The organism is Oryzisolibacter propanilivorax, assembly GCF_900103645.1.
GTDB classification, from domain to species: domain Bacteria; phylum Pseudomonadota; class Gammaproteobacteria; order Burkholderiales; family Burkholderiaceae_C; genus Melaminivora; species Melaminivora propanilivorax.
On sequence record NZ_FNHP01000005.1, the window covers coordinates 111,877 to 223,892 of the forward strand.

Consider the following 112,016-nt stretch of genomic DNA (forward strand, 5'->3'; position numbering starts at 1 on the left):
TGGCCGAGGAACAGGCAGCGCGCCAGGCCGAGCGCGCGCAGTCGGTGAGCCGGCTGATCACCATGGGCGAGATGGCCTCCAGCGTGGCGCACGAGCTGAACCAGCCGCTCACCGCCATCAGCAACTACTGCAGCGGCATGATCTCGCGCATCGAGCGCGGCCAGATCGCCGAGGAGGCGCTGCTGACCGCGTTGCAAAAGACCGCGCACCAGGCGCAGCGCGCTGGCCAGATCATCCAGCGCATCCGCGCTTTCGTGAAGAAAAGCGAGCCCAACCGCCAGCTGGCCGATGTCGAGCACATGGTGGCCGAGGCCGTCGAGTTGGCGGGCATCGAGCTGCGCCGGCACAACGTGCGGCTGAGCCACTACGTCGCCGCGCGGCTGCCGCAGGTCATGGCCGACACCATCCTGATCGAGCAGGTGCTGATCAACCTGATGAAGAATGGCGCCGAGTCCATCGCCAACGCCCAGCGCCCGCCAGCGCAGCGCAGTGTCGAGCTGCGCGTGGTGCCGCGCCAGGAGGAAGGCCAGGACGGCATCGGCTTCAGCGTGCAGGACACCGGCCGCGGACTCGCGCCCGAGGTGCTGGCGCACCTGTTCGAGGCGTTCTACTCGACCAAGAGCGAGGGCATGGGCATCGGCCTGAACCTGTGCCGCAGCATCGTCGAGTCGCATCAGGGCCGGATGCACGCCGAGAACCTCTACAATGGTTCGGAGGTCACGGGTTGCCGGTTCTCCTTCTGGCTGCCTTTGGCCTAGCGCTTCTGTCACTATCGTTTGTGTAGCAACTGCACAAGCGCCGAAGGATTTTTCCGCATGAGCTTGACCCCCAAGAAGGGCACCGTCTACGTCGTCGACGACGACGAGGCCGTTCGCGATTCGCTGCAGTGGCTGCTGGAAGGCAAGGACTACCGGGTGCGCTGCTTCGATTCGGCCGAATCGTTCCTGTCGCGCTACGACCCGCGCGAGATCGCTTGCCTGATCGTCGACATCCGCATGGGCGGCATGACCGGACTGGAGCTGCAGGACCGCCTGGTCGAGCGCAAGTCGCCGCTGCCCATTGTCTTCATCACCGGCCACGGCGACGTGCCCATGGCCGTGAACACCATGAAGAAGGGCGCGCTGGACTTCATTCAGAAGCCCTTCAACGAGGACGAGCTGCTGGAGCTGGTCGAGCGCATGCTGGACCATGCGCGCGAAGCCTTCGCCGACCACCAGCAGGCCGCCAGCCGCGACGCGCTGCTGTCCAAACTGACCAGTCGCGAGGCGCAGGTGCTCGAGCGCATCGTCGCCGGCCGGCTGAACAAGCAGATCGCCGACGACCTGGGCATCAGCATCAAGACCGTCGAGGCGCACCGCGCCAACATCATGGAAAAACTGGGGGCCAATACCGTGGCCGACCTGCTGAAGATCGCCCTGGCACCCAGCCCGTCCAAGCTCTGAGCCTCGAATAGCTCCTTTTTTGATAGCTGCCTGCCCATACAAGATAAGGGCGAGGCAGCTTTTTCATTTGCAATCCTCCTTTTGCGCGAGTTTTTTCCATGACAGCCCAACTCATCGATGGCAACGCTCTGTCGCGCCAACTGCGCGGCGAAGTGCGCGAACGCACCACGGCCCTGAAGGCGCGCGGCATCACCCCTGGACTGGCGGTGGTGCTGGTCGGCGACAACCCCGCCAGCCAGGTCTATGTGCGCAATAAGGTGCTGGCCTGCGAGGACGTGGGCTTCCACTCGGTGCTGGAAAAATACGACGCCACGCTGACCGAGGCCGAGCTGCTGGCGCGCATCGAGGCGCTGAATGCCGACCCGGCCATCCATGGCATCCTGGTGCAGCTGCCGCTGCCCGCGCACATCGACGACCACAAGGTGATCGAGGCCATCTCGCCGGCCAAGGACGTCGACGGCTTCCACGTCGCCAGCGCCGGCGCGCTGCTGGTGGGCGAGACCGGCTTCAAGGCCTGCACGCCCTACGGCTGCATGAAGATGCTTGAATCCATCGGCCTGCAGGACCTGCGCGGCAAGCACGCCGTGGTGATCGGCCGCTCCAACATCGTCGGCAAACCGATGGCGCTGATGCTGCTGGCCGCCAACGCCACGGTCACCGTCTGCCACAGCGCCACGGCGGACCTGGGCGCCATGACGCGCCAGGCCGACATCGTCGTCGCCGCCGTGGGCAAGCGCGACGTGCTGACCGCCGACATGGTCAAGCCCGGCGCCGTGGTCATCGATGTGGGCATGAACCGCAACGACGAGGGCAAGCTGTGCGGCGACGTGGACTTCGCCGGCGTGCGCGAGGTCGCCGGCTGGATCACCCCGGTGCCGGGCGGCGTTGGCCCCATGACCATCACCATGCTGCTGGTCAACACGCTGGAGGCCGCCGAAAAATAGGAAGCATCCCTTGAGCCGCTGGCGCGGCTTCCCCCTTCTCTGGCGCGCTGCGCGCTGGGAAGGAGGACGGCGCCCGTGGCCTGGCGAAGCCAGCTCCACGGCGCCTGCTGGCACGCACGCCGTGCGCCGCTTGAACCCCCCTGCCTTGACGCTATCTATCACCGCATGAGCAATCCCCTCCTCGACTTCTCCGGCCACATTCCGTTCGACCGCATCACTCCCGCCGACGTGGCGCCGGCCGTCGATGAACTGCTGCGCCGGGCCGAGGGCGCGCTGGCCACCGTCACCGCGCCCGACTTCCCCGCTGACTGGAACGCCATCGCTCGCGTGCTGGACGTGGCCACTGAGGAGCTGGGACGCTCCTGGGGCGCCGTCAGCCACCTGTCCAGCGTGGCCGACACGCCCGAGCTACGCGCCGCCTACAACGAGGCGCTGCCGCGCGTGACCGAGTTCTGGACGCGCCTGGGCGCCAGCGAGCAGCTGTACGCCAAGTACAAGGCCATCGACCCGGCCACGTTGAACGCCGAGCAGCAGCGCGCCCACGCCAACGCCATGCGCAACTTCGTGCTCTCGGGCGCCGAGCTGCAGGGGGCCGACAAGGAGCGCTTCGCCGCCATCCAGGAGCGCATGGCCGAGCTGGCGCAGAAATTCAGCGAGAACGCGCTGGATGCGACCGATGCCTTCGCCTACTACGCCCGCGAGGACGAGCTGGAAGGCCTTCCGGCGGACGTGGTGCAGGCCGCGCGCGCTGCTGCGCAGGCCGAGGGCCAGAACGGCTACAAATTCACGCTGAAAATGCCGTGCTACCTGCCGGTGATGCAGTTCGCTGTCAACCGCGCGCTGCGCGAGCGGCTGTACCGTGCCTACGTCACCCGCGCCTCGGACCAGGCCGATGGCGACGCCACGCGCTTCGACAACAGCGCGGTGATGGCCGAGATCCTGCAGCTGCGCCAGGAGGAAGCGCGCCTGCTGGGCTATGCCAGCTTCGGCGAGGTCTCGCTGGTGCCGAAGATGGCCGACTCGCCGCAGCAGGTCATCGACTTCCTGCGCGACCTGGCGCGGCGCGCCCGCCCCTACGCCGAGCAGGACGTCGCCGACCTGCGCGCCTTTGCCGCGGAACACCTGCAGCTGGCCGACCCGCAGCCGTGGGATTGGCCGTTCATCTCCGAGCGTCTGAAGGAGGCGCGTTACGCCTTCAGTGAGCAGGAGGTGAAGGAATACTTCACCGCCCCGAAGGTGCTGGCCGGCCTGTTCAAGATCGTCGAAACGCTGTTCGAGGTGGAGATCCGCCGCGACCAGGCGCCGGTGTGGAACCCGGCAGTCGAGTTCTACCGGCTGGAGCGTGGCGGCCAACTGATCGGCCAGTTCTACCTGGACATGCCGGCACGTGCCGGCAAGCGCGGCGGTGCCTGGATGGACGACGCGCTCACGCGCTGGCTGCGCCCGGACACCGGGCAGCTGCAGACACCCATCGCTTACCTGGTATGCAACTTCGCCAGCGGCGTCAAGGGCAAGCCGCCGCTGCTGACGCACGATGACGTGATCACCCTGTTCCACGAGTTCGGCCACGGCCTGCACCACCTGCTGACGCAGGTGTCCGAGCGCGACGTGTCGGGCATCGGCGGCGTTGAGTGGGACGCGGTCGAGCTGCCGAGCCAGTTCATGGAGAACTTCTGCTGGGAATGGGGCGTGCTGCGCCACATGACGGCGCACGTGGACAGCGGCGAGCCGTTGCCACGCGCGCTGTACGACAAGATGCTGGAGGCACGCAACTTCCAGGCTGGCATGCAAACGCTGCGCCAAGTCGAGTTCGCGCTGTTCGACATGCTGCTGCACACTGACGCACAGCCGGCCGAGCAGCTGCCGATGCTGCTGCAGGCGGTGCGCGAGGAAATCGCCGTGCTGCAGCCGCCCGCCTTCAGCCGCAGCGCGCATACCTTCAGCCACATCTTCGCTGGCGGCTACGCAGCGGGCTACTACAGCTACAAGTGGGCCGAGGTGCTGTCCGCCGACGCCTACGCGGCGTTCGAGGAAACTGCAGGCGACGACGGCCAGCCCAGTGTGGAGACCGGCCGGCGCTACCGCCAGGCGATCCTGGAGGCCGGCGGCAGCCGACCGGCGATGGAATCGTTCAAGGCCTTCCGCGGCCGCGAGCCCAGCATCGACGCGCTGCTGCGCCACCAAGGCATGGCCTGAGGACGGCAGCGTGGTGCAGTCATCAGGGATTTGGGGCCATTTCGGCCTCCAGCCCTGATAGATTGAAGGCCTTGCGCTATTATTTTTGACAGGAAATCGCAGCGCCGCAGGAGGATCCGCATGCACATCGTGCCCCGAACCATCGCCGCCAGCGCCGCCCTGATCGGCTGCCTGGCCGCGTCGCTGGCGCCGGCAGCGGCCCAGGCGCAGCAGGTCTATCGCATCGTCGGCCCGGATGGCAAGGTGACCTTTTCCGATCGCGCACCTGACCCCGGCAGTGCCGAGCAGCAGGCCAGCCCATCCCTGCGCGCTGGCGCCGGCGTCGCCACGCAGGAGCTGCCCTACGTGCTGCGCCAGGTGGTCGCGCGCTATCCGGTCACGCTGTATACCGGCAACGACTGCACCCCCTGCGCCAGCGCGCGGGCGCTGCTGATGCAGCGCGGCGTGCCGTTCGCCGAGCGCACGGTGAACACCGCCGAGGACATCGACGCCCTGAAGCGTCTGGCGGGCGAGGCCAGCCTGCCGTTCGCGACCATCGGCACGCAGCAGCTCAAGGGCTTTTCCGACGTGGAATGGACGCAGTACCTGGACGCGGCCGGCTATCCGAAGCAGTCGCAGCTGCCGGCCAACTACCGCCGCGCGCCGGCCACACCGCTGGTCGCCAGTGTCGCCCGGCCGGTGCCCCCCGCCACGGCGCCAGCGGCGGTGCAGCCGGCACCGGCCGACAGCCGCCCGGCCACCCCGCGCACGCCGGCCAACCCGGCAGGCATTATTTTTTAAGGCCGCGCGGCGCTGCCGGCACGCGCCAGCGCCAGCGCGCGCGGGTCAGTACGCAATCGTCTGCACGCCTTGCGCCGTGCCCAGCAGGCACACGCTGGCCTTCTGGTGCGCGAACACGCCGACGGTGACCACGCCCGGCCACTGGTTCACCTGGCTCTCGAATGCCAGCGGCTCGGAGATGGCCAGGCCGGTCACATCCAGGATGCGCTGGCCGTTGTCGGTGACCAGCGGCTGGTCGCCCGCCAGGCGCAGGCGCGCCGTGCCCCCCAGTTGCGCGAAGCGGCGGCTGATCTGCGCGGCGGCCATGGGAATGACTTCCACCGGCAGCGGAAAGCGACCCAGCGTCGCCACCTGCTTGGACTCGTCCACGATGCACACGAAGCGCTCGGCCAGCGCGGCGACGATCTTCTCGCGCGTCAGCGCCGCACCGCCGCCCTTGACCATGTAGCCATGCGCGTCGATCTCGTCGGCGCCATCGATGTACACCGGCAGCGACGGCACCTCGGCCGCGTCCAGCACCTCGATGCCCAGCGCGCGCAGGCGCTGCGTGCTGGCCTCGGAGCTGGAGACGGCGCCGCGGATGCGGTCCTTGATGCCGGCGAGCGCATCGATGAACTTGTTGACCGTCGAGCCGGTGCCGACGCCGACGATGGAGCCGGGCTCCACGTAATGCAGCGCGGCTTGGCCGACGAGGGTTTTCAAGGCGTCCTGGGTGAGGGGTGAGTCAGAGGTGGTCATGGGGGACAATCGTCAGTGATCCACCGAATTATCCCCATGTCCCTCCTGCCCTACGCGCTGGCGCGCCCCCTGCTGTTCCAACTCGACCCCGAAATCGCCCACGAGCTGACCCTGGGGGCGCTGGCGCGCGCCCAGGGTTCACCGCTGCAGCACGCCTGGCGCCAGGAGACGGTGCACGATCCAGTGCAGCTGGCCGGGCTCACCTTCCCGAACCGCGTGGGGTTGGCGGCAGGCCTGGACAAGAACGCACGCTGCATCGACGCGCTGGCAGCCATGGGCTTCGGTTTCGTCGAGGTCGGCACCGTCACGCCAAAGGGGCAGCCGGGCAACCCGAAGCCGCGCATGTTCCGGCTGCCCGAGGCGCAGGCGCTGATCAACCGCCTGGGCTTCAACAACGAGGGGCTGGAGGCTTTCGTCGCCAACGTGCAGCGCTCGCACGTGCGCACGCAAGGCCGCGCCTCGCTGCTGCTGGGCCTGAACATCGGCAAGAACGCTACCACGCCGATCGAGGAGGCCACGCGCGACTACCTGATCTGCCTGGCCGGCGTCTATCCGCACGCGGACTACGTCACGGTGAACATCAGCTCGCCCAACACGCAGAACCTGCGCGCGCTGCAAAGCGACACGGCGCTGGACGGCCTGCTGGGCGCCATCGCCAGCGAGCGCGAGCGTCTGGCGACGGCGCAAGGCCGGCGCGTGCCGGTGTTCGTGAAGATCGCCCCGGACCTGGACGAAGCGCAGGTGGCGGTGATCGCCACGACGCTGCTGCGCCACGGCATGGACGGTGTCATCGCCACCAACACCACCATCGCGCGCGACGCCGTGCAGGGCCTGAAGCATGCCGGCGAGACCGGCGGCCTGAGCGGTGCCCCGGTGCGCGAGCGCAGCAACGCCGTCATCCGCCAGCTGCGCGCCGCTCTGGGGCCGCAGTTTCCGATCATCGGCGTGGGCGGCATCCTGAGCGCCCAGGACGCTGTGGACAAGGTGCGTGCCGGCGCCGACGTGGTGCAGATCTATACTGGCCTGATCTACCAGGGCCCGGCACTGGTGGCACAGGCGGCGCGCACGCTCAAGGCATTGCGCTGACGCTACACGGCCTACAACTAAGCAGGGCCGCATACGCGGCCCTGGAGTGCAAAGAAAGCGGCCCAGGTCAGCGGCGCAGGCGCGCCGCCAAAGGCAGCAGCACGCGCGCCAAGCGGAACAGCCGGCCCGGTCCGGCCATCATGGCCACGCCGGCAACGGCCGCCACGGCCACTGGATGCAGCCGGGCAAATGCCAGCAGCTTTGCGGGCAACGCTGCATCGGGATCGATGCCGGCACGGGCCTGCACAATGGCCCGGGTCTGGCGATAGGCCTCGCGGCGCGCCCGCAGGCGCTCGCGCTGCACCAGAATGCGGTCCAGCACCTGCTGCTGCTCGGGACTGGGGGTGGGCAGGGGTTTGGTGCTCATGGCTACAGCTTTTCCTTGATGAGTTTCCAGTCGTTGCCCAGCTCACGGCGTGTGAAGGCGAAAGCATTGCCCAGCCGGTGCGCCAGCGAGACGATGGCAAATAGCACCGCCCCGCACGCCACCAGCCAGCCGCCGGCCAGCAGCCATGCCACCAGCGCACGCTGCGGCGAGTCCCAGAACTGCACCAGCACTGCCAGCGACAGCAGCATCAGGGCCAGCACCGCCAGCGCACCGAACAGGATGACCATGACCACCATCTGCACCGCGCGGCGCTTCAGGTCGTCCAGCTCCATGCGGGCCAGGGTGATGCGGTCCTCCGCGGCAATCGCGCCTTCGATGGCGGCGGCGCGCCAGCGCGCCACCCAGCCCTCCAGGCCCAGCAGTGATAACCAATTCATGCGCTCGTTCTTTCAGCGTGGATGCAGGCCAGCTGCGCTAACAGGAAAAACCGTCGGCCCGCGCTCAGCGGCGGGCCAGTAGGAAGCCGACCAGCGCACCTACCGCCACCGCGGCAGTGGCAACGCGCCAGGGTTCGTCATGGGCATAGCGGTCTGCCGCGCGGGCCGCTTCACGGGCCTGGTTTGCGGCCTCCTGCGCCGCGCGCACGGTAGTGTCGCGCACGCTCTCGATGCCATCGTCCAGGCGTTGGCGCAGCTGCTTGATCTGCGGGATGCTGTCCAGGTCCTTGCTGGACAGCAGACTGCGCAGGTCGCCCACCAGGCGCTCGAGTTCGTTCTGGGTGGAGGACACGGTATCGGAGATGGAGGTCATGACAGGCCTTTCTTTGTTTGACTCAACAGTAAAACCCGCTCCAGGCAACCGCTGTAGGCGGGTGCCCCATCTTAGAGCGTGTCAAAGCCTGGTCGTTACACGGCCGCCAGCGCGGCCACGTATTCCCCTATCGCCAGGGCGCTGGTCAGTCCGGGGGATTCGATACCCCACAGCTGCACCAGTCCGCGCACGCCGTGCTCGCCAGGGCCCTGGATGACGAAGTCGGCCGCGGGTGCGCCCGCGCCACCCAGCTTGGGGCGGATGCCGGCGTAGTCGGGCTGCAGCGCCCCATCGGGCAGGCCGGGCCAGTAGCGGCGCACCTGCGCATAGAAGGCATCACCGCGCCGCGGGTCGACCGTCAGGTCTTCGGACGAGTGCACCCACTGCACATCCGGCCCGAAGCGCGCCTGGCCTGCCAGGTCCAGCGTCAGGTGCACGCCCAGCCCGGCGGCCTCGGGAACGGGATAGATCAGGTGCTGGAACGGCGCGCGCCCGCTGAGCGTGAAGTAGTTGCCCTTGGCATAGCCGGGCCGCGGAACGCGCGCCGCATCGAAGCCACGAAAGCGCAGCGCCAGCGGCAGGGCCTGCAGCCCGGCGGCGTTCACCACGCTGCGCGCCGCCAGCATGGTTCCGTCCTCAACTTCCAAAACAATAGCATCAGGCCCACATTCCGCCCGGGCTACAGCCGTGTTCAGCACCACGATGCCGCCAGCGCGCTCCAGATCGCCTTGCAGCGACAGCATGAAGGCGTGGCTGTCCAGGATGCCGGTGGATGGTGACAGCAGCGCCGCTTCGCAACGCAGTTGCGGCTCCAGCCGGCGGGCCTGTGTGCCGGTGAGTGCCTGCAGGTCGTGCACGCCGTTCGCCTGCGCCTGGGACTGGATGTGCTGCAGCGCCTGCGCCTGGTCGGAATGGGTGGCGACGATCAACTTGCCGCAGCGGCGATGTGGCAGCTCCCGCTCTGCCAAATACGCATACAGCAGCTGCCGCCCGCACACGCACAGCCGCGCCTTGAGCGAACCCGGCGCGTAGTACAGCCCGGCATGGATGACCTCGCTGTTGCGAGCACTGGTCTGCGTGCCGATGGCCGCTTCGGCCTCGAGCACCAGCACCTCCCGCCCGGCCTCGGCCAGTGCACGTGCTACCGCCAGCCCCACCACGCCCGCGCCGATGACGACGCAATCGACCTGTTCCATCACGCCCCGTCCTTTCCTCGATGACCTGCCCATTCATCCTTGTTCGAGACCCTCGAGCACGTTGACCACATGGATTCCGTTTGTGCCGCACGCACACTTCTTCCTGAGCACGAACGCCGAGGCGGACGAGAAGCGCCAAGCGCGCGCCGAGGCGAAGGCCTGCGCGAGGGCCGCCAGCATGTGGTCAAACTGTCCACCAGCGCCTGCCGGGCCGCAGCCAAAGAAAAACCCCTTGCCGGCGCCAGGCCTGCAAGGGGTTGGGATTGGTGGGTGATACATGGATCGAACATGTGACCCCTGCCGTGTGAAGGCAGTGCTCTACCGCTGAGCTAATCACCCAAGGACCGGACAAGCGCCGGACCTGGAAAACTGGTGGGTGATACATGGATCGAACATGTGACCCCTGCCGTGTGAAGGCAGTGCTCTACCGCTGAGCTAATCACCCTTATCGCTGTGTGCGACAAGCCTCCGATTATGGCACAGCTTCAAGCGGCTTCGGAGAAGTTTCGCCAAACGGTCTTGCCGCCGCTGGCCTTGTCGATCTGCACCAGCACGTCCTCGTGGGCCGCCCGCTCCTCTGGCGTGGCGGCCAGCACCGGCAGCGAGAACAGGCGCAGGTCCACCGCCGCCACCGCCAGGCCGTCGCTGCCCGAGCCCGCCTCGTCCATGACCAGCAGCGCGTCCTGGCCGCGCGTCAGGTTGATGTAGACGTCGGCCAGCAGCTCGGCGTCCAATAGCGCGCCGTGCAGCGTGCGGCCGGAGTTGTCCACGCCCAGGCGATCGCACAGCGCGTCCAGCGAGTTGCGCTTGCCCGGGAACATCTCCTTGGCCATGGCCAGGGTGTCGATGATGCCGGCCACATGCTCGGCCAGCGGCGGCAAGCCGGCCAACTGCAGCTCCCTGTCGAGGAAGCCGACGTCGAAGCTGGCGTTGTGGATGATCAGCTCGGCGCCGCGCAGGTACTCCAGGATGTCCTGCGCGCACTGGTGGAAGCGCGGCTTGTCGCGCAGGAACTCGCTGGTGATGCCGTGCACCTTCAACGCTTCCTCGTGGCTTTCACGGTCCGGGTTGAAGTACAGGTGCAGGTTGTTGCGGGTCAGCTTGCGGTGTACCAGCTCGACGCAGCCCAGCTCGATGATGCGGTCGCCATCAGCCGCCGACAGGCCGGTGGTTTCCGTGTCCAGGACGATCTGGCGCGTCATGCTCAGTGGTTCTCGCGGGCGTGGTTGATGGTGTACTTGGGGATTTCCACCGTCACGTCTTCCTGCGCCAGGATGGCCTGGCACGACAGGCGCGACTGCGGCTCCAGGCCCCAGGCGCGGTCCAGCAGATCCTCCTCTTCCTCTTCCGCCTCGTTGAGCGAGCCGTAGCCGCTGCGCACGATGACGTGGCAGGTGGTGCAGGCGCAGCTCATGTCGCAGGCGTGCTCGATGTTCACACCGTTTTCCAGCAGGGCCTCGCAGATGGACGTACCGGCAGGGGCCTCGATTTCCTTGCCCTGCGGGGCGTACTCGGGATGGGGAAGGATCTTGATGACGGGCATGGAAGGGGGAAAGAAGAGCAAACGATCGGTCAAAGGGCATCGACGCTGCGCCCGGCCAGCGCCTGGCGGATGCCACGGTTCATGCGCTGGGCGGCGAAGGCCTCGGTGCCGTGCGCCAGGGCCTTGGTAGCGGCCTCGACCTCGGCGGCAACGGCGCCGGGGCGCGCCAGCGTGTCCTGCAGCCCCTGCATCAGCGCGTCGATGGCCGTGCGCTCGTCGGCGGACAGCACATCGCCGTCGGCCCGCAGCGCGCTGTGCGTGCCGACCAGCAGGCGATCGGCGTCCACGCGCGCCTCGGCCAACGCGCGCGCCTGCATGTCCTGCTGCGCGGTGGCGAAGCCCTCCTGCAGCATGCGCGCGATCTGCTCGTCGGACAGACCATAGGACGGCTTGACGTCGATGCTGGCCTCCACGCCGCTGGTCTGCTCGCGCGCGGACACGCTCAGCAGACCATCGGCGTCCACGGTGAAAGTCACGCGGATGCGCGCCGCGCCCGCCGCCATGGGCGGGATGCCGCGCAGCTCGAAGCGCGCCAGGCTGCGGCAGTCCTGCACCAGGTCGCGCTCGCCCTGCACCACGTGCAGCGCCAGCGCCGTCTGGCCGTCCTTGTAGGTAGTGAAGTCCTGGGCCTTGGCCGTAGGGATGGTCTCGTTGCGCTGCACGATGCGCTCGACCAGGCCGCCCATGGTCTCCAGCCCCAGCGACAGCGGAATCACGTCCAGCAGCAGCAGGTCGCCCGCCGCGTCGTTGCCGGCCAGCTGATTGGCCTGGATGGCCGCGCCCAGCGCCACCACCTCGTCCGGGTTCAGGTTGACCAGCGGCTCCTGGCCGAAAAAATCGGCCACCGCGCGGCGCACCTGCGGCATGCGCGTGGAGCCGCCGACCAGCACCACGCCCTGCACCTCGTCCTTGACGATCTGCGCGTCACGCAGCGCGCGGCGCACCGCCGCCAGCGAGCGCTGGGTGAGCGCATCGGTTGCCGCGGCAAAGTCGGCGCGGGTGACCGGCAGCTGCAGCGCCTCGCCGCCCAGCTCGGCGCTGAACACAGCGCTGCTCTGCTCCGTCAGCGCTTCCTTGCAGGCGCGCGCCGCCAAGCGCACGGCGGCCTTGTCCTGCGCGCTGATAGCCTCGCGGCCCAGGCGCTGCAGTGACCAGGCGGCCAGCAGCGCGTCGTAGTCGTCGCCGCCCAGCGCCGAATCACCGCCGGTGGAGATGACCTCGAACACGCCGCGCGCCAGGCGCAGGATGGAAATGTCGAAGGTGCCGCCGCCCAGGTCGTACACCGCGTAGACCCCCTCCGAGGCGTTGTCCAGGCCATAGGCGATGGCGGCGGCGGTGGGCTCGTTGATCAGGCGCAGCAGGTGCAGGCCGGCCAGCTGCGCGGCGTCCTTCGTAGCCTGGCGCTGGGCATCGTCGAAGTAGGCGGGCACGGTGATCACGGCGCCGTGGATGTCGCTGTCCATGCTGTCTTCGGCACGCTGGCGCAAGGTGGCCAGGATCTCGGCGCTGATCTCCACCGGCGACTTGTCGCCGGCGGCGGTGTGCAGCGCCAGCATGCCGGCGCTCTCGGGCTGCTCGGCAAAGGTGTACGGCAGCTGCGCGCGGTCGGTGATGTCGGTCAGCGAACGGCCCATGAAACGCTTGGCGGAGGCGATGGTATTGGCCGCATCGGCGCGCTGCGCCGCCAGCGCCTCGTAGCCGATCTGGCGCCCGCCGCCAGCCAGGTAGCGCACCACCGACGGCAGCAGCACCCGGCCCTGGGCATCGGGCAGGCACTCGGCGACGCCGCTGCGCACGGCGGCGACCAGCGAGTGCGTGGTGCCCAGGTCGATGCCGATGGCGACGCGGCGCTGGTGCGGGTCGGGAGACTGGCCGGGTTCGGAAATCTGCAGAAGCGCCATGGATCTTTCTTGGTATGGGTGAACGGGGCAGCCGGCTATTGTCCCAGTTGCTCCTGGCGCAGCGCGATGTCGCGCCCGAATCGCGCAATGAACATGAGGGCTCTGACCTCGCGCGCAGCACCCGCCCAGTCCTGCTGCGTGTCGATGAGCTGCTCCAGCCGCCCCACCGCCGCGCGGCGCGCGGCGTCCATCTCGTCCTGCAGCGCATCCAGCGCCGCGCTGTCGTCCGCCTCGTCCAGCGCCTCGCGCCAGTGCATCTGCTGCACCAGGAAGTCGGCCGGCATGGCGGTGTTGTCCTCGGCGCGGATCAGCGCACCGTGCAGTTCGCACAGGTAGGCGGCGCGCTTGAGCGGGTCCTTCAGGCGCTGGTAGGCCTCGTTGATGCGCACCGACCACTGCAGCGCTACGCGCTGCGCCGCCGCGCCCTGGGACGCGAAACGGTCCGGGTGCGCCTCGCGCTGCAACTCCTTCCAGCGTGCGTCCAGTTGCGCGCGGTCCTGCGCGAAGCGGCGCGGCACGGCGAAGAGTTCGAAGTCGTCGGATTGCAGGTTCATCTCAAAAACAAGAGCACGCTGCCCTGGTTTCTTATGGGTTTCGCAGGGTTTTGCACCTCAAACGCATAAAACACGAGGGCAGGCAACTATCAAAACAGGAGCGTTGACGGAAGAAAAAACCGCCAGCGCGGTGCGCGGTGGCGGTTCTTGCGGCCGAGGTGAAAGGCCGGGTCAGACGCGAAAGCTCTCGCCGCAGCCGCAGCGGTCGCGCTCGTTCGGGTTGCTGAAGCGGAAACCCTCGTTCAGCCCTTCGCGCACGAAGTCCAGCTCGGTGCCATCGATGTAGGCCAAGCTCTTCGGGTCGATCATCAGCTTGACGCCGTGCTCTTCGAACACGACGTCGGCCGGGTCCTGCTCGTCCACGTATTCCAGTTGGTAGGCCAGGCCCGAGCAGCCGGTGGTCTTGACTCCCAGGCGCACGCCCACGCCCTTGCCGCGCCGCGCCAGATAGCGCGTCACGTGCCGGGCGGCAGCTTCGGTCAGCGTGATGGCCATGGCGCCCTCCCTCTCAGGCGGTCGCCTCGGCGGCGGCGCCCTGTCGGGCCTTGTAGTCGTTCACGGCCGCCTTGATGGCGTCCTCGGCCAGGATGGAGCAGTGGATCTTCACCGGCGGCAGCGCCAGCTCCTCGGCGATCTGGCTGTTCTTCAGCTTGGCCGCTTCGTCCAGCGTCTTGCCCTTGACCCATTCGGTCACCAGCGACGACGAGGCGATGGCCGAGCCGCAGCCGTAGGTCTTGAAGCGCGCGTCCTCGATCACGCCGGTGTCAGGGTTGACCTTGATCTGCAGCTTCATCACGTCGCCGCAGGCCGGCGCGCCCACCATGCCGGTGCCCACCGTCTCGTCGCCCTTGTCGAAGGAGCCGACGTTGCGCGGGTTCTCGTAGTGGTCGATCACTTTGTCAGAGTAAGCCATGGGGTAGTTCTCCTTGTGGTGGTGCGGGCCGTCAGTGCGCGGCCCACTGGATGGTGCTCAGGTCAACACCGTCCTGGTACATCTCCCACAGCGGGGAGAGCTCGCGCAGCTTGGCGACGTTGTCGCGGATGGTCTGCACGGCGTAGTCGATCTCTTCCTCGGTCGTGAAGCGGCCGATGGTCATTCGCAGGCTGCTGTGCGCCAGCTCGTCGCTGCGGCCCAGGGCGCGCAGCACGTAGCTGGGTTCCAGGCTGGCCGAGGTGCAGGCCGAGCCGCTAGACACTGCCAGGCCCTTGATGCCCATGATCAGCGACTCGCCCTCGACGTAGTTGAAGCTCATGTTCAGGTTGTGCGGCACGCGGCGTTCCAGGTCGCCGTTGATGAACACCTGCTCGATGTCCTTCAGCCCGTTCAGCAGGCGTTGCTGCAGGGAGCGCACGCGCTCGCCGTCCTTGGCCATGTCTTCGCGGGCGATGCGGAAGGCCTCGCCCATGCCGACGATCTGGTGCGTGGGCAGCGTGCCCGAGCGCATGCCGCGCTCGTGGCCGCCGCCGTGCATCTGCGCCTCCAGGCGCACGCGCGGCTTGCGGCGCACGTACAGCGCACCGATACCCTTGGGGCCGTAGGTCTTGTGCGAGGCCAGGCTCATCAGGTCCACCGGCAGCGCCTTGACGTCGATCTCGATCTTACCGGTGGCCTGCGCGGCATCGACGTGCAGCAGCACGCCCTTTTCGCGGCAGAGGGAGCCGATGGCCGGGATGTCCTGGATCACGCCGATCTCGTTGTTCACGAACATGACGCTGGCCAGGATGGTGTCCGGGCGGATCGCAGCCTTGAAGGCTTCCAGGTCGAGCAGGCCGTTCTCCTGCACGTCCAGGTAGGTCACCTCGAAGCCCTGGCGCTCCAACTCGCGCATCACGTCCAGCACCGCCTTGTGCTCCGTCTTAACGGTGATCAGGTGCTTGCCCTTGCCTTGGTAGAAATGAGCAGCGCCCTTGATCGCCAGGTTGTTGGACTCGGTCGCGCCGCTGGTCCAGACGATCTCGCGCGGGTCGGCGCCGATCAGTTCGGCCACCTGCGTGCGGGCTTTCTCTACCGCTTCCTCGGCTTCCCAGCCCCAGGCGTGGCTGCGCGACGCTGGATTGCCGAAGTGCTCGCGCAACCAGGGAATCATCGCGTCCACGACACGCGGGTCCACCGGGGTCGTCGCCCCGTAGTCGAGGTAAATCGGAAAATGCGGGGTCATGTCCATGGCTGGCTGAAGAAACTGCTGCTCTGGCTAGCGTTGATGATGAAGGGCGAGGCAACACACGCGGCAGATCGGCAGGGCAATGCCCCGCCGGCCGCCGGGTCGCAAATCAGGATTTGGCGAATGCGTTGCCCAGCGCGAACACCGAATTGGGCGCATTCACGCGGATCGGCTTGACCACCGGAGTGGTCGAGATGGCGCGGCGCGTGGCCGGCTTGTCCTCGATCTGGATGCCCTTGGCGAGCTGTTCGTCCACCAGCTTTTGCAGCGTGACGGAGTCGAGGAACTCGACCATGCGTTGGTTCAGCGCCGCCCACAGCTCATGCGTCATGCAACGGCCGGCCTCCCCCAGGCAGTTTTCCTTGCCGCCGCACTGAGTGGCGTCGATAGGCTCGTCCACCGACACGATGATGTCGGCCACGGTGATATCGGCCGCCTTGCGCGCCAGCGTGTAGCCGCCGCCAGGGCCGCGGGTGGACTCGACCAGTTCGTGGCGACGCAGTTTGCCGAACAGCTGCTCCAGGTAAGATAGCGAGATCTGCTGGCGCTGGCTGATGGCAGCCAGCGTAACGGGACCGTTGTTCTGGCGCAAGGCCAGGTCGATCATGGCGGTGACCGCAAAACGGCCTTTGGTGGTGAGACGCATCGCAAGCTCCTTCCAAAGCAGGCTGGATCGTTGATGGATTGCCGCCAGGCCCTGTTGCCTGCCTGTTGGCACTGTCCCCGCCCGGTGCCCGTCCTGTGCAGGACGGGCATTTCATTCGTGTGTGGGGTTTTCTTCTTGGGTAAGTGACGCAATTATAGCACAAAGTCCGACTATTTTGGTCGGACACTCAGGGCATTTTCAAGCACTTCCCGTGCCCGGCCGTCATGCGATGGCCTGGTCCGGCCCGTGGGCGCCGAACACCCGGTCCTTGAGCCGCGTGAGCTGGTCGCGCACCCGCGCCGCCTGCTCGAATTCCAGGTTGCGCGCGTGCTCCAGCATGAGTTTCTCCAGGCGCTTGATCTCGCGCGCGGCGTCCTTTTCCGACAGTTCGTCCAGCTCGGCGCGGCGTGCCGTGGCCTGCTCCAGCCGCTGCGCATCCTGCCCTGCCTTCTCGCTGTACACGCCGTCAATCAGGTCACGTACCTGCTTGACAATACTGCGCGGCGTGATTCCTCTTTCCAGGTTGTGCGCGATCTGCTTGGCGCGCCGGCGTTCGGTCTCGTCGATGGCCTTGCGCATCGATTCCGTCATGTGGTCGCCGTACAGAATGGCCTTGCCGTTCAGGTTGCGCGCCGCGCGACCGATGGTCTGGATCAGGCTGCGTTCGGCGCGCAGGAAGCCTTCCTTGTCGGCGTCCAGGATGGCCACCAACGACACCTCGGGAATGTCCAGCCCCTCACGCAGCAGGTTGATCCCCACCAACACGTCGAACGCACCCAGGCGCAGGTCACGGATGATCTCCACCCGCTCCACGGTATCGATGTCCGAGTGCAAGTAGCGCACGCGCACGCCGTTGTCGCTCAGATAGTCGGTCAGCTGCTCGGCCATGCGCTTGGTCAGGGTGGTGATGAGCACCCGCTCGTTCTGTTCCACGCGCAGGCGGATTTCCTGCAGCACGTCGTCCACCTGGTGGGTGGCCGGGCGCACCTCGACCACTGGATCGACCAGACCCGTCGGGCGCACCACTTGGTCCACCACCTGGCCGGCGTGTTCCTGCTCGTACTGCGCCGGCGTGGCCGAGACGAAGATCACCTGGCGCATGCGCCGCTCGAACTCCTCGAACTTCAAAGGCCGGTTGTCCAGCGCCGACGGCAGGCGAAAGCCGAACTCCACCAGCGTCGTCTTGCGCGAGCGGTCGCCGTTGTACATGGCCGAAAGCTGGCCGATCATCTGGTGGCTCTCGTCCAGGAACATGAGCGCGTCCTTGGGCAGGTAGTCGGTCAGCGTGCTGGGCGGCGCGCCCACCGGCGCGCCCGACAGGTGACGCGTGTAGTTCTCGATGCCCTTGCAGTGCCCGACCTCGGCCAGCATCTCCAGGTCGAAGCGCGTGCGCTGCTCAAGCCGCTGGGCTTCCACCAGCTTGCCCTCGCGCTCGAAGAACGCCAGGCGTTCGGCCAGCTCGGCCTTGATGGTGTCCACCGCCGACAGCACCTTGTCGCGCGGGGTAACGTAGTGGCTGCTGGGATACACGGTGAAGCGCGGGATCTTCTGCTGCACCCGGCCGGTGAGCGGGTCGAACAGCTGCAGGCTCTCGATCTCGTCGTCGAACAGCTCGATGCGGATGGCCAGCTCCGAGTGCTCGGCCGGGAAAACGTCGATGGTGTCGCCGCGTACGCGAAACTTGCCCCGGGAAAAATCCTGGTCGTTGCGCTGGTACTGCATGCGGATCAGCTGGCCGATCACGTCGCGCTGGCCCAGTTTGTCGCCGGTGCGCAGCGTCATGATCATGCGGTGGTAGCTCTCGGGCTCGCCGATGCCGTAGATGGCCGACACCGTGGCCACGATGACCACGTCGCGCCGCTCCAGGATGCTCTTGGTGCACGACAGGCGCATCTGCTCGATGTGCTCGTTGATGGCGCTGTCCTTCTCGATGAACAGGTCGCGCTGCGGCACGTAGGCCTCGGGCTGGTAGTAGTCGTAGTAGCTGACGAAGTACTCCACCGCGTTCTTCGGGAAGAACTCGCGGAACTCCGAGTACAGCTGCGCCGCCAACGTCTTGTTCGGCGCGAAGACGATCGCCGGCCGTCCCAGCCGGGCGATCACATTGGCCATGGTGAAGGTCTTGCCAGAGCCGGTCACGCCCAGCAGCGTCTGGAACGCCTCGCCGTCGCGCACCCCCTCCACCAGCTTCTCGATCGCCTGCGGCTGGTCGCCCGCCGGCGGGTACGGCTGGTACAGCTGGAAAGGCGAGCCGGGGTACTGGACGAACTGCCCGCCTTCGGCGACCGGCTCGGTGGTGACTTCATGCATGGGAGTATCGAAAATATGCAGGCGCTGTACGTACATGGCAGCGCCCATAAAATTGCGGGTTGGCGACAGGCAGACTATCTGGGGCCGGGTCGCCGCAATTCCACCCCTCAAGGACCTTTCATGTCTCTGTTTTCCGCCGTCGAGATGGCGCCCCGCGATCCGATCCTGGGCCTGAACGAACAATTCAACGCCGACCCCAATCCGAAGAAAGTCAACCTGGGCGTGGGCGTGTACTTCGACGACAACGGCAAGCTGCCGCTGCTGCAGTGCGTGCAGGCGGCCGAGAAGGCGCTGATGGACAAGCCCAGCGCGCGTGGCTATCTGCCCATCGACGGCATCGCCGCCTATGACAGCGCTGTGAAGGCTCTGGTGTTCGGCGCCGACTCGGCCGTGGTGCAGGAAGGCCGCGTGGCCACGGTGCAGGCCATCGGCGGCACCGGCGGGCTGAAGATCGGCGCCGACTTCCTGAAAAAGCTCAACCCCCAGGCGCGCGTGCTGATCTCCGACCCGAGCTGGGAAAACCACCGCGCGCTTTTCACCAACGCCGGCTTCGAGGTGGGCAGCTACCGCTACTACGACGCGGCCACGCGCTCGGTCAACTTCGACGGCATGCTGGCCGACCTGCGCGCCGCCGCGCCCGGCACCATCGTGGTGCTGCACGCCTGCTGCCACAACCCGACCGGCTACGACCTGACGCCCGCGCAGTGGGACCAGGTCATCGCCGCGGTGCAGGAGCGCCAGCTGGTCCCCTTCCTGGACATGGCCTACCAGGGCTTCGGCAACGGCATCCAGGAAGACGGCGCGGTGATCGGCAAGTTCGTCGCCACCGGCATGAACCTCTTCGTGTCCACGTCGTTCTCCAAGAGCTTCTCGCTGTACGGCGAGCGCGTGGGTGCGCTGTCGGTGGTGGCGCGCGACAAGGAGGAAGCCGCGCGCGTGCTGTCGCAACTGAAGATCGTCGTGCGCACCAACTATTCCAACCCACCCACGCACGGCGGCGCGGTGGTTGCCAAGGTGCTGAACGACCCCGAGTTGCGCGCGCAGTGGGAGCAGGAACTGGGCGAGATGCGCGTGCGCATCAAGGCCATGCGCAGCAAGCTGGTCGACGGCCTGAAGGCCGCCGGCGTGCAGCAGGACATGTCCTTCATCACCGACCAGATCGGCATGTTCAGCTACTCGGGTCTGAGCAAGGCGCAAATGGACCGCCTGAAAAGCGAGTTCGGCGTGTACGGCACTGACACGGGCCGTCTGTGCGTGGCCGCGCTGAACAGCAAGAACATCGACTACGTCTGTGCGTCGATCGCGCAGGTGATGTAAGCCGGCGGGCTTTTCAAGGCCTGCATTCCAGAACCGCCTACGGGCGGTTTTGTCATTTCTGGCTGGCTAACGTGGCGCCCGGCGCACTTCGGAATTCATAGCTGAAGGCCCTTGCAAACAAAGGGCTGCAAGCAGGTTTGTCGCAAAACAGGTCGCTGGCGGCAGCGTCCGACAGCCAGCCCGCCAGCGTCCTGACACAGCGCGACGCAGCGCGCGGCTCCAATCGGGCCAGACACCATCCACCGGAGACCTGCGCCATGAAACCCTTTGCCCTCACCCCCGAGATGACCTCGGCGTCCGGCACCTTCTACCCCACAGGCTACGTCTTTGCCCTGTTCCCCAGCGAGGGCGCTGTGCACAACGCGGCACAGCAACTGGAGCAGCAGGGGCATGACGACGTGTCGCTCGCCGCGCCAGACGCCGTCATGCAGCACGTGGTGCGCACGCTGGGAAATGCCGACGACCCGTTGCCGTCGGTAGGGGCGGAAGGCGTCATCGTGCGCAGGATCGCGGAGCTGGCGAGCGGCGGCGCGCATGCGCTGATGTTCGAGGCGCGCGATGACGATACGCCGGAAGATCTGCGCGCCGCGCTGCAGCAGGCAGGCGCCACGGCCGCCTTTTACTACCGCCGGCTGATCATCGAGGATTTGATCTCGACCCAGTGAATGGCCGAGCCTTGGCTGGCCGGCCCGGACAACGCCCCTCGTGCAGCGCAGCGCTTAGCGCCCGCGCTGTGGCTTGGTACCGCGCGCGCCCTTTGGGCCGATACCGGTGGAGCGTGGCGGAAGCCCGGTGTGCTGCGTCAGCAGCTGGCCGCGCTGCAGTGGCTGCGCTGCCGCTGGCTTGGCACGCGAGGCCACGCCGGGGGCTTGGCGCGGCGCCGACCCATCTCGTTTCGCCGCGTCGCCCGTCCCGCCTGCCGCGGTGCTGTTCTTGCGCCGCGCCGACTGGTAGCAGCCATCGGTGATGGGCTGGAAGGTCGGGATCAGGTGGTGCTTGCCATTGCCAATCAGGTCGGCACGCCCCATGGCCTTGAGCGCTTCGCGCAGCAGGGGCCAGTTGTTGGGATCGTGGTAGCGCAGGAACGCCTTGTGCAGGCGCCGGCGGCGCTCGCCGCGCACGATGTCCACCCGCTCCTCGCCCTCGTCGCGCATCTGCCGGCGCACGCGCGTGAGCGGGTTGCGGCCCGAGTGGTACATAGCTGTCGCCGTGGCCATGGGGCTGGGGTAGAAAGCCTGCACCTGGTCGGCGCGAAAGCCATTCTTCTTTAGCCAGATGGCCAACTGCAGCATGTCCTCGTCGGTCGTGCCCGGGTGGGCGGCGATGAAGTACGGGATCAGAAACTGCTTCTTGCCTGCCTCTTCCGTGTACTTCTCGAACATCTGCTTGAAGCGGTCGTAGTTGCCGATGCCCGGCTTCATCATCTTCGACAGCGGCCCGGCCTCGGTGTGCTCAGGCGCGATCTTCAGGTAGCCGCCCACGTGGTGCTGCACCAGCTCGCGCACGTACTCGGGCGACTGCACCGCCAGGTCGTAGCGCAGGCCGGAGCCGATCAGGATCTTCTTGATGCCCCGCAATTGGCGCGCACGGCGGTAGATCCTGATCAGCGGATCGTGGTCGGTATGCAGGTTCTGGCAGATGCCGGGGAAGACGCAGCTGGGCTTGCGACACGCGGCCTCGATCTCCGGGCTCTTGCATCCCAGGCGGTACATGTTGGCCGTGGGCCCGCCCAGGTCCGAGATGGTTCCGGTGAAGCCCTTGACCTTGTCGCGGATGTCCTCGACCTCCTGGATGATGGATTCTTCCGAGCGGCTCTGGATGATGCGGCCCTCGTGCTCGGTGATCGAGCAGAAGGTGCAGCCGCCAAAGCACCCGCGCATGATGTTGATGGACGCGCGGATCATCTCCCACGCCGGGATCTTGGTCGGGCCCTCGTAGCTGCCCTTGTCGTCCAGATACGCCGGGTGCGGGTTGCGCGCGTACGGCAGGCCGAAGACCCAGTCCATTTCGGCGGTGGAGAGCGGAATCGGCGGCGGGTTCAGCCAGACGTCGCGCGCCGTGGTGCCCTCGCCGTGTGCCTGCACCAGCGCGCGGGCGTTGCCGGGGTTGGTCTCCAGGTGCAGCACGCGGTTGGCGTGGGCATACAGCACCGGGTCGCTTTTCACCTGCTCGAAGCTGGGCAGGCGGATCACCGTGCGGTCGCGCGGCGGCTGGCCGTCCTTGCGGCGCAGCGCCGGGTTGGGCATGAACTGCACCACGGATTCCGAGCCTTTTTGGCCTTCAGCCGTTATTCCACGCCGGCCTGCAGCTACAGAATCAGGAGCATCCTCGCGCGAGCAACTCTGGCCCTGCGCGGCGGCCTGCTCGGCCGTGGTGGCATAGGGGTTGGTGCGCGCCTCGACCGGGCCGGGCTCGTCCACGTTGGTGGAGTCGATCTCGAACCAGCCCTCCGGGCTGCTGCGGCGCACGAACGCCGTGCCGCGCACGTCGGTAATGTTCTCGACCGGCTCGCGCCGCGCCAGGCGGTGTGCCACCTCGACCAGCGCGCGCTCGGCGTTGCCGTACAGCAGCAGGTCGCATTTGGCGTCCACCACCATCGAGCGGCGCACCTTGTCGCTCCAGTAGTCGTAGTGCGCGATGCGGCGCAGGCTCCCCTCAATGCCGCCCAGCACGATCGGCACGTCCTTGAACGCCTCGCGGCAGCGCTGGCTGTAGACGATGGCCGCGCGGTCGGGCCGCTTTCCGCCCACGTCGCCAGGGGTGTAGGCGTCGTCGCTGCGGATTTTCCGATCCGCCGTGTAGCGGTTGATCATGGAATCCATGTTCCCCGCCGTCACGCCCCAGAACAGGTTGGGCTTGCCCAACGCCTTGAACGGCTCGGCGCTGGTCCAGTCCGGCTGGGCGATGATGCCCACGCGGAAGCCCTGTGCCTCCAGTACCCGCCCGATCACCGCCATGCCGAAGCTGGGATGGTCGACATAGGCGTCGCCCGTCACCAGCACCACGTCGCAGCTGTCCCAGCCCAGGCGTTCCATCTCGGCGCGGCTCATCGGCAAATAGGGCGCAGAGCCGAAGCGCTTGGCCCAGTACGGGCGCCAGCTGGTCAGTGGCTTGGCGTCGCGCGGGAAGAAGGAAACGTCGGCGTAGGCGGTCATGGCAGGCGGCTCAGGGGGGGCCGGGCATTGTAGGAACCCGCGCGCCCCCGCGCTGGGCGCCGCCCGCAAGACCCGCCGTGTCGACGGACCGAACAGGTGCTTACTTGGCCAGCGTCAGCGTGCCCTTCATGACGCCCGAATGCCCCGGGAACGAGCAGAAGTAGCTGTAGGCCTCACCCGCCTTGAGCTTGGAGGTGTCGAAGGTGACGGAATCGCTCTCGCCGCCGCCGATCAGCTTGGTGTGCGCCAGCACGCGCGCATCCGAAGGCTTGAGGTAGTCCTTGCCCGCGCCAGCGGCCGCGGCATCGGTCACCACGCCCTGCATGTCGGCGGTCTTGGTCAGCACCCAGTTGTGGCCCATGGACGTCTTGGGTAGCTTGCCCACGTGCTTGAGCTTGACGGTGAACTGCTTGCAGCTGGCCGGCACGGCGATGCTCTGCTTGCTGTACTGCAGGGCGTCGTTGGCGTCGATCTCGGTGGCGCAGTCGGCAGCCTGTGCCGGTACGGCCGCGAACAATGCCAGGGCCAGCGCAGCGGGTTGCCAATACAAAGTCTTCATGGTTTCCTCCGTTGAACAAGAAACATTCCGGCCCGCGAGGGAATGCCTTCACACGAGCAGGACAACGAAAACCATAGTCCTTCTGGATTACCCTGATGCACGCATGGGAGCGCGCTCCCGCGCCGTCCGTGATGCAGCCTCGCCCGGGCCCGAGGCGGTGGCTTACAGTGCCGCCCTCATGTCACAGACCCTGCTAGGCCCTGCACACGCCGAACTCATCATCAAGAAAAGCCGCTTCATCGCCTGCGTGCAGCCGGTCGAGGGGCGGCCCCAGGCGCAGGCCGTGGTGGATGCGCTGTGGCGCGCGCATCCGGGCGCGGCGCACGTGTGCTGGGCGCTGATGGCCGGCGGGCAGTCGGCGGCGGTGGACGACGGCGAGCCCAGCGGCACCGCCGGCCGGCCCATGCTGGACGTGCTGCGCCACCAGCAGCTCGAAGGCGTGCTGGCGACCGTGGTGCGCTACTTCGGCGGAGTGAAACTGGGTGCGGGCGGTCTGGTGCGCGCCTACACGGACAGCGTGGCCCAGGCGCTGTTGGGCGTCGAGAAGGTCGCGCTGCAGCGCATGGCGCAGCTGCGCGCCTGCGTGCCCTACCCGCTGGAGGGCCTGGCGCGCCGCGAGATCGCGGCGGCACAGGCGCAACTGCTGGAGGTGGCGCACGCCGCCCAGGTCACCCTGACGCTGGCGCTGCCCGAGGACGATGCGGCCGCCTTCCAGGCGCGTCTGGAGGAGCTGTGCGCCGGCCGCGTGGCCTGGCTGGCGGCGGACTGACCTGCGCCGGGCGGGCAGCCGGCCCCGGCGTTCGCTGTGGGCACCATGCGATTTGTTGCGCCGCTGCAGCGCTTTGGCACCCGAGCTCCCGGCGTTGGCGTGCGGGCCTACACCCCGGCTGCTTGGTCGCGCCGACACTGGCCGCATCGCCTTGTAGCCACTCCATGACCTCTCCTCTCGACACCCTCATCATCGGCGCCGGCACCGCCGGACTGGCGGCGCTGCGCGAAGTGCGCAAGCGCACCGACCGTTTCCTGATCGTCAACGATGGCCCCTGGGGCACGACCTGTGCGCGCGTCGGCTGCATGCCCTCCAAGATGCTGATCGAGGCCGCCAACGCCCTGCACGCACGCCGGCGCTGGGAAAACTTCGGCCTGTGCGGCGGCCAGGACGCGCGCGCCGACCTGCCGGCGGTGCTCGAGCGCGTGCGTGCGCTGCGCGACGAGTTCGTCGCCGGCACGCTGCGCGCCAGCGACGCCGGCGACCGGGCTGTCTCCGGCCGCGCGCGGTTGCTGGACGCCCGACATGTTGAGGTGGGCGGGCGCACCTGGGAAGCGCGCAGCATCATCGTCGCCAGCGGCTCACGGCCCGTCGTGCCGGATGAGTGGCTGGCCTTCGGCGACCGCGTGCTGACCACCGACACGCTGTTCGAGCAGCCCACCCTGGGGCCGCGCATGGCGGTGATCGGCCTGGGGCCGCTGGGCGCGGAGCTGGCGCAGGCCCTGGCGCGGCTGGGCGTGGAGGTGGTCGCGTTCGTCACCAGCGACCAGGTGGCCGGTTTGCAGGACGCGCAGGTGAACGCCGCCCTGCTCGAGCAGCTCAAGCGCGAATTCGCCATCAGCGTCGGCCAGCATGCCCAGCTGCGCGAGCTGGCCGGCGGCATCGAGGTCAGCAACGGCCAGACCACGGTGGTGGTGGACCAGGTGCTGGCGGCCATGGGGCGCACGCCCAACATTGAGTTCCTGGGCGTGGACACGCTGGGCCCGGTGCTGGACGCGCGCGGCCTGCCGCCCATCGAGCCGTGCACGCTGCAGGTGGGCGACACCTCCGTGTTCATGGCCGGCGACGTGGACCGCGACCGGCCGCTGCTGCACGAGGGCGCCGACGAGGGCCACATCGCGGGCATCAACGCCGTGCTGGCGGCGCAGGGCCAGCCGCTGCGGCGCTTTCGCCGCCGGGTGCCACTGGCCATCACGTTCTGCGAACCGAACGCTGCCAGTGTCGGACTGCCCTGGAAGGAGATCGAGAGCCGGCCGCACCTGGTGGGCGAGGTGAACTATGCCCGCCAGGGACGCGCGCGCGTGGCGCAGCGCAACGCAGGCCTGCTGCGCGTGTATGCATCGCCCGACGACGGGCGGCTGCTGGGCGCGCAGCTGTGCGCCCCGGCCGGCGAGCACCTGGCACAGTTGCTGGCGCTGGCCATCGACCGGGAGCTGACGGTGCAGCAGCTGCTGCGCATGCCGATCTACCACCCGACGTTGGAGGAGGGCCTGCGCAGCGCGCTGCGCCAGGTCGCGCGGCAGCTGGAGCCGGCGAGCGACTCGGACCTGTCGGACTGCGAGAACCTGGGCGCGGCGGCGCTGGACTGACAGCGCGGCGCGGCCGTCTTGGTACAGGCCGCAAACGCAGCGCCGCAGGCCTGGTTCTGTCGCGCAGTTCAGGTGCCAATGCCCAGGCGGGTGCGGCTTAACGCAGGCGCTCAGGTCCCAGGATTTGACGCTCCAACCCCTCCTGCGCCAGACGCGCATCCAGCGGCTCGTCCAGCAGCAGGTTGCGCGCCAGCCGCGCGGCGCCGGCGGCGCTCTGGATGCCGTAGCCGCCCTGCCCCGCCAGCCAGAAGAATCCTGGCACCGCGTCGTCCCAACCGATGACCGGGTCGCCGTCCGGCACGAACGAGCGCAGGCCCGCCCAGGTGCGCGTCGGGCGGCGGATCTCAAAGCAGGTCATCTCCTCGATGCGGTGGATGCCCAACGCCACGTCCAGCTCCTCGGGCACCACGTCGTGCGGCGGCACCGGGTCGGCATTGGCCGGCGAGCCCAGCAGCTGGCCGGCGTCGGGCTTGAAGTACCAGTCCTCGGCGATGCCGATCGCGGCCGGCCAATGGGTCGCGTCCATCCCGTGCGGGACGGAGAAGGTGAAGGCGGTGCGCCGGCGCGGCTCCAGCCCCACCGGCGTCACGCCGGCCAGCCGCGCAACCTCGTCGGCCCAGGCGCCGGCGGCGTTCACCACGGCGCGCGCGTGCATCACCTCGCCGCTGGCGAGCGTGACCTGCCAGGCGGCACCGTCGCCCGGGCGCGCCAGTCCCACCACCTCGACATCGGTGCGCAGCAGCGCGCCCGCGCGCCGCGCACCGCGCAGGTAGCCCTGGTGCAGCGCGTGCACGTCGATGTCGGCGGCGTCCGGCTCGGCCACGCCGCCGGCCACGGCGTCGGGCTTCAGGCAGGGCAGCAGCGCCAGCAGGGCTGCGCAGTCCAGCCGATGCACGGCCGGGTTGCGCGCCTGGGCGTGCTTGAAGGCGGGCTGGATCAGGTCTTGCTGGTGCCGCGCCGCCACATAGGCCACGCCGCGCGGCGCCAGGATCGGTGTGTCCGCGAAGCCTGCCGGCGGCGCGTCGTAGAACGCACGGCTGGCGCGCGTCAGCGCCTGGATCGCGGGCGTGCCGTAGGTGGCGCTGTAGAGCGCCGCCGAGCGCCCGGTGGTGTGGTAGCCGGGCTGCGCTTCCCGCTCCAGCAACAGCACCTGCTGGCCGGCACAGGCCAGTTCCCAGGCCACCGACGCGCCGGCAATGCCCGCGCCGATGACCAGCACATCACAACGGGACTGCATCGCCTCCATGGGTTCCTCCTGGTATCGCCTGTCGGTGCGCTTGCATGGTAGGCCGGCCGCCGCCGCAATCTCCCTGAAACAGGTGCGGGCTCCAGCCATTCCTGGGCACGACGGCAAAAGATGCATACGATATGCACATTAAAACCACCTTCCACCCCGACATGAACGCCGTGCCCCAGCCCGCCACCCTCGCCCCGCCCGACCCGCTGTCGCAGGCGCTGCAGCAGCCCTACCAGCACGGCTTCGTGACGGAGATCGAGTCCGACGCGCTGCCGCCGGGGCTGGACGAGGACACCATCCGCGCCATCTCGCGCAAGAAGCGCGAGCCGCAGTTCCTGCTGGACTGGCGCCTGGCGGCGTTCGCGCGTTGGAAGCAGATGCCGCTGCCCGACTGGGCGCGGCTGCAGATCGAGCCCATCGACTTCCAGGCGCTGTGCTACTACTCGGCGCCGAAGTCGCTGAAGGACGCACCGAAGAGCCTGGACGAGGTGGATCCGAAGCTGCTGGAGACCTACGAAAAGCTCGGCGTGCCGCTGCACGAGCGCGCGCGGCTGGCCGGCGTGGCGGTGGACGCGGTGTTCGACTCGGTCTCGGTCGGCACCACCTTCCGCGAGCAGCTGGCCAAGGTCGGCGTGATCTTTTGCTCGTTCTCGCACGCCGTGCAGCACCACCCGGCCCTGATCGAGCAGTACCTGGGCAGCGTGGTGCCGCAGGGCGACAACTTCTACGCCGCGCTGAACTCCGCCGTGTTCTCGGACGGCTCGTTCGTCTACATCCCCAAAGGCGTGAAATGCCCGATGGAGCTGTCGTCGTACTTTCGCATCAACGCGCAGAACACCGGGCAGTTCGAGCGCACGCTGATCATTGCCGAGGAAGGCGCCTCGGTCAGCTACCTGGAAGGCTGCACCGCCCCGCAGCGCGACGAGAACCAGCTGCACGCGGCGGTGGTCGAGCTCATCGCGCACGACGACGCCTTCATCAAATACTCCACGGTGCAGAACTGGTACCCCGGCGACGAGCAGGGCCGCGGCGGCATCTACAACTTCGTGACCAAGCGCGGCTTGGCCGCCGGCAAGCGCTCGCGCATCGCCTGGACGCAGATCGAGACCGGTTCGGCCATCACCTGGAAATACCCCAGCGTGGTGCTGCGCGGCGACGAATCGAACGGCGAGTTCCATTCGATCGCCGTGTCCAACCACCGCCAGCAGGCCGACACCGGCACCAAGATGATCCACCTGGGCAAGAACACCACCAGTCGCATCGTCAGCAAGGGCATCAGCGCCGGCCGCGCGCAGAACAGCTACCGCGGCCTGGTGCGCGTGAACCCCGGCGCGGCCGGCGCGCGCAACCACACGCAGTGCGACTCGCTGCTGATCGGCCCGCACTGCGGCGCGCACACCTTTCCGTACGTGGACGTGGCGCGCGCCGACGCGGTGGTCGAGCACGAGGCCACGACCACGCGCATTTCGGAGGAACGATTGTTCTATTGCCAGCAGCGCGGCATCGACCCCGAGGAGGCGACGGCGCTGATCGTCGGCGGCTTCTGCCAGGCGGTGCTGGAGGAGTTGCCCATGGAGTTCGCCCTGGAGGCCAAGGCGCTGCTGGCCGTGTCGCTCGAAGGCGCGGTGGGCTGATGCACAGCCGAATCGGCCTCAAGCCCATATGGATGAACGGCTACCAGCTATCAAATTTAAAGGAAACACGATGACCAAACCCTCTTCCGCCCTGCTGGATGTGCGCGACCTGCGCGTGCAGGTGGGCGAGCGCACCATCCTGCACTCGGTCAGCCTGCAGGCGGAGCCGGGCTCGCTGTCGGTGCTGATGGGCGCCAACGGCAGCGGCAAGAGCACGCTGGGCATGGCGCTGGCCGGGCACCCGCACTACCGCGTGCTGGGCGGCCAGGCGCTGCTGGAGGGCCAGGACCTGCTGGCGCTGCCAGCGCACGAGCGCGCGCGCGCCGGGCTGTTCGTGTCGCTGCAGGCGCCGCCGGACATCCCGGGCGTGAAAAACAACCTGTTCCTGCGCACCGCGCTGAACGCCGTGCGCGCGGCGCGCGGCGAGGAGCCTCTGGACGCCTTCGATTTCATCGCCAGCGCCAAGGCCGCCGCGCGCGACCTGAGCCTGCCCGAGGCACTGCTCGGCCGGCCGGTGAACGAGGGCTTCTCCGGCGGCGAGAGAAAGCGCAACGAACTGCTGCAGCTGGCCCTGCTGCGCCCGCGCGTGGCGCTGCTCGACGAGATCGATTCCGGCCTGGACGTGGACGGCGTGCGCGCCGTGGTGGCGCTGATCGGACGCCTGCGCGCGCAGGGCACGGCCATCCTGGTCGTGTCGCACTACCTGCACATGATCGAGCAGCTCGCGCCCGACGCCGTGCTACGCCTGGACCAGGGCTGCATCGCCGAGACGGGCGGCCTCGAGCTGGCGCGCGGCATCGCCCGCACCGGCTTTGCCCGCGCCGCCGAGCCGGCGCTGGAGGCTTGAAATGAAACACCCCCTGAGCCGCTTCGCGCCTTCCCCCTCTCTCACGCTGCGCGCGGGAGGGGGACGCAGCCAGCGCGGCGGGGCGGCCCTTGCGCGGTTGCCCGCGCATGGGCCGCGCCCGTTTCATGCGATGCGGGTGGCGCGCAGCGCTATGGAAAACTGAGATGGACACAGTACATGCCGACATCCTGGCCGCGCGCGACTGGCTGCAGCGCGGCGGCTGGTTCGCGCCGCACGCCGGCGAGGCCTTCCGCCACCTGCCGCCGCCCGCGCTGGCCCACTGGCTCCATGAAGACCCGGCCGCGGCCTGCAACGCGGCGCCACTGGCCGGCGCCGGTTGGACGCTGCACCCGCTGCGCGATGGCAGCGCCGGCGGCGTGCAGGCGCAGTGGCTGGACGCGCGCGACGCCGCGCAGCGCGCGCAGCTGCTGGACGGCCTGCCCGGCCCGGCCCAGCCGGGCGACGACGAGGCCGCGCCTTTCGCCTGGGCGCATCGCGCCCTGTGCCGCCAGGGCCTGCGCCTGCGCATCGACGCGGCGCCCGGACGGGCGGCAGATGACGGCAGCGTCTGGCTGCAGCTGCGCCACCAGCCGCGCGCGCGCATCGAGGCGCCGCTGCTGGTGCTGGATGTGCGGCCCGGCGTGCATTGCCGGCTGCTGGAAACCCACGACTGGAGTGCCGCCAGCGGCTGCGGCCAGGCGCTGACGCAGAACCTGCAGGTGCACATCCGCCTGGCGCCCGGCGCCCGGCTGGAGCACCTGCGCATCTCCCAGCCCGGCGCGCACGACCAGGTGGCGCACCACCTGCACGTCCGCCTGGCGCGCGATGCGCACTACGCCCAGGCGCTGGTCGCCGGCAGCAGCGCCTACCACCTGCAGCGCAGCCGCATCGAGCTGGAAGCTGGTGCGCAGGCGCACAGCGCCGCGCTGCTGCTGGCCGGCGCCGCGCAGATCGACCACCAGGTCTACAGCCGCGTGCAGGCGCCGCAGGCGCACAGCACGGTGGAGACGCTGGCGCTGGCCCAGGGCCGCGCGCGCGTGGTGGCCAACGCGCACACCCACATTGCCCCGGGCGCCGCCCAGGCCAATGTGCGCCAGCGGCTGACCGGCATCCCGCTGTCGGGCCAGCCGCGCCTGACGCTGCGCCCGCACCTGGAAATCCTGCACGACGACGTGCAGGCCGCCCACGGCGCCACCTGGGGCGCGCTGCCCGAGGACGCGCTGTTCTACGCCGCCCAGCGCGGCTTGGACGACGACACGGCGCACACCCTCGTCACCGAGGGCATGGCGCGTGCGCTGCTGGAGGGCGCGCTGCCCCACTCGCCCTTGCTGCAGGACTGGCTGGAGGGCGGCGGGCTGGCCAACAGCCTGCGCTGGGCGCTGCGGCAGTCGCCGGAGGATGCAGGATGAACAATACAAAATTGATAGCTGAAGGCCCTTTGTTTACAGGGACCACAGGCAGATTTCATGCCGAAACGCTCTGTCTTCTCTCCCTCTCCCGCGCGCGGGAGAGAGCCGGGGTGAGGGTGGCTTCATCCCGTCCTCGCGCCTGTACTACCCCCTCATCCCAACGCTCTCCCACAAGTGGGAGAGCAAGTGGGTCGCTCCAAGCACAAAGGCCCCGCCATGGGTAAACCACACCCCCTGCTGCACACCCCGCTGCCGGTGGCCGAGCTGCGCGTGCAGTTCCCGATCCTGGCGCAGGCCATCCACGGCCATCCCCTGGCCTACCTGGACAACGCCGCCAGCACGCCGATGCCACTGCCGGTGCTGCAGGCGCTGGAAACGTTCGAGACACAGCAGCGCGCCAACATCCACCGCGGCGTACACACGCTCAGCCAGCGCGCCACCGACGCTTTCGACGCCGCGCGCGCCACGCTCAAGGACTATCTCGGCGCCACGGCCGAGCACGAGCTGGTCTTCACCAGCGGCACGACCGAGGCGCTGAACCTCGTCGCCCAAGGCCTGTGGGCCGGCGGGCCGGGCCACGCCTGGCTGCGCCCGAGCGACCGCATCATCGTCAGCGGGCTGGAGCACCACGCCAACCTGCTGCCCTGGCAGCACGCCGCGCGCATGAGCGGCGCGCAGCTCGACATCCTGCTGCCCGACGCCGAAGGCCGCCTGCACGAGGCCGACCTGGCCGCGCTGCTGGATGTGGGCGGCGCGCGCGTCTTCGCCGTCACCGCCTGCGCCAACGCCACCGGCGAGCGCCCGCCCTACGAGGCCCTGCTGCGCCTGGCGCGCCAGGCCGGCGCGCTCACCGTGCTGGACGCCGCGCAGGTCGCGGCGCACGGCACGCCGGTGCTGGCGCAACTGCCGGATTGCGACTTCCTGGCGCTGTCGGGCCACAAGATGCACGGCCCGCTTGGCATCGGCGTGCTGGCCGGCCGACGCGAGGCGCTGGAGCGCCTGCACCCGCTGCGCCTGGGCGGCGACATGGTCGAGCAGGCCAGCTACCACGGCGCGCGCTACGCCGCCCTGCCCGCGCGGCTGGAGGGCGGCACGCCGAACATCGCCGGCGCCGTGGGCCTGGCGGCGGCAGCGCGCTTCATCGACCAGGCTGGCCGCGCCGCCATCGGCGCGCACCTGCAGGCGCTGCGCGCGCAAGCCGTCGCCGGCCTGCAGGCAATCCCCGACGTGCGCGTGCTCAGCCCGCACGCCACCGACGCCGCGCTGATCGCCTTCACCGTGCCCGGCGTGCACCCGCACGATGTGGGCCAGCTGCTGGACGAGGCCGGCGTGGCCGTGCGCACCGGCCACCACTGCGCGCAGCCGCTGCTCGAACACCTGGGCTGCGGGCCGACCACGCGTGCGTCCTTTGCCCTGTTCAACACGGCGGACGAGGTCGAGCGGCTCATCGCCGGCGTCGCCCGCGCCCGGGAGCTGCTGCAATGAGCGATGCACTGAACGACCTGTACCAGGAGGTGGTGCTGGAGCACAAGCGCGCCCCGCGCAACTTCGGCCACCTGAGCTCGCCCACGCACCGCGCCGAGGGCACGAATCCGTCCTGCGGCGACCAGGTGGCCGTCGAACTGGAGCTGGACGGCACGCAGCTGCGCGACATCCGCTTTTCTGGCCAGGGCTGCGCCATCTGCATGGCCTCGACCTCGATGATGACCGAGGCCGTCAAGGGCCGCGACGTGGCGCATGCCAACGCGCTGCAGCAGCACTTCCGCGCCGTGCTGACGGGCGAGCAGCAGCCCGAGGAGGCGCCGCTGGGCAAGCTGGTCAGCCTGGCCGGCGTGCGCCAGTACCCCAGCCGCATCAAGTGCGCGCTGCTCGGTTGGCACGCGCTGATGCATGCCATCGCCGAACACAACACCCAGGAGTCCCAGGCATGACCCACCGCCGCCACCGCGAGGACGTGCTGGTGCGTCGCACCGTAACCGTCGAGACCATCCCCAGCGGCATGCCGGTCGAGCTGGAGGCCGGGCAACTCGCGCAGATCACCCAGGCGCTGGGCGGCTCATTCACGCTGCTGGTCGAGGGCCAGCTGATGCGCCTGAAGGGCCAGGACGCCGACGCCATCGGCAAGACCCCGCCCGAAACGATCGCCGTGCCGGCCGACCTGCACGTGGACGACCTGGAGCCGCTGGTCTGGAAGACCCTGGCCACCTGCTACGACCCAGAAATCCCGGTGAACATCGTCGACCTGGGGCTGGTGTACCGCGTGGCGTTCGAGCCGCTGGAGGACGCCGACAAGGTGCGCGCCGTGGTGGACATGACGCTCACCGCGCCCGGCTGCGGCATGGGCGAGGCCATCGCTGACGAGGTCTGCGACAAGATCCTGGCGCTGCCCGGCGTGGGCGAGATCACCGTGAACCTGGTGTTCGATCCGCCCTGGGACCGCTCGCGAATGTCCGAGGCGGCGCAGCTGGCGCTGGGGCTGTAGGGGCCGCTTGGCGCGGTGGAGAGGCAGGCATTTGCGGCGCTGCTTGTGGCTTGTGCGTTTGGCGTTGAGCGTGAACCGCCGGGACACGCCCCTCGCCAAACGCCAAACGCCAAACGCTCAACTCTCAACGCAAAACGGCAGGCCAAGGGCCTGCCGTTTTTTCGCCTCAGACGAACGAGATCAGCCGCATGCGCCGCCCGAGCAGCAGCCGCCGCCGGACTCGGCCGCGGCGCCGGCCACCTTGTCGATCTGCACGCGCCACAGCGCCGGGCCGGCCTGCAGGTAGCTCCAGTTGAACTGGCCGGGCGTGCGGCCCTCGAACTGGCGGCGCAGCGGCACCGGGTCGTGGTCGTTGACGATGACCAGCGCCTGGCCCACGGCCAGGTCGTCGAACTGGCCGAAGATCTTCGCGTGGCGCTCGTAGGGCGGAATGGTGCGGACGTCGATTTCGGTGACGGTGGGGGTGCTCATGGTTCAACCTTTCTGGTGAATGACGACTGCGGGAGCGTCGGGGAAACGGGAGAAAAAACAGGGGTGGAAAGACCGGCGGCGCGTTCAGCCGTCCTTGCCGTCCAGCCGGCTGCGCATCAGCCAAGGCGTGTACTGCACGAAATAGATCGCGAACGCCACCGCCCACAGGCAGGCCGCGCCGTGGAGCGCGTAGGCGTACCACTGCGGGTGCACGGCGGGCACCAGCACGCGCAGCACGGCCGCGGCCATGACGCAGGCGTAGGCAATCACCTCCCCGCGCCCGGCCTGCAGCGGCCGGCCGGTGTGGCCGCGCGCGGTGCGCGTCAGCATGCCGATGATCAGCCCGCCGACCACGCCCACGGCCAGGGCATGCACCGCCAGCGTCACAGGCAGCCAGCCCAGCTGCGCGGCGGCCAGCAGGGCAAAGCCCAGCGGCATCCAGGCATAGGAGGCATGCAGGATCCACAAGATGGGCCGGCGCAGCGTGGTCCAGGGCTTCCACTTCGCCAGGCGCACGGCGTGCAGCACGGCGGCGGCGGCGCTCAGCACGGCGGCCAACGGCGCCGGCGCGTTGCATACCCAGGCCAGCAGCGCTACGGCGGTCACGGCCAGCACGCTCATCTCGAACGCGCGCGGGATGTTCATCGTCAAGCCCGGCGTGACGTTGCGCGTGAACATCGGCACCACCCGGCCGGTGATGACGGCGACCACCATCAGCACCATGCCCAGCTCGGCATACAGCGCGGTGAGCGGCTGCAGCGCGATGACGCCGGTGGCCGACAGGTGGAACGCCAGGTTGGCCGCGGCCATCAGCAGCAACAGGCCGATCAGCGGGATGTTGCGCTTGTTCTTCGCTTGGATCAGCACGCGCAGCAGCGCGATGGCGACCAGCGGCAGCAGCAGCATGTCCAGCGCGGCATACACCGCATACGGCGCGGTGAAGGCGGCGATACGCGCCGCCAGCCACAGCAGCGCCAGCGCGCCCAGCAGCGGGCCGCGCGGCGTGGGCAGGCCGGTCCAGGCCTTCACGGCGGTCAGCAGGAAGCCGGCGATGACCCCGGCGGCGAAGCCGAACAGCATCTCGTGCGCGTGCCACAGCAGCGGCGGGATCTGCAACTGCAGCGGCAGGTGGCCCAGGAAGGCCAGCACCCAGACCGGTACCGAGACGCAGGCCAGCAGCGCCGTCAGCAGGTAGAACGGCCGAAAGCCCAGGCGCAGCAGTGGCAGGCCATGCAGCGCCGGCGCAGGCTGCGCGGCGGCCGGGGGGCGTTGGGGGAAAGGCAGGGGCTGGTTCACGGCGGACAGGGCTGCCTCGTGGGCGAAGCCGGAAGAGCGAACAATAAGTTCATTCTAAATGAATCTTTTGTTCCATGCGCGTCCGCGTGGCATGCGCCGCGGCGTTCAGTGCCAGGTGCTGCGCGAGAACAACTGCATGACCGCCACGCCGGCGACGATCAGCGCCATGCCGGCGATGGCCGCCAGGTCCAGCTTCTGGCCGTGCAGCAGCCAGCCGGCCAGCGAGATCAGCACGATGCCCAGCCCTGACCACACGGCATACACCACGCCGGTCGGCAGGTGGTTCATGACCCGCGCCAGGCAGAAGAACGCCAGCGCGTAGCCCAGCACCGCCAGCAGCGCAGGCGCCAGGCGGGTGAAGCCGGCCGAGGACTTCAGCGCCGTGGTGGCGACGACTTCGGAGGCGATGGCGATGCCCAGGAGCAGGTAGGGATGCATGGCGAAAGGCGCCGGCACGACGCGGGCACAGGTCTGTTGCTATTCAAGATATAGCTGCAAGCGCTTGATTCATCAGGGCTAGAGGCATTTTTTGCTTCAGATAACGGCACGTCAACCCGCCACGCAGACCAGCCGCTGCTCGCCCAGGCCGGTGGCGCCCAAGCGCATCTCGTCGCCCACGCGCAGAAAGCGCGGCGGCTTCTGGCCCAGGCCGACGCCTGCGGGCGTGCCAGTCAGCACCAGGTCACCCGGCTCCAGCGTCATGAAGCGGCTGATGTAGGCCAGCACGGTGGGAACGCCGAACAGGAAGTCGCGCGTGTGGCCGTCCTGCAGGCGTTCGCCGTTCACCTCCAGCCACAGCCGCAGCGCATGCGGGTCGCCCAGTTCGTCCGGCGTCACCAGCCAGGGACCGACGGGCGCGAAGGTGTCGCCGCCCTTGCCCTTGTCCCACTGGCCGCCGCGCTCCATCTGCCAGGCGCGCTCGGAGATGTCGTTGGCCAGCACGTAGCCGGCCACATGCGCTAGCGCCTCGCCTTCGGGCACGGCGCGCATGCGCTGGCCGACGACCACGCCCAACTCGACCTCCCAGTCGAGCTTTTCGGCGCCGGGCGGCACGCGCACGGCGTCGTGCGGGCCGCACAGGCTGCTGGTGGCCTTCATGAACAGCACCGGCTCGGCCGGCGGCGCCAGGCCGGACTCGCGCGCATGGTCGGCGTAGTTCAGCCCCACGCAGACGATCTTGCCGATGCCGCCCACCGGGCAACCCAGGCGCGTGCCGGCAGGCAACTCCGGCAGGCGCGTGGCGTCGATGGCGGCCAGAGCCGCCAGGGTGCGCAGATCGAGCTGCGCCGGGCCGATGTCGGGCAGCAGCATGGACACGTCGCGCGGCGTGCCCTGAGCATCGACGATGCCGGCGCGTTCGGCGCCGGGCGCTCCGTGGCGGATCAGTTTCATAGGGGTCTTTCGCGAGGAAGGCAAGGCACGCATCTTAGGCACGCGCGGGTCGCGCCGCCGTGGCGCAGCGCACGCCGCAGCCCTACCATGGCATTGCCGCGTGGGCCGATGCGCTGGCCGTATCACTCCCGAAATCATAGCTGCCGGCCCTTGTTCCTCAATGGTCATCACCATTTTTTTATCCAAAATGCCCAATAGTCCCGTGCCCCCGGATGCCGCTGCGCAAGCGCCCGGCCCGCGCGACCCCGCCGACCTGTTCTGGTCCTTCACCTGGCTGGCGCTGCAGGGTTTCGGCGGCGTAGTGGCGGTGGTGCAGCGCGAGCTGGTGGAGCGCAAGGGCTGGCTGACCAACGAGCAGTTCGTCGAGGACTGGGCGGTGGCGCAGATCCTGCCCGGGCCGAACGTGGTCAACCTGTCGGTGATGATCGGCGACCGGCATTTCGGCCTGCGCGGCGCGCTGGCGGCGCTCGCCGGCATGCTGACCCTGCCGCTGCTGGTGGTGCTGGCGCTGGCCATGGGCTACGCGCAGTTCGCCGACCATCCGGCCGTGGCCGGGGCGCTGCGCGGCATGGGCGCGGTGGCGGCGGGCCTGGTCGCCGGCACGGGGCTGAAGCTGGCGGCGGCGCTGCGCCGCCATCCACTGGGCCTGGCGCCGTGCGCGCTACTGGCGGCGCTCACCTTCATCGCCATGGGCCTGCTGCGCCTGCCGCTGTTCTGGGTGCTGCCGGTGCTGGGCGGCGCCGCCTACGCCCTGACCTGGCGCAGGACCGCGCCATGAACGCCCTCGCGCTGCAGTCACTCGACTGGCTGAACCTGTTCCTGTACTACCTGTCGCTGTCACTGCTGGCCGTGGGCGGGGCCATGGCCACGGCGCCGGACATGCACCGCTTCCTGGTCGAGCGCCAGGGCTGGCTGACGGACCTGCAGTTCAACGCCTCCATTGCCATTGCCCAGGTCGCGCCCGGGCCCAACGTGCTGTTCATCGCCCTGCTGGGCTGGAACGTCGGGTTGAACGCCAGCGGCGCCGGCGCGGGAGGCTGGGCCAGCGGCGTGCTGGGGCTGGCGCTGTGCATGGTGGGCGTGCTGCTGCCCAGCACCACGCTGACATGGCTGGCCACGCGCTGGGGCCACCGCAACCGCGACCGGCGCGGCGTGCGCGCCTTCAGGCAGGGCATGGCGCCACTGGTCGTCGGGCTGCTGCTGGCCACCGCCTGGATCCTGGCCAGCGCGCACGACCAGGCTGCCCGCGACTGGCCGCTGTGGCTGCTGAGCGCCGCCAGCGCGCTGATGGTGTGGCGCACGCGGCTGCACCTGCTGTGGCTGCTGGGCGCCGGCGCGCTCCTGGGGGCGCTGGGCTGGGTGTGAATGCGGTGCACAGGCCGATGCAGGCCGGGTCGTGCATGGGGTGACGGTCAGCGCAGCGCAAACGACTCGCGGTGCATGCGCCAGACACGCGGTCCGCGGGAGTGCGCCGCGAGCGCGTCGCCCAACCCCTGCGGCCCACAGAACCACAGGTCCAGCGGCCCGCCCAAGTCCTCCAGCGCCTGGGGCGTCAGGCGCTGGCCGAGCGCGGCGTCGTGCACGCTCAGCCGCACCGGCGGCTGCGCCTGCGCGCACAGCGGGCGCAGTCGCGCCAGCAGCGGGTCGCGCGTCGCGTCGCGGGTGCAGTAGTGCAGGTGCGCGGGTTGTGCGCAGGCCTGCGCGGGGGCGGCGCCTGGCTGGCGCGCTTCCAGCAACGCCAGAAACGGCGTCACGCCCACGCCGCCCGCCACCCACACCTGCAGGCGATCCGGGCGGCCGCGGCCGTCGAAGCGTCCATAGGGTCCTTCGATGTCCACGCGCTGGCCCACACGCAGGCGCTGCCCCAGGGTGCGGGTGTAGTCCCCCAGCGGCTTGATGACCAGGCGCAGTAGCGGCTCGCCGGCCTCGCTGGTGCCCAGGCTGCCGGGGGCGCTGGCGATGGTGAAGGGGTGCTGCCCCTCGGCGCGGTCGAAGCGCACGAAGGCGAACTGCCCCGCGCAGTGCCCCGGCCAGTGCGCGGGCAGCGCGCAGACCACCTCGATCGGCGCCTGCGGGCCGCCGTCGCCGAGCGCACGCACGGCATGGATGCGCCCCGCGTGGCTGCGCGCGCGGCCAACCCGCCCCGCCAACGACCACAGGGCCGCCAGGCTGCCCGTTGCCAGCAGCGTGCCCATGAGCAAGCCCAGCGGCGCTGCCCAGAAGGCCAGCGGCATCAGGGCCAGCGTGTGCAGCGCCAGCGCCAGGAACAGCAGCGGCATGGCACGGTGCAGCAGGCGCCAGGGGCGGTAGGCAAGCAGCCGGGTCAGCAGCGTCACGGCGACTAGGGCCAGCAGCAGGTAGAAGGCCCACTCGCCCAGGTCCTTGGCGAAACCGCGCGCGTCGGTGAACCAGGGCAGCACGGCCTCGTGCACGGGCTTGCCGGCGCGGCCCCACAGCGCCTTGATCCAGCCACTGGACTCCTTGGCTCCCCAGTGCGCGATGGCGGCCAGGGCCGCGCCGATGCCGGCCCACTTGTGCAGCCGATAGACCTGGTCCAGGCCGCCCAGCGGGCGCTCCAGCCAGGGCAGGCGCAGCGCCAGCACCAGGGCCAGCGCCATCAGGCCGATGCTCCACAGCCCCGTGAGGTACAGGGCCTGCTGGCGCAGCTGCCAACAGCCGGTGGCCGCGCCCTGGGCATCGACCAGTGGCTGCATGCCCGTTCCGGCCGGCATGACCGCCAGCCAGGCCAGGGTGATGACCCCCAGCACGGTCCCCAGGGCGACCTTGATGCGCATGGCGTTCTCCTTGTGGGCGGATGGACCGGGCCGTTTAGCGGCGCACGCGGGTCTTTTCCACCGCGCCGGTGGTGGCGTTCACATACAGCTTCAGGCGCTCGCCTCGGGCGTTGTCGGCTTTGACCTCGTAGCGGCCGTGGTCCCATTCGATCTCGCGGATGTCGCGGTAGCCGGCGGCCTCCATGCGGTCGTAGATGTCGCGCAGGGTCAGCCGCGCCTGCGGGGACACAGCGGCGGCCGACGCGGCCGGGGCCACCGAGGGCGCGGGGGCCTGTGCCTGGGCGATGCCGGCGGTCATGGCGGCGCTGGCGGCGATAGCGGCGAGGAAATGGCGGATGTTCGGTTGCATGGCGGTGACTCCTGGGACGATGGCCCGGCGGGTGCCTGGCCTGGTGCGAATTCTGGAAAATCCCTGGTGAACCGGCGCTGAAGGCGGTGTTCATCCACGGTTCATCGCGCGATACGTATAAAGGGCGGACCATGTCTCTGTTCGTTCACCCTCTCGCCCCGCTGGCACTTGCCCTGGTCCTCCTGGGTTCAGGCGCCGCAGTGCGTGCGGGCGAGCGCGACCACGAACTGGCCCGCGCAGCGCTGCAGCACGGCCAGGTGCTGCCGCTGCGCCAAGTGCTGGACAAGGTCGAGCGCGAATACCAGGGCCAGGTGCTCAAGATCGAGTTCGAGCGCGACGACGGGCGCTACATCTATGAGATCCGCCTGCTGCAACCGGACGGACGCATGGCCAAGCTCAAGGTGGACGCGGTCGATGGCCGCGTCCTGAAAATCAAGCGCAAGGGAGACCACTGATGCGCATCCTGGTGGTGGAGGACGAACCCACGCTGTGCGGCCAGCTCGCGCAGGCCATCGCCAGCGCCGGGCACACGGTGGAGTGCGCGGGCGACGGCGTGCAGGCCCACTACCTGGGCGACGTGGAGCGCTACGACGCGGTGGTGCTCGACCTGGGCCTGCCCCGCATGGATGGCCTGTCGGTGCTGCGCCACTGGCGCGCCGCCGGGCGCAACATGCCGGTGCTCATCCTCACGGCGCGCGGCGGCTGGCAGGACAAGGTGGCCGGCATCGATGCCGGCGCCGACGACTATCTGGCCAAGCCCTTTCACATGGAGGAGCTGTTGGCGCGCCTGCGCGCCCTGCTGCGCCGCGCCAGCGAGCACGCCAGCGCGCAGTGGCAGTGCGGCGCCATTTGGCTGGACACGCGCCAGGCGCGCGTGCTGGTCGACGGCCAGCCGCTGACCCTGACCAGCCACGAGTTCAAGCTGCTGTCGCTGCTGATGCAGCGCAAGGGCGAGGTGCTGTCGCGCACCGAGCTGGCCGAGCACCTCTACCCGCACGACAGCGAGCGCGACTCCAACACCATCGAGGTCTTTGTCGGCCGCCTGCGCAAGAAGCTGCCCGAAGGCTGCATCGAGACCGTGCGCGGCCTGGGCTATCGGCTGGTGGATATGGGCAGCGGCGCATGAAAGGCGGGGGAATACATTCCCTGCGCCTGCGCCTGCTGGCTGGCACGCTGGCCTGGATGCTGCTCAGCCTTGGCGCTGCCGGCTGGGGGCTGCGCGCGCTGTTCCTGAACCACATCACCCAGCAGCTGCAGGCGCAGCTGGTGCTGCAACTCGACCAGCTCAGCGCCGCGGTGGACTGGAGCGCGGACGGGCAACTGGTCGTGCCCCGCGTGGTGGCCGACCCGCGCCTGGAGCAGCCGCTGTCGGGCCTGTATTGGCAGATCGACCGCCTGGGCAACGCGCCACGCACGGCCATGGCGCGCTCGCGCTCGCTGTGGGACCAGACGCTGGCCCTGCCGCCCGCGCCCGGGGACTACCCTGCCCAGGGATATCGCGTGCTTGCATTGCGTGACGCGCAGGACCACCTGCTGCTGGCCGTGGCGCGCACGCTGCAGCTGCCCGACGATGCCGCACCGCCCCTGCGCCTAGTGGTGGCCGGCGATCAGGCCCTGCTGGCCGAGCCACTACAGCGTTTCAGCCGCATGCTGCTCGTTGCCCTGGCGGTGCTGGCCGCCGGCCTGGCACTGGCCGTGGTGCTGCAGCTGCAGCTGGCGCTGCGCCCGCTGCAGTTGCTGCGCCAGCGGCTGTCCGACGTGCGCGCCGGCAGCGCCGCGCAGCTGCAGGGGCCGTTCCCGCAGGAGCTGCAGCCACTGGTGACCGAGTTCAACCATGTGCTGGCCGAGAACGCCGAGATGGTGCAGCGCGCCCGCACCCAGGCCGGCAACCTGGCGCATGCCGTGCACACGCCACTGTCCGTGCTGGCCAATGCCGCTGCCCGGGAGTCAGGCCCGCTGGGCGCGCTGGTGCGCGAGCAGGTGGACACGGCGCGCCGCCAGGTCGACTACCACCTGGCGCGCGCCCGCGCCGCCGCCGCCGTGCGCGCTACCGGCCTGGCCACGCCCGTGCTGGAGCCGGTGCAGGCGCTGCTGCGCACCATGCAGCGCCTGCATGCAGCGCGCGGCCTGTCGTTCGAGCTCGCTCAGGGCGCGCAGGACGCCCCATTCCGCGGCGAGCCGCAGGACCTGTACGAACTGCTGGGCAACCTGATCGACAACGCCGGCAAATGGGCGCGCTCGCGCGTTGTGGTGGATGTGCGGCGTGAAGGGGGCCAGCTGTGCTTCACCGTGGACGACGACGGGCCCGGCATCCCGGATGCCGAGCGCGAGCGCATGTTCGAGCGCGGTGTGCAGCTGGACGAACGCCGCCCGGGCTCCGGCCTGGGCCTGGACATCGTGCGCGCCCTGGCCGACACCTATGGCGGCAGCGTGCAGGCCGGACCGTCCTCCCTGGGCGGTGCCCGCCTGCGGCTGAGTCTGCCGGCGGCGACCTGAGAGCCTGTTGCCGACCTTTTCCCCGTGCCCGCTACACGCCCTGCAGCAGCTCGGGCAGCAGCCGTGCCGCCGTGCCGCGCAGCACCGTGTGCGCGGCGCTGTCGAGCTCGCTCTCCGCCGGGTTCAGCACTACCACGCGCGCACCGGCCTGGCGCGCCAGATGCGCCAGGCCGGCCGCCGGATAGACCGCGCCGGCGGTGCCGACCACCAGCATCAGCTCGGCCGCCTGCGCGGCCTGCTGGGCGGCGTCCAGCACGTCGGCAGGCAGGTTCTCGCCGAACCAGACCACGCCCGGGCGCACCAGGTTGCCGCAACGGGCGCAGCGCGGCGGACTGCCGGGCTCAGGCTGGTTTAGCCGGCAGCAGGCGCGCGGCGCATCCAGCCAGCGGTCGGCCAGCAGGTCGCCGTGCAGGCACAGCACGTCGGGGCTGCCGGCGCGCTGGTGCAGGCCATCGACGTTCTGCGTGATCAGCGTGAGCCGCCCGGGATGGCGGCGCGCGAAGTCCGCCAGGGCCTTGTGCCCGGCGTTGGGCTGCACGGCGGCGACGCCGGCGCGGCGGTGCGCATACCAGTCCCACACGCGCTGCGGCGCGGCGCGAAAGCCGCGCTCGCTGGCCATGTCCTGCGGGTTGAACTGCGCCCAGTAGCCGGTTTGGGCATCGCGGAAGGTGGGCACGCCGGACTCGGCGCTCATGCCGGCGCCGGTCAGCACGGCGACGCGGCCGGCCTGCGCGATCCAGTCGCGCACGGCGTGGCGCTCGGCCGCCGCGCTCATGCGGCGCCGCGCTGGCGCAGGGCCTCGTACAGGCACACGGCGCTGGCCACCGAAACGTTCAGGCTCTCCACTGCCCCCTGCATCGGGATGCGCACCAGCGCGTCGCAGGTTTTCTTCGTCAGCTGGCGCATGCCCGGGCCTTCGGCGCCCAGCACCAGCGCCACCGGGCCCTTCAGGTCGCTTTGGTACAAGGTGGCATCGGCTTCGTCGCTGGTGCCGATGACCCAGATGCCGCGCTCCTTGAGCTCGCCCAGGGTGCGCGCCAGGTTGGTGACCATGAAGTACGGCACCGTCTCGGCCGCGCCGCTGGCCACCTTGGCCACGGTGGCGTTGATGCCTACCGCGTGGTCCTTCGGGGCGATGACGGCATGCGCGCCGGCGCCGTCGGCCACGCGCAGGCAGGCGCCCAGGTTGTGCGGGTCGGTCACGCCGTCCAGCACCAACAGCAACGGCGCGGTGACGCCGCGCTCTTCCAGCCCGTCCAGCAGGTCGTCCAGCGACTGTGCCTGCTCGATGGCCTGCACGCGCGCGGCCACGCCCTGGTGGCCATGGCTGCCCGAAAGCTTGGCCAGGCGCAGCCCGTCGGCCTCGATCAGGCGCGCGCCGGCCTCGCGCGCGCGCTGCAGGAACTGGCGCATGCGCGCGTCGCGCCGCGTCGGCTCGTAGTAGATCTCGATGATGGACTGCGGCGCGGTCTTCAGGCGCACGCCGACGGCGTGGAAGCCGAACAGGACTTTGGGACTGGACATGCCCGGATTATCGGCGCCGCGCGCGTGGCGCCGGAGGGCGGTTTCCGGCCGCCTCCTAGAATCCGCCGCTTGTCACCCGGGTTTTCCCGGCGCTGCCCCTGTTCCCTTCCCTGTCGTTTCCATGCTGATCTCTCCCCTGCTGCGCTGGCTGCGGCGCACCAGCCTCGTCGCGCAGATCGCCATCGCCCTGGTGGCGGGCGTCGCGCTGGCGCTGCTGGCGCCCGGCGCCACGCCCTACGTCGCCTTCCTGGGCACGCTGTTCATCTCGGCGCTCAAGGCCGTGGCGCCGGTGCTGGTGCTGGTGCTGGTCATGTCGGCCATCAGCCACCACGTGCCGGGCGAGGCCACGGGCATCCGCCCGGTGCTGCTGCTGTATGCCGTCGGCACCCTGTCGGCGGCGCTGGTGGCCGTGGCGGCCAGCCTGTGGTGGCCCAGCACGCTGACCCTGCGCAGCCCGCCCAGCGCCGAGCTGGCGCCGCCCGGCGCCGTGAGCGAGGTGCTGCTGAACGTGGCCACCAGCATCGTCGACAACCCGGTGCACGCGCTGCTGCAGGCCAACTACATCGGCATCCTGGCCTGGGCGGTGGGCCTGGGGCTGGCGCTGCGGCATGCCTCGCCCGGCACGCGCGCGGTGCTGCACGACGGCGCGCAGGCCGTCACCGCCATCATCCAGGGCGTCATCCGCTGCGCGCCGCTGGGCATCCTGGGACTGGTGGCCAGCACGTTCGCCGAGGCCGGCACGCAGGCGCTGCAGGGCTACGCGCACCTGCTGGCGGTGCTGGTGGGCTGCATGCTGTTCGTGGCGCTGGTGGTGAACCCGCTGATCGTCTGGGCCTGCATCCGGCGCAACCCCTACCCGCTGGTCTTCACCTGCCTGCGCGAGAGCGGCGTGACGGCGTTCTTCACGCGCAGCTCGGCGGCCAACATCCCGATCAACCTGGCGCTGGCGCAGCGCCTAGGCCTCAAGGAGGAGACCTACAGCATCGCCATTCCGCTGGGCGCGACCATCAACATGGCCGGCGCCGCGGTGACCATCAGCGTGCTCACCCTGGCCGCCGCGCACACGCTGGGCATCCGCGTGGAGCTGCCCACCGCGCTGCTGCTGTGCGTGGTCTCTGCCGTCTGCGCCTGCGGCGCCTCGGGCGTGGCGGGCGGCTCGCTGCTGTTGATCCCGCTGGCGTGCAGCCTGTTCGGCATCGGCAACGACGTGGCCATGCAGGTGGTCGCGGTGGGCTTCATCATCGGCATCGTGCAGGACTCGGCCGAGACGGCACTGAACTCTTCCACCGACGTGCTGTTCACCGCCGCCGCCGGCATGGCGCAGCAGCGGCGCGCCGGCACCCCCACGCCACTTTGAGGGTCAAAAACGGCTTCAGCCCATATGGAACAATGACCTGCAGCTATGCTTTTTGCAGTTCCTCGGCCGCCACGCGGCCGGCCTCGATGGTGATGCGCCGGTCGCAGCGCGCGGCGATCTGCCGGTCGTGCGTGACCAGCACCAGCGTCGTGCCCTGCTGGCGGTTCAGCTCGAACATCAGCTCCATCACCGCCGCGCCAGTGGCGAAGTCCAGGCTGCCGGTGGGCTCGTCGGCCAGCAGCAGCGCCGGCTGCACCACGAAGGCGCGCGCCAGCGCCACGCGCTGCTGCTCGCCGCCGGACAGTACGCGCGGTAAGTGCGCCAGGCGCTGACCCAGGCCCACGCGCTCCAGCATGCCGGCGGCCTGGCGGCGCGCGTCGCGGCGGCCGGCCAGCTCCAGCGGCAGCATCACGTTCTCCAGCGCCGTCAGGTGCGCCAGCAGCTGAAAGCTCTGGAATACGAAGCCCATGCTGCGCGCGCGCAGCGCGGCACGCGCGTCTTCGTCCAGCGCGAACAGGTCCTGCCCCTGCACGCGCACCGTGCCGCGCGTGGGCACGTCCAGCCCGGCGATCAGCGACAGCAGCGTGCTCTTGCCCGAGCCGGAGGCGCCGACGATGGCCAGGCTTTGCCGCGCCGGGACGGAAAAATCGATGTCCCGCAGAATGTCGAGCGTGCCGGTGGAGTCGGTCACCGACTTGTGCAGGTGCTCCACGGCGATGAGCGGCTCGGATGGCGCGGTGCGGGGTTCGGGCATGGATCAGGCAGACAGGGAGTGGGTGTGAACGAAAGCAACGAGGCGAAGCGGCTGGGCCGGCGTGACTTTAGCGCGGCGCTGCTGGCGCTGGCGGCAGCGGGCCTGCCGGCGGCCGGGCATGCCGCCGATGCGCGCCAGCCGGTGATCCTGGTGCTGGGCGATTCGCTCAGCGCCGAATACGGACTGGCGCGCGGCAGCGGCTGGGTGGCACTGCTGGAGCAGCGCCTGGCGCGCGAGTCCATAGCCGCGCGGGTGGTGAACGCCAGCGTCAGCGGCGAGACCACCTCGGGCGGGCGCGCGCGCCTGCCAGCGCTGCTCAAGGCCCACCGCCCGACGCACGTCATCCTGGAGCTGGGCGCCAACGATGCGCTGCGCGGCCTGCCCCTGAAGAACACCGAGGACAACCTGGCCTGGATGGCGCAGCAGGCGCAGGCCGCCGGCGCCCGCGTGCTGCTGCTGGGCATGCAGGTGCCGCCCAACTACGGCGGCGACTATGGGCGGCGCTTCGCCGGGCTGTTCGAGAGCGTGGCAAAACGGCAGAAGGCGGCGCTGGTGCCGTTCTTCCTGAAGGGCGTGGCCGACGTGCCGGATGCCGCGCGGCTGTTCCAGGCCGACCGCATCCACCCCAACGCGCAGGCACACCCGACCATGCTGGACAACGTCTGGCCGCAGCTGCGCCGGCTGCTGCGCTAGCGGCGCAGCCCGGTCAGGCGGCCGGCGGGGGCGGCGCGGGCGGCTCCAGCGCGCTGCGGTAGGCGTGCCAGGTGGCGTGGCCCAGCAGCGGCCCGACGATCAGCAGCCCCGCGCCCCAGGCCAGCAGCGACAAACCCACCAGCGCGGTGATCAGCGCGCCCCACAGCAGCATGGTGCCCATGTTGTCCAGCACCACGCGCATGCTGGTCAGCGCGGCGGTGAAGGCGTCGGTGTCGCGGTCCAGGATCAGTGGAATCGACACCACGGTGAAGCAGAACACCAGCGCCGCGAAGATGCCGCCCACGGCCAGGTAGGCGGCGACGAACTGCCAGTTCTGCAGGTTGAACACCGCCTGCACCACGCCGGTGGTGGAGGGCATGCCGGTGTTGAAGAACACCGCGAAGACCACCAGCGAGGCGCGGCCCCACAGCAGCTCCAGCACGATCAGCGCCAGCACCAGCATGGCCATGCTGGAGACGTGCCGGTCCCAGCAGGTCAGCGATTCGCCCAGGCTGGGCGCCAGACCGGCTTCGCGCCGGCGGCTGGTCTCGTACAGGCCCATGGCCAGGAACGGCCCGACCAGCAGGCAGCCGCTGGCCAGCGACATGGTGTATTCGGGCCGGGCGCGGAACACCCAGGCCAGCAGCAGCGCCATGCCCCAGAAGCACAGGCCGTAGAACAGCCCCACGCCGGGCGCAGCCAGCAGGTCGCGCGCGCCCAGCGCCAGCCAGTGGAACGGCTGCGCGACCGTGACGGGGCGCAGGACGAGGGGCGCGGGCGGCGCCGCGGGCGAGGCGGTGGCGGTCGTTTCCAGCATGTCGGCAGCGGCGGTGAAAGTGGAAGACCGCGCCACCTTAAGGGCAGCCCTGCCCCGCACGCATCAAGGAAAGCCCGAACCCACACCTACCCGCGCCGGGCTACCCCGTCAGCCGAACGCCTGGCGCAGCGCCTGCGCCAGGTCGGCGCGCAGATCCTGCACGTCTTCCAACCCCACGCAAAAGCGCACCACCGTCCCGGGCGCCAGCTGCGGCGTCGCGCGCTCGCGCATCTCGCCCAGGTCGTAGGGCACGACCAGGCTCATCGGCCCGCCCCAGCTGTAGCCCAGGCGGAACAGCCGCAGCGCGTCGCAGAAGGCATCGACCTGCTCCTGGCTGCGGCTGGCGTCGAAAACCACGCTGAACAGCCCGGCCGCCGCGCCGTCGCCGCCATGCGCCGCGCCGCACAGCTGCTGCCAGTGCGCATGGCCAGGCGAGCCGGGCAGCGCCGGGTGCAGCACCTGCGCCACGGCGGGTTGGTCGGCCATCCAGCGCGCCAGCTCGCGCGTGGCCACATCGTGTGCGCGGTAGCGCAGGGCGATGCTGGGCAGCGCGCGCAGCACGGCCTCGGCGTCGTTGGCGCCCACGCCCAGGCCCAGGCGCATGTGCGCCAGCTTCAGCTTCAGGTGCAGGCGCTGGTCGCGCGTGGTCATGCTGCCCATCAGCACGTCGCCGCCGCCGCTGGGGTACTTGGTCAGTGCGTGCACGGAGATGTCCACGCCCAGGCTGCCGTCGCCCGTCAGGTCGAAGGGCGCGAAGGCCAGGCCCGCGCCCCAGGTGTTGTCCAGCGCCGAGACCACGCCGCGCTCGCGGCACAGGCGCGTCTGCGCGATCAGGTCGGGGAATTCCAGCGTGACCGAGCCGGGCGCTTCCAGCCAGACCAGACGCGTGCGCTCGTTGATGCGCGCGGCCAGGTCCTGCACGTCCAGCGGATCGAACATCTGGTGGCGGATGCCATAGTGCGCCAGCTCGGCCTCGGCCAGGGCCTTGCTGGGGCCATAAGCGTTGTCGGGCAGCAGCACTTCGTCGCCCTGGCGCAGCAGTGCCAGCGCCACCGTGGCGATCGCCGCCAGGCCGCTGGGCGCCAGCAGGCACTGGCTGCCGCCCTCCAGCGTGGCGATGCGCTCTTCCAGTTGGTAGGTGGTGGGAGTGCCGTGCAGGCCGTAGGTGTAGCTGGTCTTGTCTTTCCACTCGCGCGCGCGCATGGCGGCGACGTTGGGGAACAGCACCGTGGAGGCCTTGTGCACCGCCGGCTGCGGGGCATGGAAGCCGGCGGGCGGGACGTAGTCGTGGTGGACCAGCTGGGTCGAGATGGCGGGCAGGCGGGATTGGCTCATGCCCGGATGGTAGCCGCAGGCCCCGGCAAAGCCGGCCGCCCGCGGCCCCCGGCGTCAGGGACGGATTTCCAGCTTGTTCTCGACGCGCTTGACACCGTCGATGCCCTGGGCGAGCTGCGTGGCACGATCGCGTGCCTGCTGGCTCTTGGCGGGCCCGGTCAGTGTGACCACGCCGTCCTTGGTGTCCACGTCGATGCGAAGGGCGCTCACGTCGGAATCGGCTGCGAAGGCGGCGTTGACCTTGGCGGTGATGCCGGCGTCGGCCACGGCGGCCGAGGCATTGGCGGCAGCCTGCTTGGTGTCGGCCTTGGCCTCCGCCACGTTTTCGCGGGTGTCCTGTGCCAGTTCATGCGACTTGGCGCGCGCCTCGGCGGTGGCTTCCTCTGCGTTCACCTTCGCATCGTGCGCGGCATCCTGCGCGGCGACCTTGGTGTCATGTGCAGCGTCCTGCACGGCCACCTTGGCGTCGTGTGCGGCTGCCTGGACGTTGTCCTTGGCGTTCTCGGCGGCCTGGTCGGTCTTGGCGATGGCCGAATCGAGCTTCTGGCCCGCCGTGCGGTCGTCGTTGCGGTCGCACGCGGCCAGGCCCAGCGCCATCGAGATGGCGGCAGCCACAGTGGCGGTGCGCAGCAGGGCAGAACGGGCGGGTTGTGTCGTTGTCATGGAACTTCTCCTTCGGGTTTGGTGTGCAGCGACTGTAGAAACAGCCACGGACCGCCGTGGGTGGGAGACCGCCGAAACGCCGGTAGGACAACGGCGGCAGGAACTTGAGGGCCGGCGCAGCAGCGCCACAATCGCCTTCCATGCCTCGCATCGTTCTGTCCCGCTGGTTTCCTTTCCTGGCCTGGCCGCGGCCCAGCCCCGAGCTGCTGCGCGGCGAGTTCTGGGCCGGCATGACGGTGGGTCTGATGCTGGTGCCGCAGGGCGTCGCCTATGCCCACCTGGCTGGCATGCCGCTGGTGACGGGCATCTACGCCTCGCTGGTGCCGGCGTTGGTGGCGGTGCTGTGGGCCTCGTCCACGCGCCTGGGCGTGGGCCCGACGGCGCTGACCAGCCTGCTGATCGGCGCCTCGCTGACTGGCCTGGCCGAGCCGGGCAGCGCACAGTGGGTGCAGCTGGCGGCGTGGATGGCGCTGCTGTCCGGGCTGGTGCAGCTCACCCTCGGCGTGGTGCGCTTCGGCTGGCTGCTGAACCTGGTGACCTCGCCGGTGCTGGGCAGCTTCACGCAGGCCGCGGCGCTGCTGATCCTGGCCTCGCAGCTGCCGGCGCTGCTGGGCCTGCGCACCAGCTGGCACGCCCTGGCCAGCGACCCGTCCATCCACCACTTCGACCTGCGCGCCATGGCCTTCGGCCTGGGCAGCCTGCTGGTACTGATGCTGGCGCGGCGCTGGAAGCCGGGCTTTCCGGCGGCGATGGTGGTCATCGCCCTGGCGGCGCTGACGAGCTGGGGCACGGGCTTCGCCGATGCCGGCGGCGCGGTGGTCGGGCATGTGCCCTCCGGTCTGCCGTCGCTGTACCTGCCTGGCTGGCTGAGCTGGGACGAATTCGGCGCGCTGGCGCTACCGGTGCTGGTGGTGACGCTGGTGAGCTTCCTGGAGACCGCCTCCAGCGCCAAGGTCGAGCACTCGCGCGGCGGCACGCGCTGGAACGAAAACCAGGACCTGATCGCCCACGGCATGGCCAAGATGAGCTCGGGCCTGTGCGGGGCCTTCGCCACCAGCGCGTCGTTCTCGCGCTCGGCCATCAACCTGTACGCCGGCGCCAAGAGCGGCTGGGCCACGCTGTTCGCGCTGCTGGTGGTGCTGGCCACGCTGCTGTGGCTGACGCCCGAGCTGTACCACGTGCCGCAGGCGGTGCTGGCCGCGGTGGTGGTGACGGCGGTGACGGGGTTGATCAAGCCCCTGGGCATGCTGCGCCTGTGGCCGATCTCGCGCGTGGAGACGCTGATAGGCCTGGTGACCTTCGCGCTCACGCTGGTCAGCGCGCCGCGCCTGTATTGGGGCGTGCTGGCCGGGCTGGTGATGAACCTGTCGCACTTCCTGTACCAGCGGCTGCACCCGCGCATCATCGAGGTCGGCCTGCACCCCGACGGCAGCCTGCGCGACCGCCACCTGTGGCAGCTGCCGCCGTTGGGCCCGCACGCGTTGGCGCTGCGCATGGACGCCGAACTGGATTTCGCCTCGGCCACGGCGCTGGAGCGGCGCGTGGCCGACGAACTGGCGGCGCGGCCCGACCTGCGCCAGCTGTGCCTGTTCGCCCTGCCCGTCAACCGCATCGACGTGACCGGCGTCGAGGCCTTCGTGCGCCTGCGCGCGCTGATGCAGAGCCTGGGCGGCACGCTGCACGTGGCCGGGCTGAAGCTGCCGGTGCAGCGCATCCTGGAGCGCGCCGGCGTGCTGCACGAGGGCCCGGACCTGCGCATGTACCGCACCGACGGCGAGGCCGTGGCGGCGCTGGCCAGCCTGCCGGAGCCCGCATCCGCTCCCGCTGCGGCATGACGCCAGGCGCGGCCGCGCTGCTACACTGGCGTCCCACTTTTTGCTCCCGTTCGTGCCCACTTCCGCGCAGCCCGCCTCCGTCTTCCTGCGAGACCTCAACCTGAGCACCGCGCACACCCTGGTGACGCAGGCATCGGGCAATCCCCAGGTCCTGCAGGAACTGGCGCCGCAGCAATACCTGCAGGCGCTGATCGACGGGCTGTGCAACCTGTCGCTGCGCGACCCGCTCACCGGGCTGCCCAACCGACGCTTCTTCGCCGCGGCGATGGACAGCGAGATCGACCGCGTCGCGCGCTCGGGCGAGCCGGCGCTGCTGCTGATGCTGGACATCGACCACTTCAAGAAGGTGAACGACCGCTACGGCCATGGCGCCGGCGACGTGGTGCTGCAGGCGGTGGCGCGTATCCTGGAGCGCTGCCTGCGCCCCATGGATACGGTAGCGCGCCATGGTGGCGAGGAGTTCGCCATCATCCTGCCCGCCTGCCAGTTCGGCTTCGGCAGCATGGTGGCGGAGCGCGTGCGCTGCGCCATCGAATCCACGCCCATCGTCGTCTCCCCCAGCCTGACCCTACATGTCACGGTCAGCATCGGAGGCGCTTTCGCACTGCAGTGGATCCGCAGCACCGCCGAGCTGTGGACCGAACGCGCCGACGCTCAGCTGTATGCCGCCAAGGCGGCGGGGCGCAACTGCGTGTCCATCGAGGAGCAGCCCGACAGCACCGTCAGCGCCGAGGAAAAGAGCATGCTCTTCGGCCCCCTCTACACTCCATCGGGCTGGGGCGAGCTGCCGTCGGCCCACTGACCACCGTGTTTGCAACCCGCCCACAGCGCCCCTGAAAGAGCGAAGATGAACGACGCGCTGTCGCCCTCCAGCACCCCTGCCGCAGCGCTGGCCGCGGCCTCCGCCGCTGCGCATCCGGACGCCACGCCGCCGGCGCAGCGGCCGGGCAGCGCCGGCGGTCCCACTCCGGCATCGCGCCACACCTCGCGCATCATCGCCGTGACCAGCGGCAAGGGCGGCGTGGGCAAGACCTTCGTCTCGGCCAACCTGGCTGCCGCCCTGACGCGCCGCGGCCACCGCGTGCTGGTGCTGGATGCCGACCTGGGTCTGGCCAACCTGGACGTGGTGCTGAACCTGCACCCCAAGATCACCCTGCACGACGTGTTCACCGGCAAGGCACAGCTGGAAAGCGCGGTGATCCAGGCACCGGGCGGCTTCTCGGTGGTGCTGGCCGGTTCGGGCATGGTCGAGTACTCGCGCCTGACGCCCACCGTGCGCAGCGAGTTCCTGAACGTCATCAACACCCTGGCGCCGCGCTTCGACGTGGTGCTGCTGGACACCGGCGCCGGCATCTCCGACGTGGTGCTGTTCTCGGTCTCCCTGGCCTCCGAGGTGCTGGTGGTGGCCACGCCCGAGCCGACCTCGCTGACCGACGCCTACGCCGCCATCAAGGTGCTGGCGACGCAGCAAAAGCGCCAGCAGGTGCGCCTGGTGGTCAACCAGGCGGCGCGCCCGGGCGACGGCCGCGCCATCTGCGGCCAGCTGCAGCAGGTGCTGGACCGCTTCGTGACCACCGAGTCCGGCCGGCCGATGCGGCTGATCCACATGGGCGACATCCCCGCCGATCCGTCGGTGCGCGATGCGGTCATGCGCCGCCAGCTGCTGATGCTGACCACGCCGGGTTGCCCGGCGGCGCTGGCCGTGGCCCAGCTGGCCAGCAAGGTGGACGCGACGCTGCTGGCGCCACGCCAGGACTGACATCCTGCTCGCTATCTTTTGAATAGCTGCAGGCCCTTGAAAAACAAGGGCTAGAGGCCTTTTTTATACAAGCCGGAGACAAGCGCGGCCGGCATCAGCCGGCTTCGGCCTTGCATGCCAGTGCCCGGGCCGCGTCCTGCAGCTGCCCCGCCAGCGCCTGGCGCAGCTGCGCGCGCAGGTCCTCACGGGTCAGGGCCTCCTCGGCGCGCAGCACCGCCCAGTCGATGGCCACGCCGCCGGCCAGGCCCATCACCGCACCCACCGCCGCGCCTGCCGCCGTGCCCAGCCCCGGCAGCACCGAGCCCGCGGCAGCGCCGGCCAGCGCACCGGCACCGGCACCACCGGCCTTGGCTGCTGCCTGCTTGGCCGCCGCCTTGGCCAGTACCTTGGCGGCCGCCTTCATGCCCACCTTGCCCGTGGCCTTGGCGGCCACCAAGCCGGCCAGCGTGCCCGCCCCGGCCCCAATCAGCGCGCTGCCTGCCAGGCGCTGGCGCGCGTCGCCCAGCAGTGCCAGCGCCGGCAGACCGGGCGCCTGCGCCAGCACCCGACAGCGGCTGCCGTCCAGGTCCAGGTGGTGGCGCGCCAATGCCTCGTCGATGCGCTGGCGCGCTCCATCCAGTGCCACGCGGCTAGCCTCGGCCTGCTGCCGCGCACGGTCCCACCAGCCGTTCAGCTGCGGCGTCTCGGCCAGCGTCTGCGCCAGCTTTTCTTCCAGGAACGCCTCGGGCTGGCCGCGCAGCAGGTGAAAGATGCGGCCCCACTCGGCACCCAGGCTGAAGTACCAGTCCAGGTAGCGCTCCAGCGCCGCGTCGCCCGCGGCCTGGGCATCCGTCAGCGCGTCGCACAGTGCCGGTTGCGCGCGCGATTCGCCCAGCGCCTGCAGCGCCAGCCGCTGCAGGGCCTGCAGCGTGCCGATCTGGTAGTAACGCTGGCCGATGCGCTCGCACTCCGGCAGGCGCTGCAAGGCCAGTGGGCTGGCATGCTGGCGCGCCAGCGCATCCAGTTGCGCCGTGGCCTGCAGTGCGATCAGCACTGCCAGTGCGGCCAGCGCAGCCGCCACCGCCGCGCGCGTACCCTGCAGCGGGCCGCCGCGCAGCACGGCGTGCGTGGCGTTGGCGCCCTGCAGCGCCCAGCCCAGACACCACAGCATGCCCAGTGGCCCGACCAGGGCCAGCAGCAGCAGGCGCAGCCATGGAGCCCGCGGCAGCGCCAGCACGGCGCCGCTGCCCACCTGTAGCGCCAGCAGCGCGTCCAGTCCCCAGCGCACCAAGCCCGAGGGCGCGGCGGCAATGCCGGCCAGTGATGCGTCCAGCACCTGCGGGTCCATCGCCGGCACCAGGTCCCGCCCGTGCAAGCCGCCCTGCGCCCACCAACCCAGCCAGGCACCGCCCAGCAGCAATGCCACGATTGCACGCGCCAGCCACTGACTGGCGCGCCAGGCATAGGCGGGCGCGGCGAACTGCGGCGCCAGGCGCGGCTGTAGCCAGTGCGACAACAGGGCATGCAGTGGCGGCGCGGCCGCCAGCAGCCCCCATTCCCAGAAGGCCAGGAACCCGCCCTGCCACAGCGCCGCCGCGCTCAAGGCCAGCGCCAGCAGGCTGCAGCGCACGGCCGCCCCCAGCCCGCCGGACCACCAGCGCACCACCCAGCCCCGCGGCGCGAACTGTGCATGCGCCAGTTGCCGGCGCACGCGCCAGCCCAGCCACAGACCCCAGGCCGGCAGCGCCGCCAGCAGCGCCAGAAGCGCCAGCCATTGCCAGGGCGCCAGGCGCGGCAGCTGGCTGCTGGCGCCCCACAGCAGTGCCAGCCAGAGCCATCCGCCGAGGCAGGAGCGCAGCGCGGCGGGCATAGCGCTCAGCGACGGATCAGTGCGCGTGGCCCCAGTAGATCAGCGCGTCGCGCCCTTCCACCGACAGCGACACGCGCGCGCCCACCGGCAGCAGTACCTTGGTCGGCACATGGCCGAACGGCAGGTTGGTCAGCACCGGCACGTCGCCCAGCTGCGCGCGCAGCCAGTCGACCACGCTGGACAGCCTGAAGCCCTTGTCGTGCGGCGTGAGGGTGAACTCGGTGAACTGGCCGAGCACGATAGCCTTCTGCCGCGCCAGGACGCCGGCGTGCAGCAGCTGGGTCAGCAGGCGCTCGATGCGGTAGGGATGCTCGCCCACGTCCTCCAGGAACAGCACGCCGCCGTCGATCACCGGCAGCCAGGGCGTGCCGACCAGCGAGCACAGCACCGCCAGGTTGCCGCCCCACAGCGGCGCGTCCTGCACGTACAGCTCGGGCACCGGCGGACAGCCGTCGGCGCGCGGTTTCTCGCGCGGCATGCGCCAGCCGCTGCCCTCGCCGTGGCCGTCCAGCAGATCTTCGAAGCAGGCCTGCATGATCTCGTCGGGCGCCTCGACACCGCCGAAGTCGCCGACCAGCGCCGGGCCGGCCCAGCTGGTGGAGCCGGTGCTGGCCAGCAGGGCCAGCTGCAGCGCGGTGAAATCGCTCACGCCCACCAGACGCAGGCCACCCTCCACCGCGCGTGCCAGCGCCGCGTAGTCGATGTGCGGGAGCAGCCGTGTCAGGCCATAACCGCCGCGGCTGATCAGCGCCACGTCGGCGCCGCTGGCGGCGGCGCGGTGGATGGCGGCCAGGCGCGTGGCGTCGTCGCCGGCGAAGCGGGTGTGGCTGGCCAGGGCGTCGGGGTCCACCTCGACCTGGTGGCCCATGGCCTGCAGGCGCTTCACGCCGCGGCGGAACGCCGCCTTGTCGCGCACGGCGCCGGAGGGCGAGTAGACGTAGATGTGGCGCGGGCCGTGCGGTTGGCCGCAGGCGGCGCAGCCATCGTCATGGTGGTCGTGGCCGTCGTGGTCGTGCGTGTGGGAAGGGTCTTGGTGGTCGTGCGGCAAGGGGTGCTCAGGCGGTGGGCGCCTGCTCCGGGGGCGGCGGGAAGGAATCCGGGGAATCGGGAAAAAAGTATGGCACGGCGGCGCGCGCCAGGGCGGCAGCGGCGCGTGGGCTGCGCAGGCAGTCGGGGCCGGCACCCAGAGCGCTGGCCGAAACGGGCGGCGGGCCATGCCAGGCATCGCGCCAGAAAGCAGGCAGTGCCGCCAGGGCGGCATCGGCTGCCGGGTCATCAGGCCAATGGGCGAGTGCGCGCGGCCCGGCGCGATGGCCGGCATCCGGGTATGGCGCGTTGGCGGCGTTGGTGCAGCCCGCATCCGCCGGCGCTTCGGCAGATACCTTCGGCGCGGCGCCGGCCTGCGGGGAGACGGCGCGGCTGCCTGGGGCTGCGGCAGCGCGGCGGCCGGCGCCCTGGCCCTCTGCGGGGTCTGCACCATCGGCGGGGGCGGCGTCCAGATCGAGCACGCCCGCCAGCCGCTCGGCCAGCAGCGGCGCCAGGGTCAGCACCCAGGGCGCGCGCTGCGCCACCAGCACCACGCGGCGCAGGTCCAGGCGCTGCGCCAACTCCGCCAGCACCTGGCGGTGCCAGCCGGGTGTGTGCAGCGTAGGTTTCTTGGGCTTGTCGCTGCGGCCGAAGCCGACCAGATCGGGCACCACCACCCGCTGGCCGTGCGCCGCCAGGGCACTGGCCAGGTGGCGCAGGCCGTGGCTCCACCCGTTAGCGCCGTGCACCAGCAGCCAGGCAGGCGCGTCCGGCGCGGCGCCGGGTAGGTCCAGCCAGTGCAGGCGCAGGCCGGCCAGGGCGGGCAGGTCGCTCGCGTAGTGGCCTTCCGCCGCCGGGGGCTGTAAGGTGTCGAAACGCGCGGACGGCGTGCGCAGCGCGTCCTGGCGCAGCGGGTGCGCGGGGCGCTGCTGCAGGCGGCGCTGGCGAAAGAAGTCGCCCAGCTGCGCCGCGCACTCATCCGCCAGCACGCCGCCCTGCACCTGCGTGTGGTGGTTCAGACGCGGCTCGGCGAACAGGTCCAGCACCGAGCCGGCGGCGCCGGTCTTGGGGTCGGCCGCGCCATAGACCACCCGGTCCACGCGCGCATGCAGCATGGCGCCGGCGCACATCGCGCAGGGCTCCAGCGTGACGTAGAGCGTACAGCCGGATAGTCGGTAGTTGGCCAGCTGGCGCCCGCCAGCACGCAGTGCGGCCATCTCGGCGTGGGCGCTGGGATCGCACTCGGCCAGCGGCGCGTTGCGGCCGGTGGCGACCAGTTCATCGCCGCGCACCAGCACCGCGCCCACCGGCACCTCGCCTGCGGCGCGGGCGCGCTCGGCCTGCACCAGGGCCTGGCGCATCCAGTGGGCATCCCGCTCGGGGTTGGCCACAGGGGCGAGCCGTTTACTCACTTTTCAGTAGCTGGAAGTCTGCGCAAACAAAGGGCCAGAAGCCGATTTCACTGTGAATCCTCGGGTAGCGGCCGGGGCTGGCGCACCAGCGCCTCGACCTGCTCCTGCAGCCGCTGCGGCCGCTGCTGCAGTGGCACGGCCGGCGCCCGGGCGCTGCCGTCCTGCACCGCAGGCGGCAGCGGCGCGCGCGGCGCTTGCGCCTGGCGCCGCGCCAGCACGGCCACGATGGCCAGCGCCACCAGCAACCCGATCAAGCCCAGTCCACCGCGCATGGTGCGCTCCCTTTTCGATTCACGGCCGTTCAGCCGAAGAACTTGATGAATACCTGGATGGCCACGGCGTTCACCAGGTCGATGAAGAACGCACCTACCATAGGCACGATCAGGAACGCCTTGTGCGAGGCGCCGTACTGGTTGGTGATGGCCTGCATGTTGGCCACCGCGGTAGGCGTGGCGCCCATGCCGAAGCCGCAGTGGCCGGCGCACAGCACGGCCGCATCGTAATTGCGCCCCATGACGCGGAAGGTGACGAAGCCGGCATAGGCCGCCATGATGATCGTCTGCACGCCCAGGATGATGACCAGCGGCCCCGCCAGCCCGGCAAGCTCCCACAGCTTCAGCGACAGCAGCGCGATGGCCAGGTAGATCGACAGGCCGGCGTTGCCGAACACGTCGATGGCGCGGTCGAAGACCTCGAAGTTGAAGATGTAGTCCAGCACGTTGCGGATCAGCACGCCACCACCCAGTGCCCAGACGAAGGTCGGCAGCTGCACCGCGGTGCCGGCGGTGAGCTCGGTCATGATCTGCGCGAACGCCAGGCAGCCGGCGAACAGCGCCAGGGTCTCGATGGTCGCGTCGGCGGTGATCAGCCGCGTCTTGTGCGGGAACTCGAAGTTGGGCGTGCCGGCCTCCAGCGCGCCGGTGTCGCCGCTGCCCTGAGGGCCGTGCAGGTTGTTGCGCTGGATCAGCCACTTGGCCAGCGGCCCGCCGATCAGCCCGCCGATCACCAGGCCGAAGGTGGCGCAGGCGATACCCAGCGTGACGGCGCCGCGGATGCCGTGCTCGTTTTCCAGCACCGTGCCCCAGGCGCCGGCCGTGCCGTGCCCGCCCACCAGTGTGATGGAGCCGGCGATCAGGCCGATCAGCGGGTCCAACCCCAGTGCGCTGGCCAGCGCCACGCCGACGCTGTCCTGCACCAGGATGAACACCACCACCACCAGCAGGAAGACGATCAGCCCCATACCGCCCTCGCGCAGCTTGGCGAAGTTGGCGCTCAGGCCGATGGAGGAAAAGAACACCAGCATGAATGCCGTCTGCAGGCTGCTGTCGAACGTCGGACGGATGCCGAACGCCGCATTCAGCCCCCAGGACAGCAGCGCCGCCACCAGGCCGCCGGCGACCGGCTCGGGGATGTTGAACTCGCGCAGCCAGCGGATGCGCCGCACGAGGAATTTGCCCACCAGCAGCACGATGGCCGCGAGGATCAAGGTGTAGTAGGTGCCGAACTGGATGGCCATGGTGCTTGCGGGGACGGTGCGCGCGGGGTCGCGCCGTGCCAGGAACACCTGGCAGTGCAGGTCTGCTGGCCAACCGCGACGCGTCAGCGTCCATTCAGGGTAAACCCGCGATTGTGCACGACGCTTCCGGCGTGCCGGCCAGCCCCACGCCGGCGCGGAAAGGGGCCGGCAGGGATAATCCGCGCCCTATGTCGCTCCAGCCCCACCTGCTCGAACTGCTTTCCCCGGCGCGCGATGCCGATATCGGCATCGCCGCCATCGACCATGGCGCGGACGCCGTCTACATCGGCGGCCCGGCCTTCGGCGCGCGCGCCAGCGCCGGTAACGACATCCGCGACCTGGAGCGGCTGATTACGCATGCGCACCGCTTCCACGCGCGCATCTTCGTCACCCTCAACACCATCCTGCGCGACGACGAACTGGAGGACGCGCGCCGCATGGCCTGGCAGGTGTACGAGGCCGGGGCGGACGCCCTCATCATTCAGGACATGGGCGTGCTGGAGCTGGACTTGCCGCCCATCCAGCTGCACGCCAGCACGCAGACCGATATCCGCACGCCGGAGAAGGCGCGCTTTTTGGAGGACGCGGGGCTGTCGCAGATCGTGCTGGCGCGCGAGCTGGACCTGCAGCAGATCGCCGCCGTGCGCGCCGCCACCGACCCCGCGCGCACCACCATCGAGTTCTTCGTGCACGGCGCGCTGTGTGTGGCGTACTCCGGCCAGTGCTTCATCAGCCACGCCCACACCGGGCGCAGCGCCAACCGCGGCGACTGCAACCAGGCCTGCCGCCTGCCCTATGAGGTGCTCGATGGCCAGGGCCGCATCCTGGCGCACGAAAAGCACGTGCTGTCGATGAAGGACAACAACCAGTCGGCCAACCTGCGCGCGCTGATCGACGCTGGCGTGCGCAGCTTCAAGATCGAAGGGCGCTACAAGGACCTGGGGTACGTGAAGAACATCACCGCCCACTACCGCACGCTGCTTGACGAGATTCTGGAAGAGCGCGAGCTGTCCGGCGCCCCGCTGGCGCGCGCATCCAGCGGCCGCACCACCTTCGCCTTCACGCCCGACCCGGATCAGAACTTCAACCGCGAGTTCACCGACTATTTCGTGAACGGCCGCCAGGACGACATCGGCGCCTTCGACACGCCTAAGACGCCGGGACGCGCCATCGGCTGGGTCACGCAGGTAGGCGACACGTGGTTCGAGCTGGAGGTGAGCGACCGGGCCACGGTGCTGCACAACGGCGACGGGCTGTGCTACTGGGACCTGCACAAGGAACTGGTCGGCGTGCACATCAACCGCGCGGAAAGCGTGAACGCGAAGAAGGGCCTGTGGCGCGTGTTCCCGAAGGACCCGATCGCCGGCTTCAAGGACCTGCGCCGTGGCCTGGAGATCAACCGCAACCGCGACATGGACTGGGTGCGCACGCTGGACAAGAAATCCAGCGACCGGCGCATCGGCCTGTGGGCCGAGTTCAGCGAGACCCCGGACGGCTTCGCGCTGACGCTGACCGACGAGGACGGCTTCACCGGCCACGCGGCCATCGTGCAGCCGCACCAGGGCGCCACCGACCCGGCGCGCGCCGAGGCCAGCCTGCGCGAGCAGCTCGGCCGCTTCGGCGCCACGCTGTTTGCCGCGCACGACATCGCGCTGAAGACCACGCAGCCCTGGTTCATCCCTGCCTCGGCGTTGAACGCGCTGCGCCGTGAGGCGGTGGCCGCCCTGGAGGCGGCGCGCGCCGCGGGCTTGCAGCGCCTGCCACGCGCGCAGCCGGTGCAGCCGCCCGTGCCCTTCCCGGAAGACACGCTGACCTATCTGGCCAACGTCTTCAACCATAAGGCGCATGACTTCTACGTGCGCCACGGGGTGAAGGTGATCGACGCCGCCTACGAATCCAAGGAAGAGGAAGGCGAGGTCAGCCTGATGATCACCAAGCACTGCGTGCGCTTCTCCATGAGCCTGTGCCCCAAGCAGGCCAAGGGCGTGATCGGCGTCAAGGGCACCATCAAGGCCGAACCGCTGCAGCTCATCAACGGCCGCGAAAAGCTCACCCTCCGCTTCGATTGCAAGCCGTGCGAGATGCACGTGGTCGGGCGCATGAAGCAGTCGGTGCTGAACCAGCACCGGCGCGAGATGCAGGAGCAGCCCATGCAGTTCTACCGGGCGCGGCCGGCCGGCTGAACGGCAGAGGGCACATCCATGGCATTGGACCTCTCTTCCTTGGAGCGTGCCGTGCAGTGGCTGCACGAAGGCTGGGCGCGCTACCAGCAGGACACCCGCGACACGCAGATCCGCGACGGTCTGATCCAGCGCTTCGAGTTCACCTATGAGATCAGCCACAGAATGCTCAAGCGCCATCTGGAGGCCACCTCGGCCAACCCGGCGGAATTCGACGGCATGCACTTCGCCGATCTGATCCGCACCGCCAGTGAGCGCGGCCTGCTGCGCGGCCAGTGGCCACAGTGGCGGGTGTACCGCGACATGCGCGCCCGCACCAGCCACACCTACGACGAGGCCGTCGCGCTGCAGGTGGTGGCGGGCATCCCTGACTTTCAGGAGGAGGCGGCGTTCCTGCTGGTACGGCTGCAAGCGGCGCAGCCATGACGAACACCGTGGCGCCGGTCCCGGATATCGACATCGCGCCCGGCGACTGGCGCATCGTGCAGGACATCCTGCGCCGGCACGTGCCGAACCATGCCGTCTGGGCCTTCGGCTCGCGCGCGCGCAAGAATGGCAAGCCCTGGTCCTGGCGGTCATCGCCGACGAGCCCCTGCCCCTGGCCACCCACGCCGCGCTGGCCGATGGCTTTTCGCAGTCCGATCTGCCCTGGAAGGTCGACTTGGTAGATTGGGCCAGCACCAGCGCTGCGTTCCGCCAGGTGATCGCGCGCGACAAGGTGGTGCTGCAGGATGCTGCCGCTGCCTGATTTTTCTCTCATGCCCATGCCCCGCCGCCAGCCCCCCACCAAGGAACAATCCGCCCTGCTCCCGCCGTTCGCCATCCTGCCGCCGGAGCGCATCCACGTGCCCACGGACGACGCCGGCTTCGCCGCCGCGCACGCCGCGCTGCGGGCCGCGAGCGTGCTGGGCTTCGACACCGAGAGCCGACCGGTCTTCACCGCCGGCGCCGCCGACCCCGGCCCGGACCTGATGCAACTGGCCACGCCGCAGGGCGCCTGGCTGCTGCAGCTGCGCCATCCGCAGGCCCTCGCGCTGGCACGCGAGGTGCTGGCGGATGCGGCCATCCTGAAGGTGGGCTTCGGCCTGGACAACGACCGGCGCAGCCTGCCGCGGCGCCTGGGCGTGGAGCCGCAGGGCCTGCAGGATCTGGACCGGGTGTTCGCGCGCCACGGCTTCGGGCGCAACACCGGCGTGCGCGCGGCCGTCGCGCTGGTGCTGGGGCAATGCCTGTCCAAGAGCAAGAAGACCTCGACCACCAACTGGTCGCTGCCCACGCTGAGCCCCTCGCAGCTGCGCTACGCCGCGACCGACGCGCACGCGCCGGCCGTGCTGTGGCAGGCCCTGCCGGCCTGGGAGGCGGCGCAGCCACCGCTGCCCCCGGCCGGCCTGCGCCGCCCACGGCGCGCATAAGCACATCACAGGCCGGTCGTTCGCGCGCTGGGCGCGTTGGCCGACAATCCCGCCTTCGCCGTTTTTTCCTGTCCCTCCACCCTTCACGCAGAGAAAGAGACACCGATGCGCATCGAAACCCTGGCCGTGCATGCCGGCTACAAGCCCGACCCGACCACCAAGTCCGCCGCCGTGCCGATCTACCAGACGACGGCCTACGCCTTCGACAGCGCGCAGCACGGCGCCGACCTGTTCGACCTGAAGGTGGCGGGCAACATCTACACGCGCATCATGAACCCGACCACCGACGTGCTGGAGCAGCGCGTGGCGGCGCTGGAGGGCGGCATCGGCGCTGTCGCCGTCGCCTCGGGCATGGCGGCCATCACCTACGCCATCCAGGCGATTGCCGAGGCCGGCGACAACATCGTCTCGGCCAGCACGCTGTATGGCGGCACCTACAACCTGTTCGCCCATACCTTCCCGCAGCAGGGCATCGAGGTGCGCTTCGCCGACCCGCGCGACCCAGCCAGCTTTGCCCAACTGATCGACGCGCGCACCAAGGCGGTGTTCTGCGAGTCCATCGGCAACCCGCTGGGCAACGTGACCGACATCCGCGCGCTGGCCGATGTGGCGCACGCGCACGGCGTGCCGCTGATCGTGGACAACACCGTGGCCAGCCCCTACCTGCTGCGCCCCTTCGAGCATGGCGCCGACATCGTGGTGCACGCGCTGACCAAGTACCTGAACGGCCACGGCAACAGCATCGGCGGCGCGGTGGTGGACAGCGGCAAGTTCCCCTGGGCCGAGCACAAGGCGCGCTTCAAGCGCCTGAACGAGCCCGACGTGAGCTACCACGGCGTGGTCTACACCGAGGCGCTGGGCGCCGCCGCCTACATCGGCCGCGTGCGCGTGGTGCCGCTGCGCAACATGGGCGCCGCCCTGTCGCCGCACAACGCCTTCCTCACGCTGCAGGGCATCGAGACGCTGCCGCTGCGCATGGACCGCATCTGCGACAACACCCTGGCGATTGCCCAGGCACTGCAGCAGCACCCGAAGGTCGAGTGGGTGCGCTACGCCGGATTGAGCGACCACCCGGACCACGCGCTGGTGCAAAAGCAACTCGGCGGTCGCGCCTCGGGCATCCTGTCGTTCAGCCTGAAGACCGCGGCCGGCGAGGACGCCCGTGCCGCCGGCGCACGCTTCCTGGATGCGCTGCAGCTGTTCCTGCGCCTGGTGAACATCGGCGACGCCAAGTCGCTGGCCACGCACCCGGCCTCGACCACGCACCGCCAGCTGGACGCCGATGAACTCGCCAAGGCCGGCGTGACCGAGGGCATGGTGCGCCTGTCGGTGGGCATCGAGCACATCGACGACCTGCTGGCCGACCTGCACCAAGCGCTGGACGCGGTCTGATCGCGCTACCGCCGCGCCCCGGGCGCGGCCGGAATGCACCATGCGCCCTGCGGGGCGCTTTTTTATGCCTTTTCAGGCCTCAGCCCTTGTCCTGAAAGGGCCTTCAGCTATCTTTTCAGGATCATTTCAGTCGGGCGGCGCCGCGCTCCACGGCGCCTGCCAGCCCCCGCCCAGCGCCTGGATCAACGCTATCGCCGCCTGCTGGCGCTGCAGCTGCAGCTGCATCAGGGAGCGGCGCGCGCTCAAGGCGGTGGCCTGCGCCGTCACCACGGCGGTGAAGGCCGAGATGCCGGCGCGGTAGCTGTTCAGCGTGCGCTCCTCGGCGCCGGTGGCGGCCTCGGCGGCGGCAGCCGCGTGCGCGATCTGGTCCTGCAGCGCGGCCAGCGCCGTGAGCTGGTCCTCGACCTCGCCGATGGCGCTCAAGGCGCTCTGGCGGTAATTGGCCGTGGCGATGCGGTGCGCCGCGACGGCCTGGTCCACGGCCGCGCTGCGCGCGCCGCCGTCCAGCAGCGTCTGCGCCACGCTGGCGCCCAGCGACCAGGTCAGGTGAGGGGCAGACAACAGCTGCGCCAGCCCGGCGGCCGCGCCGCCGGCGCCCAGGCTCAGGTTCAGGCTGGGAAACCATGCCGCGCGCGCGGCGCCGATGCCCGCGTTGGCCGATGCCACGGCACGCTCGGCGGCGGCCACGTCGGGGCGGCGCAGCAGCAACTGTGCGGGCAACACGGGCGGCACCTCGGGGGCATTGCGCACCCAGCGCGCGGGTGTCAGGGCAAAGCGCGATGGCACCTCGCCCACCAGCAGCGCGATGGCGTGCTCGTAGGTGTCGCGTGCGCGTTCCAGCCCGGTGCGGGTGGACAGCGCGCTCTCCAGGGTGCTCTGCGCCTGCAGCACGTCGGTGCGGGCGACGATGCCGGCGTCATAGTTGTTCTGCGTGATGGTCAGCGCGCGGCGGTAGCCCTGGATGATCTCGTCGAGCAACGCGCCTTCGGCCTCGGCCTCGCGTAGCGAAAACCACGCCTGCGCGAGACTGGCCTGCGCCGCCAGGCGCGCGCCGGCCAGGTCGGCCTGGCTGGCCTGCACATTGGCGCGACTGCCCTCCACGTTGGATGCGATGCGGCCCCACAGGTCGGGCGCCCAGCTGGCCGACAGGCCGAGCGACGCCGAGCCGTTCGCCGGCCGCCCGCCGCGCTGCGTGGACAGTTGCGCGCCCAGCGTGGGCACCAACTGCGCCTGCGCCTGGCGCAGCAGCGCCTGGGCCTGCGCCACGCGCGCGGCGGCCGCCGCCAGGTTCTGGTTGCCCAGCGCCACGCGCGGCATCAGCGCATCCAGACCGGCGTCGCCGAACAGCGTCCACCAGCGGCCTTCTTCCCACGCGCGGTGCGCCTCGGTGCTGACCCAGCCCTCGGGCGCCGCGCCGCGCCAGCCCAGGCCGCCGTCCAGTGCCGGGGGCTTATGCGGTGGCGCCAGGCTGCAGCCGCCCAGCAGCAACGCAGTGGCCAATGCAGCGATTCCAAGCGAAAAACGACTCCAGCCCTTGTATTTCATGGGCCTGCAGCTATCAAAACAGGAATAAAAATGCTCGTGCTTCATGTTCTTTCCACTAGCCGGCCGCCAGCGCGCTGCCCTGCCCGGCCAGCGCACGCGGGCGTCGTCGCAGGCGGTCCAGCAGCACATACACCACCGGCGTGGTCAGCAGCGTCAGCAGCTGGCTGGCGACCAGGCCGCCGACGATGGTCACACCCAGCGGCTGGCGCAGCTCGGCGCCCTGGCCGAAGCCGATGGCCAGCGGCAGCGCACCCAGACCGGCGGCCAGGGTGGTCATCAGGATGGGCCGAAAGCGCAGCAGACAGGCCTCGCGCACTGCCTGCACCGCGCTCAGGCCGCGCTCGCGCTCGGCCGCCAGGGCGAAGTCGATGATCAGGATGGCGTTCTTCTTGACGATGCCGATCAACAGGAACACGCCGATCAGCGCCATGATGGAAAACTCCATCTTCAGCGCCAGCAGCGCCAGCACCGCGCCGAAGCCGGCGCTGGGCAGCGTGGTCAGCACCGTGATCGGGTGGATCAGGCTCTCGTACAGCACGCCCAGCACGATGTAGATGACGACGATGGCGGCGACGATCAGCAGAGCCTGCTGCGATTCGTTCTGCTGTGCGGCGGCCGCTGCGCTGGCGAAAGCGCCGCGCACGTTGTTCGGCATGCCGATGGCATCTACCGCGTCCAGCACCGCCTGGCGGCCCTGCTCCAGCGCCACGCCGTCGGCCAGGTTGAACGACAGCGTGCTCGACAGCTCTCCGCCGTCGTGCATCACGCCGGTGGGCACGGCGCGCTCGCTGAACGTGGCGAAGGCCGACAGCGGCACCATGGCCGCCGGCGCCACCGACAGCGGCTGGCCGGTCGAGGCGTTGCGCTGGGCCGGGTTGGCCGAAGTGCCGCCGGTGCCGGTGGCCGTGCTGGCAGCGGTGGCGGCGGCGGTGGCGGCGGCGGTGGCCGCGCCAATGGCAGCGCTGGAGGCCGCGCCCGCGCTGGCCGCGCTGCCCGCCTGCGCCGCGCTCATGCCCGTGCCCGCCGTGCTGGCAGTGCCGCCACCCGCAGCCGTGGCCGCGCCGGCGCGCGTCGTCGCCGCCACCCACACATCCTGCAGCGCCAGCGGCGACTGGGCGTAACGCGGCGCCCATTCCATGACTACGCTGTACTGGTTCAGGTCGCTGTACATGGTGGCCACCTGGCGCTGGCCGAAGGCGTTGTACAGGGCGGCGTCGATGGCCTGCGCGCTCACGCCCAGGCTGGCGGCGCGCGCGCGGTCCACCTGCACGAAGGTTTCCACGCCGTTGTCGCTCTGGTCGTCGTCCACGTCGGTCAGGCGACCATCCAGCTTCAGGCGCGCGGCCAGCTTCAAGGTCCAGCTTTTCAGGTCGGCGATGTTGTCGGCCTTGAGCACGTACTGGTAGGTGGAGTTGCTGCTGCGCCCGCCCATGCGCAGCTCCTGCGCCGGGTTCAAAAACACGCGTAGGCCGGTGATGCTTGATAGCTGCGGGCGCAGGCGGTTGATGACGGCGCGCGTGCCCTCGCCCTGCGGACGATCGCGCGCATCCTTCAGCCGTGCCGACAGAAAACCGCCGCTGCCGCCGCCGGCGAACGCCACCACCGTGCCCACCGACGGGTCGGCACGGATCATGTCCACCGCCTGCTGCAGCTTGTCGGCGAAGGCGCGCGAAGAAATGCTCTGGTCGGCGCGCAGGCCGCCGACCATCTGGCCGCTGTCCTGCTCGGGGAAAAACCCCTTGGGAATGGCGGCGAACAGGTAGCCGTTCAGCGCCACCACCACCAGCAGCACCAGTACCACCAGCCAGGGCGCGGCCAACGCACCGTCCAGCGCCCAGGCATAGCCCGCCTGCAGGCGCTGCTGCGCGCGCGCAGCGCCGCCAGCGATGGCGGCGCGCAGCCGGCCGGCGGCGCTGCGCCGGGGCGCGGGCGCCGGCCCGCGCGGCAGCAGCAGCGCGCACAGCATCGGCGTGGTGGTCAGCGAGATGACCAGCGAGATCATCACCGCCGCCGACAGCGTCACCGCGAACTCGCGGAACAGCCGCCCCGGCTGCCCGCCCATGAACAGCAGTGGGATGAACACCGCCACCAGCGACAGGCTGATGGTCAGCACCGTGAAGCCCACCTCGCGCGCGCCCTCCAAGGCGGCGCGCGTGCGCTCCATGCCCGCCTCCAGGTGCCGGGTGATGTTCTCGATGACGACGATGGCGTCGTCCACCACGAAGCCGGTGGCCACGGTGAGCGCCATCAGCGTCAGGTTGTTCAGCGAGTAGCCCAGCGCGTACATCACTCCGAAGGTGCCCAGCAGCGAGACCACCGTGGCCACCGCCGGGATCACGGCCGCGCGCAGCGTGCGCAGGAACAATCCGACCACCGCCACCACCAGCAGCACCGCCACCACCAACGTGAACTCGACCTCGCGCACCGAGGCGCGTACCGAGCCGGTGCGGTCGATGGCTACATGCAGCTGCACGTCGGCCGGCAGCTGGGCGCGCAGCTGTGGCAGCAGCGTCAGCACCGCGTCGGCGGTGGCGATCAGGTTGGCGTCGGGCTGCTGGGTGATGTTGACGACGATCGCCGGCTGGCCGTTGAACATGCCGCGCGTGCGCGTGTCCTGCACGCTGTCGGTGACGCTGGCGACCTGCGACAGCCGCACCTCCTGGCCGCCGCGCAGCGCGACGATCAGATCGCGCCAGTCGGCTGCGCGCAGCCCTGGCGCGGGCGTCAGCACCTGCAGCGCGCGGCCGTCTTCGGCGTCGCCGACCTCGATCACGCCCTTGGGCCGGTTGGCGTTGCCGGCCTGCAGCGCGGCGCGCACGTCGTCGCCGCCGATGCCCAGCTGCGCCAGCGCGAACGGGTTCAACTCGACGCGCACCGCGGGCTGCGAGCCGCCGCCCAACGTCACGTCGCCCACGCCCGGCACTTGCAGCAGGCGCTGGCTGACGATGTTGTTCACCGCGTCGTAGATTTGCCCGGGTGAGCGCGCGTTAGAGGTCAGCGCCAGCGTCAGGAACGGCTGCGCGGCGGGGTTGGCCTTGCGGTAGGTGGGGTTGCTGCGCAGGTTGGCCGGCAGGTCGATGCGCGCGGCGTTGATGGCCGCCTGCACCTCGCGCGCGGCGCTGTCGATGTTGCGATTCAGGTCGAACTGCAGCGTCACACGGGTCGAGCCGGTGCTGCTGAAGCTGGTCATCTCGTTGACCCCGGCGATCGAGCCCAGCGTGCGCTCCAGCGGCGTGGCCACCGTGCGCGCCATGTCGGCCGGGCTGGCGCCGGGCATGTTGGCCGACACCGAGATGACCGGAAAGTCCACCGCCGGCAGCCGCGCCACCGGCAGCAGGAAATACGCACCAATGCCCGCCAGCGCCAGGCCGATGGTCAGCAGCACGGTGGCGACGGGACGGCCGATGAACGGGCGCGACAGGTTCATGGCGGCGCGCCCTCGCCGGCGGCGCGCTTGAAGCGCCGCCCCAGCCGGTCGAACCACAGGTAGACCACCGGCGTGGTGAACAGCGTCAGCAGCTGCGACAGCACCAGCCCGCCGAAGATCGCCAGGCCGAGCGGCCGGCGCAGCTCGGCGCCGTCGCCCCAGCTGAGCATCAGCGGCACGGCGGCGGCCAGCGCCGCCAGCGTGGTCATCAAAATCGGCCGAAAGCGCAGCAGCGCCGCCTGGTGGATGGCGTCCTGGGGCGCCAGGCCGTGGCCGCGCTCGGCGTCGATGGCGAAGTCGATCATCATGATCGCGTTCTTCTTGACGATGCCGATCAGCAGCACCAGACCGATGATGCCGACCACGTCCAGCGCGTGGCCCGACAGCTGCAGCGCCAGCAGCGCGCCCACACCAGCGGAAGGCAGCGTGGACAGGATGGTCAGCGGGTGCACGTAGCTCTCGTACAGCACACCCAGCACGATGTACACGCACACCACCGCCGCCAGGATCAGCCACAGCTGGTTGGCCAGCGAGCTCTGGTAGGCGCCGGCCGCGCCGGTGAAGCGCAGCGTGATCGACGCGGGCAGCCCCGCCTCCTGCGCCGCGGCGCGCACCGCCTGCGCGGCGGCGCCCAGGCTGATGCCCGGCGCGGTATCGAAGCCGACGGTGGCGGCCGGGTACTGGCCGACCCGGTGCACGGTGAGCGGCGCGGCAGTCTCCACCACGTCGGCCAGCGACGACAGCGGTGTGGTCGTGCCGGCGCTGGTCTTGACGGGCAGCTCGCGCAGCGCGCGCAGGCTGGCGGCGTCGGATTGAGCCGCCTCCAGGATCACGCGGTACTGGTTGGTCTCGGTGAAGATGGTGGAGACGATGCGCTGGCCAAAGGCGCTGTAGAGCTGGCTGTCCAGGCTGCTGGCGGTGACGCCCAGGCGCGCGGCGGTGTCGCGGTCCACGCGCACCAATGCCGCGGGCCCGCTGGCGCCGGCCTCGGTGGTGGCGTGGCGCACCTCGGGCACGGACTGCAGCCGCCGCGCCAGGCGCTGCGCCCAGTCGTTCACCAGCGCCGTGTCCACGCCCTCCAGGTCGAATCGGTACTGCGTGGGTCCGCTGTCCGAGTCCACTGTCAGGTCCTGCGTCGGCTGCAGGAACAGCTCCACGCCCGGCACCTGCGCCGCGACCTGCTCGCGCAGGCGCTGCATGACGGCCGCCTCGGACTCGCCCAGCACGCCACGCGCGCGCAGGTTGATGACCAGCCGGCCGCTGGACAGCGCGCTGTTGTTGGCCGCATCCACCCCCACCACCGAGCTGACGGACTGCACCGCCGCGTCCTGCAGCACCAGCTGCGCCACGCGGCCCTGCAGCGCCGACATGCGTGCGAACGACACGTCCGGCGCCGCCTGCACCTGGCCCTGCAGCTGGCCAGTGCTCTGCGTCGGGAACAGCGATTTCGGGATCACCACGTACAGCAGCGCCGTGAGCACCAGCGTGGCCAGTGCAACGACCAGGGTCAGCGGCTGGTGCGCCAGCACCCAATGCAGGCCGCGGTCGTAGTGGTGCACCGTCCAGTCCAGCCGCGCCTGGATCCAGCGCCCGACGCGGCCCTGCGCCGCGTCCAGCGGCCCGAGCATGCGAGCCGACATCATCGGCACCAGCGTCAGCGAGACCAGCGCCGAGAACAGGATGGTGATGGCCAGCGTCACCGCGAACTCGCGGAACAGCCGGCCGATGACCTCCTGCATGAACAGCAGCGGGATCAGCACCGCGATCAGCGAGACCGTGAGCGAGATGATGGTGAAGCCGATCTCGCCCGCGCCGGCCAGGGCGGCCTGCAGCGGCGGCTTGCCCATCTCGCGGTGGGCAGGGGAGTTTTGGCTACGGTCCATGTCGGCTGCGCCGACCTGCCCCTGCGCCGAAACATCGCCCGTGTCGGCTGCTCCGCCAAGGCGGGCTGCGCCCGCCTGCATCTCGCGATGCCGGGCGATGTTTTCGATCATCACGATGGCGTCATCGACCACGAAGCCGGTGGCGATGGTCAGCGCCATCAGCGTCAGGTTGTTCAGCGAGTAGCCGAGCAGGTACATGCATGCCAGCGTGCCGATCAGCGACACCGGCACGGCGATGCTGGCGATCACCGTGGCGCGCAGGCTGTGCAGGAAGGCGAAGATCACCAGCACCACCATCACCACCGCCAGCACCAGCTCCATCTCGACATGCTCGACCGACGCGCGGATGCCCAGGGTGCGGTCGGTCAGCACGGTCAGCTGCACGCTGCCCGGCAGCGACTCGCGCAGCGCGGGCAGCTGGCGTTGGATGGCGTCCACGGTGGCGATGACGTTGGCACCGGGCTGGCGCTGCACGTTCAGGATGATGGCCGGGGCCAGTCCGGCCGGTTTTACCGATGAAATCGCCTGCTCGCCCTTGTCCTGCATGGGCGACGCGCTCTCATTCTTGATGCCGACCCAGGCGCCCAGGCGGCGGTTTTCCGAGCCGTCCACGACCTCGGCGACGTCTTTGAGCCGCACCGGCGCGCCGTTCACGTAGGCGACGATCAGCTCACGATAGTCCTGCACGCTCAGCAGCTGGTTGTTGGCGTTGATGCTGTACTGGCGCGCCGGGCCGTCGAAGCTGCCTTTGGCGCTGCTGGAATTGCCGGCACTGATGGCGCTGCTGATCGCATCCAGCGACAGGCCCATGCTGGCCAGTGCCTGCAAATTGCCCTGCACGCGCACGGCCGGGCGCTGGCCGCCGGCCAGCGTCACCAGGCCTACACCGTCGATCTGGCTGATCTTCAAGGCCAGGCGCGTGTTCACCAGGTTCTGCACCTCGGTCAGCGGCAGGCTGTCCGAGGTGATGGCCAGTTGCAGCACCGGTGCGTCGGCGGGGTTCACCTTGGCGTACACGGGCGGCGCCGGCAGGTCGGCCGGCAGCAGCGAGCCGGCCGCGTTCATCGCCGCCTGCACCTGCTGCTCGGCAGCGTCCATCTTCAGGCTCAGGGCGAACTGCAGCGTGATGACCGAAACCCCGGCACTGCTGGAGCTGCCCATGCGCGTCAGCCCTGGCATCTGGCCGAACTGGCGCTCCAGCGGCGCGGTGACGGTGCGGCTCATCACGTCCGGGCTGGCGCCGGGGTACAGCGTCTGCACCTGGATGGTCGGGTAGTCCACCTGCGGCAGCGCCGCCACCGGCAGGAAGCGCAGCCCCACCAGACCGGCCAGCACAATGGCCAGCATGACCAGCGCCGTGGCCACCGGACGCTGGATGAACAGGCGCGAGACGTTCATGGTGCGTACGAAACAGGGCGATCAGAGGGGCCGCGAGGGGGTGCGCGCATCAGTGGCCAGCAGCCGGTGCCGGCGCGGTGCCCGGCGCAGGCGCGGGCGCGGGCGCGGCAGCGGCACCCGGCGCCGCCGGGGCACTGGCCGGCTCGCCAGCCGCACCGCGGCGCTCGCGCCACTGGCCGCGCTCGCCGCCGCGGCGCTGCCCGCCGGTACGTGCGCCCGCGCCGGCCGCCACGGGCGGCGCGCCGGCCAGCTGCACCGGGCCGCCGTCCTTGACGCGGTCGCCGCCCTCGGTCACCACGCGCTCGCCGGCCTGTAGGCCCTGGGTGACCAATATCCGGTCCACGCTGGCCATGCCGCGTGTCACCGGGCGCAGGTGCGCCACCTGCTCGGCGTCCACCACGTACACATAGTCGCCCTGCGGGCCGGTGCGCACCGCTGTCACCGGCACCAGCACGCCGGCCTCGGTGCCCAGCTGCAGCCGGGCGTTGACGAACTGGTTGGGGAACAGCGCGCCGTCGGCGTTGTCGAAGCGCGCCTTGGCGCGCACCGTGCCGGTGGCGGTGTTGACCTGGTTGTCCAGCGTCAGGAAGCGCCCGGTAGCCAGCACGGCGGCGCGGCCGCGGTCCAGCGCCGTCACCGGCAGCGCGCCGCGCTGCTGCGCCGCGCGCACCGCCGGCACGCGGTCCTGCGGCACCGAGAACACCACGTCGATGGGCCGCACCTGGGTGATGGTGGCGATGCCGCCGCTGGTGCCGCTGCTGACCAGGTTGCCGGGATCGACCGCGCGCAGGCCGATGGTGCCGGCGATCGGCGCCCGCAGCTGGGTGTAGTCCACGTTCAGCTGCGCGTTGCGCTCGCTGGCGCGGTCGGACTGCACGGCGGCGTCCAGCTGCGCCACCAGCGCGCTTTGCGTGTCCAGCGTCTGGCGCGCGATAGAGTCCTGGCGCCACAGCTCCTGGTAGCGCGCCAGCGTCACGCGCGCGGCCTCCAGCTGCGCCGCATCGCGCGCGGTCTGCGCCCGCGCCTGGGCCAGCGCCTGCTCGAACGGCCGCGCATCGATGCGCGCCAGCACTTGGCCCTTCTTCACCTGCTGACCTTCGGTGAACAGCACCTCGGTCAGCACGCCCGAGACCTGCGGCACCAGCGTGGCGCTGGCCGACGGGGTGACGGTGCCCAGCGCGTCGATCAGCACCGGCAGATCGCCCTGCACCGCCTGCGCCATGCCCACGGTGACGCTGCCCATGCCGCCGAACATCGCCCCCGGCGGCGGCCCGCCCGGGCCGGCGCGGCCCATGGGCCCGGCCGGCGTGCGCGAGCGCTGCACCAGGTACCAGGCGGCGGCCACCAGCGCGGCGACCAGCAGCGCGGTGATGGCGACGGCGCGCCAGCGGCGGCGCGGCGCGGGAACGGGGGGTGTGGTGTCGGTGGGGGCGGCCATGCGGAAAACGACGGAGACGGTGCAGCGGGATCGTAGCAGCGCAGGCCCTGGCGGCACCCCCGCCGCGCGGGCCGGTGAACCAGAGCCAAAAGTGCCGCAAGCCCTTTGTATGCAACGGCCTGCAGCTATGCTTTTCAAAGCAGCAAGGCGGGGGCCTTTACCCCACCTTTACCCCTGCTTCACCGCGCGTCACGCGCCAGCCGCAGGCCGCTGAACTGCCAGCGCGCCGCGGTCGGGAAGAAGTTGCGGTAGCTGGCGCGTGCATGCCCGGCCGGTGTGGCGCACGAGCCGCCGCGCAGCACGTACTGGTTGACCATGAACTTGCCGTTGTACTCACCCACCGCGCCGGCGGCCGGGCGAAAGCCGGGGTATGGCGCGTAGCTGGAGCTGGTCCACTCCCAGACGTCGCCGAACAGCTGCTGCAGCGCGGGGCCATCGCTGCCGGCCGAAGTCTGCTGCGACGCGGCCGGCAGCGGATGCAGCACGCCGCTATCGGCGAAGTGTCCCTGGCCGGCGGCGGCGCCGCACTCCTGCGCGGCGTGCTCCCACTCGGCCTCGGTCGGCAGGCGCGCGTCGGCCCAGCGGGCGTAGGCGTCGGCCTCGAAGTACGACAGGTGCACCACCGGCCGCGCATCGGCCAGCGGCTGCGCGCCGGCCAGGGTGAACTCCTGCCAGCCGCCGGCGCCGTCGGCGCGCCAGTACAGCGGCTGCTCCAGCTGCTGTGCACGGCGCCAGTCCCAGCCCTCGGCCAGCCACCACACCGGGTCGCGGTAGCCGCCAGCGTCGATGAAGGCGCGGTATTCGGCGTTGGTGACCGGCCGCGTCGCCAGGTCGTAGGGCTGCAGCCACACCGGGTGGCGCGGCAGCTCGTTGTCGAAGCAAAAGCCTGGGCCTTCATGGCCGATGTGTGCCAAGCCGGCGTCGAAATGGCGCCAGCGCAGCGGCGCGGCCGCCGCGTCGTGAGCCGGCCCGGGGGCGTCCTGGTACGCCGGGCAGGCCGGGTGGCACGACAGCAGGTGCTTCACGTCGGTGGCGATCAGCTCCTGGTGCTGCTGCTCATGCTGCAGGCCCAGGGTCAGCAGCGTGGCCAGCTCCGGGTCGTCGCCGCGCAGCTCCAGCAGCCGGCGCATGCGCGCATCGACCTGCCCGCGCCACTGGCGCACCGTAGCCAGGCCGGGGCGTGTCAGCAGGCCGCGCTGCGGGCGCGGGTGCTGGCGGCCGACGCCCTGGTAGTAGGAGTTGAACAGCACGCGGAAATCAGCGTCAAATGGCGCGAACTGCGGCTCAAAGCGCTCCAGGATGAAGGTCTCGAAGAACCAGGTGGTGTGCGCCAGGTGCCATTTGACCGGGCTGGCATCGGGCATGGACTGGGCGCCGCAGTCCTCGGGCGACAGCGGGCGCGCCAGCCGCTCGGTGGCGGCGCGCACGGCGGCGTAGCGCTCGGTGGCTGGCACGGCGCCAGGGGCCGGCGGGGCGTTCAAGGACAGGTCGTGGGCAGGCATGCGCATGGCGATTCTCGGCAGGGATTCTCAAGCGCGGGCATGCACCAGCGCGTACCAGCCGCGCTCGTCGGTCCAGGCCTGTGGCGCGTGGAAACCGGCGCGCTGCAGCAGCGCGGTGAAGTCCGCCAGCGGGTACTTGTAGCTGTTCTCGGTGTGGATGCGCTCGCCGGCGGCGAAGTCGCGCCCGCCACCCGGCCAGCGCACGCGCTGCGGCCCGCACGCGGCCAGGTGCATCTCGATGCGCGAGGCGGTGGTGTTGAAGAACGCCTCGTGGCGCCACTGCTGCGGGTCGAAGTCGCTGCCGACCAGCCGGTTCACATGCGCCAGGATGTTGCGGTTGAACGCCGCGGTGACGCCGGAGTCGTCGTCGTAGGCGGCCTGCAGCACGGCCACGTCCTTGGGCAGGTCGATGCCGATCAGGATGCCGCCGGTGTCCTGCGCCTGCCCGCCCGCGCTGGCCAGCGTGTGCATGTGGCGCAGCAGCGCCAGCGCCATGTCGGGATCAAAGTTGCCGATGGACGAGCCGGGATAGAACACCAGCCGCTGCTGGCGCGCGATGTCGTCGGGCAGCTGCACGCCGGCGGTGATGTCGCCGCCCACGGCGCGCGCGTCCAGCCCCGGCAGCTGCGCGCGCAGGCGCGCCACGGCGGCCTGCAAATAATCGGCCGAAATATCCACGCCGACGAACTGGCGCGCGGCCAGCAGCCGGCACAGCACGCGCGCCTTCTCGCAGCTGCCGGCGCCGGGCTCGATGACCACCCCGCCCGCGCCCACCGCCGCGCGGATGGCGCGCGCGTGGCGGCGCAGCACCGCGCGCTCGGTGCGCGTGGGGTAGTACTCCGGCAGCCGGGTGATGGCCTCGAACAGCTCGGAGCCATGCTGGTCGTAGAAGTACTTGGGCGACAGCCGTGCCTGTGGCTGCAGCAGGCCATGCAGGATCTGCGCGCGTTCCTGCGCGCCCGCCTCGGGCGGCAGCGCGGCCTGGCGGTGGTGCGCGGCGCCGGGCAGCGGGTGGGAATGGCGCATGGCGCCGGCGGCGGTGTGTGGGAGGGCGACAGGCATCGGCGCAGCCTGCACGCGCGCCCCCGCGCGCGCCGCCGGCCAGGGCTGGCAGCGCCGGTAGGACAGCCGCGCGAGTTGCGCCCCGCCCCTTGCAGGGCGGCGCCAGCAGTGGCAGGCCGGCGGCTGCATTGCAAGCAAAAACTGCCTGCAGCCCTTATGAAAAAAGGATTGTCAGCTATCAAATCGATACTTCACAGGCAAAAAAAGGCCGGTACCCCGGTACCGGCCGATCCCACCATGAAGAGCCGCAGTGGCGCTGCGGCGTCTGCTCTCTCTTTTAGTTATGCGTATGGCGTGGCGTCAGAAGCGCCAGCCCAGACCGACACCGGCCAGCACCGGATCGACCTTGAAGGTGCCGACCTTGGCGCCGAACGAGTGCACGTCGGTGCTGATGTAGACCTTCTTCACGTCGAAGTTGAGGTACAGGTTCTTGGCCAGCGGGATGTCCACGCCAACCTGCAGCGCGCCGCCCCAGCTGTTCTTGTCGATGGACGGGCCCAGGGCGCCCTGCACGGCGGAGTTGAAACGCACGCCGGAGAAGCGCGTGTAGTTGATGCCGGCGCCCACGTAGGGCTTGAAGCCGCCGAAGTTGGTGAAGTGGTACTGCGCCAGCAGCGTCGGCGGCAGGTGCTTGAGGCTGCCGATGTCGGCGCCAGCGGAGCGGATGGTCTGCTTCTGCGGATAGGTCAGGATCAGCTCGGCGGCGATGTTGGGCGTGAAGAAGTAGCTCACGTCCAGCTCGGGGATGAACTTGTTGTTGATCGACAGCGCCAGCGGTGTGCTGTCCTTGTTGGCGCTGTCCAGGTGCACCGCGCGCACGCGCACCATCAGCGGGCCCTCGGCGGCGGACTGCTGCGCGAAGGCAGCGCCAGAGGTCATTGCACAGAGGGCGGCCACGGCCAGCAGGGTCTTTTTCATAACGCTCGTAGTTGTTCGTTGGACACGGGGACGGCCCCCGTGCAACGTATTAGGCCCACGAGCGAAATGGTCAAGTTTGCTCAGGATCAAGCTTTGCCGCAGTGTCAGTCCCGATGTTCAATGCGCGCCACGCAAGCGCTGCAGCGGCGTCCATACCGCCAGCACTGCGGCGCCCACCAGCGCGCCCACCAGCGCTTGCAGCAGATGCGGCACCAGGAAGGCCCACACCCCGCCCAGCGGCCAGCTGGCCACCGCCGCGCCCACGCCCTCCACCGCGTGCGCCAGCGCCGGAATGCCGTGCACGATGATGCCGCCACCGACCAGGAACATAGCCGCCGTGCCGGCAATCGCCAGGCCTTTCATCAGCTTCGGCGCGGCGGCGATCAGCCAGCGGCCGACGCGTTGCGCCAGGGCGCCAGGGCGGCGCTCCAGCCACAGGCCCAGGTCGTCCAGCTTGACGATGGCCGCCACCAGGCCGTACACGCCGACCGTCATGACCACGGCGATGGCCGCCAGCACGATGACCTGCTGCATGAAATCGGCCTGCGCCACGGTGCCCAGGGTGATGACGATGATTTCGGCCGACAGGATGAAATCGGTGCGGATGGCGCCGCCGATCTTGGATTTCTCCATGCGCACCAGCTCGTCGGCCGTGCCGGCGCCGGGTGCCAGCGCCGCCTCGCTGACAGCGGCGGCATGCGGCTCCTCGTGGTGAAAGAGCTTCTCCACGCCCTCCAGGCACAGATAGGCGCCTCCCAGCATCAGCAGCGGCGTGATCGCCCAGGGCGCGAAGGCGCTGATCAGCAGCGCCGTGGGCACCAGGATGGCCTTGTTCACCAGCGAGCCGCGCGCCACCGCCCAGACCACGGGCAGCTCGCGCTCGGCGCGCACGCCGCTGACCTGCTCGGCGTTCAGCGCCAGGTCGTCGCCCAGCACGCTGGCGGTCTTCTGCGCCGCCACCTTGGTCATCACCGACACGTCGTCGGCCATGGCGATGCTCTTGCGCGCGGCGATCTTGGACATCAGCGCCACGTCGTCGAGGATGGTGGCAATGTCGTCGAGCAAGGTCAGAAGGCTGGCGCCGGCCATGGGGAGTCGCTTTCGGGTTGGAACAGGTGCGCCATTGTCGGGACGAAACCCGGGCCGCCGCTGTCGGACGCAGGCGCCAGGCAGGTGGGAGATTGCCGGCCCCGGCCGACGCCGGCCGCGCATGCGGATGGCATCATGAACTGCGGCCACCGCGCCGCGCGACGCTCTCGCCTTCTGCCCTTGCCCGCCGCCTCATGGATTTTGTCGACCTGCTCTTCGCCTTCGCCCGCAGCCTGCTGTTCGCCATGGCCGGTGTGCTGCCCATCATCAATCCGGTGGCCTCGGCGCCGGTCTTCGTCAGCCTGACGCGCGCGCTGGACGAGCCCACGCGCGAGCAGCTGGCGCGGCGCGTGGGCAAGAACGCGGCGCTGCTGCTGGCGGCCGCCATGGTGCTGGGCTCGTTCGTGCTGGACCTGTTCGGCATCTCGCTGCCGGTGGTGCGCGTGGCCGGTGGGGTGATCGTGGCCTATAACGCCTGGCTGCTGCTGAACGCCCAGCCGCCCGGCGAGGACGACAAGGCGCAGATGGCGCAGACCTTCACCGCGGCCAACGTGGAGCGCAACTCGTTCTACCCGATGACTTTCCCGCTGACCTGCGGCCCCGGCGCGCTGGCCGCCGCCATCGCCGTGGGCGCCAGCCTGAAGACGCGCCAGGTGACGCTGGCCGTCGCCAATCTGGCCGGCGGCCTGGTGGCGATGCTGCTGATCGGCGTGCTGATCGCGCTGCTGTTCCGCTACGCCCCCCGGCTGGTGCGCCGCCTCGGCGAGGTCGGGCAAATCGTGTTCCTGCGCATCATGTCGTTCATGGTGCTGTGCGTGGGCGTGCAGATCATCTGGGAGGGCGTGCGCGCCCTGCTGCTCAGCGTGCTGCCCGCCGCCGCCGCGTGAACCGGCTCAACCCACCCAGCGGCGCGCGTTGCGCCACAGGCGCATCCACGGGCTGAAGGCGTCCAGCCCGCCTGTCGCAGCCAGGTCGGTCCAGCTCATCTGCAGGTTGCGCAGCACCCGTTCGGGGTGAGGCATCAGCGCGGTGAAACGCCCGTCGGCGGTGGTCACGCCGGTCAGGCCGCCGGCGCTGCCGTTGGGGTTCAGCGGATAGCGCTCGGTCGGCTGGCCGTGGTGGTCGACGTAGCGCAGCGCGCCCATCGCCCGCTCGGCATTGCCGCGCCACTGGAAGTTGGCATACCCCTCGCCGTGCGAGACCACGATGGGCAGGCGCGTGCCGGCCATGCCGGCGAAGAACAGGCTGGGCGAGTCCAGCACCTCGACCTGGGACAACCGCGCCTCGAAGCGGTGGCTCTGGTTGGTGGTGAAGCGCGGCCAGTCCTGCGCGCCGGGGATGATGTCGGCGAGCTCGGCGAACATCTGGCAGCCGTTGCACACGCCCAGGCCGAAGGTGTCGCCGCGCGCGAAGAACTGCTGGAACTGCTCGGACAGGCGCGGGTTGAAGGTGATCGAGCGCGCCCAGCCGATGCCGGCGCCCAGCGTGTCGCCGTAGCTGAAGCCGCCACAGGCGACGATGCCGGTGAACTGCGCCAGGTCGGCGCGGCCGGCCTGCAGGTCGCTCATGTGCACGTCGTGCGCCTCGAAGCCGGCCTCGGTGAAGGCCCAGGCCATCTCGACGTGCGAGTTCACGCCCTGCTCGCGCAGCACGGCCACGCGCGGACGCGCGAGGTTCAGATAGGGGGCCGCCACATCCTCGGCCGGGTCGAACGTCAGGTGCACGTGCAGGCCGGGGTCCTGCGGGTCGCCGGCGGCGGCATGCTCCTGGTCGGCGCAGTCGGGGTTGTCGCGCTGCTGGCAGATCTTCCAGCTCACGGCGTCCCAGACCTGGTGCAGGTCGGCCAGCGGCGCGGCAAAGATCTTTTTGGCGTCGCGCCAGACCTGCAACTGGCCCTTGCCCTCATCCATGCTGCAGCCGGCCGGGCGCGTCTTGCCGACGAAGTGGCTGCAGGCCGACAGGCCGTGCGCGCGCAGCACCTGCATGGCTTGGTTGCGCTCGGCCGTGCGCACCTGCAGCAGCACGCCGAGCTCCTCGTTGAACAGCGCGCGCAGGGTCAGCTCCTCGCGCCGTCCGCTGACCTGTTGCGCCCAGTTCTTGGCGTCGCCGGTTTCCATCCGGCTGTCGCTGATGCCGTCGCCCTCGGTGACCAGCATGTCGATGTTCAGCGCCACGCCGACATGGCCGGCAAACGCCATCTCGGCGGCCGCCGCCAGCAGGCCGCCGTCGCTGCGGTCGTGGTAGGCCAGCAGCAGGCCCTGGGCGCGCAGGTCGTTCACGGCGGCCACCAGGCGCACCAAGTCCTGCGGGTCGTCCAGGTCGGGCACGGCGCCGCCGTCCTGCGCCAAGGTCTGCGCCAGGATGGATCCGCCCATGCGCATGCGCCCGCGCGACAGGTCGATCAGCACCAGCGTGGTGTCGGCCTCCTGCGAGTCGAGCTGCGGGGTGAGCGTGCCGCGCACATCGGGCAGCGTGGCGAACGCCGTGACGATCAGGCTGACGGGCGACGTGACCTGGTGCTGCGCGCCGCTGTCGTCCGTCCACTGCGTGCGCATCGACAGGCTGTCCTTGCCCACCGGAATCGAGATGCCGAGTTGCGGGCACAGCTCCATGCCCACCGCGCGCACCGTGTCGTACAGCGCCGCGTCCTCGCCGGGCTCGCCGCAGGCAGCCATCCAGTTGGCCGAGAGCTTGACGCGCGGCAGCGCGATGGGCGCGGCCAGCAGGTTGGTAATGCTTTCCGCCACCGCCATGCGGCCGGACGCAGGGGCATCCAGCGCCGCCAGCGGCGTGCGCTCGCCCATGGCGAAGGCCTCGCCGGCGTGGCCGGCATGGTCGGCCAGCGTCACCGCCACGTCGGCCACCGGCACCTGCCAAGGGCCGACCATCTGGTCGCGGTGCGTCAGGCCGCCGACGCTGCGGTCGCCGATGGTGACCAGGAAGCGCTTGGATGCCACCGTCGGGTGCGCCAGCACGTCGATCACCGCCTGCTGCAGCGCCACGCCGTCCACATCCAGCGGCGCCGCCTGGCGCGCCACGCGCTGCACGTCGCGGTGCATGCGCGGGGGCTTGCCCAGCAGCACGTCCATGGGCATGTCCACCGGCAGGCGCTGGTCGCTTGGCGCGGCGGTGTCTTCGAGCACCAGCTGGCGCTCGTCGGTGGCGGTGCCGATGACGGCGAACGGGCAGCGCTCGCGCTCGCAGAACGCGGTGAACTGCGCCAGCGACGCGGGCGCGATGGCCAGCACGTAGCGCTCCTGGCTTTCGTTGCTCCAGATTTCCTTCGGTGCCAGGCCCGATTCCTCCAGCGGAATGGCGCGCAGGTCGAAACGCGCGCCGCGGCCGGCGTCGTTCACCAGTTCCGGGAAGGCGTTGGACAGGCCGCCCGCGCCCACGTCATGGATCGCCAGGATCGGGTTGCCTTCGCCCAGCGCCGCGCAGTGGTTGATGACCTCCTGCGCGCGCCGCTCGATCTCGGGATTGCCGCGCTGCACCGAGTCGAAGTCCAGCTCGGCAGCGTTGGTGCCGCTGGCCAGCGAGCTGGCCGCGCCGCCGCCCATGCCGATGCGCATGCCGGGCCCGCCCAGCTGGATCAGCAGCGTGCCGGTGGGAAACTGGATCTTGTGGGTGAGGCGGGCGTCGATGCTGCCCAGGCCGCCAGCGATCATGATGGGCTTGTGGTAGCCGCGCAGCACGCCGTCCACCTGCTGCTCGTACTCGCGGAAGTAACCCGTCAGATTGGGCCGGCCGAACTCGTTGTTGAACGCCGCGCCGCCCAGCGGGCCCTCGGTCATGATCTGCAGCGCGCTGGCGATGTGCGCCGGCCGGCCGACCTCGCTGCCCCACAGCTTCGACACCGTAAAGCCGGTCAGCCCGGCCTTCGGCTTCGAGCCCCGGCCGGTGGCGCCCTCGTCGCGGATCTCGCCGCCGGCACCGGTGGACGCACCCGGGAACGGCGAGATCGCCGTCGGGTGGTTGTGCGTCTCGACCTTCATCAGCACGTGCTGCAGCACACTCTCTTTTTGATAGCTGGAGGCCGTTGATCCATCAGGTCTTGCGGCACTTTTGGCTACAAACTGCTGGACCTGACTGCCTTCCATGACGGAGGCATTGTCGGCGTAGGCGACGATGGTGTGCTGGGGCGAGCTGGCCTCGGTGTGGCGGATCATGCCGAACAGGCTCTTGTCCTGCGGCGCGCCGTCGATGGTGAACTGGGCGTTGAAGATCTTGTGCCGGCAGTGCTCGCTGTTGGCCTGGGCGAACATCATCAGTTCGACGTCGGTGGGGTTGCGGCCCAGGCGGGTGAAGGCGTCCACCAGGTAGTCGATCTCGTCGTCCGCCAGCGCCAGGCCCCAGGCGGTGTTGGCCTGCTGCAGCGCCGCGCGGCCGCCGGCCAGCACGTCGACGAAAGCCATGGGCGCGGCCTGCAGCTCGGTGAACAGCTGCTCGGCCTCGTGCACGCCGGACACCACCGACTCGGTCATGCGATCGTGCAACAGCGCGGCGATCTGCTGCAGCTGCTCGCGCGCGAGCTCGGGCGCGCCGCCCAGCAGGCCGCCTTTCAGGCTGATGCGGTATTCGGTGATGCGCTCGACGCGGCGCACGGCCAGGCCACAGTTGTGCGCGATGTCGGTGGCTTTAGAGGCCCAGGGCGACACAGTGCCCAGTCGCGGCGTGACGTACAGCGCCGGGCCGTCCTGTGGACCGGCGTAGGGCTCGCCGTAGCTCAGCAGCGCCGCCAGGCGTGTGCGGCTGGCGGCGTCGGGCGCCGCGTCCTGCGCCACCAGGTGCACGAAACGTGCGGCGATGCCCGTGATCTTCGGATGGATGGCCGCCAGTGCCGGCAGCAGTTGCCGGGCGCGAAGCGGGGTCAGGGCATTGCCGCCCTCGAACGAAGTGATGTGCAAGGTCACGGTAGCGGCCTGTGTGGTGGGCGGGCGCGAAGCGCGAGAGAGGCCCGGGGGCATCCGTGGCCGCTGACTGGGGCCGCAGTGCCCGGCCGGGCGGTTGGCTGGGAACCCGGCATTTTAAGCAATCGCACCGGGAGAAACCCTGGGTGGGATAATTTGCGCCATGACTTCGACTCCGAAAGACGCGCAGGGCATCGCCGGCATGCGCGAGGCCGGGCGCCTCGCCTCCGAGGTGCTGGACGCCATCACCCCGCACATCCGGCCTGGCATGACGACCAACGACGTGGACCGCCTGGCCGCCGAATGCATGGCACGCCAGGGCACGCGCTCGGCCACTCTGGGCTACCAGCCCCCGGGCTACCCGCCCTACCCCAAGTCGCTGTGCACGTCGGTCAACAACGTGGTCTGCCACGGCATTCCGAACGACAAGCCCTTGAAGAAGGGCGACATCATGAACGTGGACGTCACCGTCATCACCCCGGAAGGCTGGTACGGCGACACCAGCCGCATGTTCCTGATCGGCGAGGTGTCGATCGCCGCGCGCCGGCTGTGCCAGCTCACCTACGAGTCGATGTGGCTGGGCATCCAGCAGGTCAAGCCGGGCGCGCGCCTGGGCGATATCGGCCATGCCATCCAGAAGTTCGCCGAAGGCCACGGCCTGTCGGTGGTGCGCGAGTTCTGCGGCCACGGCATCGGCGACAAGTTCCACGAGGAGCCGCAGATCCTGCACTACGGCCGTCCCGGCACCGGCGAGGCGCTGGAGCCGGGCATGACCTTCACCATCGAGCCGATGCTCAACATCGGCCGGCGCGAGGTCAAGGAACACGGCAACGACGGCTGGACCATCGTTACCAAGGACCACAGCCTGTCGGCGCAGTGGGAGCACACAGTGCTGGTGACCGAGACCGGCTTCGAGGTGCTGACCCTCTCGGACGGCTATCCGGCGCTGCCGCCTTTCGTCGGCGCCACCACCACCTGACGCAGCCGCCTTCCGGCGCACCGCGCATGCCATGAACGCAGCCCCCCGCACGGCGCCCCTGGACCTGGCCGCGCTGCGCGCCGAATACGACCACAGCCGCGCCGCGCTGGTGGCCACGCTGCTGCAGCCGAGCGCCTCCACGCGCGGCATCCGCTCCCTGCTGCGCCGCTTCAGTCGCCTGGCCGACGGTGTGCTGTGCCGCCTGTGGCGGCATGCCGGCCTGCCGCGCGGCGCGGCGCTGGTGGCGGTGGGCGGCTATGGGCGCCAGCAGCTGTTCCCAGCGTCCGACATCGACGTGCTGGTGTTGCTGCCGCAGGCGCTGGACGGCGGCGCGGCGCAGCAGGCGGTGGAGGCCTTCATTGGCAGCTGCTGGGACGCGGGGCTGGAGATCGGCGCCAGCGTGCGCACCGTGGACGAGTGCCTGATCGAGGCCGACGCCGACGTCACGGTGCAGACGGCATTGCTGGAGTCGCGCCGCGTGTGCGGCAGCGCAGCGCTTTTTGCCACGCTGCGCGCGCAGCATGCGGCGCGGCTGGACGTGCCGGCGTTCCTGGTCGCCAAGACGCTGGAGATGCGCCAGCGCCACGTGCGCCATGAAGACACGCCCTATGCCCTGGAGCCGAACTGCAAGGAATCCCCTGGCGGCCTGCGCGACCTGCAGCTGATCCTGTGGCTGGCGCGCGCCGCCGGCCTGGGCAGCAGCTGGCGTGAGCTGGCGGCAAACGGCCTGGCGACGCCCTTCGAGGTGCGCCAGATCGAGCGCAACGAGGCCCTGCTGTTCCTGGTGCGTGCGCGCCTGCATGCCCTGGCCGGACGGCGCGAGGACCGGCTGGTGTTCGACCTGCAGACCGCGCTGGCCGAAACCTTCGGCTTTCGCCCGGCGCCGCAGGACGGCGTGCGTGCCGCAGCACACGCCAGCGAGGCGCTGATGCGCCGCTACTACTGGGCCGCCAAGGCGGTGACGCAGCTGACGCAGATCCTGCTGCTGGACATCGAGGAGCGCCTGCGCCCGCCGCAGGAGCAGCCGGTGCCGCTGAACGCGCGTTTCCTGGATCGGGGCGGCCTGCTGGAGATCGCCCACGACCAGCTGTACCAGCAGCACCCCGGCGCGATCCTGGAAACCTTTTTGCTGTACGAGACCACGCCGGGGCTGCAGGGCCTGTCGGCGCGCACGCTGCGGGCGCTGTACGGCGCACGCCTGGTGATGGATGCGCGCTTTCGCCGCGACCCGCAGAACCACGCGATGTTCATGCGCATCCTGCGCCAGGGCAGCGGGGTGACGCATGTGCTGCGGCTGATGAACCAGACCTCGGTGCTGGGCCGCTACCTATGGGCGTTCCGGCGCATCGTCGGGCAAATGCAGCACGACCTGTTCCACGTCTATACCGTGGACCAGCACACGCTGATGGTGCTGCGCAACGTGCGCCGCTTCTTCCTGGCCGAACATGCGCACGAGTACCCGGTGTGCTCGCAGTTGGCGGGCGGCTGGGACAAGCCGTGGATCCTGTACGTGGCGGCGCTGTTCCACGACATCGGCAAGGGCCGCGGCGGCGACCATTCGCAGATCGGTGCGCTGGAGGCGCGGCGCTTTTGCCGCCTGCATGGCGTGGGGCCCGAGGACGCGCGGCTGATCGAGTTCCTGGTGGCCGAGCACCTGGCGATGAGCCAGGTGGCGCAGAAGCAGGACCTCTCCGACCCCGAGGTCATCGCCGCCTTCGCCCGCCGGGTGGGCAGCGAGCGCGCGCTCACCGGCCTGTACCTGCTGACGGTGGCCGACATCCGCGGCACCAGCCCCAAGGTCTGGACGGCATGGAAGGGCCGGCTGCTGGAAGACCTGTACCGCGCCACGCTGCGCGTGCTGGGCGGGCGCGCACCCGACCCGGCCGCCGAGGTCGAGGCGCGCAAGCGCGAGGCGCTGATCCTGCTGGCGCTGCATTCCATGCCGCACGAGGCGCACCGGCGCCTGTGGGAGACGCTGGACATCAGCTACTTCATGCGCCACCCGGCACCGGACATCGCTTGGCACGCGCGCCATCTGTCGCGCCACGTCGGCAGCGGCGCGCGCGTGGTGCGCGCACGCCGGTCGCTGGCCGGCGAGGGCCTGGAAGTGCTGGTGTACGCACCCGACCAGCCCGAGCTGTTCCTGCGCATCTGCGGCTACTTCGACCGCGTGGGCTTTTCCATCCTGGATGCGCGCCTGCACACCACCAGCGACGCGCAGGCGCTGGACACCTTCCAGGTGGTGGCGCCGCACCTGGCGGTGGCCCAGCGCGAGCTGATCCACCTGGTGGAAAGCGACCTGCCGCGCGCCCTGGCCAGCGGCACGCCGCTGCCCGCGCCGCGCCGCCAGCGCGTGTCGCGCCGGGTGCGCAGCTTCCCGATCGTGCCGCGCGTGGCGCTGCGCCCGGACGAGCGCGGCCAGCGCTGGCTGCTGTCGATCTCGGCGGCCGACCGCGCCGGCCTGCTGTACGTGGTGGCGCGGGTGCTGGCGCGCCATGGCCTGGAGATCCAGCTGGCCAAGGTCAGCACCCTGGGCGAGCGCGTCGAGGACACCTTCCTGCTGCAAGGCGCGCCGCTGCAGGACGCCGCACGCCAGATCCGCATCGAGACCGAGCTGCTGCACGCGCTGGCCGATCAGGACACCTGAAACGCAAAGGGCAGGCGCCGCGCGCCTGCCCTTTTGTGCATCGGGTTGAATTCGTCGCCGCTGCGATCAGTGCGCGTGCGACGTGCCGGCTATCGGCACCAGCTTGCCGTCCTTGTCGTAGAGCTTGCCGTCGATGACCACGTCGCCGTCGTACAGGCTGGCCAGCACCTGCTCGCTCAGGACCCGCTCGGAAGCGGCGACGAATACCGACTGCTGGTCGGAGTTGCCCTGCTTGAAGTGGTTGAACAACAGGTTCAGCACCACCGCCACCAGCGCGGCGCCGCTGATGCCCGAGTGGAAGATGGTCGCGAACCAATCCGGGAAGTGGGCATAGAACTTGGGCGCCACCACCGGCAGCAGGCCGGCGCCGATCGACGCGGCAACGATGATCAGGTTCATGTTGTTGTGGTACTCGACCTTGGACAGCGTGCGGATGCCGCTGGCCGCCACGGTGCCGAACAGCACCAGGCCGGCGCCGCCCAGCACCGACGGCGGCACGCAGGCCACCACCCGGCCCATGACGGGCAGCACCCCCAGGGTGATCAGGATCAGGCCGCTGTAGGCCACGACGAAGCGGCTCTTCACGCCGGTGACCGCCACCAGGCCGACGTTCTGCGCGAAGGCGCTCTGCGTGAAGGCGCCGAACACCGGCGCGACGATGCTCGACAGCATGTCGGCGCGCAGGCCGTTGCCCAGGCGGTGCGAATCCACCGGCGTGCCGACGATGTCGCCCACGGCCAGCACGTCGGCCGACGTTTCCACCAGGATCACCAGGATGACGATGAACATCGACAGGATGGCCGCCACGTCGAACACCGGCCAGCCGAAGTACAGCGGCTGGGGAATGGCGAACCACGGCCCCTGGCCGACCTGAGAGAAGTCGGCCTTGCCCATCAGCACCGCCGCCACCGTGCCGATGACGATGGCCAGCAGGATGGACAGGCGCGAGATGGCGGCGTTGCCGATCTTGGACAGCAGCAGGACGCTGGCCAGGGCGATGCCGGCCAGACCGATGTTGCTCATGCTGCCGTAGTCAGCCGCGCGCGCATTGCCGCCCATGGCCCAGTGCGCCGCCACCGGAATCAGCGACATGCCGATCACCGTGATCACGCAGCCGTTGACCAGCGGCGGGAAGAAGCGCGTCACCTTGGAGAAGATCGGCGCGATGATCAGGCCCAGCACCGCCGAGGCCATCACCGCGCCCAGGATGCCCTGGATGCCGCCGCCGGTCTGCAGGATGCTGACCATGGTCGCCACGCCGGCAAAAGACACACCCTGCACCAGCGGCAGGCGGCTGCCGAAGAACGGGATGCCCAGCGTCTGCAGCAGGGTGGCGACGCCGCCCATGAACAGGCAGGCGGTGATCAGGAGGCCGGTATCGCTGGGCGCCATGCCGGCGGCCTCGGCCACGATCAGCGGCACAGCGACGATGCCGCCATACATGGTCAGCACGTGCTGCAGGCCGTAGGCCAGATTGGCACCCAGTCCCAGGTTTTCGTCTTCCGGACGCTCTACGTCGGCAGTGGTGGGGGTGGCGCGATGCGTACTCACGTTGGTCTCCTTGGTGTTCGCAAAACCATGGGCTCTTGCCGGCCCGTCAGTTCACTGCGCCGCCCTGTGTCTGCCGGAATTGCGCACGCGAAAGGCGCACCCGGCCGCATTGCGGCTACAGGATTGCCAGCAATGTACGACTGTATGTATGCAAAATTGCATACAGATATGTATACAGTCTTTGTCTCGATCGATGTCAATTTTGGCAGTATGGAATTGTCCGCCACCGCATCGCGCCATCGTCCTGGGCGCCCGGTCGGCAAGGCAGGCTGCCAATAGCGCCAACTGCTGCCTACCCGATAGCTGCATCCCCGGACAGGACCTGAGGCGCCTCCCGCTTCCCCTTCTGAACCCGGCCGTCCAGCCAGCCCTGCGGTCACAATCACGCGTCATGCCCGACACCCGTGAGCAGCTGCCTGCACCGCCCCAACACCCGCCCCTGCCGGCGGCGCTGCGCTGGCTGCTGCTGGCGTTCGCGGTGCTGTGCCTGGTGCTGGGCGTCATCGGCATCGTCGTGCCGGGCCTGCCGACCACGGTCTTCGTCCTGATGGCCGGCTGGGCGGCGGCGCGCAGTTCGCCGCGCCTGCACGCCTGGCTGTGGCGCCATCCGCTGTTCGGCTCGATGCTGCGCAACTGGGCCGACGGCGGCAGGGTCAGCCGGCGCGCCAAATGGAGTGCCACGTTCGTGATGGGGCTGTGTGCCGTGATCGTCCTGTGTGCCGCGCCGCGCTGGGCTGCCTGGGTGGCCTGCACCAGCATGGCCTGCGTGCTGACCTGGCTGTGGCTGCGCCCTGAGCCTGAAGCTTGATTCGGCGGGCCGTTTTTTCTGTATATAATCGCGGTCTTGTTCCTCGATAGCTCAGTCGGTAGAGCGCCGGACTGTTAATCCGTAGGTCCCTGGTTCGAGCCCAGGTCGAGGAGCCAGCCTTTCAATGCCATCCGCCATCGCACGGGTGGCAGCACATCAAGAACCGACATTCCTCAATAGCTCAGTCGGTAGAGCGCCGGACTGTTAATCCGTAGGTCCCTGGTTCGAGCCCAGGTTGAGGAGCCACAATATTTAAAGGCCATCGTTGCACGCAGCGATGGCCTTTTTGTTTGCTGGCTGGAGCAGCAGCACTGCCCCACCAACAAAAAAGCCCGCCACCGGGGCGGGCCTGGCCGCAGGCTCGCGCGGCCTACATCTGGTCGATCATGACCTGGCCGAAGCCCGAGCAGCTGACCTGCGTCGCGCCTTCCATCAGGCGCGCGAAGTCGTACGTCACCTTCTTGCTCAGGATGGCTTTCTGCATCGCCGAAATGATCAGGTCGGCCGCCTCGTTCCAGCCCATGTGGCGCAGCATCATCTCGGCCGACAGGATTTCCGAGCCCGGGTTGACGTAGTCCTTGCCGGCGTACTTGGGTGCCGTGCCGTGCGTGGCCTCGAACATGGCGACGGTGTCGGACATGTTGGCGCCCGGCGCGATGCCGATGCCGCCGACCTGCGCGGCCAGCGCATCGGAGACGTAGTCGCCGTTCAGGTTCAGCGTGGCGATCACGCTGTACTCGGCCGGGCGCAGCAGGATCTGCTGCAGGAAGGCGTCGGCGATGCTGTCCTTGATGGTGATCTCGCGCCCGGTGCGCGGGTTCTTCAGACGCATCCAGGGTCCGCCGTCGATCAGCTCGGCGCCGAACTCGCGCGCCGCCAGGCCGTAACCCCAGTCGCGGAAGGCGCCTTCCGTGAACTTCATGATGTTGCCCTTGTGCACCAGGGTCACGCTGGGCTTGTCCTGGTCGATGGCGTACTGGATCGCTTTGCGCACCAGCCGCTCGGTGCCCTCGCGCGAAACCGGCTTGATGCCGATGCCCGAGGTCTCGGGAAAGCGGATCTTGTTGACGCCAAATTCGTCCTGCAGGAACTGGATGAGCTTTTCCGCCTTGTCCGAGCCCGCCTCGAATTCGATGCCGGCGTAGATGTCCTCGGAGTTCTCGCGGAAGATCACCATATGGGTCTTCTCGGGCTCCTTGACCGGCGAGGGCACGCCCTTGAAATACTGGATCGGCCGCAGGCACACATACAGGTCCAGTTGCTGGCGCAGCGCCACGTTCAGTGAGCGAATGCCGCCGCCCACAGGCGTGGTCAGCGGACCCTTGATCGACACCACGTAGTCGCGCACCGCCTCCAGGGTCTCGTCGGGCAGCCACACGTCGGGGCCATAGACGCGCGTCGCCTTCTCGCCGGCATACACCTCCATCCAGTGGATGCGGCGCTTCCCGCCATAGGCCTTGGCCACCGCGGCGTCCACCACCTTCAGCATAACCGGCGTGATGTCCACGCCTGTGCCGTCACCCTCGATGAACGGAATGATGGGTTGGTCGGGCACCCGCAGGGTCAGGTCCGCGTTGACGGTGATCTTCTGGCCGTCGGCGGGGATGTGGATGTGCTGAAAGCTGCTCATGCGCAAGAGTCTCCGGGTGAACGCAACAGGCGAAAAAACCGAACTGGAACCGCGCGGCGCGCCAGGACTGCCGCACGGCCCGGGAAATTCTAGCCACCTGACCCTGCGTGTCCCGCGAATGCGTCAACGTGCGTCGCAGGCCTGGCGTTATGCACGAGCGCCGCGCCGCGGCGCATCTTCCACATGCCTTCATCCAGGAATTGGCAACCATGAAAAAACTTCTTGCCGCACTCGCCGCCACTTTCATGCTGGCCGCCGGCGCCCATGCCCAGGCCCCCGCCGCAGGCGCCGCGGACACTCCCGCTGCCGCCCCCATGGCCCAGCCCGCCCCGGCGCACCGCGCCAAGATGGCCAAGGCGCACAAGGCTGGCCACAAGAAGGTCGCCAAGAAACATTCGCGCAAGGCAGCGCACCGCGCCGCCTGACAAACGGCGCGTTGCCCCCGCGGCACGTGCTCGCCACAGCCCGCACAATGGCGCCTTCCTGCTGCCACTCTGCGGGCTTTTTGCTGCCCGCTTATTTTGCGAGTCCGAACCCGATGCGCCGATCTCCCCTCTTCTTCCCGTCCCGCGCCTTGGCCATGACCGCGCTCGGCCTGGCCTGCAGCCTGGCCAGTGCGCAGGAGGCGCCGCAACTGGGCCTGCCGCGGGTGGAACTGACGGCAGGCATGCACCGCATCGAGGCGCAGGTGGCGCGCAGCCCGTCCGAACGCCAGGTTGGCCTGATGCTGCGCCGCGACATGCCGGCACACGAGGGCATGCTGTTCGTCTTCGAGCAGCCGGGCGTGCAGTGCTTCTGGATGAAGAACACCTTGCTGCCCCTCACCGCCGCCTTCGTCGCCGACGACGGCACCATCGTCAATTTGGCTGACATGCAGCCGCAGACCGAGGATTCGCACTGCTCGGCCAAGCCGGTGCGCTATGTACTGGAAATGAACCGTGGCTGGTTCCAGCAGCGCGGCCTGAAGGCCGGGGCGCGGCTGGCCGGCGTGCCGTTCAGCGGCAGCCCGCAGCGCGCTGCGCGGCCATAAAAAAACCGGCTGCCGTCACCAGCACCCGGTTCTCTATTTTCATAGCGCCTGGCCCTTGTATATCAAGGGCTCAGGCACGTTTTGACCTGTATTTTCAGCCTGCGACCCCCTGCAACGCCTGGTTCAGCGTGGCGCTGGGGCGCATCACGGCGTCCAGCTTGTCGGCCTGGGGCAGGTAGTAACCGCCGATGTCCGCCGGCTGGCCCTGTACGGCGTTCAGCTCCTCGACGATCTTCTGCTCGTTGTCGGCCAGCACCTGGGCCAGCGGCGCGAAGTGCGCGGCCAGTTCCTTGTCCTCGGTCTGCGCCGCCAGCTCCTGCGCCCAGTACAGCGCCAGATAGAAGTGGCTGCCGCGGTTGTCCAGCTGGCCGGTCTTCGGGCTCGGGCCCTTGTTGTTGTCCAGCAGCTTGCCGGTGGCGGCGTCCAGCGTGCGGGCCAGCAGCTTGGCGCGCGGGTTGTTGTTCTTGATGCCGAGATCTTCCAGTGACACCGCCAGCGCCAGGAACTCGCCCAGCGAATCCCAGCGCAGGTGGTTTTCCTCGGTCAGCTGCTGCACGTGCTTCGGCGCCGAGCCGCCCGCGCCGGTCTCGTACATGCCGCCGCCGGCCATCAGCGGCACGATGGACAGCATCTTGGCGCTGGTGCCCAGCTCCATGATCGGGAACAGGTCGGTCAGGTAGTCGCGCAGGATGTTGCCGGTGGCGCTGATGGTGTCCAGGCCGCGGATCACGCGCTCCAGGGTGTAGCGCATGGCGCGCACCTGGCTCATGATCTGGATATCCAGGCCCGTGGTGTCGTGCTCGTGCAGGTACATCTTGACCTTGGTGATCAGCTCGCGCTCATGCGGGCGGTACTGGTCGAGCCAGAATACCACCGGCATGCCCGAGTTGCGCGCGCGCGTCACGGCCAGCTTGACCCAGTCGCGGATGGCGGCGTCCTTGGTCTGGCACATGCGCCAGATGTCGCCGGCCTCGACGTTCTGGCTCATCAAGACCTCGCCGGTGGCCAGGTCGGTGATGTTGGCCACGCCGTCCTCCGGGATCTCGAAGGTCTTGTCGTGGCTGCCGTATTCCTCGGCCTGCTGGGCCATCAGGCCGACGTTGGGCACAGTGCCCATGGTCTTGGGGTCGAACGCGCCGTGCCACTTGCAGAAGTTGATCATCTCCTGGTAGATGCGGGCGAAGGTCGACTCGGGCATCACGGCCTTCACGTCCTTCAGGCGCCCGTCCGGGCCCCACATCTTGCCGCCGTTGCGGATCATCGCCGGCATCGAGGCGTCCACGATCACGTCGTTGGGCGAATGGAAGTTGGTGATGCCCTTGGCCGAGTCCACCATCGCCAGTTCGGGACGGTTCTCGTGGCAGGCGTGCAGGTCGCGCAGCACTTCCTCGCGCTGGGCGGAAGGCAGCGTCTCCAGCTTGTCGTAGAGGTTGACCATGCCGTTGTTCACGTTCACGCCCAGTTCCTCAAACAGCTTGGCGTGCTTCTCGAACGCATCCTTGTAGAAGATGCGCACGCAATGGCCGAAGACGATGGGGTGCGAGACCTTCATCATCGTCGCCTTGACGTGCAGCGAGAACATGACGCCGGTCTTGCGCGCGTCCTCGATCTGCCGTTCATAGAACTCGAGCAGGGCCTTCTTGCTCATGAACATCGAATCGATGACCTCGCGGTCCTTCAGGCTGACTTTCGGTTTCAGCACGATGGTCTTGCCGCTGTTGGTGAGCAGTTCCATCTTCACGTCGCGCGCGCGGTCCAGCGTCATCGACTTCTCGCCATGGTAGAAGTCGCCATGGTGCATGTGCGAGACGTGGCTGCGCGAGGCCGGGCTCCACTCGGCCATGTGGTGCGGGTTCTTGCGGGCGTATTCCTTCACGGCCTTGGGCGCGCGGCGGTCGGAGTTGCCCTCGCGCAGCACCGGGTTCACGGCCGAGCCGATGCACTTGTTGTAGCGCGCGCGGATGGCCTTTTCCTCGTCGGTCTTGGGGTCCTCGGGAAAGTCGGGCAGCGCATAGCCCTTGTCCTGCAGCTCCTTGATGGCGGCCATCAGCTGTGCCACCGAGGCGCTGATGTTGGGCAGCTTGATGATGTTGGCGTCCGGCTGCAGCGTCTTCTTGCCCAGCTCGGCCAGATTGTTTGGCACCCGCTGGTCCTCGCTCAGCGCTTCGGGGAACTCGCCCAGGATGCGGGCCGCGACCGAGATGTCGCTCTCGGCCACGTTGATGCCGGCCGGCGCCGTGAAGGCGCGCACGATGGGCAGCAGCGAGGCGGTCGCCAGGCGCGGCGCCTCGTCGGTCAGGGTGTAGATGATGGTGGGTTGCTGGGTGCTCATCCGAATCTCTCAGGTCAGGGAAGTCGTTTTCACAAAGCTGTCGGCCCGTCGGCGCACGCCACGGACGACGACTGGCAATTGTGCGCGAGCGCGCCGGCCGACTGTCCGGTTTTCGCAATCGAATGTTGCCATGCAAAATTCATCAGGGTTTACCCGGAGTTTTTCGCAGCATCCGCCCAGCAAAAAGCCCCGGCCTTGCGGACGGGGCTTGGCAGGGGCGGTGCGGCTGGCGCTCGAGGCGCCGGCGGCCTGCCGCCCGAAGGGCGCGATCAGGCGAAGTTGGCTTCGGCAAACTTCCAGTTGGCCAGCTTGTCCAGGAAGGTCTCGACGAAGCGCGGACGCTCGTTGCGGTAGTCGATGTAATAGGCGTGCTCCCACACATCCACCGTCAGCAGCGCCTTGTCCTCGGTCGTCAGCGGGGTGCCGGCGGCGCCCATGTTGACGATGTCCACGCTGCCATCCTGCTTCTTGACCAGCCAGGTCCAGCCCGAGCCGAAGTTGCCGGCCGCGCTCTTGACGAAGGCTTCCTTGAAGGCGCCGTAGCTGCCCCACTTGGCGCGGATGGCGTCGGCCAGGGCGCCCGAGGGCTCGCCGCCGCCGTTGGGGGCCATGCAGTTCCAGAAGAAGGTGTGGTTCCAGATCTGCGCGGAGTTGTTGTAGATGCCACCGCTGGAGGTCTTGACGATCTCCTCCAGGGGCATGTTCTCGAACTCGGTGCCCTTTTGCAGGTTGTTCAGGTTGGTGACGTAAGCCTTGTGGTGCTTGCCATGGTGGTATTCCAGGGTCTCGCGGCTGTAGTTCGGCTCCAGCGCGTCGATCGGATAGGGCAGCGGCGGCAGCGTGTGTTCCATGGTGGTTTCCTTCTTGGTTGGGATGGGGATCGTCCGCGACGCCTGGCGGGCCAGGCAAGGGTCGAACGGGCCATTGTAGGAAAGGATGGCCGGATGTGTCGCCATGGGCACAGCCGGACCGGGGGTTGGCCTACAGCAGGCGGCGCTGATCCACCGTCAGGTCCAGCCGGCCCTGCGCCAGCGTGGCCTGCAGCGCCTCGCCCGGGCGCACCTGCGCGGGGTCGGTCACGGCGCGGCCGTCCACATCGGTCAGCATGGCATAGCCGCGCTCGAGCACGCGCTGCGGACTGAGCAGCTCCAGGCGCAGCTGCAGGCGTTCCAGGTGTTGATCACGGCGCTCCAGCGCACGCTGCCATTTTTGGGGCAAATCGGCCTGTAGCCCTTGTTGCGTCTGGGCTTCGCGCTGCAGTTTCAATAGCACACCGTGGCGCATGCGCTGCGCCAGGCGCGACAGCTGCAGCTGCTGGCGCGCCGCCAAGGCGGACGGCCGGCCCAGGCGCTGCGCGGCCGTGTCCAGCCGCTGGTGGCGCTGGTCGAGCTGGCGCTGCACGCCGTCCGCCAGCCGCCCGGCCAGCAGCTGCAGCGCACCCAGCCACGCGTCCTGCGGTTGCGCCACCAGTTCGGCGGCGGCGGTCGGCGTGGGCGCGCGCAGGTCGGCGCAGAAGTCGGCGATGGTGAAGTCGGTCTCGTGCCCCACGCCGCTGATCAAGGGCACCGGGCTTTGCACCACCATGCGCGCCACCGCCTCGTCGTTGAAGGCCCACAGGTCCTTGATCGAGCCGCCGCCGCGCACCAACAGGATGGCGTCGATGGGCGGGGCGGCTGGATTCAAGACCGAAACGGGCTCCAGCCCTTGTCCTTGCTGGGCCAGCAGATACAGTTTCGATAGCGCCTGGCAGATCGACGCCGGCGCCTGCGCGCCCTGCACCAACGCCGGCACCAGCACCACCGGGATGTGCGGCACGCGCCGGCGCAGCGCCGTGACCACGTCATGCAGCGCTGCCGCGCCGGGCGAGGTGACGATGCCGATGGCGCGCGGCATGGCCACCAGCGGGCGCTTGCGCGCGGCGTCGAACAGGCCCTCCGCCTCCAGCCGGGCCTTCAGGCGCAGGAATTCCTCGAACAGCGCGCCCTGCCCTGCGCGGCGCATGTCCTCGACCACCAGCTGCAGGTCGCCACGCGCCTCATACACACCCAGCTTGCCGGACACCTCGACCAGCTCGCCGTCGCGCGGCGAGAACGCCAGCGCCGACGCCGAGCGGCGGAACATGGCGCAGCGGATCTGCCCGTCGCGGTCTTTCAGCGTGAAGTAGCAATGCCCGCTGGCCGCACGCGAAAAACCGGTGATCTCGCCGCGCACCTGCACCGGGTTGAAGCGGGCCTGCAGCGCATCGGCCACCGCGCGGCACAGTGCGCCCACCTGCCACACCGGGCGCGTCGCGTGCGTCACAGCAGGGTCAAACATGCTGCGTTCTCCAGTGACGTGCAGCAGTCCACAGGACGCGTCTTCCGCCAGAGCGCACCGCACCGGGCGCGCACTGCAAGCGACCTCTCCAGACCGCCATGCAAGTCGTTGATTCGTATGTCATTTTTCGGGATGCCCAAGGCCCCTGGAGAAACCGCAGGCGCTTGCCTGAAGCGCTTGGGCACAGCCTGCACCGGGGTTGCCCACAAAGTTATCCACAGTCCTTCTTGTGGGAAGGCGGCGCACCGGTGGCCACGGGCCCTGCGCCATAATCGTCCGCTGCCTTCCAACCATCACGGCTGCGCTACAGCAGCGGGAACGAAACATTGCTGTCGATCATACAAGCCGCCGGCTGGCCCATTTGGCCCCTGGTGGCCTGCTCCATCCTGGCGCTGGCGCTGATTTTCGAACGTTTCGTGTCGCTGCAGACGCGGCGCGTGGCGCCACCACGACTGCTCGACGAGGCCATCGCCGTCTCGGCGCGCGGCCTGCCCGCGCCCGGCGTCATCCAGCAACTGGCGCGCAGCTCGGCGCTGGGCGAGGTACTGGCCACAGGTATGCGAACCCTGGCCAGCCAGCCGGCCGCCAACGAGGGCGAACTGCGCGCCGCCATGGAAGGCTCGGGCCGCACCGTAGCGCTGCGCCTGGAAAAATACCTGAACGCGCTGGCCACCATCGCCTCGGCGGCGCCGCTGCTGGGGCTGTTTGGCACCGTGGTGGGGATGATCGAGATCTTCGGCTCGCAGGGCGGCGCCACCGGCGCTGGCAACCCGGCGCAGCTGGCGCACGGCATCTCGGTGGCGCTGTACAACACCGCCTTCGGCCTGATCGTCGCCATTCCGGCGCTGATCTTCTGGCGCTACTTCCGCAGCCGGGTGGACGTCTACCTGCTGACGCTGGAGCTGTCGGCCGAGACTTTTGTGCGCCACCTGGCGCGCCTGCCGCGCTGACGCGGACCATCCGACGATGAACTTTCGCCCTCGTCTCAAGGAAGAGCCGGAGATCAACCTGATCCCGTTCATCGACGTGCTGCTGGTGATCCTGATCTTCCTGATGCTGTCCACCACCTACAGCAAGTTCACCGCACTGCAGGTCACGCTGCCGCTGGCCGACGCCGAGCAGCTGCAGGAAAAGCCGCGCGAGATCGTCGTCGCCGTCTCGCCCGAAGGCCGCTACGCCGTCGGGCAGCAGACGCTGGAGGGGCGCGGCGTGGACCTGCTGGCACGCGCGCTGCAGGACGCGGCCCGCGCCGCCGGTGGCGACAGCGTGGTCATCATCAGCGCCGACGCCGCCGCGCCGCACCAGGCGGTGGTCAGCGTGATGGAGGCCGCGCGCCGCGCCGGCCTGGCGCAGATCACCTTCGCCACCCAGACCGCCGGCGGCGCGCCTGCGCACTGACCGTGGCATGAGCGCCCGACTGCGCCGTGCCTGGCAGCGCCGTGGCCCGCTGGCCTGGGCGCTGCGCCCGCTGGCGCTGCTGTACGCCGCGCTGGTGCGGCTGCGCCGCCTGCTGTATGCCCGGGGCGTGCTGCGCGCGCAGCGCCTGCCGGTGCCGGTGGTGGTGGTCGGCAACGTGACCGCGGGCGGCGCCGGCAAGACGCCGGTGGTGCTGGCGCTGGTGCAGCATCTGCGCCAGCGCGGCTGGCAGCCGGGCGTTATCTCCCGCGGCTACGGCCGCCAGATACCGGACGTGCGGCAGGACGTGCGCGAGGTGCGGGCCGGCAGCAGCGCCGCCGAGGTTGGCGACGAGCCGCTGCTGATCGCGCGCGCCAGCGGCGTGCCGGTCTTCGTGGCGCGCCAGCGCGCCGATGCCGGGCGCGCCCTGCTGGCAGCCCACCCAGGCACTGACATCCTGGTCTGCGACGACGGGCTGCAGCACCTGGCGCTGCAGCGCGACCTGGAAATCTGCGTGTTCAACGACGAGGGCGCGGGCAACGGCTGGCTGCTGCCCGCAGGTCCCTTGCGCGAACCCTGGCCGCGGCCGGTGGATCTGGTGCTGCATGCCGGCGCGGCGCCGCCGCGCACGGCGGCGCCGGCCTTCTCTCTGCGCCGCACCCTGGCGCCGTGGGCGCTGGATGCCGAAGGCCGGCGCGTGCCGCTGGCCGGGCTTGCCGGCCGTCCCCTGCGCGCCATCGCCGCCATCGCCCGCCCGGAAGACTTCTTCGCCCTACTGCGCGCCAGCGGCCTGCAACCCGCGCGCTGCGAAGCTCTGCCCGACCACTATGATTTCGATAGCTGGAAACCCATATTGAATCAGGGCGAAACGCTGATTTGCACCGAAAAGGACGCTGTCAAGCTGTGGCCGCGCCATCCACAGGCGCTGGCGGTGCCGCTGCATCTGGAGATCGCGCCGGCGTTCTTCGCTGCGCTGGACGCCCACCTCGCGTCGCTATCATCGCCGCAGCCTTGACGACAGGATTTCCATGGACCCGAAACTGCTTGAACTGCTGGTGTGCCCCGTGACCAAGGGCCCGCTGACCTACGACCGCGAACGCCAGGAGCTGGTCTCGCGCAGCGCCCGCCTGGCCTACCCGGTGCGCGACGGCATTCCGGTGCTGCTGGAAAACGAAGCCCGCACCCTGAGCGACGACGAGCTGGAGCAGGCGTGACGCCCGCGCCTGCACCGTTCACGGTGCTGATCCCGGCGCGTCTGGGCTCCAGCCGCCTGCCCGACAAGCCGCTGGCCGACATCCTCGGCTTGCCGATGGTGGTGCGCGTGGCGCGGCGCGCGCAGCAAAGCGGCGCGGCGCGCTGCCTAGTCGCGGCCGACGATGCGAGCATCGTGCAGGCCTGCGAGGCGCACGGCGTCCCCGCGCTGCTGACGCGCCGCGACCATGCCAGCGGCAGCGACCGCCTGGCCGAGGCCTGCGAACAGCTGGGCCTGGCGGACGATGCCCTGGTGGTGAACGTGCAGGGCGACGAGCCGCTGATCGAGCCGGCACTGATCGACGCCGTGGCCGCGGTGCTGCAGGCGCAGCCCCAGGCCAGCATGGGGACGGCCGCGCACGCCATCGACAGCCTGCAGGATCTGGCCAACCCGAACATCGTCAAGGTGGTGCTGGACGGCCAGGGCCTGGCGCAGTACTTCAGCCGCGCCCCGATTCCCTGCGCGCGCGACGCCACACTAGGGCAGCCTTGGTGGCCGCAGGCCGGGCTGGCGCCCTTGCGCCACATCGGGCTGTACAGCTACCGCGCGGGCTTCCTGCGTACCTTCCCGCGGCTGCCGCCGGCGCCCACCGAACAGGTCGAGCAGCTGGAGCAATTGCGGGCGCTGTGGCATGGCCACCGCATCGCCGTGCACGTCACCCGGCACACCCCTGGCGCCGGCGTGGACACCCCCGAAGACCTGCAGCGCGTGCGCGCCCTGCTCGCGCAGGCGGGCTGAAAACCGGCCCTGCGCGCTGTCAGCTGCGTGCGAGACACGCGTGTTATTCTCGCCGCCCACCAGCCGGGCCAAGGGCTTCCCACGCCCCGGGCCGGGCTGCCGGCACGCCACGCGCAGCGCCGCACGATTTCAAAAAACCGAGAGGACATCCACCATGAGACTGATCTTGCTGGGCGCGCCGGGCGCCGGGAAGGGCACGCAGGCGGCCTTCATCTGCCAGAAATTCGGCATTCCGCAGATCTCCACCGGCGACATGCTGCGCGCTGCAGTCAAGGCCGGCACGCCGCTGGGCCTGCAGGCCAAGGCGGTGATGGATGCGGGCCAGCTGGTCAGCGACGAGCTGATCATCAACCTGGTCAAGGAGCGCCTGGCCCAGCCGGACTGCGCCAAGGGCTTCCTGTTCGATGGCTTTCCGCGCACCATTCCACAGGCCGACGCCATGAAGGACGCCGGCGTGAAGCTGGACTACGTGCTGGAGATCGACGTGCCGTTCGACGCCATCATCGAGCGCATGAGCGGGCGCCGCTCGCACCCGGCCTCGGGCCGCACCTACCACGTGCGCTTCAACCCGCCCAAGGTTGACGGGGTGGATGACCTGACCGGCGAGCCGCTGGTGCAGCGCGACGACGACCACGAGGACACGGTGAAGAAGCGCCTTCAGGTCTACAGCCAGCAGACGCGTCCGCTGGTCGAGTACTACTCCAGCTGGGCCAAAGCCGATCCGGCCAATGCGCCCAAATACCGCGCCATCAGCGGCACCGGCACGGTCGAGGAAATCACCGAGCGCGCACTGGCGGCTTTGTCCAGCTGATCGGGCGCCGACCCGGATGACGACGCCCCGCCGATGCGGGGCGTTTTCATTCCAACATCACCCAGGCTGGCCTGACGGCTGCACCGCACGGGCGCGGGAGCCCCAGGCGCCGCCCGCGCGGCCACGCGCCATCAGCTCCAGCATCAGGCTGATGCGCGCCTTGACCGCCGACAGCCCCAGCGTGTCGGCCCAGCCGGCGTGATGCGCCGGGCGCATGCGCCCGTCCGTGCAGCGCGACACCAGCCGCACCGCGATGCCTTGACGGTGGGCGCGCTCCAGCGCTTCCTGCAATCGGTAGTGCAAGGTGCCGTCGCCGGTCGCGGCGACGACCAGACCCTCGACCCCAGCCGCCATCAGCGCGTCCACGGCGAAACCGTCGGCGCCCGCGTGGCTGAGCACGATGGCCACGCGCGGCCAGTCGGTCTGCGGCGTCAGCCGCGCGGCCAGGGTGCCGTGCAATGGCTGGCTGGCTTGCGGCGCGCGGTCGTGCGCCCAGCGCACTTGGCCGGCCTCTACCCAGCCCAGCGGGCCGCCGTCGCGCGAGGCAAAGGCATCCAGGCGCAGCGGATGCACCTTGGTCACCTGGCGCGCACCGTGCACCACCCCGGCGGCCACCACCAGTACGCCGCGCACCGCAGGCTCGGCCGCCAGCGCTACTGCATCCAGCAGGTTGGGCGGGCCATCCGGTGCCAGGGCGGTCGCCGGGCGCATGGCGCAGGTCAACACCACCGGCTTGGTCGCAGGCAGCACGCATTCCAGCAGCCAGGCGGTTTCCTCCAGCGTGTCGGTGCCGTGCGTGATGACGATTCCCGCCACCCCAGGGTCCTCCAGATGCGCCAGGCAGCGCTGCACCAGGGCACCCCACACGGCATGGTCCATGTCCTTGCTGTCGATCTGCGCAACCTGCTCGGCCACCAGCGCGTGGCCGGCTGCCGCATCGCTCAGGCCGGGGAGCTGCTGCAGCAACTGCTCCACGCCCAGCTGGCCGGCGGTATAGCCCACGTTGGCGCCGGCGACCGGTGACGTACCGGCGATGGTGCCGCCGGTGCCCAAGACGACGATTTTTCCTGCCATGCCTCTTGCACCCTTTGTCAAACTGTTCAAAAATACAGGTACTGGATCAAAAAACAGTAGTTTTTGAACCCACCCTATTGGAGTCTTCCATGCGCGACAGCCCCAAGCTCACCGCCCGTCAGCAACAGATCCTGGACCTGATCCAGAACGCCATCGCCCGCACCGGCGCGCCGCCGACGCGTGCCGAGATCGCCGCCGAGCTGGGTTTCCGCTCGGCCAACGCCGCCGAGGAGCACCTGCAGGCGCTGGCGCGGAAGGGCGTGATCGAGCTGGTCAGCGGCACCTCGCGCGGCATTCGACTGCGCGGCGAGACGGTGCGCCACATCAACGCCACGCGCGGCGCCCAGTTCGCCGTGCCGCTGCTGGGCCTGCAGCAGCTGACGCTGCCGCTGATCGGCCGCGTCGCGGCGGGCTCGCCGATTCTCGCGCAGGAACACGTGGACCAGAGCTACGTGGTGGAAGGCAGCCTGTTCCAGCACCGGCCGGACTACCTGCTGAAGGTGCGCGGCATGTCCATGCGCGACGCCGGCATCATGGACGGCGACTTGCTGGCGGTGCAGGCCACGCACGAGGCGCGCAGCGGCCAGATCATCGTCGCCCGCCTGGGCGACGAGGTCACCGTCAAGCGCCTGCGCCGCACCGGCAGCGCCATCGAGCTGCTGCCCGAGAACCCGGACTACCCCATCATCCGCGTCGAGCCGGGCGAGCCCTTCGAGATCGAGGGCCTGGCAGTGGGCCTGATCCGCAACACCATGCTGATGTAGTCCTTCCGGGGCGCCGCCGCAGGTGGCGGGCGTCTGGCGGGTCGGCTGGCAAACGGCTGACATGCCAACCCTACGGATACGCGCCCCGATCCCTTCATCTTCGGCAATCCTGCCTGTGTCCTTGCTTGTCTGTCCCTTTGTCAAGGGGCGTGGTGGAGTCTTCACATGGCATTTGCCCCAGTTGCCTGGTCGTCGTCCCTGAACGCGCTGTCAGGGCTCATCAAACCCTTGCGCCGTGGCGCGCTGCGCCGCTCCGGTGCGGCATTGCCCGCGCAGGCGGCCTACGCGGCAGCGCAGCTGCACGCACCCAACCTGGCGGCCATCGTCGCCAGCGTGGCGGGCGCCGTGCAGGCGGCGCAGGTGCAGCAGCCCCACGGCGTGCCCAGTGCCCGCCCGGCGACGCCGCCGCGCAGCGCCGCCCGGCCGCTGCGCGTTATTCTGCGGCAGCAGGACGACGGGGCCTGCCGGCTGGTGATCTCCGGACGCATGGCGGATGTCTGCGCCGAGCTGGACCGGCTGGCGCTGCACTGAAACATCTCAAGGCCCGGGTGGCAGGTGTTCGTCGCAGCGCACGCTGCGATAGCCCCGGATGATAAGCATCTCTCCGAACTTGCCGCAGCGCTCGCACAGGTGCGCGGACAGGGCCTCGGCGATGCGGATCATGCCGCTTTGGTAATCGGACCGAGGCCGCGCGTGAAACCGCAGCGTCCCCATTTTTTCCTTGACCTGTGTCGCCACGACCTGCGGCGCATCGTTGTGGTCGGTCTCCCACTGCAGCTGTTCGCAAAGGGTGTCGATCAACCGGAACCAGCCATCGCCGCACTCCATGCCGCGGCCCAGGGCGCTGAGCTGCGGGTCCGAATGGCGCAGCCGAAAGATGCGCGGATGGCGCTGGCACAGCAGGGTGTCGAGTTCTGGTGTCATGAGCGGCAGGAAATCGAGGATTGCGGGAGCAGCCACTGCGATGGCCGGCAAGCAGGAATGCACCCATGCTCGCCGTAAGAACGGCTATTGCGACCCGTGCAGGTGCTGCCCGATCTGCTGCAGCGCTTCTCTGATGCCCAGCGCGAACTCGATAGTGTCGGGGTTGTGGATGTCGGCGTCGTGCGGATGGATGCGGATCAGCCGGCTGCCGCGCCGGTGCAGGCGCTGGGTGAGGCGGCGCAAGGCCGTGTCGTCGCGGCCTGCGCCAACCTCCAGCACCAGCGGCTGCGGGGCGCTGTCCAGCCACACCTCTAGCAATTCATGCTGGCGCTGGCTGCGCGCCGCGTTCCAGTGCCAGTCGTCCTGCAGCCGGATGTTGGGCCGCATCAGGGCATCGCAGTGCGGGCAGCGCGGCAGGTCGCCCAGCCACTGGCCGGTGCTGGCGTCCACCTGCGGGCGCAACCAGGCCGTCGGCCACAGCCGGTCTTCGCAGTGCGCCGAGCATTGCAGCCGGTGCAGCGAGCCGTGGCACTCATACACCCGCGCTGCGGGAAAGCCGGCCTTCTGGACATGCCCGTCCACGTTGCCGGTGACGACGAAGCAGCCCTGCGGCAGGCGCCGCGCCCAGCCGAGCAGCAGTGCCAGGCCGGCGTGCGGTGGGGTGGCGCGGCATGCCTGCAGCCACTGGCCATACAGCCCCCAGGCGCTTGCGGGATGCTGCTGCAGTCCTTCGGGCGAGGCAATGCAGGCCAGGTCTGGACCATTGGCATGCCGAGCGGCGAGCGGGTGGGCGGCCTCCCCGTCACCCGTCCGCTCGGGCAAGCCGAGAACGGCTCCCATGCCGGCACCGACCGCCAGCACCATGCTCGGCGCCTCGCTCAGGCACGTGGCGGCCTGCGCCAGCTTGTGCGGCAGCAACCGGTCCGGCCCGTGCAGCGCGGCTGGCAGGATGCGCGGATTGCCGCCGTCCGCATCGCATTCGAGGATGTCGCCGCACATGGCGGCCAGCAGCGCCATGGCACGCCCGTAGCCGATGCGCAGCCGGCGCTGCAGCAGCGAAACGCTGGCCTGGTGGTGAAACAGCACGAACTGGCAGGCCTGCAGATACAGGTCGTCGGCGCGCGTGGCGCAGGGCTGGGGCAGCATTGGGTTCCTTTTCGGATCGGTGGCGGGGGCGTCGGTCACGAACGCCCGGGCACTGTAGCGACCGCCGCGACAGCTTGTGTCGCTGCGGGCCCGCAAGGCGCCTGAATCCTCACGCCACCAGCTGCGCCCAGACCTTGTCCATGCGTTTGGCACTGACCGGGTACGGCGTGCGCAGCTCCTGCGCGAACAGGCTGACGCGCAGCTCCTCCAGCATCCAGCGGTATTCCTGCAGCCGCGCGTCCTGCTGGCCGCGGCGTTCGGCCAGCAGGCGCCAGTAGCGCTGCTCCAGCGGCTGCAACTCCTTGAGCGTCGCGGCGTCGCGCGCCGGGTCGGCGCGCTGCTTGTCCAGGCGCACCGTGATGGCCTTGAGGTAGCGCGGGTAGTGCTGCAGCTGCACCCACGGCGCGGCCGCCAGGAAGTCGCGCGGCATCAGGCGCTGCAGCTGCTGGGCGGCGTCCTGCGCCGCCTCGCGCGCGTTCTTGCCGTTGTCCTTGATCTTGCGCTGGGCGGCGGCGTATTCCTGCAGGATGGCCGCGGCCAAGCGCGCCACCTCGCCGGCGATCAGCGTCAGGCGCGCGCGGCCTTCCTGCAGGCGCTGCTGGAACTGCGCGGCATCGGTGGGCAGCGGCTCGACCAGGAAGGCGCGCTCCAGCGCCACGTCGATGATCTGCGCGCGCAGCTCTTCCTGCGTGCCCAGCGGCATGTACGCCACGGCCATGGCTGTGAGGCCGGGGATGTTCTTGTCCAGGTACTTCAGCGCGTCGCGCACCTGCAGTGCGAACAACCGGCGCAGGCCGGCGCGGTGGCGGCCGGCCGCCGCTTCGGGTTCGTCGAAGACCTCGATGGTCACGGCATCGCCTTGGTCGATCAGCGCCGGAAAGCCCACCAGCGTCTGGCTGCCGCGCGCCACTTCCATCAGCTCGGGCAGCTCGCCGAAGCTCCAGTCGGTGTGGCGCGTGCTTGCTTGCTGCACCGGGGCCGCAGGCGCCTTGGCACGCTGCGCCGTCGGGGCGGCAGCTGGCCTGGATTTTGGGTCCTTTTGGCCTTCATCCCTTATTTCTTCAGGGTTATTAGCTATCTTTAACGTAGCAAGTGCCTGGAACGCCCCGCGCGCGCGCGAGCCCAGCTCGGCCTTCAACGCCGCCAGGTTGCGCCCCTGCCCCAACTGGCGGCCATGCTCGTCCGTGATGCGGAAGTTCATGAACAGGTGCGGGCTGAGCATGTCCGGCTTGAAGTCGGCGCGCTTGACGTCTAGCGAGGTCTCATCGCGCACCTGCTTGAGCAGCGCATCCAGCAGGCTGCCGCGTGCCCAACGGTCTTCTTGCGTGAACAGCTGCGCCAGCCGTGCTGCGCTCTCGGGCAGTGGCACGAAGCGGCTGCGCGGGCGCTGCGGCAGGCTTTTCAGCAGCGCCTGGAGCTTGTCCTTGAGCATGCCCGGCACCAGCCATTCGGCGCGTTCCTCGCTGACCTGGTTCAGCACGAACAGCGGTACCGTTACGGTGATGCCGTCGCGCGCGTCGCCCGGCTCGTGCAGGTAGCTGGCGCTGCAGTCCACACCACCCAGCTTGACGGTGCGCGGGAAGTTGTCGGTGGTGATGCCCGCCGCCTCGTGGCGCATCAGCTCGTCGCGCGACAGGCGCAGCAACTGCGGCTGCTCGCGGCTGGCGGCGCGGAACCACTTGTCGAAGGTGGCGCCGCTGAACACGCCTTCGGGCAGCAGCTGGTCGTAGTAGGCGTAGATCAGCTGGTCGTCCACCAGCACGTCCTGGCGCCGGCTCTTGTGCTCCAGCTCCTGCACCTTGAGCACCAGTTTCTGGTTGGCGGACAGGAACGGCCAGGGCGCGTCCCATTCGCCCTCGACCAGCGCGCGGCGGATGAAGATCTGGCGCGCCTCGTGCGGATCGATGCGGCCGTAGCTGACGCGTCGGCCGTTGTAGACCACCAAACCGTAGAGCGTGGCGCGCTCCAGCGCCACTACGTCGGCCTGTTTCTTGCTCCAGTGCGGCTCGAGCAGCTGCTTCTTGAGCAGGTGCGCGCCGACCTCCTCGAGCCACTGCGGCTCGATGGCGGCGATGCCGCGGCCGTACAGGCGCGTGGTCTCGACCTGCTCGGCGGCGACGATCCAGCGCCCGGGTTTCTTGCTCAGGTGCGCGCCGGGGTGGGCGTGGAACTTGATGCCGTGCGCGCCCAGGTAGGCGTCGGCCTCCTCGGGCTTGTAGCCGATGTTGCCCAGCAGCCCCGACAGCATCGACAAATGCAGCGCCTCATAGCCCGCCGGTTCGGGATTGAGGGGCCACTGATGCTCGCGCACCACGGTGAGCAGCTGCGAGTGGATGTCGCGCCACTCGCGCACGCGGCGGATGTTGATGAAATTGGCGCGCAGCAGCTGCTCCCATTGGCGGTTGCTCAAGCGGTGGGTGTCGGGAGCGGGAAGGCCCTCACCCCTGCCCTCTTCCGCAAGCGGGAGAGGGTGTGACGCCGCCGCGTCGCGCCCGGAGGAAGCGGCACGGGCCTGCGCGGCGCCTGCACCCGTCTGCCGGGCGGCTGCCGGGCTGTTGCGCCCTCTCCCTTTGGGAGAGGGCGGGGGTGTGGGCTGCCCGCCCTGCCCTGCCGCTGCCACCGGCTCCACGCCCATGGCCTGCGCACGCTTGGCCACCGGCAGCGCCGCCAGGTTGCGCGGCGCGGCCGGCGCGGCCGTGCGCGCCGCCATCTCGCGCCGGCTCATGGCCACGGCCTTGCCGCCGCGCGCGTCGTGCAGCCATTGCCACAGGCGCAGGTAGCCGCTGAACTCGCTTTTCTCGTCGTCGAACTTGGCATGCTGCTGGTCGGCCTGCTGCTGGGCGTCCAGCGGCCGGTCGCGCACGTCCTGCACCGACAGGGCCGAGGCCACCACTAGCACCTCGGCCAGCGCGCCGCGCGTCCGCGCCTCCAGGATCATGCGACCCACGCGCGGATCGAGCGGCAGGCGCGACAGCTCGCGCCCCATGGGCAGCAGCTGGCCGCGCTCATCCACTGCGCCCAGCTCCTGCAGCAGCTGGTAGCCGTCGGCGATCGCCCGGCCCGACGGCGCCTGCAGGAACGGGAAATTGACCACGTCGCCCAGCCCCAGCGCCTTCATGCGCAGGATCACGCCGGCCAGCGACGAGCGCAGGATCTCGGGGTCGGTGAAGCGGTCACGCTGCAGGAAATCGTCCTCGGCATACAGCCGGATGCAGATGCCGTTGGCCACGCGCCCGCAGCGCCCGGCGCGCTGGTTGGCCGCCGCCTGGCTGATCGGCTCGACCAGCAGCTGCTCGACCTTGCTGCGGAATGAATAGCGCTTGACGCGCGCCGTGCCGGTGTCGATCACGTAGCGGATTCCGGGCACGGTGAGCGAGGTCTCGGCCACGTTGGTCGACAGCACGATGCGCCGGTTGCCGTGCGGCTCGAAGATGCGCTCCTGCTCGGCCTGCGACAGGCGCGAGAACAGCGGCAGAACCTCGGCATTCCTCAGCACCGGCTGGTGCTGCAGATGCCGGCGCAGGTGGTCGGCAGCCTCGCGGATCTCGCGCTCGCCGGGCAGGAAGATCAGGATGTCGCCGCCCACGCCGCCGGTCCACAGCTCGTCCACGCCGCCCGCGATGGCATCGTTCAGGTCGAAATCGCGCTGCTCCTCGAACGGCCGCCAGCGCACCTCCACCGGGTAGGTGCGGCCCGAGACCAGGATGACCGGCGCCGGCCGGCCGTCCGGCGCGGCGAAATGTTCGGCAAAGCGCTCGGCGTCGATGGTGGCCGAGGTGACGATCACCTTCAGGTCCGGGCGCTTGGGCAGCAGCTGCTTGAGGTAGCCCAGCAGGAAGTCGATGTTCAGGCTGCGCTCGTGCGCCTCGTCGATGATCAGCGTGTCGTACTGCGAAAGCAGCGGGTCGCCCTGGGTCTCGGCCAGCAGGATGCCGTCGGTCATCAGCTTGACCGAGGCGCCTTTGTGCAGCGTGTCGGCAAAGCGCACCTTGTAGCCCACCACCTCGCCGGGCGCCGTGCCCAGCTCCTCGGCGATGCGCTTGGCGACGGAAGACGCCGCGATGCGCCGCGGCTGGGTGTGGCCGATCAGCTGGCCGCGCGTGCCCTCGGGGGCGTTGGCACGGCCACGGCCCAGCGCCAGGGCCATCTTGGGCAGCTGCGTGGTCTTGCCCGAGCCAGTTTCACCGCAGACGATGACCACTTGGTGCTCGGCGATGGCCTGCATGATCTCGTCGCGGCGCGCGGAGACGGGAAGGGACTCGGGAAAGCGGATCTGCAAGGGCATACGGGACGAAATTATCCCCGTACGGGTGCCGGCGCATCGGCCGGCGCACGCATGTCCCGTGCCGATAATGCCCTTATGCCGCGCCAGACCCCGTCCGCACCCGCCATGCCGCACGGCCTGGGCGGGCAATGGCTGCTGCTGTGCGGCGGGTTGCTGCTGACCGGCGCCATCCTGGGCTGGCTGCAGTACAGCGAGTACCGGGCCATCGACGTGCGCGAGCGCGAGCGCCTGGCGGTGCAGGCGCGCGTCATCCACGACAACCTCAGCCGCCAGGTGGCCAGCATCAACGCGGCCATGCAGGGCGTGATGCACGACCTGCCGCTGTGGCAGGCCGAGGACAACGACATGGCCAGCGCCAATCGCCGGCTGCGCACGCTGGTCAGCGCCCTGCCCGGGCTGCGCACCATGGCGCTGCTGAACGCCGAAGGGGTGGTGCAGGCCTCCAGCCGCGTCGAGCTGCTGGGCGCCGATTTCGGCGAGCGCAGCTACTTCCGCACCGCCCTGAGCACGCGCGACCCGGACACCCTCATCGTCGGCCCGCCGTTCATGAGCGTGCTGGGCACCTGGACCATGACCCTGGCGCGCATCGTCCACGATCACAGCGGCCGGCTGGTCGGCGTGGTCTCGGCCAGTGTCGATCCCCATGAGTTCGAGACGCTGCTCGACTCGGTGCGCTACACCCCGGACATGTGGACCGCCGTGGTACACGGCAGCGGCCGGCTGTTCCTGATGATGCCGACGCGCGCGGACCTGATGGGCAAGGAGTTGGGCCTGCCGGGCACCATGTTCACCCGGCATGTCGAGTCCAGCGGGCGCGCCAGCATGCAGGCCGGCCTGGTGCATGCCACCGGCGAGCAGCGCCTGCTGGCGCAGCAGACCGTAGCCCCGCCCGAGCTGCGCATGGACCAGCCGCTGGTGGTCTGGGCCTCGCGCGACCTGCGCGCCATCCATGCCGGCTGGCGCCACCGCACGGCCAACCTGGCGTGGCTGCTGGCCGGGCTGTGCGTCTTCTCCGCCGCGGCGCTGTGGGCCTTGCAGCGGCGCCAGCGCCAGGCCTTGGGCCAGGCCGCACAGGCGCAGGCGGCGCTGCACGCGCAGCGCGAACGTCTGGAGCGCATCGCCGAGAACGTGCCCGGCATGCTGTACCAGTTCGAGCTGCAGGCCGACGGCCACAGCGCCATGGTGTACTGCTCGCGCGGCATCGAGGAGCTGCACGGCGTGCCGCCACAGGCGGTGCAGCACGACACCAGCGCGCTGCTGCAGACCACTCACCCCGACGACCTGCCGGCCATGCGCGCCGCCCTGACGCACTCCGCGCGCACCCTGGGGGTCTGGCAGCACGAATACCGCGCACTGCACCCGCGCCTGGGCGTGCGCTGGCTGTCGGGCCTGGCGCGGCCGCAGGCGCTGGAGGACGGCTCCATCGTCTGGTACGGCTACATCCGCGACATCACCCAGGCCAAGGAGCAGCAGCTGGCGCTGCAGCAGGCCAAGGACGCGGCCGACGCCGCCAGCCAAGCCAAGGGCCGCTTCGTGGCCAACGTCAGCCACGAGATCCGCACCCCGCTGAACGCCATCCTGGGCATGCTGCAGCTGCTGCAAAGCACGCCGTTGGCGGCGCAGCAGCAGGACTACGTGGCCAAGGCCCAGGGCGCGGCGCGCGCGCTGCTGGCGGTGGTCAACGACATACTGGACTTCTCGCGCCTAGACGCCGGCGCCACCCAGCCCGAGCGCCGGCCCTTCGCCCTGGACCAGCTGCTGCGCAACCTGTCGGTGCTGCTGGCGGCGGCGCTGGGCGACAAGCCGGTGGAGCTGCTGTTCCAACTCGGCCCCCACACGCCGCGTGCCCTGGTGGGTGACGCGCTGCGGCTGCAGCAGGTGCTGCTCAACCTGGCTGGCAACGCCTTGAAGTTCACCGCGCGCGGCGAGGTCGTGCTGAGCCTGCGCCCGCTGCGGCTGGACGACCGGCACGCACGCATCGAATTCGCCGTGCGCGACACCGGCATCGGCATCGCCCCGGACCGGCTGGAAGCCATTTTCGAGAGCTTCACCCAGGCCGAGGACAGCACCACCCGGGAATACGGCGGCACCGGCCTGGGCCTGGCCATCAGCCAGCACCTGGTGCGGCTGATGGGCGGTCAGCTGCAGGTCAGCAGCACGCCGGGCCAGGGCAGCCGGTTCACCTTCGTGCTGGACTTCGAGCGCGCCGCGCCCGAAGCCGCGCTGCCTACCAAGCCCGCGCATCACCTGCAAGGACTACGGCTGCTGATCGTGGACGACAACGCCAGCACGCGCCAGGCACTGCAGGACATGGGGCAGGCCTTCGGCTGGGACTGCGCCAGCGCCGCCGGCATGCAGCAGGCCGAGGCGCTGTGGCACCAGGCAGCGCTGCAAGGAGCGCCCTTCGACGCCGCCTGCGTCGATGGCGACCTGCCCGGGTTGGACGACCCCGATGCGCTGCGCGCCTGGGGCGCTGATGGCGCGTCGGCGCTGGTCTGCATGACCAGCATGCATGGCCAGGCGCGCCTGCTGGCGCGCAGCGCGGCCCAGGCGCTGGGCACGGCGCCGCAGCTGATCAAGCCGGTCACCCCGTCGGCATTGTTCGACGCCGTGGCGCAGGCCACCGGCGGCGCCTCGGTGCTGCAGGCCGGCCCGGCGCCGGCCGAAACCAGCCAGCCGCTGGCCGGCCTGCGCGTGCTGCTGGTGGAGGACAACCCGCTGAACCAACAGGTGGCGCGCGAATTGCTGGCGCAGGCCGGCGCGCAGGTGGCGCTGGCCGGCAACGGCCGCGAGGGCGTGGAGCAGATCCGCACAGCGCTGGCGCAGGCCGCGCTGCCCGACGCCGTGCTGATGGACATCCAGATGCCCGTCATGGACGGCTACGAGGCCACGCGCCAGCTGCGCGCCCTGCCCGGTGCCAGCCGCCTACCGATCATCGCCATGACTGCCAACGCCCAACCCGCCGACCGCCAGGCCTGCCACGACGCCGGCATGGACGACCACCTGTCCAAACCAGTGGACCGCGGCGAGCTCATCGCGGCGGTGCTGCGCCACTTCCAGCCGGGCCGGGATGCGCAGCACACAGCAACCCTGCCGGTGCCCGCCGCACCAGGCGCTGCGGCCACAGAGCCGGCGCGCCTGCCGGAGCTGCCCGAAGGCTTCGATCTGCCGGCCGCGCTGCAGTGCCTGGGCGGCGACCGGGCGC

Annotated in this window: 98 protein-coding genes, 4 tRNA genes and 1 pseudogene (2 of these 103 only partly in view); 48 read left to right on the forward strand and 55 right to left on the reverse strand. The window is 69.9% G+C overall.

Annotation, left to right across the window (positions count from 1 at the left end; translation table 11 throughout):
* From BLQ61_RS09730 to BLQ61_RS09750, 5 genes and pseudogenes are all read left to right on the forward strand, one after another.
* A pseudogene (locus tag BLQ61_RS09730) lies at positions 1-819 on the forward strand (PAS domain S-box protein) (it extends 1,732 nt beyond the left edge of the window).
* Positions 816-1,442, forward strand: coding sequence for a response regulator transcription factor (locus BLQ61_RS09735; protein WP_091569344.1), 627 nt, complete (start codon positions 816-818; stop codon positions 1,440-1,442). The pseudogene BLQ61_RS09730 and the gene BLQ61_RS09735 overlap by 4 nt, the downstream one beginning before the upstream one ends.
* A gap of 98 nt (positions 1,443-1,540) precedes the next feature.
* Positions 1,541-2,386: a bifunctional methylenetetrahydrofolate dehydrogenase/methenyltetrahydrofolate cyclohydrolase FolD gene (gene folD / locus BLQ61_RS09740; RefSeq protein WP_091569347.1), complete on the forward strand. Its 846-nt coding sequence runs from the start codon at positions 1,541-1,543 to the stop codon at positions 2,384-2,386.
* 165 nt (positions 2,387-2,551) lie between these two features.
* Entirely contained in the window at positions 2,552-4,582 is a 2,031-nt protein-coding gene (locus tag BLQ61_RS09745; RefSeq protein ID WP_091569349.1) for a M3 family metallopeptidase, read from the forward strand.
* Positions 4,583-4,702: 120 nt separating this feature from the next.
* Positions 4,703-5,362, forward strand: a complete 660-nt coding sequence (locus BLQ61_RS09750; protein WP_091569351.1) for a glutaredoxin family protein — start codon at positions 4,703-4,705, stop codon at positions 5,360-5,362.
* Positions 5,363-5,407: 45 nt separating this feature from the next.
* Here BLQ61_RS09750 and rpiA read toward each other — a convergent pair whose 3' ends face one another.
* The gene (gene rpiA, locus BLQ61_RS09755; RefSeq protein WP_091569352.1) at positions 5,408-6,100 is read right to left on the reverse strand and encodes a ribose-5-phosphate isomerase RpiA; all 693 of its coding nucleotides are present in this window, start codon (positions 6,098-6,100) and stop codon (positions 5,408-5,410) included.
* Positions 6,101-6,136: 36 nt separating this feature from the next.
* On the opposite strand from rpiA, the gene BLQ61_RS09760 reads away from it, so the two are divergent.
* Positions 6,137-7,186, forward strand: a complete 1,050-nt coding sequence (locus BLQ61_RS09760; RefSeq protein WP_091569355.1) for a quinone-dependent dihydroorotate dehydrogenase — start codon at positions 6,137-6,139, stop codon at positions 7,184-7,186.
* A gap of 67 nt (positions 7,187-7,253) precedes the next feature.
* On the opposite strand, the gene BLQ61_RS09765 is transcribed toward BLQ61_RS09760, so the two are convergent.
* From BLQ61_RS09765 to uvrB, 16 genes are all read right to left on the reverse strand, one after another.
* Positions 7,254-7,553, reverse strand: coding sequence for a hypothetical protein (locus BLQ61_RS09765; RefSeq protein WP_091569358.1), 300 nt, complete (start codon positions 7,551-7,553; stop codon positions 7,254-7,256).
* A 2-nt stretch (positions 7,554-7,555) separates the two neighbouring features.
* Complete coding sequence (locus BLQ61_RS09770; protein ID WP_091569361.1) at positions 7,556-7,951, reverse strand: phage holin family protein; 396 nt, start codon at positions 7,949-7,951, stop codon at positions 7,556-7,558.
* Between the two features lie 64 nt (positions 7,952-8,015).
* Positions 8,016-8,324, reverse strand: coding sequence for a DUF883 domain-containing protein (locus tag BLQ61_RS09775; protein ID WP_091569363.1), 309 nt, complete (start codon positions 8,322-8,324; stop codon positions 8,016-8,018).
* Between the two features lie 95 nt (positions 8,325-8,419).
* Positions 8,420-9,523: an NAD(P)/FAD-dependent oxidoreductase gene (locus BLQ61_RS09780; protein ID WP_091569366.1), complete on the reverse strand. Its 1,104-nt coding sequence runs from the start codon at positions 9,521-9,523 to the stop codon at positions 8,420-8,422.
* Positions 9,524-9,553: 30 nt separating this feature from the next.
* Positions 9,554-9,700 (reverse strand): hypothetical protein, encoded by a 147-nt coding sequence (locus tag BLQ61_RS17375; RefSeq protein ID WP_175488266.1) that lies wholly within the window; start codon positions 9,698-9,700, stop codon positions 9,554-9,556.
* Positions 9,701-9,784: 84 nt separating this feature from the next.
* A tRNA-Val gene (locus BLQ61_RS09785) sits at positions 9,785-9,859 on the reverse strand.
* Positions 9,860-9,890: 31 nt separating this feature from the next.
* Positions 9,891-9,965, reverse strand: a tRNA-Val gene (locus tag BLQ61_RS09790).
* Between the two features lie 40 nt (positions 9,966-10,005).
* Positions 10,006-10,722 carry a DNA polymerase III subunit epsilon gene (gene dnaQ / locus BLQ61_RS09795; protein ID WP_091569369.1) on the reverse strand — a complete coding sequence of 239 codons (717 nt, stop codon included), beginning with the start codon at positions 10,720-10,722 and terminating at the stop codon, positions 10,006-10,008.
* Positions 10,723-10,724: 2 nt separating this feature from the next.
* Positions 10,725-11,063 (reverse strand): ISC system 2Fe-2S type ferredoxin, encoded by a 339-nt coding sequence (fdx, locus tag BLQ61_RS09800; RefSeq protein ID WP_091569371.1) that lies wholly within the window; start codon positions 11,061-11,063, stop codon positions 10,725-10,727.
* A gap of 29 nt (positions 11,064-11,092) precedes the next feature.
* Complete coding sequence (hscA, locus tag BLQ61_RS09805) at positions 11,093-12,964, reverse strand: Fe-S protein assembly chaperone HscA (protein ID WP_091569374.1); 1,872 nt, start codon at positions 12,962-12,964, stop codon at positions 11,093-11,095.
* A gap of 35 nt (positions 12,965-12,999) precedes the next feature.
* Entirely contained in the window at positions 13,000-13,518 is a 519-nt protein-coding gene (gene hscB, locus BLQ61_RS09810; RefSeq protein WP_091569377.1) for a Fe-S protein assembly co-chaperone HscB, read from the reverse strand.
* Positions 13,519-13,689: 171 nt separating this feature from the next.
* Complete coding sequence (iscA, locus tag BLQ61_RS09815; protein ID WP_091569379.1) at positions 13,690-14,013, reverse strand: iron-sulfur cluster assembly protein IscA; 324 nt, start codon at positions 14,011-14,013, stop codon at positions 13,690-13,692.
* A gap of 13 nt (positions 14,014-14,026) precedes the next feature.
* A complete protein-coding gene (gene iscU / locus BLQ61_RS09820; protein WP_091569382.1) occupies positions 14,027-14,431 on the reverse strand; it encodes a Fe-S cluster assembly scaffold IscU in 405 nt (134 codons plus the stop codon).
* 31 nt (positions 14,432-14,462) lie between these two features.
* Positions 14,463-15,683, reverse strand: a complete 1,221-nt coding sequence (locus tag BLQ61_RS09825) for an IscS subfamily cysteine desulfurase (protein WP_091569384.1) — start codon at positions 15,681-15,683, stop codon at positions 14,463-14,465.
* Positions 15,684-15,789: 106 nt separating this feature from the next.
* On the reverse strand, positions 15,790-16,326 hold the full coding sequence (gene iscR, locus BLQ61_RS09830) for a Fe-S cluster assembly transcriptional regulator IscR (RefSeq protein ID WP_091569387.1): 537 nt from the start codon (positions 16,324-16,326) through the stop codon (positions 15,790-15,792).
* A 222-nt stretch (positions 16,327-16,548) separates the two neighbouring features.
* Positions 16,549-18,636: an excinuclease ABC subunit UvrB gene (gene uvrB, locus BLQ61_RS09835; RefSeq protein ID WP_091569848.1), complete on the reverse strand. Its 2,088-nt coding sequence runs from the start codon at positions 18,634-18,636 to the stop codon at positions 16,549-16,551.
* A 120-nt stretch (positions 18,637-18,756) separates the two neighbouring features.
* On the opposite strand from uvrB, the gene BLQ61_RS09840 reads away from it, so the two are divergent.
* Both BLQ61_RS09840 and BLQ61_RS09845 read left to right on the forward strand, forming a co-directional pair.
* Positions 18,757-19,953: an amino acid aminotransferase gene (locus BLQ61_RS09840; RefSeq protein WP_091569389.1), complete on the forward strand. Its 1,197-nt coding sequence runs from the start codon at positions 18,757-18,759 to the stop codon at positions 19,951-19,953.
* Positions 19,954-20,210: 257 nt separating this feature from the next.
* On the forward strand, positions 20,211-20,618 hold the full coding sequence (locus BLQ61_RS09845) for a hypothetical protein (RefSeq protein ID WP_091569391.1): 408 nt from the start codon (positions 20,211-20,213) through the stop codon (positions 20,616-20,618).
* 54 nt (positions 20,619-20,672) lie between these two features.
* Here BLQ61_RS09845 and BLQ61_RS09850 read toward each other — a convergent pair whose 3' ends face one another.
* Together BLQ61_RS09850 and azu are read right to left on the reverse strand one after the other, a co-directional pair.
* Positions 20,673-23,108, reverse strand: coding sequence for a YgiQ family radical SAM protein (locus BLQ61_RS09850; RefSeq protein WP_091569394.1), 2,436 nt, complete (start codon positions 23,106-23,108; stop codon positions 20,673-20,675).
* 100 nt (positions 23,109-23,208) lie between these two features.
* Positions 23,209-23,667, reverse strand: coding sequence for an azurin (azu, locus tag BLQ61_RS09855; protein ID WP_091569397.1), 459 nt, complete (start codon positions 23,665-23,667; stop codon positions 23,209-23,211).
* Between the two features lie 178 nt (positions 23,668-23,845).
* On the opposite strand from azu, the gene BLQ61_RS09860 reads away from it, so the two are divergent.
* On the forward strand, positions 23,846-24,436 hold the full coding sequence (locus BLQ61_RS09860; RefSeq protein WP_091569399.1) for an IMPACT family protein: 591 nt from the start codon (positions 23,846-23,848) through the stop codon (positions 24,434-24,436).
* Positions 24,437-24,600: 164 nt separating this feature from the next.
* Positions 24,601-26,025 carry a dihydrolipoyl dehydrogenase gene (locus BLQ61_RS09865; protein ID WP_091569402.1) on the forward strand — a complete coding sequence of 475 codons (1,425 nt, stop codon included), beginning with the start codon at positions 24,601-24,603 and terminating at the stop codon, positions 26,023-26,025.
* Between the two features lie 97 nt (positions 26,026-26,122).
* Here BLQ61_RS09865 and BLQ61_RS09870 read toward each other — a convergent pair whose 3' ends face one another.
* Positions 26,123-27,262: an NAD(P)/FAD-dependent oxidoreductase gene (locus BLQ61_RS09870; protein ID WP_091569850.1), complete on the reverse strand. Its 1,140-nt coding sequence runs from the start codon at positions 27,260-27,262 to the stop codon at positions 26,123-26,125.
* A gap of 161 nt (positions 27,263-27,423) precedes the next feature.
* Here BLQ61_RS09870 and sufB point away from each other — a divergent pair, with 161 nt between their 5' ends.
* From sufB to sufT, 6 genes are all read left to right on the forward strand, one after another.
* The gene (gene sufB / locus BLQ61_RS09875) at positions 27,424-28,896 is read left to right on the forward strand and encodes a Fe-S cluster assembly protein SufB (RefSeq protein ID WP_091569853.1); all 1,473 of its coding nucleotides are present in this window, start codon (positions 27,424-27,426) and stop codon (positions 28,894-28,896) included.
* 70 nt (positions 28,897-28,966) lie between these two features.
* The gene (gene sufC, locus BLQ61_RS09880; protein WP_091569404.1) at positions 28,967-29,743 is read left to right on the forward strand and encodes a Fe-S cluster assembly ATPase SufC; all 777 of its coding nucleotides are present in this window, start codon (positions 28,967-28,969) and stop codon (positions 29,741-29,743) included.
* Positions 29,744-29,907: 164 nt separating this feature from the next.
* Complete coding sequence (locus tag BLQ61_RS09885) at positions 29,908-31,152, forward strand: SufD family Fe-S cluster assembly protein (RefSeq protein WP_091569406.1); 1,245 nt, start codon at positions 29,908-29,910, stop codon at positions 31,150-31,152.
* A gap of 216 nt (positions 31,153-31,368) precedes the next feature.
* Entirely contained in the window at positions 31,369-32,637 is a 1,269-nt protein-coding gene (locus BLQ61_RS09890) for an aminotransferase class V-fold PLP-dependent enzyme (protein WP_091569408.1), read from the forward strand.
* Positions 32,634-33,083: a Fe-S cluster assembly sulfur transfer protein SufU gene (gene sufU / locus BLQ61_RS09895; protein ID WP_091569411.1), complete on the forward strand. Its 450-nt coding sequence runs from the start codon at positions 32,634-32,636 to the stop codon at positions 33,081-33,083. Before BLQ61_RS09890 ends, sufU begins: the two co-directional genes overlap by 4 nt.
* On the forward strand, positions 33,080-33,634 hold the full coding sequence (sufT, locus tag BLQ61_RS09900; RefSeq protein ID WP_091569413.1) for a putative Fe-S cluster assembly protein SufT: 555 nt from the start codon (positions 33,080-33,082) through the stop codon (positions 33,632-33,634). The genes sufU and sufT overlap by 4 nt, the downstream gene beginning before the upstream one ends.
* A gap of 180 nt (positions 33,635-33,814) precedes the next feature.
* Here the strand turns inward: sufT and BLQ61_RS09905 are convergent, their stop codons facing one another.
* The 4 genes from BLQ61_RS09905 to BLQ61_RS09920 all read right to left on the reverse strand — a co-directional run bounded on the left by BLQ61_RS09905 (position 33,815) and on the right by BLQ61_RS09920 (position 36,793).
* Entirely contained in the window at positions 33,815-34,105 is a 291-nt protein-coding gene (locus BLQ61_RS09905; RefSeq protein ID WP_091569416.1) for a DUF2249 domain-containing protein, read from the reverse strand.
* An 84-nt stretch (positions 34,106-34,189) separates the two neighbouring features.
* The gene (locus BLQ61_RS09910) at positions 34,190-35,401 is read right to left on the reverse strand and encodes an NnrS family protein (RefSeq protein ID WP_245703957.1); all 1,212 of its coding nucleotides are present in this window, start codon (positions 35,399-35,401) and stop codon (positions 34,190-34,192) included.
* A gap of 105 nt (positions 35,402-35,506) precedes the next feature.
* The gene (locus BLQ61_RS09915; protein ID WP_342672239.1) at positions 35,507-35,857 is read right to left on the reverse strand and encodes an SMR family transporter; all 351 of its coding nucleotides are present in this window, start codon (positions 35,855-35,857) and stop codon (positions 35,507-35,509) included.
* Between the two features lie 93 nt (positions 35,858-35,950).
* Complete coding sequence (locus BLQ61_RS09920; protein WP_091569422.1) at positions 35,951-36,793, reverse strand: fumarylacetoacetate hydrolase family protein; 843 nt, start codon at positions 36,791-36,793, stop codon at positions 35,951-35,953.
* A 187-nt stretch (positions 36,794-36,980) separates the two neighbouring features.
* On the opposite strand from BLQ61_RS09920, the gene BLQ61_RS09925 reads away from it, so the two are divergent.
* Positions 36,981-37,571: a chromate transporter gene (locus BLQ61_RS09925; protein WP_091569858.1), complete on the forward strand. Its 591-nt coding sequence runs from the start codon at positions 36,981-36,983 to the stop codon at positions 37,569-37,571.
* Positions 37,568-38,158: a chromate transporter gene (locus tag BLQ61_RS09930; protein ID WP_091569424.1), complete on the forward strand. Its 591-nt coding sequence runs from the start codon at positions 37,568-37,570 to the stop codon at positions 38,156-38,158. Before BLQ61_RS09925 ends, BLQ61_RS09930 begins: the two co-directional genes overlap by 4 nt.
* 47 nt (positions 38,159-38,205) lie before the next feature.
* Here BLQ61_RS09930 and BLQ61_RS09935 read toward each other — a convergent pair whose 3' ends face one another.
* Both BLQ61_RS09935 and BLQ61_RS09940 read right to left on the reverse strand, forming a co-directional pair.
* Positions 38,206-39,588, reverse strand: a complete 1,383-nt coding sequence (locus BLQ61_RS09935) for a ferredoxin reductase family protein (protein WP_091569427.1) — start codon at positions 39,586-39,588, stop codon at positions 38,206-38,208.
* A 34-nt stretch (positions 39,589-39,622) separates the two neighbouring features.
* Positions 39,623-39,937 carry a PepSY domain-containing protein gene (locus tag BLQ61_RS09940; RefSeq protein WP_091569429.1) on the reverse strand — a complete coding sequence of 105 codons (315 nt, stop codon included), beginning with the start codon at positions 39,935-39,937 and terminating at the stop codon, positions 39,623-39,625.
* 131 nt (positions 39,938-40,068) lie between these two features.
* Here BLQ61_RS09940 and BLQ61_RS09945 point away from each other — a divergent pair, with 131 nt between their 5' ends.
* From BLQ61_RS09945 to BLQ61_RS09955, 3 genes are read left to right on the forward strand one after another with little or no spacing between them, the layout of a single operon-like run.
* Positions 40,069-40,392 carry a PepSY domain-containing protein gene (locus tag BLQ61_RS09945; RefSeq protein ID WP_091569432.1) on the forward strand — a complete coding sequence of 108 codons (324 nt, stop codon included), beginning with the start codon at positions 40,069-40,071 and terminating at the stop codon, positions 40,390-40,392.
* Complete coding sequence (locus tag BLQ61_RS09950) at positions 40,392-41,063, forward strand: response regulator transcription factor (RefSeq protein ID WP_091569435.1); 672 nt, start codon at positions 40,392-40,394, stop codon at positions 41,061-41,063. The genes BLQ61_RS09945 and BLQ61_RS09950 overlap by 1 nt, the downstream gene beginning before the upstream one ends.
* On the forward strand, positions 41,060-42,433 hold the full coding sequence (locus tag BLQ61_RS09955; protein ID WP_091569437.1) for a sensor histidine kinase: 1,374 nt from the start codon (positions 41,060-41,062) through the stop codon (positions 42,431-42,433). Before BLQ61_RS09950 ends, BLQ61_RS09955 begins: the two co-directional genes overlap by 4 nt.
* Positions 42,434-42,464: 31 nt before the next feature.
* Here BLQ61_RS09955 and BLQ61_RS09960 read toward each other — a convergent pair whose 3' ends face one another.
* Together BLQ61_RS09960 and rlmB are read right to left on the reverse strand one after the other, a co-directional pair.
* On the reverse strand, positions 42,465-43,208 hold the full coding sequence (locus BLQ61_RS09960) for an SIR2 family NAD-dependent protein deacylase (RefSeq protein WP_091569440.1): 744 nt from the start codon (positions 43,206-43,208) through the stop codon (positions 42,465-42,467).
* The gene (rlmB, locus tag BLQ61_RS09965; RefSeq protein WP_091569443.1) at positions 43,205-43,957 is read right to left on the reverse strand and encodes a 23S rRNA (guanosine(2251)-2'-O)-methyltransferase RlmB; all 753 of its coding nucleotides are present in this window, start codon (positions 43,955-43,957) and stop codon (positions 43,205-43,207) included. Before rlmB ends, BLQ61_RS09960 begins: the two co-directional genes overlap by 4 nt.
* Positions 43,958-44,078: 121 nt before the next feature.
* Here rlmB and sstT point away from each other — a divergent pair, with 121 nt between their 5' ends.
* Positions 44,079-45,314: a serine/threonine transporter SstT gene (gene sstT / locus BLQ61_RS09970; RefSeq protein WP_091569445.1), complete on the forward strand. Its 1,236-nt coding sequence runs from the start codon at positions 44,079-44,081 to the stop codon at positions 45,312-45,314.
* A gap of 43 nt (positions 45,315-45,357) precedes the next feature.
* Here the strand turns inward: sstT and BLQ61_RS09975 are convergent, their stop codons facing one another.
* Entirely contained in the window at positions 45,358-46,068 is a 711-nt protein-coding gene (locus tag BLQ61_RS09975) for an ABC transporter ATP-binding protein (protein ID WP_091569448.1), read from the reverse strand.
* Positions 46,069-46,146: 78 nt separating this feature from the next.
* On the opposite strand from BLQ61_RS09975, the gene BLQ61_RS09980 reads away from it, so the two are divergent.
* Positions 46,147-46,761, forward strand: a complete 615-nt coding sequence (locus tag BLQ61_RS09980) for an arylesterase (protein ID WP_425415617.1) — start codon at positions 46,147-46,149, stop codon at positions 46,759-46,761.
* Between the two features lie 13 nt (positions 46,762-46,774).
* Here the strand turns inward: BLQ61_RS09980 and BLQ61_RS09985 are convergent, their stop codons facing one another.
* The 3 genes from BLQ61_RS09985 to BLQ61_RS09995 form a co-directional block, all read right to left on the reverse strand.
* Entirely contained in the window at positions 46,775-47,578 is an 804-nt protein-coding gene (locus BLQ61_RS09985; protein WP_091569450.1) for a DUF2189 domain-containing protein, read from the reverse strand.
* A 108-nt stretch (positions 47,579-47,686) separates the two neighbouring features.
* Complete coding sequence (locus tag BLQ61_RS09990; protein WP_091569453.1) at positions 47,687-48,913, reverse strand: PLP-dependent transferase; 1,227 nt, start codon at positions 48,911-48,913, stop codon at positions 47,687-47,689.
* A 54-nt stretch (positions 48,914-48,967) separates the two neighbouring features.
* Positions 48,968-49,576 (reverse strand): BON domain-containing protein, encoded by a 609-nt coding sequence (locus tag BLQ61_RS09995; protein ID WP_091569456.1) that lies wholly within the window; start codon positions 49,574-49,576, stop codon positions 48,968-48,970.
* A 140-nt stretch (positions 49,577-49,716) separates the two neighbouring features.
* On the opposite strand from BLQ61_RS09995, the gene BLQ61_RS10000 reads away from it, so the two are divergent.
* The 3 genes from BLQ61_RS10000 to BLQ61_RS10010 are packed head-to-tail and all read left to right on the forward strand — an operon-like array spanning position 49,717 to position 53,170.
* Positions 49,717-51,411: a SulP family inorganic anion transporter gene (locus tag BLQ61_RS10000; RefSeq protein WP_091569458.1), complete on the forward strand. Its 1,695-nt coding sequence runs from the start codon at positions 49,717-49,719 to the stop codon at positions 51,409-51,411.
* 52 nt (positions 51,412-51,463) lie between these two features.
* On the forward strand, positions 51,464-52,213 hold the full coding sequence (locus BLQ61_RS10005; protein ID WP_091569460.1) for a GGDEF domain-containing protein: 750 nt from the start codon (positions 51,464-51,466) through the stop codon (positions 52,211-52,213).
* A 45-nt stretch (positions 52,214-52,258) separates the two neighbouring features.
* Entirely contained in the window at positions 52,259-53,170 is a 912-nt protein-coding gene (locus BLQ61_RS10010) for a MinD/ParA family protein (RefSeq protein ID WP_091569463.1), read from the forward strand.
* Between the two features lie 94 nt (positions 53,171-53,264).
* Here the strand turns inward: BLQ61_RS10010 and BLQ61_RS17720 are convergent, their stop codons facing one another.
* Genes BLQ61_RS17720 through gltS form a run of 5 tightly spaced genes read right to left on the reverse strand, consistent with a single transcriptional unit; the run spans position 53,265 to position 58,973 of the window.
* Positions 53,265-55,019 (reverse strand): hypothetical protein, encoded by a 1,755-nt coding sequence (locus BLQ61_RS17720; protein WP_091569465.1) that lies wholly within the window; start codon positions 55,017-55,019, stop codon positions 53,265-53,267.
* A 16-nt stretch (positions 55,020-55,035) separates the two neighbouring features.
* Entirely contained in the window at positions 55,036-56,067 is a 1,032-nt protein-coding gene (locus BLQ61_RS10020; protein ID WP_091569468.1) for an LD-carboxypeptidase, read from the reverse strand.
* Between the two features lie 7 nt (positions 56,068-56,074).
* The gene (gene tadA / locus BLQ61_RS10025) at positions 56,075-57,457 is read right to left on the reverse strand and encodes a tRNA adenosine(34) deaminase TadA (RefSeq protein ID WP_245703959.1); all 1,383 of its coding nucleotides are present in this window, start codon (positions 57,455-57,457) and stop codon (positions 56,075-56,077) included.
* 47 nt (positions 57,458-57,504) lie between these two features.
* Positions 57,505-57,729 (reverse strand): hypothetical protein, encoded by a 225-nt coding sequence (locus BLQ61_RS10030; RefSeq protein ID WP_091569472.1) that lies wholly within the window; start codon positions 57,727-57,729, stop codon positions 57,505-57,507.
* A gap of 29 nt (positions 57,730-57,758) precedes the next feature.
* Positions 57,759-58,973 carry a sodium/glutamate symporter gene (gltS, locus tag BLQ61_RS10035; RefSeq protein ID WP_091569863.1) on the reverse strand — a complete coding sequence of 405 codons (1,215 nt, stop codon included), beginning with the start codon at positions 58,971-58,973 and terminating at the stop codon, positions 57,759-57,761.
* A gap of 188 nt (positions 58,974-59,161) precedes the next feature.
* Here gltS and BLQ61_RS10040 point away from each other — a divergent pair, with 188 nt between their 5' ends.
* From BLQ61_RS10040 to BLQ61_RS10060, 5 genes are all read left to right on the forward strand, one after another.
* Entirely contained in the window at positions 59,162-61,156 is a 1,995-nt protein-coding gene (locus BLQ61_RS10040; RefSeq protein WP_091569474.1) for a peptidase U32 family protein, read from the forward strand.
* An 18-nt stretch (positions 61,157-61,174) separates the two neighbouring features.
* Positions 61,175-61,579, forward strand: a complete 405-nt coding sequence (locus BLQ61_RS10045; RefSeq protein ID WP_091569478.1) for an HI0074 family nucleotidyltransferase substrate-binding subunit — start codon at positions 61,175-61,177, stop codon at positions 61,577-61,579.
* On the forward strand, positions 61,576-61,821 hold the full coding sequence (locus BLQ61_RS10050) for a nucleotidyltransferase family protein (RefSeq protein WP_217629395.1): 246 nt from the start codon (positions 61,576-61,578) through the stop codon (positions 61,819-61,821). The genes BLQ61_RS10045 and BLQ61_RS10050 overlap by 4 nt, the downstream gene beginning before the upstream one ends.
* 90 nt (positions 61,822-61,911) lie before the next feature.
* Complete coding sequence (locus BLQ61_RS10055) at positions 61,912-62,565, forward strand: 3'-5' exonuclease (protein WP_245703961.1); 654 nt, start codon at positions 61,912-61,914, stop codon at positions 62,563-62,565.
* Between the two features lie 105 nt (positions 62,566-62,670).
* Entirely contained in the window at positions 62,671-63,957 is a 1,287-nt protein-coding gene (locus BLQ61_RS10060) for an O-acetylhomoserine aminocarboxypropyltransferase/cysteine synthase family protein (RefSeq protein ID WP_091569481.1), read from the forward strand.
* A 126-nt stretch (positions 63,958-64,083) separates the two neighbouring features.
* Here the strand turns inward: BLQ61_RS10060 and BLQ61_RS10065 are convergent, their stop codons facing one another.
* From BLQ61_RS10065 to BLQ61_RS10100, 8 genes are all read right to left on the reverse strand, one after another.
* Positions 64,084-65,457 carry an efflux transporter outer membrane subunit gene (locus tag BLQ61_RS10065; protein WP_245703962.1) on the reverse strand — a complete coding sequence of 458 codons (1,374 nt, stop codon included), beginning with the start codon at positions 65,455-65,457 and terminating at the stop codon, positions 64,084-64,086.
* 100 nt (positions 65,458-65,557) lie between these two features.
* A complete protein-coding gene (locus BLQ61_RS10070) occupies positions 65,558-68,929 on the reverse strand; it encodes an efflux RND transporter permease subunit (RefSeq protein WP_091569486.1) in 3,372 nt (1,123 codons plus the stop codon).
* Positions 68,926-72,210, reverse strand: coding sequence for an efflux RND transporter permease subunit (locus BLQ61_RS10075; protein WP_091569489.1), 3,285 nt, complete (start codon positions 72,208-72,210; stop codon positions 68,926-68,928). The genes BLQ61_RS10070 and BLQ61_RS10075 overlap by 4 nt, the downstream gene beginning before the upstream one ends.
* A 49-nt stretch (positions 72,211-72,259) precedes the next feature.
* A complete protein-coding gene (locus BLQ61_RS10080; RefSeq protein WP_091569491.1) occupies positions 72,260-73,648 on the reverse strand; it encodes an efflux RND transporter periplasmic adaptor subunit in 1,389 nt (462 codons plus the stop codon).
* Between the two features lie 179 nt (positions 73,649-73,827).
* On the reverse strand, positions 73,828-75,156 hold the full coding sequence (gene egtB, locus BLQ61_RS10085; protein WP_175488267.1) for an ergothioneine biosynthesis protein EgtB: 1,329 nt from the start codon (positions 75,154-75,156) through the stop codon (positions 73,828-73,830).
* Between the two features lie 21 nt (positions 75,157-75,177).
* Positions 75,178-76,176: an L-histidine N(alpha)-methyltransferase gene (egtD, locus tag BLQ61_RS10090; RefSeq protein WP_091569494.1), complete on the reverse strand. Its 999-nt coding sequence runs from the start codon at positions 76,174-76,176 to the stop codon at positions 75,178-75,180.
* Between the two features lie 336 nt (positions 76,177-76,512).
* Complete coding sequence (locus BLQ61_RS10095) at positions 76,513-77,130, reverse strand: OmpW/AlkL family protein (protein ID WP_091569496.1); 618 nt, start codon at positions 77,128-77,130, stop codon at positions 76,513-76,515.
* Between the two features lie 117 nt (positions 77,131-77,247).
* Entirely contained in the window at positions 77,248-78,219 is a 972-nt protein-coding gene (locus tag BLQ61_RS10100; RefSeq protein WP_091569499.1) for a DUF808 domain-containing protein, read from the reverse strand.
* 194 nt (positions 78,220-78,413) lie between these two features.
* Here BLQ61_RS10100 and BLQ61_RS10105 point away from each other — a divergent pair, with 194 nt between their 5' ends.
* Complete coding sequence (locus BLQ61_RS10105) at positions 78,414-79,106, forward strand: MarC family protein (RefSeq protein WP_091569501.1); 693 nt, start codon at positions 78,414-78,416, stop codon at positions 79,104-79,106.
* 6 nt (positions 79,107-79,112) lie between these two features.
* On the opposite strand, the gene purL is transcribed toward BLQ61_RS10105, so the two are convergent.
* Positions 79,113-83,132 carry a phosphoribosylformylglycinamidine synthase gene (gene purL / locus BLQ61_RS10110; RefSeq protein ID WP_091569504.1) on the reverse strand — a complete coding sequence of 1,340 codons (4,020 nt, stop codon included), beginning with the start codon at positions 83,130-83,132 and terminating at the stop codon, positions 79,113-79,115.
* A gap of 160 nt (positions 83,133-83,292) precedes the next feature.
* Here purL and map point away from each other — a divergent pair, with 160 nt between their 5' ends.
* Together map and BLQ61_RS10120 are read left to right on the forward strand one after the other, a co-directional pair.
* Complete coding sequence (gene map, locus BLQ61_RS10115; protein WP_091569508.1) at positions 83,293-84,108, forward strand: type I methionyl aminopeptidase; 816 nt, start codon at positions 83,293-83,295, stop codon at positions 84,106-84,108.
* Positions 84,109-84,139: 31 nt separating this feature from the next.
* Positions 84,140-86,755: a [protein-PII] uridylyltransferase gene (locus BLQ61_RS10120; RefSeq protein WP_091569511.1), complete on the forward strand. Its 2,616-nt coding sequence runs from the start codon at positions 84,140-84,142 to the stop codon at positions 86,753-86,755.
* Between the two features lie 66 nt (positions 86,756-86,821).
* On the opposite strand, the gene BLQ61_RS10125 is transcribed toward BLQ61_RS10120, so the two are convergent.
* Positions 86,822-88,306 (reverse strand): nucleobase:cation symporter-2 family protein, encoded by a 1,485-nt coding sequence (locus tag BLQ61_RS10125; protein WP_091569514.1) that lies wholly within the window; start codon positions 88,304-88,306, stop codon positions 86,822-86,824.
* 391 nt (positions 88,307-88,697) lie between these two features.
* On the opposite strand from BLQ61_RS10125, the gene BLQ61_RS10130 reads away from it, so the two are divergent.
* The 3 genes from BLQ61_RS10130 (at position 88,698) to BLQ61_RS10140 (ending at position 89,360) form a co-directional block, all read left to right on the forward strand.
* Positions 88,698-89,114 carry a YbaN family protein gene (locus BLQ61_RS10130; protein WP_091569516.1) on the forward strand — a complete coding sequence of 139 codons (417 nt, stop codon included), beginning with the start codon at positions 88,698-88,700 and terminating at the stop codon, positions 89,112-89,114.
* Between the two features lie 40 nt (positions 89,115-89,154).
* A tRNA-Asn gene (locus BLQ61_RS10135) sits at positions 89,155-89,230 on the forward strand.
* Between the two features lie 54 nt (positions 89,231-89,284).
* Positions 89,285-89,360 (forward strand) — tRNA-Asn (locus BLQ61_RS10140).
* 124 nt (positions 89,361-89,484) lie between these two features.
* Here BLQ61_RS10140 and icd read toward each other — a convergent pair.
* Complete coding sequence (icd, locus tag BLQ61_RS10145; protein WP_091569519.1) at positions 89,485-90,744, reverse strand: NADP-dependent isocitrate dehydrogenase; 1,260 nt, start codon at positions 90,742-90,744, stop codon at positions 89,485-89,487.
* A 209-nt stretch (positions 90,745-90,953) separates the two neighbouring features.
* On the opposite strand from icd, the gene BLQ61_RS10150 reads away from it, so the two are divergent.
* Both BLQ61_RS10150 and BLQ61_RS10155 read left to right on the forward strand, forming a co-directional pair.
* On the forward strand, positions 90,954-91,169 hold the full coding sequence (locus tag BLQ61_RS10150) for a hypothetical protein (protein WP_091569871.1): 216 nt from the start codon (positions 90,954-90,956) through the stop codon (positions 91,167-91,169).
* Between the two features lie 113 nt (positions 91,170-91,282).
* Complete coding sequence (locus BLQ61_RS10155) at positions 91,283-91,774, forward strand: DUF192 domain-containing protein (protein ID WP_091569522.1); 492 nt, start codon at positions 91,283-91,285, stop codon at positions 91,772-91,774.
* Positions 91,775-91,868: 94 nt separating this feature from the next.
* Here BLQ61_RS10155 and BLQ61_RS10160 read toward each other — a convergent pair whose 3' ends face one another.
* The 3 genes from BLQ61_RS10160 to xseA form a co-directional block, all read right to left on the reverse strand.
* Positions 91,869-94,106 carry an NADP-dependent isocitrate dehydrogenase gene (locus BLQ61_RS10160; protein ID WP_091569524.1) on the reverse strand — a complete coding sequence of 746 codons (2,238 nt, stop codon included), beginning with the start codon at positions 94,104-94,106 and terminating at the stop codon, positions 91,869-91,871.
* Between the two features lie 269 nt (positions 94,107-94,375).
* Complete coding sequence (locus BLQ61_RS10165) at positions 94,376-94,957, reverse strand: superoxide dismutase (protein ID WP_091569873.1); 582 nt, start codon at positions 94,955-94,957, stop codon at positions 94,376-94,378.
* 130 nt (positions 94,958-95,087) lie between these two features.
* The gene (xseA, locus tag BLQ61_RS10170) at positions 95,088-96,422 is read right to left on the reverse strand and encodes an exodeoxyribonuclease VII large subunit (protein WP_091569527.1); all 1,335 of its coding nucleotides are present in this window, start codon (positions 96,420-96,422) and stop codon (positions 95,088-95,090) included.
* Between the two features lie 326 nt (positions 96,423-96,748).
* On the opposite strand from xseA, the gene BLQ61_RS10175 reads away from it, so the two are divergent.
* The 6 genes from BLQ61_RS10175 to adk all read left to right on the forward strand — a co-directional run bounded on the left by BLQ61_RS10175 (position 96,749) and on the right by adk (position 100,618).
* Complete coding sequence (locus BLQ61_RS10175; protein ID WP_091569529.1) at positions 96,749-97,372, forward strand: MotA/TolQ/ExbB proton channel family protein; 624 nt, start codon at positions 96,749-96,751, stop codon at positions 97,370-97,372.
* A 16-nt stretch (positions 97,373-97,388) separates the two neighbouring features.
* Complete coding sequence (locus tag BLQ61_RS10180) at positions 97,389-97,820, forward strand: ExbD/TolR family protein (protein WP_091569876.1); 432 nt, start codon at positions 97,389-97,391, stop codon at positions 97,818-97,820.
* 7 nt (positions 97,821-97,827) lie between these two features.
* The gene (gene lpxK / locus BLQ61_RS10185) at positions 97,828-98,832 is read left to right on the forward strand and encodes a tetraacyldisaccharide 4'-kinase (RefSeq protein ID WP_091569532.1); all 1,005 of its coding nucleotides are present in this window, start codon (positions 97,828-97,830) and stop codon (positions 98,830-98,832) included.
* A gap of 13 nt (positions 98,833-98,845) precedes the next feature.
* The gene (locus BLQ61_RS10190; protein ID WP_091569533.1) at positions 98,846-99,031 is read left to right on the forward strand and encodes a Trm112 family protein; all 186 of its coding nucleotides are present in this window, start codon (positions 98,846-98,848) and stop codon (positions 99,029-99,031) included.
* Entirely contained in the window at positions 99,028-99,807 is a 780-nt protein-coding gene (gene kdsB, locus BLQ61_RS10195) for a 3-deoxy-manno-octulosonate cytidylyltransferase (RefSeq protein WP_091569536.1), read from the forward strand. The genes BLQ61_RS10190 and kdsB overlap by 4 nt, the downstream gene beginning before the upstream one ends.
* A gap of 154 nt (positions 99,808-99,961) precedes the next feature.
* On the forward strand, positions 99,962-100,618 hold the full coding sequence (gene adk / locus BLQ61_RS10200; RefSeq protein WP_091569539.1) for an adenylate kinase: 657 nt from the start codon (positions 99,962-99,964) through the stop codon (positions 100,616-100,618).
* Positions 100,619-100,675: 57 nt separating this feature from the next.
* Here adk and BLQ61_RS10205 read toward each other — a convergent pair whose 3' ends face one another.
* Complete coding sequence (locus BLQ61_RS10205) at positions 100,676-101,692, reverse strand: asparaginase (RefSeq protein ID WP_091569541.1); 1,017 nt, start codon at positions 101,690-101,692, stop codon at positions 100,676-100,678.
* A gap of 89 nt (positions 101,693-101,781) precedes the next feature.
* On the opposite strand from BLQ61_RS10205, the gene lexA reads away from it, so the two are divergent.
* Positions 101,782-102,456, forward strand: a complete 675-nt coding sequence (lexA, locus tag BLQ61_RS10210; protein ID WP_091569544.1) for a transcriptional repressor LexA — start codon at positions 101,782-101,784, stop codon at positions 102,454-102,456.
* 165 nt (positions 102,457-102,621) lie between these two features.
* Complete coding sequence (locus BLQ61_RS10215; RefSeq protein ID WP_091569546.1) at positions 102,622-102,987, forward strand: hypothetical protein; 366 nt, start codon at positions 102,622-102,624, stop codon at positions 102,985-102,987.
* Positions 102,988-102,993: 6 nt separating this feature from the next.
* Here the strand turns inward: BLQ61_RS10215 and BLQ61_RS10220 are convergent, their stop codons facing one another.
* From BLQ61_RS10220 to hrpA, 3 genes are all read right to left on the reverse strand, one after another.
* Positions 102,994-103,431 carry a hypothetical protein gene (locus BLQ61_RS10220; RefSeq protein ID WP_139182741.1) on the reverse strand — a complete coding sequence of 146 codons (438 nt, stop codon included), beginning with the start codon at positions 103,429-103,431 and terminating at the stop codon, positions 102,994-102,996.
* 33 nt (positions 103,432-103,464) lie between these two features.
* Positions 103,465-104,526 (reverse strand): DNA translocase FtsK, encoded by a 1,062-nt coding sequence (locus BLQ61_RS10225; protein WP_091569551.1) that lies wholly within the window; start codon positions 104,524-104,526, stop codon positions 103,465-103,467.
* Positions 104,527-104,635: 109 nt separating this feature from the next.
* Positions 104,636-108,811, reverse strand: a complete 4,176-nt coding sequence (gene hrpA, locus BLQ61_RS10230; RefSeq protein WP_091569554.1) for an ATP-dependent RNA helicase HrpA — start codon at positions 108,809-108,811, stop codon at positions 104,636-104,638.
* 75 nt (positions 108,812-108,886) lie between these two features.
* Here hrpA and BLQ61_RS10235 point away from each other — a divergent pair, with 75 nt between their 5' ends.
* A protein-coding gene (locus BLQ61_RS10235; RefSeq protein WP_139182742.1) for a response regulator crosses the window boundary here: on the forward strand, positions 108,887-112,016 show its 5' portion. It continues 542 nt past the right edge of the window; the window shows 3,130 of its 3,672 coding nt (coding positions 1-3,130); its start codon is at positions 108,887-108,889; its stop codon lies off the right edge, out of view.

Excerpts from the sequence above, each read along its gene's own strand:
- BLQ61_RS09735 (WP_091569344.1), top strand. The coding sequence starts at position 816 with ATGAGCTTGACCCCCAAGAAGGGCACCGTCTACGTCGTCGACGACGAC.
- folD (WP_091569347.1), top strand. The coding sequence starts at position 1,541 with ATGACAGCCCAACTCATCGATGGCAACGCTCTGTCGCGCCAACTGCGC.
- BLQ61_RS09745 (WP_091569349.1), top strand. The coding sequence starts at position 2,552 with ATGAGCAATCCCCTCCTCGACTTCTCCGGCCACATTCCGTTCGACCGC.
- BLQ61_RS09750 (WP_091569351.1), top strand. The coding sequence starts at position 4,703 with ATGCACATCGTGCCCCGAACCATCGCCGCCAGCGCCGCCCTGATCGGC.
- rpiA (WP_091569352.1), bottom strand. The coding sequence starts at position 6,100 with ATGACCACCTCTGACTCACCCCTCACCCAGGACGCCTTGAAAACCCTC.
- BLQ61_RS09760 (WP_091569355.1), top strand. The coding sequence starts at position 6,137 with ATGTCCCTCCTGCCCTACGCGCTGGCGCGCCCCCTGCTGTTCCAACTC.
- BLQ61_RS09765 (WP_091569358.1), bottom strand. The coding sequence starts at position 7,553 with ATGAGCACCAAACCCCTGCCCACCCCCAGTCCCGAGCAGCAGCAGGTG.
- BLQ61_RS09770 (WP_091569361.1), bottom strand. The coding sequence starts at position 7,951 with ATGAATTGGTTATCACTGCTGGGCCTGGAGGGCTGGGTGGCGCGCTGG.
- BLQ61_RS09775 (WP_091569363.1), bottom strand. The coding sequence starts at position 8,324 with ATGACCTCCATCTCCGATACCGTGTCCTCCACCCAGAACGAACTCGAG.
- BLQ61_RS17375 (WP_175488266.1), bottom strand. The coding sequence starts at position 9,700 with ATGCTGGCGGCCCTCGCGCAGGCCTTCGCCTCGGCGCGCGCTTGGCGC.
- dnaQ (WP_091569369.1), bottom strand. The coding sequence starts at position 10,722 with ATGACGCGCCAGATCGTCCTGGACACGGAAACCACCGGCCTGTCGGCG.
- fdx (WP_091569371.1), bottom strand. The coding sequence starts at position 11,063 with ATGCCCGTCATCAAGATCCTTCCCCATCCCGAGTACGCCCCGCAGGGC.
- hscA (WP_091569374.1), bottom strand. The coding sequence starts at position 12,964 with ATGGCGCTTCTGCAGATTTCCGAACCCGGCCAGTCTCCCGACCCGCAC.
- hscB (WP_091569377.1), bottom strand. The coding sequence starts at position 13,518 with ATGAACCTGCAATCCGACGACTTCGAACTCTTCGCCGTGCCGCGCCGC.
- iscA (WP_091569379.1), bottom strand. The coding sequence starts at position 14,013 with ATGGCCATCACGCTGACCGAAGCTGCCGCCCGGCACGTGACGCGCTAT.
- iscU (WP_091569382.1), bottom strand. The coding sequence starts at position 14,431 with ATGGCTTACTCTGACAAAGTGATCGACCACTACGAGAACCCGCGCAAC.
- BLQ61_RS09825 (WP_091569384.1), bottom strand. The coding sequence starts at position 15,683 with ATGGACATGACCCCGCATTTTCCGATTTACCTCGACTACGGGGCGACG.
- iscR (WP_091569387.1), bottom strand. The coding sequence starts at position 16,326 with ATGCGTCTCACCACCAAAGGCCGTTTTGCGGTCACCGCCATGATCGAC.
- uvrB (WP_091569848.1), bottom strand. The coding sequence starts at position 18,636 with ATGCATGAAGTCACCACCGAGCCGGTCGCCGAAGGCGGGCAGTTCGTC.
- BLQ61_RS09840 (WP_091569389.1), top strand. The coding sequence starts at position 18,757 with ATGTCTCTGTTTTCCGCCGTCGAGATGGCGCCCCGCGATCCGATCCTG.
- BLQ61_RS09845 (WP_091569391.1), top strand. The coding sequence starts at position 20,211 with ATGAAACCCTTTGCCCTCACCCCCGAGATGACCTCGGCGTCCGGCACC.
- BLQ61_RS09850 (WP_091569394.1), bottom strand. The coding sequence starts at position 23,108 with ATGACCGCCTACGCCGACGTTTCCTTCTTCCCGCGCGACGCCAAGCCA.
- azu (WP_091569397.1), bottom strand. The coding sequence starts at position 23,667 with ATGAAGACTTTGTATTGGCAACCCGCTGCGCTGGCCCTGGCATTGTTC.
- BLQ61_RS09860 (WP_091569399.1), top strand. The coding sequence starts at position 23,846 with ATGTCACAGACCCTGCTAGGCCCTGCACACGCCGAACTCATCATCAAG.
- BLQ61_RS09865 (WP_091569402.1), top strand. The coding sequence starts at position 24,601 with ATGACCTCTCCTCTCGACACCCTCATCATCGGCGCCGGCACCGCCGGA.
- BLQ61_RS09870 (WP_091569850.1), bottom strand. The coding sequence starts at position 27,262 with ATGCAGTCCCGTTGTGATGTGCTGGTCATCGGCGCGGGCATTGCCGGC.
- sufB (WP_091569853.1), top strand. The coding sequence starts at position 27,424 with ATGAACGCCGTGCCCCAGCCCGCCACCCTCGCCCCGCCCGACCCGCTG.
- sufC (WP_091569404.1), top strand. The coding sequence starts at position 28,967 with ATGACCAAACCCTCTTCCGCCCTGCTGGATGTGCGCGACCTGCGCGTG.
- BLQ61_RS09885 (WP_091569406.1), top strand. The coding sequence starts at position 29,908 with ATGGACACAGTACATGCCGACATCCTGGCCGCGCGCGACTGGCTGCAG.
- BLQ61_RS09890 (WP_091569408.1), top strand. The coding sequence starts at position 31,369 with ATGGGTAAACCACACCCCCTGCTGCACACCCCGCTGCCGGTGGCCGAG.
- sufU (WP_091569411.1), top strand. The coding sequence starts at position 32,634 with ATGAGCGATGCACTGAACGACCTGTACCAGGAGGTGGTGCTGGAGCAC.
- sufT (WP_091569413.1), top strand. The coding sequence starts at position 33,080 with ATGACCCACCGCCGCCACCGCGAGGACGTGCTGGTGCGTCGCACCGTA.
- BLQ61_RS09905 (WP_091569416.1), bottom strand. The coding sequence starts at position 34,105 with ATGAGCACCCCCACCGTCACCGAAATCGACGTCCGCACCATTCCGCCC.
- BLQ61_RS09920 (WP_091569422.1), bottom strand. The coding sequence starts at position 36,793 with ATGAAACTGATCCGCCACGGAGCGCCCGGCGCCGAACGCGCCGGCATC.
- BLQ61_RS09925 (WP_091569858.1), top strand. The coding sequence starts at position 36,981 with ATGCCCAATAGTCCCGTGCCCCCGGATGCCGCTGCGCAAGCGCCCGGC.
- BLQ61_RS09930 (WP_091569424.1), top strand. The coding sequence starts at position 37,568 with ATGAACGCCCTCGCGCTGCAGTCACTCGACTGGCTGAACCTGTTCCTG.
- BLQ61_RS09935 (WP_091569427.1), bottom strand. The coding sequence starts at position 39,588 with ATGCGCATCAAGGTCGCCCTGGGGACCGTGCTGGGGGTCATCACCCTG.
- BLQ61_RS09940 (WP_091569429.1), bottom strand. The coding sequence starts at position 39,937 with ATGCAACCGAACATCCGCCATTTCCTCGCCGCTATCGCCGCCAGCGCC.
- BLQ61_RS09945 (WP_091569432.1), top strand. The coding sequence starts at position 40,069 with ATGTCTCTGTTCGTTCACCCTCTCGCCCCGCTGGCACTTGCCCTGGTC.
- BLQ61_RS09950 (WP_091569435.1), top strand. The coding sequence starts at position 40,392 with ATGCGCATCCTGGTGGTGGAGGACGAACCCACGCTGTGCGGCCAGCTC.
- BLQ61_RS09955 (WP_091569437.1), top strand. The coding sequence starts at position 41,060 with ATGAAAGGCGGGGGAATACATTCCCTGCGCCTGCGCCTGCTGGCTGGC.
- BLQ61_RS09960 (WP_091569440.1), bottom strand. The coding sequence starts at position 43,208 with ATGAGCGCGGCGGCCGAGCGCCACGCCGTGCGCGACTGGATCGCGCAG.
- rlmB (WP_091569443.1), bottom strand. The coding sequence starts at position 43,957 with ATGTCCAGTCCCAAAGTCCTGTTCGGCTTCCACGCCGTCGGCGTGCGC.
- sstT (WP_091569445.1), top strand. The coding sequence starts at position 44,079 with ATGCTGATCTCTCCCCTGCTGCGCTGGCTGCGGCGCACCAGCCTCGTC.
- BLQ61_RS09975 (WP_091569448.1), bottom strand. The coding sequence starts at position 46,068 with ATGCCCGAACCCCGCACCGCGCCATCCGAGCCGCTCATCGCCGTGGAG.
- BLQ61_RS09985 (WP_091569450.1), bottom strand. The coding sequence starts at position 47,578 with ATGCTGGAAACGACCGCCACCGCCTCGCCCGCGGCGCCGCCCGCGCCC.
- BLQ61_RS09990 (WP_091569453.1), bottom strand. The coding sequence starts at position 48,913 with ATGAGCCAATCCCGCCTGCCCGCCATCTCGACCCAGCTGGTCCACCAC.
- BLQ61_RS09995 (WP_091569456.1), bottom strand. The coding sequence starts at position 49,576 with ATGACAACGACACAACCCGCCCGTTCTGCCCTGCTGCGCACCGCCACT.
- BLQ61_RS10000 (WP_091569458.1), top strand. The coding sequence starts at position 49,717 with ATGCCTCGCATCGTTCTGTCCCGCTGGTTTCCTTTCCTGGCCTGGCCG.
- BLQ61_RS10010 (WP_091569463.1), top strand. The coding sequence starts at position 52,259 with ATGAACGACGCGCTGTCGCCCTCCAGCACCCCTGCCGCAGCGCTGGCC.
- BLQ61_RS17720 (WP_091569465.1), bottom strand. The coding sequence starts at position 55,019 with ATGCCCGCCGCGCTGCGCTCCTGCCTCGGCGGATGGCTCTGGCTGGCA.
- BLQ61_RS10030 (WP_091569472.1), bottom strand. The coding sequence starts at position 57,729 with ATGCGCGGTGGACTGGGCTTGATCGGGTTGCTGGTGGCGCTGGCCATC.
- gltS (WP_091569863.1), bottom strand. The coding sequence starts at position 58,973 with ATGGCCATCCAGTTCGGCACCTACTACACCTTGATCCTCGCGGCCATC.
- BLQ61_RS10040 (WP_091569474.1), top strand. The coding sequence starts at position 59,162 with ATGTCGCTCCAGCCCCACCTGCTCGAACTGCTTTCCCCGGCGCGCGAT.
- BLQ61_RS10045 (WP_091569478.1), top strand. The coding sequence starts at position 61,175 with ATGGCATTGGACCTCTCTTCCTTGGAGCGTGCCGTGCAGTGGCTGCAC.
- BLQ61_RS10050 (WP_217629395.1), top strand. The coding sequence starts at position 61,576 with ATGACGAACACCGTGGCGCCGGTCCCGGATATCGACATCGCGCCCGGC.
- BLQ61_RS10055 (WP_245703961.1), top strand. The coding sequence starts at position 61,912 with ATGCCCATGCCCCGCCGCCAGCCCCCCACCAAGGAACAATCCGCCCTG.
- BLQ61_RS10060 (WP_091569481.1), top strand. The coding sequence starts at position 62,671 with ATGCGCATCGAAACCCTGGCCGTGCATGCCGGCTACAAGCCCGACCCG.
- BLQ61_RS10070 (WP_091569486.1), bottom strand. The coding sequence starts at position 68,929 with ATGAACCTGTCGCGCCCGTTCATCGGCCGTCCCGTCGCCACCGTGCTG.
- BLQ61_RS10075 (WP_091569489.1), bottom strand. The coding sequence starts at position 72,210 with ATGAACGTCTCGCGCCTGTTCATCCAGCGTCCGGTGGCCACGGCGCTG.
- BLQ61_RS10080 (WP_091569491.1), bottom strand. The coding sequence starts at position 73,648 with ATGGCCGCCCCCACCGACACCACACCCCCCGTTCCCGCGCCGCGCCGC.
- egtB (WP_175488267.1), bottom strand. The coding sequence starts at position 75,156 with ATGCGCATGCCTGCCCACGACCTGTCCTTGAACGCCCCGCCGGCCCCT.
- egtD (WP_091569494.1), bottom strand. The coding sequence starts at position 76,176 with ATGCGCCATTCCCACCCGCTGCCCGGCGCCGCGCACCACCGCCAGGCC.
- BLQ61_RS10095 (WP_091569496.1), bottom strand. The coding sequence starts at position 77,130 with ATGAAAAAGACCCTGCTGGCCGTGGCCGCCCTCTGTGCAATGACCTCT.
- BLQ61_RS10100 (WP_091569499.1), bottom strand. The coding sequence starts at position 78,219 with ATGGCCGGCGCCAGCCTTCTGACCTTGCTCGACGACATTGCCACCATC.
- BLQ61_RS10105 (WP_091569501.1), top strand. The coding sequence starts at position 78,414 with ATGGATTTTGTCGACCTGCTCTTCGCCTTCGCCCGCAGCCTGCTGTTC.
- map (WP_091569508.1), top strand. The coding sequence starts at position 83,293 with ATGACTTCGACTCCGAAAGACGCGCAGGGCATCGCCGGCATGCGCGAG.
- BLQ61_RS10120 (WP_091569511.1), top strand. The coding sequence starts at position 84,140 with ATGAACGCAGCCCCCCGCACGGCGCCCCTGGACCTGGCCGCGCTGCGC.
- BLQ61_RS10130 (WP_091569516.1), top strand. The coding sequence starts at position 88,698 with ATGCCCGACACCCGTGAGCAGCTGCCTGCACCGCCCCAACACCCGCCC.
- icd (WP_091569519.1), bottom strand. The coding sequence starts at position 90,744 with ATGAGCAGCTTTCAGCACATCCACATCCCCGCCGACGGCCAGAAGATC.
- BLQ61_RS10150 (WP_091569871.1), top strand. The coding sequence starts at position 90,954 with ATGAAAAAACTTCTTGCCGCACTCGCCGCCACTTTCATGCTGGCCGCC.
- BLQ61_RS10155 (WP_091569522.1), top strand. The coding sequence starts at position 91,283 with ATGCGCCGATCTCCCCTCTTCTTCCCGTCCCGCGCCTTGGCCATGACC.
- BLQ61_RS10160 (WP_091569524.1), bottom strand. The coding sequence starts at position 94,106 with ATGAGCACCCAGCAACCCACCATCATCTACACCCTGACCGACGAGGCG.
- BLQ61_RS10165 (WP_091569873.1), bottom strand. The coding sequence starts at position 94,957 with ATGGAACACACGCTGCCGCCGCTGCCCTATCCGATCGACGCGCTGGAG.
- xseA (WP_091569527.1), bottom strand. The coding sequence starts at position 96,422 with ATGTTTGACCCTGCTGTGACGCACGCGACGCGCCCGGTGTGGCAGGTG.
- BLQ61_RS10180 (WP_091569876.1), top strand. The coding sequence starts at position 97,389 with ATGAACTTTCGCCCTCGTCTCAAGGAAGAGCCGGAGATCAACCTGATC.
- lpxK (WP_091569532.1), top strand. The coding sequence starts at position 97,828 with ATGAGCGCCCGACTGCGCCGTGCCTGGCAGCGCCGTGGCCCGCTGGCC.
- BLQ61_RS10190 (WP_091569533.1), top strand. The coding sequence starts at position 98,846 with ATGGACCCGAAACTGCTTGAACTGCTGGTGTGCCCCGTGACCAAGGGC.
- adk (WP_091569539.1), top strand. The coding sequence starts at position 99,962 with ATGAGACTGATCTTGCTGGGCGCGCCGGGCGCCGGGAAGGGCACGCAG.
- BLQ61_RS10205 (WP_091569541.1), bottom strand. The coding sequence starts at position 101,692 with ATGGCAGGAAAAATCGTCGTCTTGGGCACCGGCGGCACCATCGCCGGT.
- lexA (WP_091569544.1), top strand. The coding sequence starts at position 101,782 with ATGCGCGACAGCCCCAAGCTCACCGCCCGTCAGCAACAGATCCTGGAC.
- BLQ61_RS10215 (WP_091569546.1), top strand. The coding sequence starts at position 102,622 with ATGGCATTTGCCCCAGTTGCCTGGTCGTCGTCCCTGAACGCGCTGTCA.
- BLQ61_RS10225 (WP_091569551.1), bottom strand. The coding sequence starts at position 104,526 with ATGCTGCCCCAGCCCTGCGCCACGCGCGCCGACGACCTGTATCTGCAG.
- hrpA (WP_091569554.1), bottom strand. The coding sequence starts at position 108,811 with ATGCCCTTGCAGATCCGCTTTCCCGAGTCCCTTCCCGTCTCCGCGCGC.